Source organism: Brevibacterium senegalense, from assembly GCF_000285835.1.
Lineage (GTDB): Bacteria > Actinomycetota > Actinomycetes > Actinomycetales > Brevibacteriaceae > Brevibacterium > Brevibacterium senegalense.
Genome location: NZ_HE978600.1, coordinates 274,196 through 372,847 on the forward strand (window position 1 = coordinate 274,196; position 98,652 = coordinate 372,847).

General features: G+C 71.3%; 84 protein-coding genes, 4 tRNA genes and 2 pseudogenes. 26 read left to right on the forward strand and 64 right to left on the reverse strand.

Annotated features, from left to right (window positions below):
• From HGBR_RS01290 to aspS, 7 genes and pseudogenes are all read right to left on the reverse strand, one after another.
• Positions 1-437, reverse strand: a pseudogene (locus HGBR_RS01290) (shikimate dehydrogenase family protein); the annotation flags it as partial.
• Positions 430-1,578, reverse strand: a complete 1,149-nt coding sequence (mltG, locus tag HGBR_RS01295; RefSeq protein WP_019157529.1) for an endolytic transglycosylase MltG — start codon at positions 1,576-1,578, stop codon at positions 430-432. The pseudogene HGBR_RS01290 and the gene mltG, both read right to left, overlap by 8 nt.
• Positions 1,579-1,584: 6 nt before the next feature.
• Positions 1,585-2,055, reverse strand: a complete 471-nt coding sequence (gene ruvX / locus HGBR_RS01300; protein ID WP_019157530.1) for a Holliday junction resolvase RuvX — start codon at positions 2,053-2,055, stop codon at positions 1,585-1,587.
• Entirely contained in the window at positions 2,052-4,706 is a 2,655-nt protein-coding gene (alaS, locus tag HGBR_RS01305; protein ID WP_019157531.1) for an alanine--tRNA ligase, read from the reverse strand. Before alaS ends, ruvX begins: the two co-directional genes overlap by 4 nt.
• 160 nt (positions 4,707-4,866) lie before the next feature.
• Positions 4,867-5,493: a 30S ribosomal protein S4 gene (gene rpsD, locus HGBR_RS01310; protein ID WP_026077235.1), complete on the reverse strand. Its 627-nt coding sequence runs from the start codon at positions 5,491-5,493 to the stop codon at positions 4,867-4,869.
• 151 nt (positions 5,494-5,644) lie between these two features.
• Positions 5,645-6,979: a replication-associated recombination protein A gene (locus HGBR_RS01315; RefSeq protein WP_019157533.1), complete on the reverse strand. Its 1,335-nt coding sequence runs from the start codon at positions 6,977-6,979 to the stop codon at positions 5,645-5,647.
• A gap of 62 nt (positions 6,980-7,041) precedes the next feature.
• A complete protein-coding gene (gene aspS / locus HGBR_RS01320) occupies positions 7,042-8,838 on the reverse strand; it encodes an aspartate--tRNA ligase (RefSeq protein ID WP_019157534.1) in 1,797 nt (598 codons plus the stop codon).
• Between the two features lie 89 nt (positions 8,839-8,927).
• Here aspS and HGBR_RS01325 point away from each other — a divergent pair, with 89 nt between their 5' ends.
• Complete coding sequence (locus HGBR_RS01325; protein WP_019157535.1) at positions 8,928-9,305, forward strand: ArsR/SmtB family transcription factor; 378 nt, start codon at positions 8,928-8,930, stop codon at positions 9,303-9,305.
• Between the two features lie 27 nt (positions 9,306-9,332).
• Here the strand turns inward: HGBR_RS01325 and hisS are convergent, their stop codons facing one another.
• Together hisS and HGBR_RS01335 are read right to left on the reverse strand one after the other, a co-directional pair.
• A complete protein-coding gene (gene hisS, locus HGBR_RS01330) occupies positions 9,333-10,679 on the reverse strand; it encodes a histidine--tRNA ligase (RefSeq protein ID WP_019157536.1) in 1,347 nt (448 codons plus the stop codon).
• 67 nt (positions 10,680-10,746) lie between these two features.
• Positions 10,747-11,418, reverse strand: coding sequence for an MBL fold metallo-hydrolase (locus HGBR_RS01335; RefSeq protein ID WP_019157537.1), 672 nt, complete (start codon positions 11,416-11,418; stop codon positions 10,747-10,749).
• A 132-nt stretch (positions 11,419-11,550) separates the two neighbouring features.
• On the opposite strand from HGBR_RS01335, the gene HGBR_RS01340 reads away from it, so the two are divergent.
• Positions 11,551-12,927, forward strand: a complete 1,377-nt coding sequence (locus tag HGBR_RS01340) for a DUF349 domain-containing protein (protein WP_019157538.1) — start codon at positions 11,551-11,553, stop codon at positions 12,925-12,927.
• Between the two features lie 67 nt (positions 12,928-12,994).
• Positions 12,995-13,567, forward strand: coding sequence for a hypothetical protein (locus HGBR_RS01345; protein WP_019157539.1), 573 nt, complete (start codon positions 12,995-12,997; stop codon positions 13,565-13,567).
• Here HGBR_RS01345 and HGBR_RS01350 read toward each other — a convergent pair.
• From HGBR_RS01350 to HGBR_RS01425, 16 genes are all read right to left on the reverse strand, one after another.
• A complete protein-coding gene (locus tag HGBR_RS01350; RefSeq protein WP_019157540.1) occupies positions 13,557-15,839 on the reverse strand; it encodes a RelA/SpoT family protein in 2,283 nt (760 codons plus the stop codon). The two genes, HGBR_RS01345 and HGBR_RS01350, sit on opposite strands and share 11 nt — an antisense overlap.
• A 105-nt stretch (positions 15,840-15,944) precedes the next feature.
• On the reverse strand, positions 15,945-16,979 hold the full coding sequence (gene secF, locus HGBR_RS01355) for a protein translocase subunit SecF (RefSeq protein WP_019157541.1): 1,035 nt from the start codon (positions 16,977-16,979) through the stop codon (positions 15,945-15,947).
• Entirely contained in the window at positions 16,976-18,931 is a 1,956-nt protein-coding gene (gene secD / locus HGBR_RS01360) for a protein translocase subunit SecD (RefSeq protein WP_019157542.1), read from the reverse strand. Before secD ends, secF begins: the two co-directional genes overlap by 4 nt.
• 59 nt (positions 18,932-18,990) lie before the next feature.
• On the reverse strand, positions 18,991-19,512 hold the full coding sequence (yajC, locus tag HGBR_RS18570; RefSeq protein WP_245533238.1) for a preprotein translocase subunit YajC: 522 nt from the start codon (positions 19,510-19,512) through the stop codon (positions 18,991-18,993).
• Between the two features lie 84 nt (positions 19,513-19,596).
• The gene (gene ruvB / locus HGBR_RS01370) at positions 19,597-20,658 is read right to left on the reverse strand and encodes a Holliday junction branch migration DNA helicase RuvB (RefSeq protein ID WP_019157544.1); all 1,062 of its coding nucleotides are present in this window, start codon (positions 20,656-20,658) and stop codon (positions 19,597-19,599) included.
• Positions 20,655-21,248, reverse strand: coding sequence for a Holliday junction branch migration protein RuvA (gene ruvA / locus HGBR_RS01375; RefSeq protein ID WP_019157545.1), 594 nt, complete (start codon positions 21,246-21,248; stop codon positions 20,655-20,657). The genes ruvB and ruvA overlap by 4 nt, the downstream gene beginning before the upstream one ends.
• 67 nt (positions 21,249-21,315) lie before the next feature.
• Entirely contained in the window at positions 21,316-21,915 is a 600-nt protein-coding gene (gene ruvC, locus HGBR_RS01380; RefSeq protein WP_019157546.1) for a crossover junction endodeoxyribonuclease RuvC, read from the reverse strand.
• 3 nt (positions 21,916-21,918) lie between these two features.
• On the reverse strand, positions 21,919-22,674 hold the full coding sequence (locus HGBR_RS01385) for a YebC/PmpR family DNA-binding transcriptional regulator (protein ID WP_026077236.1): 756 nt from the start codon (positions 22,672-22,674) through the stop codon (positions 21,919-21,921).
• Positions 22,675-22,712: 38 nt separating this feature from the next.
• On the reverse strand, positions 22,713-23,333 hold the full coding sequence (pgsA, locus tag HGBR_RS01390) for a phosphatidylinositol phosphate synthase (protein WP_019157548.1): 621 nt from the start codon (positions 23,331-23,333) through the stop codon (positions 22,713-22,715).
• On the reverse strand, positions 23,333-25,276 hold the full coding sequence (locus tag HGBR_RS01395; RefSeq protein WP_019157549.1) for a prolyl oligopeptidase family serine peptidase: 1,944 nt from the start codon (positions 25,274-25,276) through the stop codon (positions 23,333-23,335). Before HGBR_RS01395 ends, pgsA begins: the two co-directional genes overlap by 1 nt.
• Positions 25,269-25,862 carry an HIT family protein gene (locus tag HGBR_RS01400; protein WP_019157550.1) on the reverse strand — a complete coding sequence of 198 codons (594 nt, stop codon included), beginning with the start codon at positions 25,860-25,862 and terminating at the stop codon, positions 25,269-25,271. Before HGBR_RS01400 ends, HGBR_RS01395 begins: the two co-directional genes overlap by 8 nt.
• Entirely contained in the window at positions 25,859-27,868 is a 2,010-nt protein-coding gene (gene thrS / locus HGBR_RS01405) for a threonine--tRNA ligase (protein ID WP_019157551.1), read from the reverse strand. The genes HGBR_RS01400 and thrS overlap by 4 nt, the downstream gene beginning before the upstream one ends.
• Before the next feature lie 150 nt (positions 27,869-28,018).
• Positions 28,019-28,090, reverse strand: a tRNA-Val gene (locus tag HGBR_RS01410).
• 64 nt (positions 28,091-28,154) lie between these two features.
• Positions 28,155-28,226 (reverse strand) — tRNA-Val (locus HGBR_RS01415).
• Between the two features lie 22 nt (positions 28,227-28,248).
• Positions 28,249-28,319: transfer RNA gene (locus HGBR_RS01420), tRNA-Cys, on the reverse strand.
• Positions 28,320-28,353: 34 nt separating this feature from the next.
• A tRNA-Gly gene (locus HGBR_RS01425) sits at positions 28,354-28,426 on the reverse strand.
• A gap of 147 nt (positions 28,427-28,573) precedes the next feature.
• On the opposite strand from HGBR_RS01425, the gene HGBR_RS01430 reads away from it, so the two are divergent.
• Positions 28,574-29,047 (forward strand): PGPGW domain-containing protein, encoded by a 474-nt coding sequence (locus tag HGBR_RS01430; RefSeq protein WP_019157552.1) that lies wholly within the window; start codon positions 28,574-28,576, stop codon positions 29,045-29,047.
• A gap of 6 nt (positions 29,048-29,053) precedes the next feature.
• Here the strand turns inward: HGBR_RS01430 and HGBR_RS01435 are convergent, their stop codons facing one another.
• The 9 genes from HGBR_RS01435 to hrcA form a co-directional block, all read right to left on the reverse strand.
• Positions 29,054-29,944: a PPK2 family polyphosphate kinase gene (locus HGBR_RS01435; RefSeq protein ID WP_019157553.1), complete on the reverse strand. Its 891-nt coding sequence runs from the start codon at positions 29,942-29,944 to the stop codon at positions 29,054-29,056.
• 10 nt (positions 29,945-29,954) lie between these two features.
• On the reverse strand, positions 29,955-30,977 hold the full coding sequence (gene zapE, locus HGBR_RS01440) for a cell division protein ZapE (RefSeq protein ID WP_019157554.1): 1,023 nt from the start codon (positions 30,975-30,977) through the stop codon (positions 29,955-29,957).
• Between the two features lie 57 nt (positions 30,978-31,034).
• Positions 31,035-32,078, reverse strand: a complete 1,044-nt coding sequence (gene era, locus HGBR_RS01445; RefSeq protein ID WP_019157555.1) for a GTPase Era — start codon at positions 32,076-32,078, stop codon at positions 31,035-31,037.
• Positions 32,075-33,349 (reverse strand): hemolysin family protein, encoded by a 1,275-nt coding sequence (locus HGBR_RS01450; RefSeq protein ID WP_019157556.1) that lies wholly within the window; start codon positions 33,347-33,349, stop codon positions 32,075-32,077. The genes era and HGBR_RS01450 overlap by 4 nt, the downstream gene beginning before the upstream one ends.
• Before the next feature lie 3 nt (positions 33,350-33,352).
• On the reverse strand, positions 33,353-33,835 hold the full coding sequence (ybeY, locus tag HGBR_RS01455) for an rRNA maturation RNase YbeY (protein ID WP_019157557.1): 483 nt from the start codon (positions 33,833-33,835) through the stop codon (positions 33,353-33,355).
• A complete protein-coding gene (locus tag HGBR_RS01460) occupies positions 33,832-34,836 on the reverse strand; it encodes a PhoH family protein (RefSeq protein ID WP_083882683.1) in 1,005 nt (334 codons plus the stop codon). The genes ybeY and HGBR_RS01460 overlap by 4 nt, the downstream gene beginning before the upstream one ends.
• Before the next feature lie 74 nt (positions 34,837-34,910).
• Positions 34,911-35,735 carry a 16S rRNA (uracil(1498)-N(3))-methyltransferase gene (locus tag HGBR_RS01465; protein WP_019157559.1) on the reverse strand — a complete coding sequence of 275 codons (825 nt, stop codon included), beginning with the start codon at positions 35,733-35,735 and terminating at the stop codon, positions 34,911-34,913.
• Entirely contained in the window at positions 35,732-36,847 is a 1,116-nt protein-coding gene (gene dnaJ / locus HGBR_RS01470; RefSeq protein ID WP_019157560.1) for a molecular chaperone DnaJ, read from the reverse strand. Before dnaJ ends, HGBR_RS01465 begins: the two co-directional genes overlap by 4 nt.
• A gap of 69 nt (positions 36,848-36,916) precedes the next feature.
• Positions 36,917-37,927 (reverse strand): heat-inducible transcriptional repressor HrcA, encoded by a 1,011-nt coding sequence (gene hrcA / locus HGBR_RS01475; protein WP_019157561.1) that lies wholly within the window; start codon positions 37,925-37,927, stop codon positions 36,917-36,919.
• 159 nt (positions 37,928-38,086) lie between these two features.
• Here hrcA and HGBR_RS01480 point away from each other — a divergent pair, with 159 nt between their 5' ends.
• Positions 38,087-38,974, forward strand: coding sequence for a DUF3097 family protein (locus tag HGBR_RS01480; protein ID WP_019157562.1), 888 nt, complete (start codon positions 38,087-38,089; stop codon positions 38,972-38,974).
• Positions 38,975-39,039: 65 nt separating this feature from the next.
• A complete protein-coding gene (locus HGBR_RS19200) occupies positions 39,040-39,534 on the forward strand; it encodes a DUF4870 domain-containing protein (protein WP_019157563.1) in 495 nt (164 codons plus the stop codon).
• A gap of 30 nt (positions 39,535-39,564) precedes the next feature.
• On the opposite strand, the gene hemW is transcribed toward HGBR_RS19200, so the two are convergent.
• Together hemW and lepA are read right to left on the reverse strand one after the other, a co-directional pair.
• On the reverse strand, positions 39,565-40,803 hold the full coding sequence (gene hemW, locus HGBR_RS01490; RefSeq protein WP_019157564.1) for a radical SAM family heme chaperone HemW: 1,239 nt from the start codon (positions 40,801-40,803) through the stop codon (positions 39,565-39,567).
• A gap of 2 nt (positions 40,804-40,805) precedes the next feature.
• Positions 40,806-42,671, reverse strand: a complete 1,866-nt coding sequence (gene lepA, locus HGBR_RS01495; protein WP_019157565.1) for a translation elongation factor 4 — start codon at positions 42,669-42,671, stop codon at positions 40,806-40,808.
• Between the two features lie 88 nt (positions 42,672-42,759).
• On the opposite strand from lepA, the gene HGBR_RS01500 reads away from it, so the two are divergent.
• The 3 genes from HGBR_RS01500 (at position 42,760) to rpsT (ending at position 44,792) form a co-directional block, all read left to right on the forward strand.
• Positions 42,760-43,590, forward strand: a complete 831-nt coding sequence (locus tag HGBR_RS01500) for an endonuclease/exonuclease/phosphatase family protein (RefSeq protein ID WP_019157566.1) — start codon at positions 42,760-42,762, stop codon at positions 43,588-43,590.
• A 10-nt stretch (positions 43,591-43,600) separates the two neighbouring features.
• Positions 43,601-44,314, forward strand: a complete 714-nt coding sequence (locus HGBR_RS01505; protein WP_019157567.1) for a type II toxin-antitoxin system PemK/MazF family toxin — start codon at positions 43,601-43,603, stop codon at positions 44,312-44,314.
• 211 nt (positions 44,315-44,525) lie between these two features.
• Positions 44,526-44,792 carry a 30S ribosomal protein S20 gene (gene rpsT, locus HGBR_RS01510; protein WP_019157568.1) on the forward strand — a complete coding sequence of 89 codons (267 nt, stop codon included), beginning with the start codon at positions 44,526-44,528 and terminating at the stop codon, positions 44,790-44,792.
• 86 nt (positions 44,793-44,878) lie between these two features.
• Here rpsT and holA read toward each other — a convergent pair whose 3' ends face one another.
• From holA to HGBR_RS01540, 6 genes are all read right to left on the reverse strand, one after another.
• On the reverse strand, positions 44,879-45,868 hold the full coding sequence (gene holA / locus HGBR_RS01515; RefSeq protein ID WP_019157569.1) for a DNA polymerase III subunit delta: 990 nt from the start codon (positions 45,866-45,868) through the stop codon (positions 44,879-44,881).
• A 9-nt stretch (positions 45,869-45,877) separates the two neighbouring features.
• On the reverse strand, positions 45,878-47,542 hold the full coding sequence (locus HGBR_RS15920) for a ComEC/Rec2 family competence protein (RefSeq protein ID WP_019157570.1): 1,665 nt from the start codon (positions 47,540-47,542) through the stop codon (positions 45,878-45,880).
• Positions 47,491-48,123 (reverse strand): hypothetical protein, encoded by a 633-nt coding sequence (locus HGBR_RS20110; protein WP_019157571.1) that lies wholly within the window; start codon positions 48,121-48,123, stop codon positions 47,491-47,493. Before HGBR_RS20110 ends, HGBR_RS15920 begins: the two co-directional genes overlap by 52 nt.
• Before the next feature lie 47 nt (positions 48,124-48,170).
• Positions 48,171-48,977 carry a helix-hairpin-helix domain-containing protein gene (locus tag HGBR_RS19205; protein ID WP_019157572.1) on the reverse strand — a complete coding sequence of 269 codons (807 nt, stop codon included), beginning with the start codon at positions 48,975-48,977 and terminating at the stop codon, positions 48,171-48,173.
• A 194-nt stretch (positions 48,978-49,171) separates the two neighbouring features.
• Positions 49,172-50,098, reverse strand: a complete 927-nt coding sequence (locus HGBR_RS15930; RefSeq protein WP_161601829.1) for a DegV family protein — start codon at positions 50,096-50,098, stop codon at positions 49,172-49,174.
• Positions 50,095-51,405, reverse strand: coding sequence for a UDP-glucose dehydrogenase family protein (locus tag HGBR_RS01540; protein ID WP_019157574.1), 1,311 nt, complete (start codon positions 51,403-51,405; stop codon positions 50,095-50,097). The genes HGBR_RS15930 and HGBR_RS01540 overlap by 4 nt, the downstream gene beginning before the upstream one ends.
• A 110-nt stretch (positions 51,406-51,515) precedes the next feature.
• Here HGBR_RS01540 and HGBR_RS01545 point away from each other — a divergent pair, with 110 nt between their 5' ends.
• Entirely contained in the window at positions 51,516-52,214 is a 699-nt protein-coding gene (locus tag HGBR_RS01545) for a hypothetical protein (protein ID WP_019157575.1), read from the forward strand.
• Positions 52,215-52,239: 25 nt separating this feature from the next.
• Here HGBR_RS01545 and nadE read toward each other — a convergent pair whose 3' ends face one another.
• Complete coding sequence (gene nadE, locus HGBR_RS01550; protein WP_019157576.1) at positions 52,240-53,058, reverse strand: ammonia-dependent NAD(+) synthetase; 819 nt, start codon at positions 53,056-53,058, stop codon at positions 52,240-52,242.
• A gap of 30 nt (positions 53,059-53,088) precedes the next feature.
• Entirely contained in the window at positions 53,089-55,962 is a 2,874-nt protein-coding gene (gene leuS, locus HGBR_RS01555) for a leucine--tRNA ligase (RefSeq protein WP_019157577.1), read from the reverse strand.
• A 165-nt stretch (positions 55,963-56,127) separates the two neighbouring features.
• Here leuS and HGBR_RS01560 point away from each other — a divergent pair, with 165 nt between their 5' ends.
• Positions 56,128-57,948, forward strand: coding sequence for an AMP-dependent synthetase/ligase (locus HGBR_RS01560; protein WP_019157578.1), 1,821 nt, complete (start codon positions 56,128-56,130; stop codon positions 57,946-57,948).
• 70 nt (positions 57,949-58,018) lie between these two features.
• Positions 58,019-59,074 carry a glutathione S-transferase family protein gene (locus tag HGBR_RS01565; protein ID WP_019157579.1) on the forward strand — a complete coding sequence of 352 codons (1,056 nt, stop codon included), beginning with the start codon at positions 58,019-58,021 and terminating at the stop codon, positions 59,072-59,074.
• 3 nt (positions 59,075-59,077) lie between these two features.
• Here HGBR_RS01565 and HGBR_RS01570 read toward each other — a convergent pair whose 3' ends face one another.
• On the reverse strand, positions 59,078-59,797 hold the full coding sequence (locus tag HGBR_RS01570; RefSeq protein WP_019157580.1) for a DedA family protein: 720 nt from the start codon (positions 59,795-59,797) through the stop codon (positions 59,078-59,080).
• 117 nt (positions 59,798-59,914) lie between these two features.
• Here HGBR_RS01570 and HGBR_RS01575 point away from each other — a divergent pair, with 117 nt between their 5' ends.
• The 3 genes from HGBR_RS01575 (at position 59,915) to glpK (ending at position 64,044) form a co-directional block, all read left to right on the forward strand.
• Positions 59,915-60,991, forward strand: a complete 1,077-nt coding sequence (locus HGBR_RS01575) for a YhjD/YihY/BrkB family envelope integrity protein (RefSeq protein ID WP_019157581.1) — start codon at positions 59,915-59,917, stop codon at positions 60,989-60,991.
• A gap of 88 nt (positions 60,992-61,079) precedes the next feature.
• Positions 61,080-62,522: a glyceraldehyde-3-phosphate dehydrogenase gene (locus HGBR_RS01580; protein WP_019157582.1), complete on the forward strand. Its 1,443-nt coding sequence runs from the start codon at positions 61,080-61,082 to the stop codon at positions 62,520-62,522.
• Positions 62,523-62,541: 19 nt separating this feature from the next.
• Entirely contained in the window at positions 62,542-64,044 is a 1,503-nt protein-coding gene (gene glpK, locus HGBR_RS01585; RefSeq protein ID WP_019157583.1) for a glycerol kinase GlpK, read from the forward strand.
• On the opposite strand, the gene HGBR_RS01590 is transcribed toward glpK, so the two are convergent.
• The 6 genes from HGBR_RS01590 to dusB all read right to left on the reverse strand — a co-directional run bounded on the left by HGBR_RS01590 (position 64,029) and on the right by dusB (position 71,859).
• Positions 64,029-64,988, reverse strand: coding sequence for a D-2-hydroxyacid dehydrogenase (locus HGBR_RS01590; RefSeq protein WP_019157584.1), 960 nt, complete (start codon positions 64,986-64,988; stop codon positions 64,029-64,031). The genes glpK and HGBR_RS01590 overlap by 16 nt on opposite strands.
• A 29-nt stretch (positions 64,989-65,017) precedes the next feature.
• On the reverse strand, positions 65,018-66,610 hold the full coding sequence (locus HGBR_RS01595; protein ID WP_019157585.1) for an MDR family MFS transporter: 1,593 nt from the start codon (positions 66,608-66,610) through the stop codon (positions 65,018-65,020).
• Positions 66,607-67,275 (reverse strand): TetR/AcrR family transcriptional regulator, encoded by a 669-nt coding sequence (locus tag HGBR_RS20415; protein WP_019157586.1) that lies wholly within the window; start codon positions 67,273-67,275, stop codon positions 66,607-66,609. The genes HGBR_RS01595 and HGBR_RS20415 overlap by 4 nt, the downstream gene beginning before the upstream one ends.
• A gap of 94 nt (positions 67,276-67,369) precedes the next feature.
• Positions 67,370-69,358, reverse strand: coding sequence for a DNA primase (gene dnaG / locus HGBR_RS01605; RefSeq protein WP_019157587.1), 1,989 nt, complete (start codon positions 69,356-69,358; stop codon positions 67,370-67,372).
• A 16-nt stretch (positions 69,359-69,374) separates the two neighbouring features.
• Positions 69,375-70,664: a deoxyguanosinetriphosphate triphosphohydrolase gene (locus HGBR_RS01610; protein ID WP_019157588.1), complete on the reverse strand. Its 1,290-nt coding sequence runs from the start codon at positions 70,662-70,664 to the stop codon at positions 69,375-69,377.
• A 1-nt stretch (position 70,665) separates the two neighbouring features.
• The gene (gene dusB / locus HGBR_RS01615; protein WP_026077240.1) at positions 70,666-71,859 is read right to left on the reverse strand and encodes a tRNA dihydrouridine synthase DusB; all 1,194 of its coding nucleotides are present in this window, start codon (positions 71,857-71,859) and stop codon (positions 70,666-70,668) included.
• 84 nt (positions 71,860-71,943) lie between these two features.
• Here dusB and HGBR_RS01620 point away from each other — a divergent pair, with 84 nt between their 5' ends.
• Positions 71,944-73,377, forward strand: coding sequence for an L-lactate permease (locus HGBR_RS01620; RefSeq protein ID WP_019157590.1), 1,434 nt, complete (start codon positions 71,944-71,946; stop codon positions 73,375-73,377).
• Here HGBR_RS01620 and HGBR_RS01625 read toward each other — a convergent pair.
• Positions 73,361-74,743 carry a glycine--tRNA ligase gene (locus HGBR_RS01625; RefSeq protein ID WP_019157591.1) on the reverse strand — a complete coding sequence of 461 codons (1,383 nt, stop codon included), beginning with the start codon at positions 74,741-74,743 and terminating at the stop codon, positions 73,361-73,363. The two genes, HGBR_RS01620 and HGBR_RS01625, sit on opposite strands and share 17 nt — an antisense overlap.
• A 207-nt stretch (positions 74,744-74,950) precedes the next feature.
• Here HGBR_RS01625 and HGBR_RS15940 point away from each other — a divergent pair, with 207 nt between their 5' ends.
• Positions 74,951-76,723 carry a DEAD/DEAH box helicase gene (locus HGBR_RS15940; protein ID WP_019157592.1) on the forward strand — a complete coding sequence of 591 codons (1,773 nt, stop codon included), beginning with the start codon at positions 74,951-74,953 and terminating at the stop codon, positions 76,721-76,723.
• Positions 76,724-76,730: 7 nt separating this feature from the next.
• On the forward strand, positions 76,731-78,548 hold the full coding sequence (locus HGBR_RS15945; RefSeq protein WP_019157593.1) for an MOSC domain-containing protein: 1,818 nt from the start codon (positions 76,731-76,733) through the stop codon (positions 78,546-78,548).
• Positions 78,549-78,551: 3 nt separating this feature from the next.
• Here the strand turns inward: HGBR_RS15945 and HGBR_RS15950 are convergent, their stop codons facing one another.
• From HGBR_RS15950 to HGBR_RS01660, 5 genes are all read right to left on the reverse strand, one after another.
• On the reverse strand, positions 78,552-78,866 hold the full coding sequence (locus HGBR_RS15950; protein WP_019157594.1) for a GNAT family N-acetyltransferase: 315 nt from the start codon (positions 78,864-78,866) through the stop codon (positions 78,552-78,554).
• Positions 78,867-78,880: 14 nt separating this feature from the next.
• Positions 78,881-79,711, reverse strand: a complete 831-nt coding sequence (locus tag HGBR_RS01645; RefSeq protein WP_019157595.1) for an amino acid ABC transporter permease — start codon at positions 79,709-79,711, stop codon at positions 78,881-78,883.
• Entirely contained in the window at positions 79,708-80,364 is a 657-nt protein-coding gene (locus tag HGBR_RS01650; protein WP_019157596.1) for an amino acid ABC transporter permease, read from the reverse strand. The genes HGBR_RS01645 and HGBR_RS01650 overlap by 4 nt, the downstream gene beginning before the upstream one ends.
• A 56-nt stretch (positions 80,365-80,420) precedes the next feature.
• Positions 80,421-81,317, reverse strand: coding sequence for a glutamate ABC transporter substrate-binding protein (locus HGBR_RS01655; RefSeq protein WP_019157597.1), 897 nt, complete (start codon positions 81,315-81,317; stop codon positions 80,421-80,423).
• Between the two features lie 70 nt (positions 81,318-81,387).
• Entirely contained in the window at positions 81,388-82,107 is a 720-nt protein-coding gene (locus HGBR_RS01660; protein ID WP_390620734.1) for an amino acid ABC transporter ATP-binding protein, read from the reverse strand.
• Positions 82,108-82,416: 309 nt separating this feature from the next.
• On the opposite strand from HGBR_RS01660, the gene HGBR_RS01665 reads away from it, so the two are divergent.
• The gene (locus HGBR_RS01665; protein WP_026077242.1) at positions 82,417-84,069 is read left to right on the forward strand and encodes a thiamine pyrophosphate-dependent enzyme; all 1,653 of its coding nucleotides are present in this window, start codon (positions 82,417-82,419) and stop codon (positions 84,067-84,069) included.
• A gap of 1 nt (position 84,070) precedes the next feature.
• Positions 84,071-84,487, forward strand: a complete 417-nt coding sequence (locus HGBR_RS01670; protein WP_019157600.1) for an acyl-CoA thioesterase — start codon at positions 84,071-84,073, stop codon at positions 84,485-84,487.
• A 4-nt stretch (positions 84,488-84,491) separates the two neighbouring features.
• Here HGBR_RS01670 and HGBR_RS01675 read toward each other — a convergent pair whose 3' ends face one another.
• A complete protein-coding gene (locus HGBR_RS01675) occupies positions 84,492-86,192 on the reverse strand; it encodes an AMP-binding protein (RefSeq protein ID WP_026077243.1) in 1,701 nt (566 codons plus the stop codon).
• A 235-nt stretch (positions 86,193-86,427) separates the two neighbouring features.
• Between HGBR_RS01675 and HGBR_RS01680 the strand changes: the two genes are divergently transcribed.
• The 4 genes from HGBR_RS01680 to HGBR_RS01695 are packed head-to-tail and all read left to right on the forward strand — an operon-like array spanning position 86,428 to position 89,879.
• Complete coding sequence (locus HGBR_RS01680) at positions 86,428-86,745, forward strand: hypothetical protein (protein ID WP_019157602.1); 318 nt, start codon at positions 86,428-86,430, stop codon at positions 86,743-86,745.
• 48 nt (positions 86,746-86,793) lie between these two features.
• Positions 86,794-87,213, forward strand: a complete 420-nt coding sequence (locus tag HGBR_RS01685) for a phage holin family protein (RefSeq protein WP_019157603.1) — start codon at positions 86,794-86,796, stop codon at positions 87,211-87,213.
• On the forward strand, positions 87,206-88,255 hold the full coding sequence (locus HGBR_RS01690; RefSeq protein WP_019157604.1) for an MsnO8 family LLM class oxidoreductase: 1,050 nt from the start codon (positions 87,206-87,208) through the stop codon (positions 88,253-88,255). Before HGBR_RS01685 ends, HGBR_RS01690 begins: the two co-directional genes overlap by 8 nt.
• A 22-nt stretch (positions 88,256-88,277) precedes the next feature.
• Entirely contained in the window at positions 88,278-89,879 is a 1,602-nt protein-coding gene (locus HGBR_RS01695; protein ID WP_147522120.1) for a deoxyguanosinetriphosphate triphosphohydrolase family protein, read from the forward strand.
• A gap of 9 nt (positions 89,880-89,888) precedes the next feature.
• Here the strand turns inward: HGBR_RS01695 and HGBR_RS01700 are convergent, their stop codons facing one another.
• The 3 genes from HGBR_RS01700 to HGBR_RS01710 all read right to left on the reverse strand — a co-directional run bounded on the left by HGBR_RS01700 (position 89,889) and on the right by HGBR_RS01710 (position 92,883).
• Positions 89,889-90,212 carry a hypothetical protein gene (locus HGBR_RS01700; RefSeq protein ID WP_019157606.1) on the reverse strand — a complete coding sequence of 108 codons (324 nt, stop codon included), beginning with the start codon at positions 90,210-90,212 and terminating at the stop codon, positions 89,889-89,891.
• Positions 90,209-91,399 (reverse strand): inorganic phosphate transporter, encoded by a 1,191-nt coding sequence (locus tag HGBR_RS01705; protein ID WP_019157607.1) that lies wholly within the window; start codon positions 91,397-91,399, stop codon positions 90,209-90,211. The genes HGBR_RS01700 and HGBR_RS01705 overlap by 4 nt, the downstream gene beginning before the upstream one ends.
• A gap of 137 nt (positions 91,400-91,536) precedes the next feature.
• Positions 91,537-92,883 (reverse strand): GntR family transcriptional regulator, encoded by a 1,347-nt coding sequence (locus HGBR_RS01710; RefSeq protein ID WP_019157608.1) that lies wholly within the window; start codon positions 92,881-92,883, stop codon positions 91,537-91,539.
• An 89-nt stretch (positions 92,884-92,972) separates the two neighbouring features.
• Between HGBR_RS01710 and pdxS the strand changes: the two genes are divergently transcribed.
• Positions 92,973-93,878, forward strand: coding sequence for a pyridoxal 5'-phosphate synthase lyase subunit PdxS (gene pdxS / locus HGBR_RS01715; RefSeq protein ID WP_019157609.1), 906 nt, complete (start codon positions 92,973-92,975; stop codon positions 93,876-93,878).
• A 113-nt stretch (positions 93,879-93,991) separates the two neighbouring features.
• Positions 93,992-95,068, forward strand: a complete 1,077-nt coding sequence (locus tag HGBR_RS01720; RefSeq protein ID WP_019157610.1) for an alkene reductase — start codon at positions 93,992-93,994, stop codon at positions 95,066-95,068.
• A gap of 10 nt (positions 95,069-95,078) precedes the next feature.
• Here HGBR_RS01720 and HGBR_RS01725 read toward each other — a convergent pair whose 3' ends face one another.
• From HGBR_RS01725 to HGBR_RS19210, 3 genes and pseudogenes are all read right to left on the reverse strand, one after another.
• Positions 95,079-95,330, reverse strand: a complete 252-nt coding sequence (locus HGBR_RS01725; protein WP_019157611.1) for a hypothetical protein — start codon at positions 95,328-95,330, stop codon at positions 95,079-95,081.
• Positions 95,331-95,577: 247 nt separating this feature from the next.
• Complete coding sequence (locus tag HGBR_RS15955; protein ID WP_019157613.1) at positions 95,578-96,522, reverse strand: DUF4349 domain-containing protein; 945 nt, start codon at positions 96,520-96,522, stop codon at positions 95,578-95,580.
• 801 nt (positions 96,523-97,323) lie between these two features.
• Positions 97,324-98,606: pseudogene (locus HGBR_RS19210) on the reverse strand (ISL3 family transposase).
• Between the last annotated feature and the right edge of the window lie 46 nt (positions 98,607-98,652).

Consider the following 98,652-nt stretch of genomic DNA (forward strand, 5'->3'; position numbering starts at 1 on the left):
GAGGCCGCGGTGGCGCCGGCGCCCAGCACGTCCGCCTCGTCCGTCCACGGCGCGGCTTCCGCTCCCGCGCGCGCCAGCCCCTCGTGGACCGCGGCGACGATTCCGTCGACGTCCGTATTGAGCACCGCGCCGCCACCGGTCTCCGGCCGCAGCAGCGTATTGCCCGCACCCGTCGCGATGGCGTCCGCGTCCAGGTCCCACCCGTTGCCGCGGGCCAGGTCGAGGAGCCGGTGCTTGAGCGGCATCGTGAGGGAAAGCCCCACCAGGTCCGGGCGGTCCGCCAGGAACGTCTCGAGCTGCTCCTCGCGCACCTCGAACCGGTCGTAGGAGAAGCCCTCGAGCCCCAGCGCGCGGGCCGCCGCGCGGTGCAGGGCCGGGGAGAGGGAGTGCGCGATCGGTGAGCCCAGGACGGCGAAACGGGCGGGCGACTCAGCCATCGCCGGAACCCCCGCTGCGTTCGCGCAGCCACGCCCGGTACTCCTCGACGTTCTCCAGGTGCTCGTCGTAGGTCTCCGCGAACCGCGTCTCACCCGTGTCCGGATCGACGGCCACGAAGAACTGCCAGTCGCCCTCGGCCGGGTCCATCGCCGCATCGACCGCGCTGCGCCCCGGCGAGTTGATGGGTCCCGGCGGCAGGCCCTCGTGCATGTACGTGTTGTACGGATTGTCGTCCGCGCGCTCCTCCGCCGTCGTCGTGAGGTCGTCACGGGCCCCGTGGATGTACGCGATCGTCGCGTCCGACTGCAGCAGGCCGTTCGTCTGCGAGTCGTCCCCGGTGCGGTTGAGGAACACGCGCGCCACCTGCCGGCGGACCTCCGGATCCGCGGGCGACTCGATCTCGACGAGGCTCGCGAGGGTGAGGATCTCGTTCGCCTCGGCGTCCTCGATGCCGGCATCGGCCAGTTCGTGGGCGGTGCGATCGACCATCTGCTGGACCACGGCCTCGGCGGTGGTGCCCGGCTGCAGATCGTATGTGGCCGGGAAGAGGTATCCCTCGAGGCTGGGGGCGTCGATGTCGAGGTCGTAGTCCTGCGGGGTCCGGTCCTCGATCGCGGCCGTCACCTCGTCCTCCGCCATCCCGGACTCGATCATGCGCGCCTGGATCTGCGGCAGCGCGAACCCCTCCGGGATGACGACCTGGGGAGCCGCCTCCGGATTCACCATCGCCTCGACCGCCGCGGCGGAGCTCATCTGCTTGCGCATGCTGTACGTCTGCGCCTGCAGGGACACCTCGCGCCGCTCGACCTCGTCGATGAACGGCCGGGAGGACTTGATGACGTCCTCCTCGACCAGCTGGTTCGCGATCTGCGTGACCGAGGTCCCGGGCAGCACCTCGACGCTGACCGGCTCCGTGCCCTCCCCCTCGTAGTCGTCGCTGCGGCCCAGCACCTCCTGCACGATGCCGCCGGTGACGGACACCGCGACGACGCCGCCGATGCCCAGCACCAGCAGGGCGGCCACGACGATCGTCGTCGTCCGGCGCCGGCGCATCATCCGCCGCCGGCTCTGCGCACGCTGCTCGGCGCGGGAGAGCGGGGCGGCCTCCTCGATCGGATCGATCGGGTCGTTCTGGTCCATGTCTGCTCAGTCCTCCCGGTCGAGGATGGTTCCAGCGGGGGTGCCGCTGCTCTTCTCCAGATCCAGCGCGGTCTGCAGGATGAGGACCGCCGCGACGGAGTCGACGCGGTCCCGGCGCTGCTTCGAGTTCTTCCCGGCGCTCTGCAGGACGCTGTGCGCCTGCACCGTCGTGAAGCGCTCGTCGACGAGCCGGATGGGCACGGCGATGCGCGTCGCCAGCTCGCGCAGGAACGCGAGAGCCGCGTCGACGGCGCCGTGGTCGGCCCCGTCCAGCGACCGAGGCCGCCCCGCCACGACCTCGATCGCGCCGTGCTCCTCGACGAGGTCGTGCACGCGGGTGAGTGCCTGCGCGTCGTCGTCGCGGCGCACGTGGTCGAGCGGGGTCGCGAGGATTCCGTCGGGATCGCAGACCGCCGCACCCACGCGGACGCTGCCTACGTCGAGGGCGAGCCGCCGACCCCGGCGGAATCCGCTCATGACCCGGCGATCGCAGTCGCGACCGCGTCGAGCGCCGCCGCACTCCTGCCGGCGTCCTGGCCGCCGCCCTGCGCGAGGTCCGGCTTGCCGCCGCCGCCCCCGCCCAGCTGGGCGCACGCGGTCTTGACGAGGTCGCCCGCGCGCAGTCCGCGCGCCTGGGCGCCCTCGTCCGCCGCGATGACGACGCTGGGCCGGCCGGAGACCGTGCCGATCGCGGCGACGACGACCGCGTCCGCGTCGATCCGGTTCCGCACGTCCGTCACGAAGCTGCGCACGTCGCCCGCGTCCGTGACCTCGCCCAGCTGCGTGGCGGAGTAGCGCACCCCGGCCACGTCGCGCGCCTGCGCCACGGCGTCCGCGGCGGCGGCGAGCACGCGCTCACGCGCCAGGTCCGCGATGGTCCGCTCCGCCTCCTTGAGGCGGTCCAGCAGCCCCGCGACCCGGCCCGGGACGTCCGCACCGGGCACCTTGAGCATCTCCGACAGCGACTGGAGGATCGTCCGCTCCTTCGCCAGCCCGCGGAACGCCTCGAGTCCCACGGAGGCCTCGATGCGGCGGGTGCCGGAGCCGATGGACGCCTCGGACAGGACGGAGATGGGGCCCACCTGCGCGGTGCGACCGATGTGGGTGCCGCCGCACAGCTCGCGGGAGAACGGGCCGCCGATGTCGACCACGCGCACGACGGACGGGTACTTCTCGCCGAACAGCGCGAGCGCACCGGACCGCTTCGCCTCCTCGAGCGGCAGGTACTCGTAGCTCACTTCGAAGTCGTCGCGCACGGCGATGTTCGCCGCGTCCTCGATCTCCTCGCGCAGGGCGGGGCTCAGCGCTTCCGGGAACGCGTAGTCGAACCGCATGTAGCCGGGCTGGTTGAGGGATCCGGCCTGCACCGCGTGCGGGCCCAGGACGGTCCGCAGCGCGGAGTGGACGAGGTGGGTCGCGGAGTGCGCCTGTGCGGCGGCGAACCGGTGCGCGCGGTCGACCTCCGCGGACACGTCCGCACCCGTGGCGAGCGAGCCCTCGACGACCTCGATCCGGTGGGCCGGCAGTCCCTTGACGGGGGCCTGGACGTCGAGGACCCGGGCGGTGAAGCCGTCGCCGCGGATGAGACCGCGGTCCGCGCGCTGTCCGCCGGACTCCGCGTAGAACGGGGTGACGTCCAGGACGAGGTCGACGGTGTCGCCCGGCTGCGCGACCTCGACGGACCGCCCGTCGGCCACGAGGCCGCGGATCCGGGAGTCCGCCGTCAGCACGTCGTAGCCCACGAACTCCGTCGAGCCCTCCTCCAGCAGCTGCGAGTAGGCGCTCAGGTCCGCCCCGCCGCCCTTCTTCGCGCGGGCGTCCGCGCGGGCGCGGTCGCGCTGCTCCTGCATGAGCGTGCGGAAGCCCTCCTCGTCGACGCGGACGCCGTGCTCCGCCGCCATCTCGAGGGTGAGGTCGATGGGGAAGCCGTGCGTGTCGTGCAGCGCGAAGGCGATGTCGCCGGACAGCGCACCGCCGGCCCCCACCCGGTCGACGGCGCCGGTCAGCAGTGCGGTGCCGGATTCGAGGGTGCGGAGGAACGCAGTCTCCTCCGCGTAGGCGATGCGCGAGATCCGGTCGAAGTCCGTCTCGAGCTCCGGGTAGGACGCCCGCATGACGTCCATGGACCGGGGCAGCAGGTGCGGCAGGACCGGCTCGGTGACCCCCAGCAGTCGCATCGCGCGCACGGCGCGGCGCAGCAGGCGGCGCAGGATGTACCCGCGGCCCTCGTTCCCGGGGCGCACTCCGTCGCCGATGATGACGAGCGCGGAGCGGACGTGGTCCGCGACGACGCGCATGCGGACGTCGTCCTCCTCGCGGTCCCCGTACGCGCGGCCGGACAGCCGTGCGGCCTCGTCGATGACGGGGTACACCTCGTCGATCTCGTACATGTTCTCGACGCCCTGCTTGAGGAACGCGACGCGCTCGAGGCCCATGCCGGTGTCGATGTTCTTCGCGGGCAGGTCGCCCGCGATGTCGAAGTCCGTCTTCGACCGCACAGCGGAGAGCTCGAACTCCATGAAGACGAGGTTCCAGATCTCGATGTACCGGTCCTCGTCCGCCTCCGGACCGCCCTCGGCCCCGTAGGCGGGGCCGCGGTCGTAGTAGATCTCCGAGCAGTAGCCCCCGGGTCCGGGCTGGCCCGTGTGCCAGAAGTTGTCCTCGCTGCCGCGGAACTGGATGCGCTCACGCGGGATCGACGTCTCCTCGAGCCACAGGTCGACCGTCTCCGCGTCCTCGCGGTGGACCGTCGCCCAGAGCAGGTCGGGGTCGAAGCCCAGCCCGCCCTGGTCCTCGGGCCGGGTCAGCAGCTGCCACGCGAAGCGGATCGCGTCCGCCTTGAAGTAGTCGCCGAAGGAGAAGTTGCCGTTCATCTGGAAGAACGTGCCGTGGCGGGTCGTCTTGCCCACCTCTTCGATGTCCTGCGTGCGCACGCACTTCTGGACGCTCGTGGCGCGCGGGAAGGGTGCGGGTTCCCGCCCCGTGAGGAACGGGATGAACTGCACCATCCCCGCGATGTTGAACAGGATCGACGGGTCGGAGCTGATGACCGACGCCGACGGGACCACGGTGTGGCCGTTCTCCTCGAAGAACCGAAGCCAGCGCTCCCTGATCTCTGCTGTCCTCATCCGGGTGACATCCTTTCGTGCGGCGGACGGCGTCTGCTCGACGGACCGCCTCACAGCATAGTGGAGACATGAATGGCGGCGGGCCGCCGCACGACCCGGTGGGGTGTGCGACGGCCCGTGCGCGCGGGGTCCCTGGGGACCGGTGGCCCGGACGGACCGATCAGCGCGAGTAGTGCTCGACGACCAGCTGGACGTCAGCGGTCACCGGGACCTCGGAGCGCTTGGGGCGGCGCAGCAGCGTCGCCTGCAGGGCCTCGAGATCGACCTTGAGGTAGCCGGGCAGGGTCGGCAGCACATCGCGGTGCGCACCGGCCGCGGCGACCTGGAAGGGGTCGCGGGTCGTGGAGCGGGGCTTCACGTGGATCATCTGCCCCTCCTTGACGCGGAACGAGGGGCGGTCGACCAGCTGGCCGTCGACCATGATGTGGCGGTGGACGACGATCTGGCGCGCCTGCGCGATCGTGCGGGCGAAGCCGGAGCGCAGGACGAGGGCGTCGAGACGCATCTCCAGGAGCTCGACGATGTTCTCACCCGTCAGACCCGGGAGGCGCTTGGCCTCCTTGTAGGTCGCGAGCATCTGCGCCTCGCGGATGCCGTACTGCGCGCGGAGACGCTGCTTCTCCTTGAGTCGGACCGAGTAGTCCGAGTCGTTGCGCCGGCGGGCGCGGCCGTGCTCGCCGGGCGGGTACGGGCGGCGCTCGAAGTACTTCTCCGCCTTGGGCGTCAGCGGGATGCCCAGTGCGCGCGAGAGGCGCACCTGGCGACGATGACGTGCGGGTGCAGTCATGGTGGTGCCTTTCTTCATGAGGTGCGTCCGGACCGGTCTACTCGCCGGTGGATCGGACAGCTGTTTCCCTCCGAACGGGAAAGAGGGGCGGGATCGCGAGTCCGATTCCGCCCGACCGCCTCTGGACGAGGCACAGCGACTGACAACTCTATCACGCCTGCTCGCCCCGGCGCAGCGCCGCGAGCGCGTCCAGCCGGTCGGCCATGCGCGACTCCGCCCCGTTGGCGGTGGGCCGGTAGTACGTGGTCCCGGTGAGGGTGTCCGGCAGGTACTCCTGGGGCGACACCCCGTAGGGCCAGTCGTGGGAGTACCGGTACCCCTCCCCGTGCCCGAGGCCCTTGGCACCCGGGTAGTGCGCGTCCCGCAGGTGCAGGGGGACCTGCCCGGCACGGCCCGCCTTCACATCCGCGATCGCCTCGTCGAGGGCGCGGTAGGAGGCCGGGGACTTGGGGGCGGTCGCGAGGTAGACGACCGCCTCGGCCAGGGGGATCCGCCCCTCGGGCATCCCGATCCGCTCGACGGCCTGGTGGGCGGACACCGCGATGGTGAGGGCCTGCGGGTCGGCCAGTCCGATGTCCTCGGCGGCGGAGATGACGATGCGGCGGCAGATGAACCGCGGGTCCTCGCCCGCGACGATCATGCGCGCCAGGTAGTGGAGCGCGGCGTCCGGGTCCGAGCCGCGGATCGACTTGATGAAGGCGGAGATCACGTCGTAGTGCTGGTCCCCGTCGCGGTCGTAGCGCAGCACCGCCTCCGCGCTGGCCTCGGCGACGTCGTCCTCCGTCACCTCGACCGGACCCGTCCCCGGGTCTGTCGCGCCCTCCCGGTCTGCATCCTCGTCCCTGTCGGTCTCGCGGCGGGCGCGCGCGATCCCGGCGGCCGCTTCGAGGACGGTGAGCGAGCGACGCGCGTCCGCACCGGCGACGCGGACGATCATCGCGCGGGCGTCGTCGGTGAGCGCGAACTCGCCGGCCAGCCCGCGCGGATCCGTGACGGCGCGGTCCAGCAGTCCCCTGATCGCCTCGTCCGTGAGCGGCTTGAGCGTCAGCAGCAGCGAACGCGACAGCAGAGGGGCGATGACGGAGAAGCTGGGGTTCTCCGTCGTCGCGGCGACGAGGACGACCAGCCGGTTCTCCACGGCCGGGAGGAGGGCGTCCTGCTGCGCCTTCGTGAACCGGTGGATCTCGTCGAGGAACAGGACGGTGGTGCGCCCGTTCATCTCGCGCTCGGTCCGCGCGGTCTCGACGACCTGCCGGACGTCGCGCACGCCGGCCGTGATCGCGGACAGCTCGACGAAGCTGCGCCCCTCCGCGTGGGAGATGACGTGCGCCAGCGTCGTCTTGCCCACGCCGGGCGGGCCCCACAGCATGACGGATGACGGTCCGGTCCGCGCGTCCGCGCGGGCCTCGACCAGCTGCCGCAGCGGCGAGCCGGGGAAGGTGAGGTGGTCCTGGCCCAGCACCTCGTCGAGCGAACGGGGACGCATGCGGACGGCGAGCGGGTCGAGCGCCCCGCTCGCCTCCGGTGCGTCGGAGAAGAGGTCCGCCGTCAGGAGGAGACCTCCTCCTGCGCGTCCTCGTCCTGGGCCACGTGGTCGACGCCCGCTTCCTTCCGCTGCGCCTCCGTGATGGGCGCGGGCGCGTCCGTGAGCGGGTCGTAGCCGCCGCCGGACTTGGGGAAGGCGATGACGTCCCGGATCGAGTCCGCGCCGGCCAGCAGCGCGACGATCCGGTCCCAGCCGAACGCGATGCCGCCGTGGGGCGGCGCGCCGAACTTGAACGCCTCGAGCAGGAAGCCGAACTTCTCCTGCGCCTCCTCCTCCGTGATGCCCATGACGCCGAAGACGCGCTCCTGGACCTCGCGCGAGTGGATGCGGATCGAGCCGCCGCCGATCTCGTTGCCGTTGCACACGATGTCGTACGCGTACGCGAGCGCCTCGCCCGGATCCTGGTCGAACGTGTCGAGGAACTCCGGCTTGGGCGAGGTGAAGGCGTGGTGGACCGCGGTCCACGCACCGGCGCCCACCGCCACGTCGCCGGCGGCCTGCGCGTCCGCCGCGGGCTCGAACATCGGGGCGTCGACGATCCAGACGAACGACCACTCGGATTCGTCCAGGAGGCCCTCGCGCACCGCGATCTCCTTGCGGGCCGCGCCCAGCAGGGCCCGGGCCGCGGACGTCGTGTCCGCCGCGAAGAAGATCGCATCGCCGTGGGCGGCGCCGGTCGCCTCGAGCAGGCCCGCGCGCTCCTCCTCCGACAGGTTCTTCGCGACCGGACCGGTCAGCTCGCCGTCCGGCTGGACCAGCACGTACGCGAGCCCCTTCGCGCCGCGCTGCTTCGCCCACTCCTGCCAGCCGTCCAGCTGGCGCCGGGGCAGCTTCGCACCGCCCGGGTAGACGACCGCGCCCACGTAGGGGGCGCGGAAGACGCGGAACGGCGTCTCGCGGAAGTACTCCGTGAGCTCGACCAGCTCGAGGTCGAAGCGCAGGTCCGGCTTGTCCGAGCCGTACCGGGCCATCGCCTCGCGGTAGGTCATCCGGCGGATGGGGCCGGGGATGTCGACGTCGATGAGCTTCCACAGCGCGGCGAGGATCTGCTCCGCCAGCGCGATGATGTCGTCCTGCTCGACGAAGGAGGCCTCGATGTCCAGCTGGGTGAACTCCGGCTGCCGGTCCGCGCGGAAGTCCTCGTCGCGGTAGCAGCGGGCGATCTGGTAGTACTTCTCGATCCCGCCCACCTGCAGCAGCTGCTTGAACAGCTGCGGGGACTGCGGCAGCGCGTACCACGAGCCCGGGCGCAGGCGCGCGGGCACGAGGAAGTCGCGGGCGCCCTCCGGCGTCGACCGGGTGAGGGTGGGCGTCTCCACCTCGACGAACTCGTTCTCCTCGAGGACCCGCCGGGCGGCCCGGTTGACCGCCGAGCGCAGCCGCATCGTCGAGGCGGGGCCGGACCGGCGCAGGTCGAGGTACCGGTAGCGCAGGCGGGTCTCCTCGCCCACCTGCCCGGAGTCCTCTGCGTGATCGGAGACCTGGAAGGGCAGGGCGGACGCCTGGGACAGGATCGTCACGTCCGTGTCGACGACCTCGACCTCGCCGGTGGGCAGCCCGGGGTTCGCGTTGCCCTCTGGGCGCACGGACACGGTGCCGGTCACGGACACGACCGTCTCGTTGCGCAGCTGGTCCGCGACCTGCTCGCGCACGACGACCTGGACGATGCCCGTGGCGTCCCTGAGGTCGATGAACGCGACTCCGCCGTGGTCACGGCGCCGGTCGACCCACCCCGCGAGGGTGACGGCGGTTCCGGCGTGCGCGGCGCGCAGGGCGCCGGCTGAGTGGGTGCGTAACACGAAGAGGACTCCTGGGATAGGTGCTGAGGGCGAAACACGTCCATGATAGACGCAGTGGAGGACACGGGAACGAGAGGCGGGATGCGGGCATGACGGAGCACTCAGGGGACGCGGGGCGCGAGGCACTGCCCACCTCCGCGCAGGTGGAGGTCGCCGCGGAGACGTTCCGGATGCTGTCCTCGTCGACCCGCCTGCTCATCGTGCGGATCCTCGTGGACGCGGAGCACGACGTCACATCGCTCGCGGACCTCTCGGAGGCGAGCGTCCAGGCCGTCTCGCAGCACCTCGCGAAGCTGCGGCTGGCGGGCCTCGTGAGCTCGCGGCGGGAGGGACGGCGCATCATCTACACCGTCGACGACCCCCACGTCGTCACGATGGTCGAGGAGATCTTCGAGCACATCGCCCCGGACGGCTCGCTCGCCCCGGACCCGGCCGAGCGCAGGCCTCAGCGGCGCCCGCGCCGCTGAGGACCCTGCGACCCACTCCCCCGCGCCTCACTCCCCCGCGACGCGCTCGACGCGCGGCCAGAGGTCCTCTTCCGGCGGCGTCCACACGGACGCGTCGGCCGGCTCCTGGTGCCCGGAGCGGATGTCCTTGACCTCGTGCCCGGACTCACCGTCGACGAACCACACGAACGGGATGCCGCGGCGGTCGGCGAAACGGATCTGCTTGCCGAACTTCGCCGCGGCGGGTGCGACGTCCGCGGGGATGCCGCGGTGCCGCAGGGTCGCGGCGACCCGGTCGGAGTCGCCGCGGTGGGCCTCGTCCGACACGGACACGAGCACCGCGGTGGGGACGTCGCGGGTCGCCTGCACCATGCGCTGCGCGCCCACGAGGCGGGACATGAGGCGGGACACGCCCACGGACATCCCGACCCCGGGGTAGGTGCGCTTCCCGCTCGTGGCCAGCGCGTCGTAGCGCCCGCCGGAGGCGACGGAGCCCAGGTCCTCGTGCCCCTGCAGCTGCGTCTCGTAGACGGCCCCCGTGTAGTAGTCGAGGCCGCGGGCGATCTTGAGCTGGGCCCACACGGTGCCGGGCGCGCGCGTGTGGGCGGTCTCGAGCAGGCGGGTGAGCGCCGCAAGACCCTCATCCAGCAGCGGGTGGCTCACGCCCAGGTCCACGACGGCGTCCGCGAAGCCCGCGTCCGGGCTCTCGATGCGGGCCAGCGCGAGGCACAGCTCCTGCTGACGCGTGTCCGCCCCCGCCTCCTCCGCGAGCAGCCGGGCGACGGCCTCCTCCCCGATCTTGTCGAGCTTGTCGATGCTGCGCAGGACCGCGGGGACGTCGTCCAGGCCGGCACCGCGGGCGAAGCCCTCGATGAGGCGACGGTCGTTCGCGAGGATCCGCACGGGCGGCACGCCCAGCTCACTCAGGGCCCGGAAGGCCTCGGCCATGACGAGCGGCACCTCGACCTCGTAGTGGTCCGGGAGGACGTCCTCGCCCACGACGTCGATGTCCGCCTGGATGAACTCGCGGAAGCGGCCGTCCTGGGGACGCTCCCCCCGCCACACCGGCTGGATCTGGTAGCGCTTGAAGGGGAAGGCCAGGTGCCCGGCGTGCTCGACGACGTAGCGGGCGAAGGGCACGGTCAGGTCGAAGTGGAGTCCCAGCGGGTTCCGCGACTCACCGCCCTCGCCGTGCAGGCGCGACACGGCGAAGACCTCCTTGTCGATCTCGCCGTCCTTCGCGAGGCTGCTGATCGGCTCCATCGCCCGCGTGTGGAGGGCGGCGAAGCCGTGCAGCTCGAAGACGTGCTTGAGCAGGTCGATGACCCGCTCCTCGACGATGCGGTCGGCGGGCAGCCATTCGGGAAAGCCGGACAGCTTGGCGGCGCGTGCCATGGGGACTCCTGGGTGTGTCGGGGCGGTGCGGGTGAGATGCGCGGCGGTGGTCAGCGACCGGGAGCGGTCACAGGAAGGGGTTGGTCGTCAGTTCGTGCGCCAGCCGGGTCGCAGGTCCGTGCCCGGGCAGGACCGGCGAGTCGGGGCGCGTCCGCAGCGCGCGGAGCGAGGCCTCCATCGCCTGCGGATCGCCGCCGGGCAGATCGGTGCGGCCCACGCTCCCGGCGAACAGCACGTCACCGCTGGCCAGCACGAGCGGCGGGCCGTCCGCGGTGGGCGCGTCGTCGACGATCTCGTAGAGCATCGAGCCCTCCGTGTGCCCCGGGGCCAGCGTCGCGGTGATGGTGAGACCCGCGATCCGCAGCACGTCGCCGTCGTCCACGGTCCGGACGGGGGGTGGGGTCCAGTCGGCCGTGAGCGGCGCGAGCATCTGCGAGAACGCGCCCGAGACGCCCGCCGCCGGATCCTCGAGCCGGTGTGCGTCCGGCGCGCCGATGTGGGCCGGCACGTCGAAGCGGGCCAGGACCCCGGGCAGTCCCAGCACGTGATCCGCGTGCCCGTGCGTGAGCAGGACCGCCTCCGGGCGCCAGCCCAGCTCGTCGAGCAGGTCAGCGAGATCGGCGGCGCAGTCGTGGCCGGCGTCGATGAGCAGGCAGGCGGACCCGGCCTCGCCGTCGCCTGATGCGATCGCGTAGCAGTTGACGTCCAGCAGGGCGGCGCGGACTCCGGTGATCTCCATGCGGACGAGTCTAGTCCTCCACCTGCACGCGGCACTCCGACGGATATGCTGGTCGGGTCAGCGCCGGCGCACCCGGCGGCACCCTGCCCGCACCCTCCGGCCGTCCGGCCGGGGGACGTCCTGAGGATCACGATGACGAAGCCCACGCCGCAGCAGCCACCCGTCCCCCGGCCTCGGCCCATGCCCGGCCCCGCAGGCGCCCGGCCCGTGGCCGCGCCGGCCGCTCCCGCGCGGTCGCAGGCGGATCGGGACCAGGCGATCGCCGCCGCCTCCGCGCACGGACGCGTCGACGACGATCTGCGCGTCTTCGCCGTCACGCCGGAGGGTGAGCGCGAGGTGGGCCAGTACCCGGACGCGACCGCGGACGAGGCCCTCCGCTATTTCGCCGGCCGGTTCGTCGCCGTCGAGGAGCAGGTCGAGCTCCTGGAGCAGCGCCTGGCCGCGGGCGCGGAGGCCCAGGCGGTCCGCGCGTCCGCCCGGTCCCAGCGCGAGGAGCTGCCCGGCCTGGCCGCCGTGGGCGACTTCGCCGCCCTGGACGCCCGCCTGTCGGCCGTGCTGGACGCGACCGAGGCCGCGGCCCAGCAGGAGCGCGCCCGCCGGTCCCAGCGGCTCGAGGAGGGCCGCGCGGAGCGGACGCGCATCGTGGAGGAGGCGGAGGCCGTCGCCGCGCAGGATCCTCAGCGCACGCAGTGGAAGGACTCCGCGGCCCGGATGCGCGCACTCTTCGACGAGTGGAAGTCCGTCCAGAGCTCCTACCCGCGCCTGCCGGCCGCGCAGGACAAGGAGCTGTGGGGCCGGTTCTCGCAGGCGCGCTCCACGTTCGACCGCGGGCGGAAGGCCCACTTCGCGCAGCTGGACGAGCGTGCGGCGGAGGGCAGGCGGCTCAAGGAGAAGCTCATCGCGCGGGCGGAGGAGCTGTCCGGTTCCACCGAGTGGCGCGAGACGGCGTCGAAATACCGCGATCTCATGGACGAGTGGAAGGCCGCACCTCGCGCCGGGCGCAGGGAGGACGACGCCCTGTGGGCGCGCTTCCGCGCCGCCCAGGACGTCTTCTTCGACGCACGGACGGCGGCGAACGCGCGCATCGACGAGGAGTACCGCGGGAACCTGACGGTCAAGGAGGAGCTCCTGGCGGAGGCGCAGGCGCTCCTGCCGATCACGGACATCCAGGCGGCGAAGACCGCCCTGCGGGGCATCCAGGACCGCTGGGAGGACGCGGGCAAGGTGCCGCGCGGCGATCTGAACCGGATCGAGGGCGGACTGCGCGCCGTCGAGCAGGCCCTCGCGGACGCCGAGCAGGCGGAGTGGGAGCGCACGAATCCGGAGACCCGTGCGCGCACCTCGGGCATGCTCGCCCAGCTCGAGGACGCGATCGCGGAGCTCGAAGCGGACCTCGAAGCCGCCCGCGACAGCGGCGACGCAGACCGGATCGCGCGTGCCGAGGAGGCGCTGGGCGCACGCCGCGCGTGGTACGACCAGATCGCGGCGACAGCGGCCGATCTGGGCTGATCCCGCAGTTCTCCACAGGGGCGGGCGTGCTGTTGCACGCCCGCCCCTGTCGCGTGAGAGTGGGTCCATGTCTGGGTTCATCCGGCTGCACCGGCCGCTCCCCCTCACGGATCTGCTGGGGCTCGAGTACGACGGCCTCCTGCAGCGGCTCACGCGCGAGGTGTGGGTCGCGGCGGGCACGATCGCGGATCCGGCCCTGCGCTGCGCCGCGCTGGGTGCGGCCCCGCGGCCCCGCATCGCCCTGTCCCACCGATCCGCGCACTGGGTGTGGTGGGGCTCATCGTCCGGCAGGGCTCCCGCGCTGACGGAGTACACCACGTTCTCGCGGAGGCGGATGCGCGCCGCCCGCGGCTCCTGGACCGTCTACGAGCGCGATGTCCTGCCGGCGGAGCGCGTGGAGTTCGACGGGCAGACCGTCACGTCACCGGAGCGGACCCTCTACGATCTGCTGCGCGCGGCGCTCCAGGCCTCGGACCCGGTCACGACGGGTCAGCACACCTTCGCGCGCGTCCCGCACGCGGACCGGCAGGCCTTCCTCGCGTGGCTCGACGGCGTCGAGCGACGCCCCTACGCCGCGCGCACCCGGGCTCTGGCGCTCGCGACGATCGGCCGCGCGCCCAGCCCGTCCCTCACACCGTGACGCGGTAGACGTCGAAGACGCCCTCCACCCGTCGGACCGCCGCGAGCACGTTGTCGAGGTGCGTCCCGTCCCCCATCTCGAACACGAACCGCGACTGCGCCACCCGGGCGCGGGAGGTCGCGACGGAGGCGGACAGGATGTTGACGTGCAGCTCCGACAGCACGCGGGTGATGTCCGACAGCAGGCCCGCCCGATCCAGTGCCTCGACCTGGATGTTGACGAGGTAGAGGCCGCGCGAACTGCCCGTCCACTCGACATCGACGAAACGCTCCGGCTCCGCGCGCATGGACTCGAGGTTCGTGCAGTCGTCGCGGTGCACGGACACCCCGGCGCCGCGCGTGACGAATCCCACGATCCGATCGCCCGGGACGGGCGTGCAGCAGCGCGCCAGCTTGACGAGGAGTCCGTCCGCCCCCGTGACGCGCACGCCCTCCGCGGTCGAGTGGTGGCCGCTCGAGCGCCCCGTGGGGTTGGTGGGGCCCACCGGCACCGCCGGGGCCTTCTCCTCGCCCACCGCCTTCGCCAGCAGGTCGACGACGTGAGCGGCCGAGGTCGTGCCGTTGCCGATCGCTGCGTACACCGCGGACACATCCGTCAGGTGCATCTGCTCGGCGACGGCCAGGAGACCCTCGGCGGACATGAGCCGCTCCGCGGACAGCGAGTGGCGGCGCATCGCCCGCGCCAGCTGCTCGCGCCCGGACTCGATCGCCTCCTCGCGCCGCTCCTTGCTGAACCACTGGCGGATCTTGCTGCGTGCGCGCGGCGAGCGGACGAAGGCCAGCCAGTCCCGGCTGGGACCCGCGGACTCGTCCTTCGACGTGAACACCTCGACGACATCGCCGTTGGACAGCTCCGATTCGAGCGCCACGAGGCGGCCGTTGACGCGGGCGCCCATCGTCCGGTGCCCCACCTCCGTGTGCACCGCGTAGGCGAAGTCGACGGGGGTGGAGCCCGCGGGCAGTGCGATGATGTCGCCCTTGGGCGTGAACGCGTAGACCTCCTGCGAGTTCACCTCGTAGCGGAGGCTGTCGAGGAACTCCTCCGGGTCGGAGACCTCCTTCTGCCAGTCCAGCAGCTGTCGCAGCCACGCGACGTCGTCGACGGTGCCGGTGTCGCCCACCTTCGCAGTGCGTCCGCCGGAGGACACGCCGCCGCGGTCCTTGTACTTCCAGTGCGCGGCGACGCCGTACTCCGCCCGCCGGTCCATCTCCCGTGTGCGCACCTGGATCTCGACGGGTCGCCCGTCCGGGCCGATGACCGTCGTGTGGAGGCTCTGGTACATGTTGAACTTGGGCATCGCGATGTAGTCCTTGAACCGTCCCGCGATGGGCGACCAGCGCGCGTGCACGATGCCCAGGACCGCGTAGCACTCGCGGACCGTCTCGACCAGCACGCGCACGCCCACGAGGTCGTAGATGTCCGCGAACTCGTGGCCCCGCACCACCATCTTCTGGTAGATCGAGTAGTAGTGCTTGGGGCGGCCGGAGATCGTCCCGTCGATGCCGGAGGCCACGAGCTCATCGCCCAGCTCCTTCGACACCGTCCCCAGGAACTTCTCGCGCTCCGGCGCCCGCTCCGCCACGAGCCGCACGATCTCCTCGTACACCTTGGGGTAGAGCACCTGGAACGACAGGTCCTCCAACTCCCACTTGATCGTGTTCATGCCCAGCCGGTGCGCCAGCGGGGCGAAGATCTCGAGCGTCTCCTTCGCCTTGCGGCCGCTGGAGGAGGCCGGCACGTACTTCCACGTCCGCGCGTTGTGCAGGCGGTCGGCCAGTTTGATGACGAGCACGCGGATGTCGCGGCTCATCGCGACGATCATCTTCCGCACGGTCTCCGACTGGGCGGCCGCACCGTACTCGATCTTGTCGAGCTTGGTGACGCCGTCGACCATGACGGCGATCTCGTCGCCGAAGTCCTCGCGCAGCTGCCCGAGCGAGTAGTCCGTGTCCTCGACGGTGTCGTGCAGCAGCGCTGCGGCGAGCGTCGTGGGCGTCATCCCGATCTCTGCGAGGATCGTCGCGACGGCGACGGGATGCGTGATGTAGGGATCACCGCTCTTGCGCGTCTGGCCCGTGTGCGCCCGGTCGGCGACCCGGTAGGCGCGCAGTACCAGTCCGGTGTCGCTGCGCGGGTGGTTGACCTCGAGCGCCTGCAGGAGGGGACCCAGTGCGCGCGGGCGCGCCGGGTCCTGCTGGGCCCGCGCCGTCCAGAAGGCCAGCCGGCCCAGACCCCGGCGCCGGTTGCCAGCGCTCTCGTCCACGTGCGTCACACGATCCTCCCCTCGCTGCGGCGACCGACCGCCGTCACCGCCGTGACGACCATCGTACGGCCGGTGGGGGTGCGGCGCCGCGCACGGGCGTGCAGCGCCCGCGTGTCACCGTCCGGCGCTGACGGGCACCTCGTCGCCCAGGACCGGGGCCCGATCCGGCAGCCCCTTCTCCTGCCGGCGCTCCTCGACGGCCGCCTCCTGCTTCCGCACCGCGGCCTCGCGGCGCCGCAGCACTGCGTAGAGCGGCGACGCGACGAACAGGGTCGACAGCGCGGCGACGATCGTGCCGATGAAGAGGGACAGGGAGATGTCCGTGAGCGTGCCCGCGCCCAGCAGGACCACGCCGATGAAGAGGATCGACGCGATCGGCAGCACCGCGATGACGGAGGTGTTGATCGAGCGCACGGTCGTCTGGTTGACGCCCAGGTTCACCAGCTCGGAGAACTTCATGTGGACGTTGTCCTCGTAGCCCTGCGTGTTCTCCCTGATCTTGTCGAACACGACGACCGTGTCGTACAGGGAGAAGCTCAGGACGGTGAGGAATCCGATGATCGCCTCCGGGGTGATCTCGAAGCCCGTCGCGGAGTAGATCCCGATCGTCACGACCATGACCGCGATGAGGCCGATGATCGCAGCGATCGACATCTTCCAGGTCCGGAAGTAGATCGCCATGAAGATCATCGCGAGGCCCACGAAGATCACGAGCGCGCGCAGCATCTTGTCCGTGACGTCCTGTCCCCAGGCGGGGCCCACGAAGTTCGAGGTGACGTCCTCCGTCTGCACGTCGTAGACCTCGACGAGCGCGTCGCGGACCTCCTGCATCTGCGGATCCGTCAGCTGCTCGGTGGTGATCCTCACGGACGTGTCCGAGGTCGGGACCACCGACGTGCCCACGTCGCCCACCGCGTCCGTGACGGCGTCCGTCGCGGCCTGCGACTGGGAGGCGTCGACCTGCGCGACCTGGAACTCGGAGCCGCCGCGGAAGGCGATGCCCAGGTTGAAGCCGAAGATGAGCGGTACGGCGACGCACAGCAGTCCGACGACGCCGGCGATCGTGAGCCACAGCTTGGCACGCCCCACGAACGGGATCGACGTGCGACCGCTGTGGAGGTCGTTGCCCCACGACAGGAACTTCTTCATCGCTTGTCCCCCGCCTGTGCGTCGGTGTCGGATTCCTGCGCCTCGCGCGCCTCCTGGGCCTTGCGCTCGGCGAGGGTGAGGCCGGTGCGGCTCGCCTCACGGCGATCCACCTGCTTCTGCCGGCGCTTGGCCTCCTTGAAGGAGCCCTTCTTCGTCCCATCGCGCCGCGCGCGCTCCAGATCGATGCCCAGCGCGCCCCGATACGTCGCCTCCGTGACTCCCAGCTGCCGGGGATCCATGCCGGACATCGGATGGCCGTCCCCGAAGAACCGCGTGCGGGCCAGGAGCTGCATCATCGGGTGCGTGAAGAGCACCGTGACGAGGAGGTCGACGATGACGGTGAGGCCCAGCGTGAACGCGAAGCCGCGGACGCTGCCCACCGCGAGGATGTAGAGGATGACGGCGCCCAGCAGGTTGACCGCCTTCGACGCGAAGATCGTCCGCTTCGCGCGATCCCAGCCGATCTCGACGGCGGAGGTGAGCTTGCGGCCGCCGCGCAGCTCGTCGCGGATGCGCTCGAAGTAGACGATGAACGAGTCCGCCGCCGCGCCGATGCCCACGATGAGGCCCGCGACGCCCGCGAGGGAGAGCCGGTACCCGTATCTCCAGGTCACGAGGAGCAGGAGGAGATAGGTGAGCAGACCTGCGACCGCCAGGCTCGAGACGGTCACCGTCCCCAGCACCCGGTACTGGACCAGCGAGTAGACGACGACCAGGCCCAGGCCGATGAGGCCGGCCAGGACACCCATCGCGAGGTACTCGGAGCCCAGGGTGGGCGAGATCTGCTGCTCGCTCTGGACCTGGAAGCTGATGGGCAGTGCGCCGTTGCGCAGCTGGTTGGCGAGCGTCTCGCCCGATTCCAGGTTGAAGTCACCGGTGATCTGCGCGCGGCCATCCGTCACGGGCGTCTGCGAGGCGGGGGCGGACAGCACGAGGCCGTCCAGCACGATCGCGAACTGGTTGTACGGCTGCTGCTGGCCGGTGATCGCGGTGGTGATCTGGCCGAACACGTCGCGCCCCACCTGGTCGAACTCGATCGTGACCGCGACGCGGTTGGTCTGCGTCCCCGTCGAGGTCGTCTCGAAGCCGAAGTCCGCGTCAGACACGTGCGAACCGTCCAGTTCGACCGGGCCCAGGATGAACTTCGACGATCCGTCCTGCGCGCACGAGACGACGACCTCGTCCGGATCGCCCTGCACGCCGCCGGTCCGATTGGCCGGGTCCGTGCAGTCGAGTTCCGCGAACTCGTTCATGACCTCGTCGGAGGCCCACGACATGTCCGTCATCGGGTCGAAGCGCGGGACGGTCTGCGCCGACTCGTCCGTCGCTCCCGCACTGGGCTGATCCGTCGCGCCCGGCTCAGCGGTCTCGCCGGACTGCTCCGTCCCCTCCCCGGCCGGCTGCGACTCGTCCGGCGCGACCGTGCCGCCGCCCTGCGCGTCCTCCGCATCCTCGCGCAGCAGCTCCTCGAGGCGCTCGCGCTCCTCGTCGCTCAGATCCGCGGTGGGGTCCTCGGTCGCCTCGTCCGTGGGAGCACCGTCTTCGCTGACCGGCTGCGGGGCGCCCTGGTAGGCGACGCGCCGGAAGGCGAGCTGCGCGGAGGACCGCACCAGCTCGCGGGTATCCTCGTCCGGATTGCCCGGCAGATTCACGATGATGTTCCGGTCGCCCTGCGTCGTGATCTCGGCTTCGGACACGCCCGTGCCGTCGACGCGCTGGCGGATGATCGCGACCGCCTGCTCCAGCTGCTCGGAGGAGATCGTCGTCTCCTCGTCGACCTGCGGCTCGAGGATGATCGAGGTGCCACCCTCGAGGTCGAGGGCGAGCTTGGGCGCCCAGGTCGCAGACGACCAGATCGCGCCGGCGCCCACGAGGACGACGAGTGCGACCGTGACGACGGTCAGCCAGATGAAGGACAGTACCGGGCGCGGTTCGTTGGAGGGTGCGGCCACGTTATCGCTTTCGGGAGGTGGGAGCGGGAGGAGTGCCGGTCGGGGTCCGACCGGACCGGTCAGCCGCGGTTCTGCCGGGTCTCGTCGTCCGAGTCGTCATCGGTCTCGGCCGAGTCGTCGATTGCCTCGCCCTGGGCCTCGTCCAGAGTCTCGTCCGTCTTCTCGACCGCGTCCTCCTGGACCGCGGCGTCGTCCACGACATCCTCAGCGGCCTCGCCGCCCGGGGCCTCGGCGGCCTCCGCCCGGTCCTCCTCGACGGGGGTGAGGGACGAGAGATCGTCGGGGACCTCCGTGCCGCCCAGCTCGTCGTCCAGCGGGGTGTCCGCGACGGGCTGCTCGATCTGGCCGATCGCCTGGCGGTGGACGGTCAGCACTGTGCCGGGGCCGGATTCGATGACCACCTTGTTCTCCTCCGGCATCACCTCGACGACCGTGCCGAACACGCCGAAGGACGTCATCACCCGTGCGCCGGGAACCAGCCCCGTCGACAGCTTCTCCTGCTGCTGACGCTGCTTCTTGCGCGAATTCATCATGAAGAAGATGAGGAGCGCGCCGAATCCGAGGATGAGGATCATTTCCATGGGGCGGTGGCCGCCTTTCGTGAGGGGAGTCGAGAAGACCGGAGGCCAGTCTAGTGGTCCTGTCGAGGAGACTCACATCGAGGATCAGAAAGCGTCGTCCGGCGCCTCGAGCCCCAAGTGCCGCCAGCCGTCGCCGGTCGCGACCCGCCCGCGCGGGGTGCGGGCCATGAGACCCTCGCGCACGAGGAACGGCTCGACGACCTCTGCGACCGTCTCCGCCTCCTCCGCGACCGCGACCGCGAGCGTGGAGAGTCCCACCGGTCCCCCGCGGAACCGGACGCACAGCGCGTGGAGGACGGACCGGTCCAGCCGGTCGAGGCCCCGTTCGTCCACCTCGTAGACGGTGAGGGCGGCGCGGGCCGCGTCCTCGTCGATCCGCCCGTCGCCGCGGACCTGCGCCCAGTCGCGCACGCGGCGCAGCAGCCGGTTGGCGATGCGCGGAGTGCCGCGCGAGCGCGAGGCGATCTCGTGGAGGCCCGCCGGTTCCGCGTCGATCTCGAGCTTGCCCGAGGACCGGGCCAGCACCTGCAGCAGATCCGTCGTCGAGTAGAACTCGAGGTGTCCCGTGAACCCGAAGCGGTCGCGCAGCGGCGCCGGCAGCAGCCCCGACCGGGTCGTGGCGCCCACGAGCGTGAACGCCGGCAGGTCCAGCGGGATCGCGGTGGCGCCGGGCCCCTTCCCCACGATGACGTCGACGCGGAAGTCCTCCATCGCGACGTAGAGCATCTCCTCCGCCGCACGTGACATCCGGTGGATCTCGTCGATGAAGAGGACCTCGCCCTCCTCCAGCGACGACAGGATCGCAGCGAGGTCGCCGGCGTGCTGGATCGCGGGACCGGAGGTCACCCGGATCTGCTGGTCCATCTCGTGCGCGATGATCATCGCGAGCGTCGTCTTCCCCAGCCCCGGCGGACCGGACAGCAGCACGTGGTCGGGAGCGCGGCCGCGGGCGCGGGCCGCGTCGAGGACGAGCGACAGCTGGTCCCGGACCAGCGGCTGCCCCACGAACTCCCGCAGCCCCCGTGGCCGCAGCGCGGATTCCGCGGCGCGCTCCTGCTCGCCGGCGCCTGCGCGCGTGAGGCGCTCCGCCTCTGCGCCCGTGGGCCCGTCGTCCCCGAAGTCGACCTCGTACGACCGCTCGTTCACCGGGGGCCGCCCAGCATCCGCAGCGCATCCTTCAGCAGTGCGGAGACGTCCGCGTCCGGTGTCGCCGCACGGGCGTCCGCGACCGCGCGCTCCGCCTGGGCGTCCTTCCAGCCCAGACCCACGAGCGCCTCGACCACCTGGTCGCCCGGCGCGGGCGCCGCGGTGACCTCGGCACCCGGCAGCATCGCGTCCACGGGAAGCCTGCCCGTGAGCTCGAGGAGCATGCGGGCCGCCCCCTTCGCCCCGATCCCGGGCACGGCGGTGAGCGCCTTCGCGTCCTCCGCCGCGACCGCCGCCGCCAGCCCGTCCGCACCCAGGACCGCCAGCACCGCCATCGCGAGCTTGGGACCCACGCCGGACACGGTCAGGAGCGTGCGGAAGACGCTGCGGGCGTGCGCCGCCTCGAAGCCGTAGAGGGTGAGGGAGTCCTCGCGGACCACGAGCTCCGTGTGCAGCTCGATCTCCTGGCCCTCGTGCATGCGCGCGGCGTGGCCGGGCACGATCGTGACGATCCGGCCCACCCCTCCCGCGAGGACGACGACCGAGTCCGCCCGGACGGAGTGGGCGGTGCCTGTCAGGTACGCGATCAACGGGGCGACTCCTAGCGATCCTTTTCGAACACACGTGCGATTGCAGTCTAACCCAGCGGGGAGCTCCTCACGATTCCGCCGCGCGGAGTGCGGCGGCCCACTGCTCCTGCGCGGGCGTGAGCCCCGAGCCCTGCCGGCCGGCGGCCCGGCGCGCCAGCACGTCCTTGCGCTTGCCGGGGGTGGAGGCGCCCGCGGTGGCACCGCGCCACACGTGGGTGATCGCGAGCGCCAGCGCGTCCGCCGCGTCCGCCGGTCTGGGCGGGGCGTCGAGCCGCAGGATGCGCGTGACCATCCGCGTCACCTGCTTCTTGTCCGCGCGACCGCTGCCCGTGACGGCGGCCTTGACCTCCGACGGCGTGTGCATCGCGACGGGGATGCCGCGGCGGGCCGCCAGACCCATCGTGAGGCCCGAGGCCTGCGCGGTGCCGATGATCGTCGAGACGTCCGAGCGGGCGAACACGCGCTCGATCGCGACGACGTCCGGCCGGTGCTCGTCGATCCACCCGTCGAAGGCCTCCGCGATCGTGCCCAGGCGCACGTCGACGGAGTCATCCGCGGGCGTGCGGACGACCCCCACCGCGACGAGCCGGGGCTGCGCCGGCCTGCCGGACTCGACGACGCCCAGGCCCAGCCGGGTGAGCCCGGGGTCCACGCCCAGGACCCGCACGTTTCAGTCCGCGTCGAGCGCTGCGAGCACGTCGTCGGACAGGTCGACGTTCGTGTAGACGTTCTGGACGTCGTCCAGGTCCTCGAGCGCATCGATGAGTCCGAAGAGCTTGCGCGCGGCGTCGACGTCCACCGGCACCTCGACGGTCGGGACGAAGGCGGCCTCGGCGGACTCGTAGTCGAGTCCCGCCTCCACGACCGCGGTGCGGACGGGGACGAGATCCGTCGCCTCGGAGATGACCTCCCACTGCTCGCCCGCGTCCTTGATCTCCTCCGCACCGGCCTCGAGCGTCGCCTCGAGGATCGCGTCCTCGTCCGCCGCGTCCTTCCGGACGGCGACGACGCCCTTGCGGTTGAAGTTGTAGGCGACGGAGCCAGGATCGCCCATCGACCCGTTGTTGCGGGTCACGGCCACGCGCACATCGGAGGCCGCGCGGTTGCGGTTGTCGGTCAGGCACTCGATGAGCACCGCGACGCCGCCGGCGCCGTAGCCCTCGTACATGATCGTCTCGTAGTCGACCCCGCCGCCGTCCAGGCCGCCGCCGCGCTTGACCGCCCGGTCGATGTTGTCACTGGGGACCGACGACTTCTTGGCCCGCTGCACCGCGTCGTACAGGGTGGGGTTGCCGTCCAGATCCGGACCGCCGTTGCGCGCCGCGACCTCGATGTTCTTGATGAGCTTCGCGAACAGCTTGCCGCGCTTCGCATCGATCGCGGCCTTCTTGTGCTTGGTCGTCGCCCACTTGGAGTGGCCTGCCACGTGCATTCCTCCGTATCAGTCGAGAGCCGGGTGACACGTCATTCTACAGTCGGGCCGCCCGCCAGCTGGGCGCGCACCGCCGCCATCCGCTGGGCGACGGTGATGATGCAGAGGACGCTCAGCGCGCCCAGGGCGATCGTGAGGGCCACGACGGGGACCCCCAGACCCACGACGCCCGTCACGACGAGGGTGACGAGCAGCCGATCCGCCCTCTCCGCGATGCCACCGGCGGCCGTGACGCCCAATGCCTCGCCGCGGGCCCGCACGTAGGACACGAGCGAACCGGTCACGAGGCAGATGAGGGCGAGCAGCGCCGTGAGCGGGTCGTCGGTGCCCAGGAAGAACCAGAGTGCGAGCCCTACGAAGACGGCGGAGTCAGCGATCCGGTCGAGGGTCGAGTCGAGGAAGGCGCCCCACTTCGAGCTCTCCCCCGACAGCCGCGCCATGATGCCGTCGAGCATGTCCGCCAGCACGAACACCGTGATGACGACGGTGCCCCAGAACAGGTGTCCCAGCGGGTACGCGACGAGGGCGCCCAGGCAGACGCCGATCGTCCCGATCACGGTCACCGCGTCCGCGGTGAGGCCCAGTCGCAGCAGGAGCTTCGCCGGCGGGGTGAAGAGGCGGGTGAACGCCGCCCGCGCGAGCGAGTTGAGCATCAGGCGTCCTGCTCCGCGGGCCCGGAGCCGCCCAGGTGGCGCCCCCACCACTCGACGATCGCACGGGAGCGGGCGACGCGGTGACGCGGCCGCCCGCTGCGGGACAGTTCGTGGTCCTCTCCGGGGAAGACGAGCATCTCCGCCTCGACCCCGTGCCGCAGCAGCCCCGCGTAGTACTGCTGGGCCTGCTCGAGCGGGCACCGCAGGTCCTGTTCCGAGTGGAGGACGAGCGTGGGGGTGCGGACGTCTCCCACGCGCGCGACCGCGGACTGGCGCGCGACCTCGGCCGGGTCCGTGCCCACGTACGCGTGGCCGAAATGCATGCCGATGTCGCTCGTGCCGGCGAAGGCGACCGGGTCGAGGAACCCGCGCTCCACGATCGCGGCGGCGAAGCGGTGGTGGGCGGAGGTGATCATCGCGGTGAGGTAGCCGCCGTACGAGCCGCCGGCCACGCCCTGCCGACTGCGGTCGAGGGCGGGGTGCGCCTCCAGCGCGGCGTCGAGGACGGCCAGCACGTCCCGGGCCGCGGGCTCCGCGAAGTCGCCCCGGACCGCCAGGCCCCAGTCGCGCCCGCGTCCGGCGGAGCCGCGCGGGTTGGACCACACGACGCCGATCCCCGCGTCCAGCAGCACCTGCACCTCGTCGAGGACGGCGGCCGTGTACTGAGCGAACGGGCCGCCGTGGATGAGGAGCACGACGGGATGCGGACCGGGGCCCTCCGGCACGGCGCACCAGCCGTGCACCTCTCCCCCGTCGGTCTGCGCGGTGATCGCGTGCGCTCGGGACCAGTCCGGGCCCGGCAGCGCGGTGAGCGGGACCGGCTCCGCGTCCGGGTCCAGCCGGAACACGTCTCCCGCGCTCGCGGGCGTCGCCGCCGTCACGACGATCCGACCGTCCGCATCCGCGTCCCAGCCGGTCACGACCCAGTCGTCCGGGGTGAGTGCCTCGACGTGCGCCTGACCGCCGCCCTCTCCGGGGAGGGTGATCCGGACGAGGCGCTCGGCCCCGTCGTGCGTCTCGAGGCACATCGCACGGCCGTCCACGACGCGCAGGTCGCCGCCCAGCTCGCACCGGTCCTCCGGGGTCAGGCGCACGGTCGAGCCGTCGCGGGTGTCGTGGAGGTGCAGTCCCGCGACCCGGGCCACGAAATCCGCGTGGCCCGGCCCCATGTCCGCCGCCAGGAGCAGGACGCGGTCGCGGTCCAGCCACGCGTGCGACCCGACGCTCAGCGTGCCCGTGTCGAGACGGTGGGCACCGTCAGGACCCACGATCCAGACCGCCGTGCGCAGATCCGCGACGGTGCCGGGCTCCACTGCCGGCCCCAGGGCGGAGACCCGACCGTGCTGCGCGCGCGGCTCGCGCACGTCCCCGCGCAGGCGGAGGACCTCGGTGGTGGCGGGCAGCGGGATGCCCCCCGCGGGCGCGGCGGCCGCCTCGTCGTCGAGCGGCACCCGCAGCAGCCGCGCGGGGCGGTCGAGGGTGTAGCCCAGCCCGTTCGCCTGGTACTGGGCCGTCGTGATCCTGCGCGGGGCCTCAGCCTCGGGTCCCACGTCCGGATCGGTGCCGTACCGGCCGGGCTCCGGGTCACGGGCGATGACGAGGGCGTCGTGACCGTCCAGGACGGCGTCGAGGACTCCCAGCGGCTCGTCCGTCACCGCGCGGGGCAGACCGTCGCCGAGGCCGGCCCACAGCTGCGCGGGCCCGTCGCCGGTCGCGCGGAGGAGGGCCCGGACCCCGCCCGATTGCACGAGTCCGCGGTCGGAGGTCCCCGACGAGAACCGTCGCACGGGTCCGGGCCCGGACAGCGGCACCGTGTGGAGGCGGGTCGTGTACACGTCCGCCTCGAGGTCGGGACGGGTGATCTCGACGACGACCGCGTCCTCGAGCAGCAGCGGGCGCCCCACCGTGTGGAACGCGGCGATGAGGTCCCGGGGATCAGCCACCGGCGCCCCACTCCGCGGCCACGAGGGCGCGCACCTGGTCGTGGACCTGCGGCAGCGCCTTCGTCTGCGCGACGATCGGCAGGAAGTTCGCGTCCCCGGCGAACCGCGGGACGACGTGCTGGTGCAGGTGCGCGGCGATGCCCGCACCGCCAGCCGCACCCTGGTTCATCCCCAGGTTGAAGCCGGGCGGCGAGGACACGCGGCGGATCGCCCGCATCGCCTCCTGCGTGAACTCCGCCAGCTCGCGGGTCTCGTCCGCCGTCAGGTCCGTGTAGTCGGCCACGTGCCGGTACGGGCAGACGAGCAGGTGGCCCGGGTTGTACGGGTACAGGTTGAGCACCGCGTAGACGTGCTCACCGCGCGCCACGATGAGGCCTTCCTCGTCCGTGCGACCGGGTGCGGCGCAGAACGGGCAGTCGACGGCTCCCCCGTCCGTGGGCTTCTGGTCGCCGGCCACGTAGACCATGCGGTGCGGCGTCCACAGCCGGTCGAACCCGTCCGTCTGCCGCGGGAATCCCTCCGGCGACTCGGCCTGCACAGGCGGCGCGCCGCCCGGCGACGCCTCCTGCGGCGCCCCGCCCGTCATACCTGCGCCTTCGAACGGATCGCCGCGAGGATCTCCTCGACCGCCTCGTCGACGGGGACGCCGTTGCGCTGCGACCCGTCGCGGAAGCGGAACGACACGGCCTCGGCCTCCTGGTCCTCGCCGCCGGCGATGAGGATGAAAGGCACCTTCTGCTTCGTGGCGGTGCGGATCTTCTTGGGCATCCGGTCCGCGGAGTCGTCGACCTCGACCCGCACGCCGTGCGCGCGCAGCCGCTGGGCGATCTCCTGGAGGTACGGCGCGAAGGCCTCTGCGACGGGGACTCCCACGACCTGCACCGGGGCCAGCCAGACGGGGAACGCACCGGCGTAGTGCTCCGTCAGCACGCCCATGAACCGCTCGATCGAGCCGAACTTCGCGGAGTGGATCATGACCGGGCGCTGGCGGCTGCCGTCGGAGGCCTGGTACTCGAGATCGAACCGCTCCGGCTGGTTGAAGTCGTACTGCACGGTCGACATCTGCCACGTGCGTCCGATCGCATCGCGCGCCTGGACGGAGATCTTGGGCCCGTAGTAGGCCGCGCCGCCCGGATCCGGCACCAGTTCCAGGCCGGTCTCGCGGGCGACGGACTCGAGGACCTGCGTCGCGGTCCGCCACTGCTCGTCGGAGCCGATGAACTTGTCCTTCTTCCGACCGTCCTCGTCGCGGGTGGAGAGCTCGAGGTAGAAGTCGTCGAGGCCGAAGTCCCGGAGCAGGGAGAGGATGAAGTCGAGGAGGTGCCGGATCTCGTCCGCCGCCCCCTCCTGCGTCACGTACGAGTGGGAGTCGTCCTGGGCGAAGCCGCGCACGCGCGTGAGGCCGTGGATGACGCCGGAGGGCTCGTCGCGGTAGACGGAGCCGAACTCGAAGAGCCGCAGCGGGAGTTCGCGGTAGGAGCGGCCGCGGGCGCGGTAGATGAGGTTGTGCATGGGGCAGTTCATCGCCTTGAGGCGATAGGGGTGCCCGGGCTTGACCACACGGCCGTCCGCGTCGCGCACCTCGTCGACCGCGAGGGCGGGGAACATGCCCTCCTCGTAGTAGGGCAGGTGGCCCGAGGTGTGGAACAGCTCCTCCTTCGAGATGTGGGGGGTGCCCACGTACTCGAAGCCCGAGGCGATGTGCCGGGCGCGGACGTAGTCCTCCATCTCGCGCTTGATGACACCGCCCTTGGGGTGGAAGACCGGCAGGCCGGAGCCCAGCTCGTCGGGGAACGAGAAGAGGTCCAGCTCGATGCCCAGGCGACGGTGGTCCCGGCGCTCCGCCTCCGCGAGGCGCTCCTGGTGCGCGCGGAGGTCCTCCTTGCTGGCCCATGCGGTGCCGTAGACGCGCTGCAGCGAGTCCCGCGACTGGTCGCCGCGCCAGTAAGCGGCGGACGACCGGGTCACGGCGAAGCCCTGGCCGATGTGCTTGGTGGTGGGCAGGTGCGGACCGCGGCACAGGTCCTGCCAGACGACCTCGCCCTTGCGGTTGCGGTTCTCGTACACCGTCAGGTCGCCCGCGGCGACCTCGACGGCCGCCTCGTCGTCGGCGGACGGGCTGAAGCGGGTCGTGATGAGCTCCGTCTTGAAGGGCTCGTCCGCCATGCGCGCCAGCGCGTCCTCCTCCGACACCTCGACGCGGTGGAAGGTCTGCCCCTCCTTGATGATCTGCTTGGCGCGCTTCTCGATCTCCTTGAGATCCTCCGGGGTGAACGGATCGACGCCTCCGAAGTCGAAGTAGAACCCGTCGGTGATGAAGGGGCCGATGCCCAGCGTGCTGCCGGGGAACAGCTCCTGGACCGCTTGCGCCACGACGTGCCCGGCGGAGTGCCGGAGGATGTCGAGGCCGTCCTGGTCCGCGAGCGTGATGGGTTCGACTGCATCACCCGGGCTCAGCGTCCGGCTGAGGTCCGCAGGGGCGCCGTTGAGACGGAGGGCGACGACGTCGCGGCGATCCGCGAACAGCTGCGTCCCCGTCATCCCCTCCTCGATCTCCTGGGGCCGTCCGTCGAGGGTGATGCTGTGAGCCACGTGGCGCTCCTTCATGGGTGGGCGATGACGGGGACAGACCGGGTCCCGCGCCACGAGCGAGTCTAACGCGTGGTCCGCACCCCGCACCGTCCGGTGGGAGCCGCTGAATGCGAGGAGCCCCCCGGTCTCCCGGGGGGCTCCTCATCCCTGTGCGCGATACTGGGATCGAACCAGTGACCTCTTCCGTGTCAGGGAAGCGCGCTACCGCTGCGCCAATCGCGCCTGTGCACAGGCTATTCAGCTGTGGTGGTCACCGCGTGAGCGGTGCCGGCGGATGTCTCCGCCGTGCGCGATACTGGGATCGAACCAGTGACCTCTTCCGTGTGAAGGAAGCGCGCTACCCCTGCGCCAATCGCGCTCTGCCCCGTAGGGGCCTAGCGAGGTGGAGAGGGGATTCGAACCCCCGTATACGGCTTTGCAGGCCGCTGCCTCGCCTCTCGGCCACTCCACCGTGGGACGGTTGACCTGTCATTGACCTGTCTCCGAGCGGATGACGGGACTCGAACCCGCGACCCTCACCTTGGCAAGGTGATGCTCTACCAACTGAGCCACATCCGCGTGGAAGCTCTCGCTCCCTGTGTTCCGGGCTGTTCCCCGCAACGAGAGATAAATCTACACGGCCCCCCGGGCCAAGTCCAATCGTCCTGGAGTGGCCCTCGTCACATGCTGAGAGGCGGCCCAGGATGCGTGCTTAGACTCCGGGATGTGAACGACAGGAAGTCGGAACGGCCGGAGGGGTGGCTGTCGCGCAGCCACAAGCAGGGCAGGCCGTGGTTCCGCCGCACGCGGCTGGGATACCTGCGCTGGCGCACCCGCTTGGACGCCCGTCCGCGCACGGCCCGCCTCTACCGCGTGACGGTGGGGGTGCTGGGAGCCCTCATCATCGTCGTGGGTCTCATCCTCGTCCCGATGCCGGGACCGGGCTGGCTCATCGTGCTGACGGGGGTCGCGATCGTCGCCTCCGAGTTTTCCTTCGCCCGACGGCTCCTGCGGTTCGCGCAGGCGAGGCTGCGGGCGTGGACGCGCTGGGTCGCCGCCAGCCACTGGAGCGTGGGGGCCGGGCTGGGCCTCCTCACATGCGCCTGCGTCGTGGGCGCCGTCTGGCTGGTGCTGCTCCTCATCGGCCTGCCCGCCTGGGTGCCGCGCGAGTGGGTGCCCGCCTGGACCGGACTGGGCTGACCCCCGTCAGTCGCGCGCGATCGTCGCCGCTGATTCCTCGAGCGCGCGCAGCGCATCGGCGCGGTCGAAGTCCGCAGGCGGGTACTCGAGCCCCATCGCATCGAGGTGGTGCAGGACGATCCGTCCCACCGCCCAGCGCGCGTACCACTTGCGGTCGCCCGGCACGACGTACCACGGGGCGCTGTCGCCGTCGGTCCGGTGGAGCACATCCTCGAAGGCCTGCGTGTACTCGTGCCAGCGCAGGCGATCGGCCAGATCCGAGGCGGAGTGCTTCCACGCCTTCTCCGGCTGCTCGATCCGCTCGCGCAGCCGTGCGGCCTGCTCGTCCTGCGAGACGGTCAGCATGATCTTGACGACATCGATGCCACTGAGCGACAGACCGTCCTCGAACTCCGTGATCGTCTCGTAGCGGGGCTCCCAGACGGAGCGCGGCGCCAGGTCGTGCATCCGCACGGCGAGGATGTCCTCGTAGTGGGACCGGTCGAAGACGGCGATCCGTCCCCAGGCCGGCACCCGACGCTGCACGCGCCACAGGAAGTGGTGCGCCGCCTCCTCGTCCGTGGGCACGCCGAACGCGGTCGTCTGCAGACCGTGGGGACCCACCGCACCGGACAGGTGGCGCACGATACCGCCCTTGCCGGCGGCGTCGCGGCCCTGCAGGACCACGAGGAGCGCGCGCTTGCGCCCCTGCGCGGACAGCGCGTTCGCGTAGAGGCGCTCCTGCGCGCTGCGGATGCGCGGGGCGTCGTCCTCCTGCGCGGACTGACCGTCCTTCTTGCCTCCGGAGAACCCCGGGGTGGCGGCGGGGTCGACCCCGTCCAGTCCCCGCTGCGGGTCGAAGCGCAGTGCGGCTGCGACTCCGGCCGGGTCGGTGAGTGGTCCGGTCGCATCCGTCATGGGTCCTCCGTCAGTCGTCCGCCTTGTGCGCGAGCGCCGTCAGGCGCGACAGGCAGCGCAGGTACTTCTTCCGATAGCCGCCCGCCACCATGTCGTCGGTGAAAACGCGGTCCAACCGCTCGCCGCTGGACAGGACGGTGATGTCGCGATCGTACATCCGGTCGACGAGCGCGACGAAGCGCAGGGCGACCCCCTCGTTCTCGATCGTCGTCACGTCGTCCCAGATCACCGCATCCACCCCGTCGAGCAGGCGCCCGTAGCGCGAGGGGTGGACCGTGGAGAGATGTGCGACCGCGTCCGCGAAGCCGTCCCGCGCGACCGTGCCCTCGAGGCCGCCCAGCGCCGCCTCGAGCTGCTCCGGCGTACGGGGCTCCGGCGGCTGCGGCAGACCGCGGGCGCGATAGTCGTCGCCGTCGATCGAGATGATCGTGAACTGGTCTGCGAGCGCCTGGATCTCGCGCAGGAAGTCCTGCGCGGCGAAGCGGCCCTGCCCCAGCGCGCCCGGGAGCGTGTTCGAGGTCGCGACGATCCGCACGCCGGCGTCGGTGAGTTCGCGCATAAGGCGGGACATCATGACGGTGTCGCCGGGGTCGTCCAGCTCGAACTCGTCGATGCACACGAGCCGCATCTGCGAGAGCTCGTCGCGGGCACGCACGAAGCCCAGCGCGCCGATGAGGTTCGTGTACTCGACGAACGTGCCGAAGGTCGCGGGCTTCTCACTGGCGTGCCAGGCGGACGCCAGGAGGTGGGTCTTGCCCACGCCGTAGCCGCCGTCCAGGTAGACGCCGCGGGACCGGTTCTTCCGCCCGCCTCCGAAGAGGCGACCCAGCAGTCCCCCGGATCCGCCCGGCGCGGCCACGAACTCCTGGAGCGTGTCCCGGGCCTGCGACTGCGTGGGCTGGGTCGGATCGGGCCGATAGCTGTCGAAGGACACGTCCTCGAACTGCGGTGGCGGGACGAGCCCGTCGATCAGCTCATCCGGCGAGATGCGCGGGTCGGACTCTGAGAGGTGGATGATCTGGGCGGTGCTCACGAGCGTCAAGCATACAGATTCCCAGCATCCTGACAGGACGCACGGATGGGACGCGGGTCAGGCGAAGTCGAAGCCCAACCGTCCCAGCGCCTTGGGATCGCGCTGCCAGTCCTTGAGGACCTTGACGTGCAGGTCGAGGTACACCGGTGTGCCCAGCAGTGCCTCGATCCCCCGGCGGGCCTGCGAGCCGATCTGCTTGAGGCGGGAGCCGCCCCGCCCGACGATGATCGCCTTCTGACTGGGGCGCTCGACGTAGACGTTCACATGGACGTCCCACAGCGGCTTGTCGTCCGGCCGACCCTCGCGCGGATTCATCTCCTCGACCTGCACGGCCAGGGAATGGGGCAGCTCGTCGCGCACGCCCTCGAGCGCGGCCTCCCGGACCAGTTCCGCGACCATGACGGCCTCGGGCTCGTCCGTGAGGTCGCCGTCCGGGTAGAGCGGCGGCGACAGCGGCAGGTGGGCGGACAGGACGGCGTCGACCGTGTCGACCTGGAAATCCTGGACGGCGGACACGGGGACGACGTCCGCGAAGTCGCCCAGCTGCGCGGTGCGCAGGAGGGCCGCGCCCACCTCGTCCTTCGAGACCCGGTCCGTCTTCGTCACGAGCGCGACTACGGGCGTGCGTCCGGCGAACTGCGCCAACTGCTGGGCGATGTAGCGGTCACCGGGTCCGGGCTGCTCGTCCGCGGGGACGCAGAAGCCGATGACGTCGACCTCCGCGAGCGTGCCCGCGACGAGGTCGTTGAGCCGCTCCCCCAGCAGGGTCCGCGGACGGTGGAGGCCCGGGGTGTCCACGAGGATGAGCTGGTGGTCGTCACGGTGCACGATGCCGCGGACGGTGTGCCGCGTGGTCTGCGGCTTGTCCGAGGTGATCGCCACCTTCTCCCCCACGAGCGCGTTCGTGAGTGTCGACTTGCCCGTGTTGGGCCGGCCCACGAGGCACGCGAAGCCGGCGCGGTACGTGTCCGGGTAGTCCGTGCGGAATCCGCCCGAGGTCCCCAGTGCCTGCGCGATCCGGTCGTCGAGCGACTGCGCCGCGTCCTGCCCGGTGTCGTCCTGCTCCGTCCGGTCTGATCCTGTCTGGTCCGTCATCGTCATGCCTCCTGGGTGGTCCTGTCGCGGGCGCCGTCCACGCGCACCCGGGTGATCCTGTGCCGTCGTCCCTCACCGGGCAGCGCCTCGAGGCGCAGCCCGGCGATCCGCGCGTGCGCCCCTGCGATCGGGACGCGTCCCACGAGCTTCTGGAGGAGGCCGCCCACGCTCGAGACGTCCTCATCCTCGATCTTCACGTCGAAGAGCTCGGCCAGGTCGTCGATGTCCATGCGCGCGCTCACGATCGCCGAACCGTCCTCCTGCCACACGGCGTCGTCGCTCACATCGTATTCGTCGTCGATCTCGCCCACGATCTCCTCGACGATGTCCTCGATCGTCACGATGCCGGCGGTGCCGCCGTACTCGTCGACGACGACCGCCACGTGGGTGTTGCGCGCCTGCATCTCGTGCAGCAGGTCGTCGACCTGCTTCGTGTCCGGCACGAACCGAGCCTCGCGGGCGAACCCGTCCACGACCTCGGCACTGAGCTCCGGCCGCATGTGCAGCTGCCGGGCGATGTCCTTGAGGTAGAGGAAGCCGCGCACGTCGTCAACGTCCTCGCCGGTCACGGGCACCCGGGAGAACCCGGAGCGCAGGAACAGGACCATCGCGTCGTCGAGCGTCGTGCCCGTGCTCACGGACACGAGGTCCGTCCGCGGGACCATGATCTTCCATGCGCGCGTGTCGCCCAGCGAGATGACGTTCGCGATCATGGTCCGCTCGTCGTCCTCGATGACGTCCGACGCCTGCGCCCGGTCCACGTAGTCCAGCAGCTGCGACTCGGACAGCGGTGCACCGCCGCCGCTCACGCGGGCCGGGGTCAGCATGTTGCCCAACCACACGAGGACGAGGGCGACGGGACCCAGCGCGGTGCGCAGGCCGGAGACCAGACCGCCCAGCAGCAGTGCGGTCTGGAGCGGGTAGTGCCGGGCGACGTTGCGCGGGGAGACCCCCGCGACGACGAACACCGCGACCGAGGCCGTCACGACGGTGCAGACGACGGCCTCCCAGCCCACATCGAACACCTGCAGGTACGCGTAGGCGATGAAGACGGTCGCGAGGGCCTCCGTGAACTGGCGGAGGAACGTGAGGACGTACGTGTGGACGAGCGGGTCGGCCACGACCCGCTGGAGCCGGACGGCACCGCGGCGGCCCTCCTCGTGCGCGTCGTCGATGTCGCTGCGGGAGACCGTCGCGAAGGCGGATTCCGCCGCGGCGAAGACGGCGGCGACGCTCAGGCAGACGAGGGCGGCCAGGAAGCCCAGTGCGATCGTCACGCCTCAGGCCTCCGTGGGCCGGGGCGCGTTGGTGCGACCCGGCTGGGTCGCGGCGAGGAACGTGAGCAGTAGTCGACGCTGCAGGCCGAACATCTCCGCCTTCTCGTCCTCCTCCGCGTGGTCGTACCCCAGCAGGTGGAGGAGGCCGTGCGTCACGAGGAGCAGCACCTCGTCCAGCAGGCTGTGCCCCGCTGCGGCCGCCTGCTCCGCCGCCACGTCCGAGCAGACGACGATGTCGCCCAGCACGCCCGGCTCCGCATCGTCGCCGGGACGCAGCTCGTCCATGGGGAAGGACATGACGTCCGTGGGCCCGTCGAGGTCCATCCACTGCACGTGGAGGTCCGCCATGGGCCCGGGCTCCACGAACCGGACGTAGACGTCCGCATCCGGGTGGATCCGCATCTGGGCGCACACGTGCGCCGTGAGCGCGCGGACCGTCTCGAGGTCGATCCCCGCCCCGGACTCGTCGGTGATCTCGATGGTCATGAGCGGCCTCCCGAGGCGCCCGTCCACAGGTCGTACGCGTCCACGATCGCGGACACGAGTGCGTGCCGGACGACGTCCTTGCTGGTGAGTGTGCAGAACGCGATGTCGTCGACGTTCTGGAGGATGCCCTGGACGATTCGCAGGCCGCTGGTGGTGCCGTGCGGCAGGTCGACCTGGCTCGTGTCGCCGGTCACGACCATGCGCGAGCCGAAGCCCAGCCGGGTCAGGAACATCTTCATCTGCTCCGGCGTCGTGTTCTGCGCCTCGTCGAGGATGACGAACGCGTCGTTGAGGGTGCGGCCGCGCATGTAGGCGAGCGGGGCGACCTCGATCGTCCCGGACTCCAGCAGACGGGGGATCCGCTCCGGCTCGAGCATGTCGTGGAGCGCGTCGTAGAGGGGCCGCACGTACGGGTCGATCTTCTCGTTGAGGGTGCCCGGCAGGAATCCCAGCCGTTCCCCGGCCTCGACCGCGGGGCGGGTCAGCACGATGCGGGAGACCTCGCGGGCCTGCAGGGCGTTGACCGCCATCGCCATCGCGAGGTACGTCTTGCCGGTGCCGGCGGGTCCCAGGCCGAACGTGATCGTGTGCTGGCGGATCGCACGAACGTACTCGTGCTGGCCGAAGGTCTTGGGCCGGACGGTGCGGCCGCGGGAGGACAGGATGCCGGTGCCCAGCATCTCCGAGGCCGCCCCCGCGGACGGGTCGATCTGCCCCACCCGCGTCACCGTGTCCGGATCGATGAGGGCACCGGCGGCGACCATGCGCTTGAGCTCTCCGATCGTGCGGACCAGGACGGACACGGACTCCTCCGGTCCCGTGAGTGCGACGTCGCGCCCGCGCACATGCACGTCGACGTCCGGAGCCAGCTTCTCGAGGGCGACGAGGTTCGCCTCCGCGGGTCCGAAGAGGGAGACGAGGTCCAGCGATTCCGGCAGAGCCAGGCGGACCGTCGTGGGGCCGGGCGTCTGCGCGGCGGGTGCGGCGTGGTCGGTGTCCAGGGGGTGTCCTTCCGGGATGAGTGCCTGTGCCCTGCAGTCTACCGGCGATCGGGAGTGCGGATCAGGCGCGCCGATCAGGGTCGCGGGGAGCGCCAGCGGCCCAGCGCCGCCTGCACGAGCGCGATGCCCGCCGGGCCCGCGCTCGAGGCGCGCAGGACGGTCCGGCCCAGCAGCACCGGGGTGGCCCCCGCATCCGCGAGCGTCTCGATCTCCTGCGGTGCGATACCGCCTTCGGGCCCCACGACCAGCACGATGCGGTCGGGCACCGCATCCGGCGCACCGGCGAGCTCGTCGAGCACGTCCGCCAGGTGCAGCTGAGCCTCCTCGTGGAGGACGAGCACCCGATCACCGGCGTGCAGACGCGGGCCCAGCGCGCCGCCGCGGGCCAGCGGCTCGAGCTCCGGGGCGAGTGCCCTCCGGGACTGCTGCGCGGCGGTGTCGAGCAGCGATCTCCACTTCGCCTGCTGGCGGTCCTCCTTGGCGGCCGGCCACGCGGCGATCGACCGCGCGGCGGCCCAGGGGATGACGCGGTCGACGCCCATCTCCGTCGCGGATTCGATCGCCTGCTCGTCGCGCCCGGATTTCGCGAGCGCCTGCACGAGCACGAGCTCCGGACGGCCCGGCTCCTCGCGGGTCGCCTCTCGCACCCGCGCCGTGAGCGGTGCGTCGTCCTCACCGCGCCGCCTGCCGCGGCGCCGGCCGTCCGCCGGATCGTCCGGGGGCGTGGCAGGCGCCAGCACGCAGCGCAACCGCTGACCGGCGCCGTCGACCAGGTCGAACTCCTCGTCCGCCGCGATCCGGGTGACCCGGATGTGGTGTGCGACGGAACCCGCGACGCGGACCTCGTCACCCGTCGCCGCCTGCGGCAGGGACCGGTCGAGGAAGACGGGACGGCTCATCGGCCGGCCAGTCGCTCCCGCAGCCGGGAGAACGGTCCGTGCTTGGTCTCGCCCGCGCTGCCGGTGGGCGCTGTCTCGTCGCGCGCCTCCGCCAGCTGCCGGAGGAGGTCGCGCTGCTGGGCGTCGAGGGCCGTGGGCGTCTCGACCGCCAGGGTGACGAACAGGTCGCCGCGACCCTCGCGGCGCAGCTGCTGCGCGCCCAGGCCGCGGACGCGGATCGTGTCGCCCGTCTGCGCTCCCGCCTTCACTTCGATGCCCTGTTCGCCGTCGAAGGTCTCCAGTGGGATCGTGGCGCCCAGCGCGGCCGCGGTCATGGGGATCGTGAGCGTGCAGCGCAGGTCCGAGCCGTCGCGGGTGAAGACCGGGTGCTCCTCGACGATGACCTCGAGGAAGAGGTCGCCGCGCGGGCCGCCGCCGGGGCCCACCTCGCCGCGGCCGGCCAGCTGGATCCGGTTGCCGTCGCGGACGCCGGCGGGGACCTTGACCGTGATCGTCTCGTTCGCGCGCACGCGGCCGTCGCCGTGGCAGTTCTGACAGGGGTCGTCGATGACGGTGCCGTAGCCGCCGCACTTGGGGCACGTCTGGTTCGTCACCATCTGGCCCAGGAGGGTCCGGGTCATCTGCTGGACGGAGCCGTGGCCGTCGCACACCGTGCACGTCGAGACGCGGGTGCCGGCGCGCGTGCCCTCGCCCTCGCACGTGCCGCACAGGTCCGCCGTCACGATCTCGACGTCCGCCGTGCCGCCGAAGGCCGCGGTCCGCAGGTCGATGTGCAGCGCCACGAGCGCGTCCTGGCCGCGCCGCACGCGCGACGCCGGCTGCGGGCGCCCGCCGCCGCCCCCGCCGCCGAAGAAGGTCTCGAAGAGATCGGAGAAGCCGCCGAAGCCGGCACCACCGGCCGCCTGGCCGTTCTCGCCGCCGCCCAGGTCGTAGTTGCGCCGCTTCTGCGGATCGGACAGGACGTCGTACGCCCGCGACACGGCCTTGAACTCATCCTCGTGTCCCGGGTTCACGTCCGGGTGGAGCGTGCGCGCCAGCTTGCGGTAGGCCTTCTTGATGTCGGCATCGCTGGCGTCGCGGGAGACGCCCAGGGTCTCGTAGTGGTCACTCACCGGTGTCGGTTCTCCTAGTGCGCGGTCGGCGCGATCGGTTCGTTCTTCGTGGGCACGCGGGGTGCCGGATCAGTCGTTGAGGATCGTGGAGATGTACTTCGCGACGGCGCGCAGCGCCGCCATCGTCGTGGGATAGTCCATGCGTGTGGGCCCCACGACGGCCATGCGCGCCTCCACGCCCTCCGCAACGTAGTTCGTGGCGACCACGGATGTCGAGGCGAAGGTGTCGAGGGGATTCTCCGCGCCGATGCTGACGGCGACATCAGGACCGGGTGCCGCCATGGTCGACAGGAGCCGCAGGAGGACGACCTGCTCCTCGAACGCCTCGAGGATGGGTCCCATGTGCTCGCCCAGTTCACGACCCGCCCGGGCGAGATTGGCGGTGCCCGCCATGACGAGTCGCTCCGTGTGGAACCCGCGGGACAGGTCCGCCAGCACGGTCCCCAGTGCGGTCGCCGGGCCCCGCAGCTCCGGGCGCGCCTCGACCGTCCCCACGAGGACGGGGACATCGCCCACCGCCGCGTCGACGAGGTGCGCGAGGAACAGCGCGCGCAGGGCCGCGACCTCGTCCGCGCTCACCGCGCGTCCGGTGTCGACGAGCCGCTGCTCGACCTGGCCGCCGTCCGTGATGAGGACGACCAGCAGGCGTGACGGGGCGAGGTCGACGAGCTCGATGTGCCGCACGCGGGCGCGCGAGAGCCTGGGGTACTGCACCATCGCCACCTGGTGGGTCAGCTGCGACAGCAGCCGGACGGTGCGGTCCAGGACGTCGTCGACGTCGACCGGATGCTCGAGCACCCGGGCGACCGCGCGCTTCTCCGCCGCCGAGAGCGGCTTGATCTCGTCGATCCGGTCGACGAAGGCGCGGTACCCCTTGTCCGTGGGGATCCGGCCGGCGGACGTGTGAGGCTGGGCGATGAGGCCCTCCTGCTCCAGTGCCGCCATGTCGTTCCGGATCGTGGCCGATGACACACCCAGACGGTGGCGGTCGACGAGCGCCTTCGATCCCACGGGTTCGTTCGTGGACACGTAGTCCTCGACGATGGCGCGGAGAACGCGCGCGCGACGATCGTCGTTCACCTCTCCACCTCCACTGCGTCTCCTCGCCTCCGCCGCTGCTGGGGCGGGGCGGATCTGGCACTCGCTGCGTCTGAGTGCCAATGATACTCCCCGCCACGGACGTCCTCCACCTCGGCGCGCCTGCCCGGCCCGGCCGCAGGCCGTCGCTACCCTGACCGGATGTCCTTCCACGATCGTTACGGCTCCGATGTGCTCTCCGGGGGGCGGACGCACGCACGCCCCTCCCTCCCCCGCGTCCCCGCGCGGCCCGGCCTCGTCGTCGAGGTGGTGGAGACCGGCTACGTGGGCGCGATCGTCCGCGTCGAGAAGGCCGCAGGCGGCTTCTCGATGGTCCTCGAGGACCGCCGGGGGACGCGCGTGTCGTTCCCCCTGGGTCCCGGGTACCTCATCGACGGGCGACCGTGCGAGCTGACCCGGCCGGGACCTCGGGCGCAGTCCCCCGCCGCAGGCGGCACCGCCGGCACAGCACCCGGGCGCACGGCCAGCGGTTCGCGCCGGGTGGCGGACGCACGGGCCCGGGTGGCCCGCGGATCCCGCATCTGGGTCGAGGGCAAGCACGACGCGGAGCTGGTCGAGCGGATCTGGGGCGACGACCTGCGGATCGAGGGCGTCGTCGTGGAACCGCTGGGCGGGCTCGACGACCTGCCGGACCGGATCGCGGAGTTCGGTCCGGACGCGCAGCACCGGGTGGGCGTGCTGGCCGACCACATGGTGACCGGGACGAAGGAGTCGAAGCTGGCCCGCCGCGTCATGGACGACCCCGCGTGGAAGGGGAACGTCCGCGTGATCGGGCACCCGTACGTCGATGTGTGGCAGGCGGTGCGGCCCGCGGTCGTGGGCATCGAGGCCTGGCCCCGGGTCCCGCGCGGCGAGGACTGGAAGACGGGCGTCCTGCGGCGGATCGGCTGGGACCACGCCGACCACCGCGACGTCGCCCGCGCATGGGTGCGGATCCTGCGCTCGGTCACGACGATCGCGGACGTGGAGCCGCAGCTGTCGGGGCGAGTGGAGGAGCTCATCGACTTCGTGACGGTCAACCGGCACTGACGCCCGCCGGCGAGGTCTGCGAGACTGGTCGCACACCCGCACCTCCCCACTCCGCAGGAGCCGCCGTGAGCGTTCCCCCTCCCCACACCGGACCCCACTCGCACCAGCCCGGACCCCACTCGCACCAGCCCGGTCCGCAGTCGCACGGTCAGCAGCCGTTCGGCGGGCCCGCGGCCCCGCCGCTGCGCGGACCGCACCCGGACGCCGCCTACGGGACCGGATCCGCACAGTACTGGCGGTCGTCGCAGGACGACCGGTCGATGGCGGTGCTCACGCACATCGGCGCGCTCCTCATCAGCGCGGTCGTCCCGCTCATCATGTTCCTCCTCAAGAAGGACGAGTCCGCGTTCATCCGCGAGCAGTCGCGCCAGTCGCTCAACCTGCAGATCATGATCCTCATCGCGGGGTTCGTGTCCGGCCTGCTCATGTTCGTGATCGTCGGCTTCATCCTGCTGCCGCTCGTCGTCATCGCCGCCTGGGTGTTCCAGATCATCGCGGCCGTCAAGGCCTACAACGGCGAGTGCTACCGGATGCCCTTCACCTTCGACTTCGTCCGCTGAGGCGACCGGGTGGCCTGAAGGAGACGGCCGTCAGTCCGTCTGGAGATGGTCGGACAGGGTCCGCACGATGCCGTCGGCCAGGAGCCGGCCGGTCCGGGTGAGGTGGATCCGGCGGGTCCGGAGGGTCTCCGGTGCCAGCAGCCCGTCGGCCAGCATCCGCGCGATGTGCGGTCGTGCCCCGTCGGTCAGCCCGTCCAACGGATACGCCCCGTCGATGCGCACCGCCAGCATGAGGTCCTCGAGCGCCCGCGTGTGCGCGTCGAGCACCTCGCGTCCCACGGACGGGGAGTCGCCGCCGTTCAGCCGGTCGGCCCAGGCCCGCGGGTGCTTCGCGTTCCACCAGCGGACGCCGCCCACGTGCGAGTGCGCCCCCGGTCCGTACCCCCACCAGTCGGCGTTGCGCCAGTAGGCGAGGTTGTGCCGGCAGCGCGTCTCCTCCGCGGTGGAGAAGTTGCTCACCTCGTACCACGTGAGGCCGGCCTGCCGCAGCAGGTCGTCCGCCAGCTCGTACTTCTCAGCGAGATCGTCCTCGTCCGGCATGGGCAGCAGCCCGCGCCGCACCTGCGCGCCCATGCGGGTGCCCGGTTCGACGATGAGCGAGTAGGCGGACACGTGGTCCGGCTCCAGCTCGAGCACCGCCTCCAGACTGGTCCGCCAGTCCTCGAGCGACTCCCCCGGCGTGCCGTAGATGAGGTCGAGGCTCACGCCCAGGCCCACCGCGCGCGCGGCGGCGACGGCCGCCCCCACGCCGGCGGGGTCGTGGGTGCGGTCGAGAGTCCGCAGCACGTGCGGCACCGCGGACTGCATGCCGAAGGAGACGCGGGTGAAGCCCGCCTCCCCGAGGACGGCCAGCGAGTCCCGGGTGACGCTGTCCGGGTTCGCCTCCGTCGTGACCTCCGCGCCGGGGGCCAGGCCGAACCCGTCCGTCAGGTCCTCCAGCACTCCGGCCAGGACAGGGGCGGGCAGCAGCGTGGGAGTGCCGCCGCCGAAGAAGACGGTGTCGAACGGGCGATCTGCCAGTGGCGAGTCCGCGAGCACCCGCTCCGACACCGCGATCTCGCGGGCCAACTGCTCGCGGTAGTCCTCGCGGTTCGCGCCGGGGCCCAGCTCGTCCGCCGTGTACGTGTTGAAGTCGCAGTAGCCGCAGCGCACCCGGCAGTAGGGCACGTGCACGTAGGCGCTGAACGTGTCCGCGCCCGCGCGTCGCAGCGCGTCCTCCGGCAGTGCGCCGTCGAGCGGCGGGGCGTCCCCCTCCGGCTGGGCGGGCACCGCTACTTCTTGTCCGACGAGGGTGCCTCGTCGGAGGACAGCGCGGCGATGAAGGCCTCCTGCGGCACCTCGACGTTGCCCACCATCTTCATGCGCTTCTTGCCGGCCTTCTGCTTCTCCAGCAGCTTGCGCTTGCGGCTGATGTCGCCGCCGTAGCACTTGGAGAGTACGTCCTTGCGGATCGCGCGGATGGTCTCGCGCGCGATGATGCGGGAGCCGATCGCGGCCTGGATGGGGACCTCGAACTGCTGACGCGGGATGAGCCCGCGCAGCTTCCCGGCCATCTGCACGCCGTAGCCATACGCCTTGTCCTTGTGGACGATCGCGGAGAATGCATCGACCTGGTCGCCGTGCAGCAGGATGTCGACCTTGACGAGCTCGGAGGTCGCCTCGCCGTCGTCCTGGTAGTCAAGAGATGCATATCCCTTCGTCCGGGACTTGAGCGCGTCGAAGAAGTCGAAGACGATCTCCGCCAGCGGCAGCCGGTAGCGCAGCTCGACGCGGTCCTCGGAGAGGTAGTCCATGCCCAGGAGGGACCCGCGCTTCGACTGGCACAGCTCCATGACGGCGCCCACGTAGTCGCTGGGGGTGAGGATGGTCCCGCGCACCATGGGCTCGTGGACCTCCTTGATCTTCCCCTCCGGGTACTCGGACGGATTCGTGACGATGTGCTCCGTCCCGTCCTCGGTGATGACCCGGTACACGACGGAGGGCGCGGTGGAGATGAGCGAGAGGTCGAACTCGCGCTCGAGCCGCTCGCGGACGATCTCCAGGTGGAGGAGGCCCAGGAAGCCGCACCGGAAGCCGAAGCCCAGCGCGGTCGACGTCTCCGGCTCGTACGCGAGCGCCGCATCGTTGAGCTTCAGCTTGTCGAGCGCGTCCCGCAGCACGGGGTAGTCCGAGCCGTCGATGGGGAACAGGCCGGAGAACACCATGGGCTTGGGCTCCGAGTAGCCGGCGACGGGCGCGTCCGCGGGCTTCTGGGAGTTCGTGACGGTGTCGCCCACCTTCGATTGGCGCACGTCCTTGACGCCGGTGATGAGGTAGCCCACCTCGCCCACGCCCAGTCCCTTCGCGGCGACCGGCTCCGGGGACGAGACACCGATCTCCTGCAGCTCGTAGGACGTTCCGGTCGACATCATCGTGACCTTCTCGCGGTGCGAGAGCCGCCCGTCGACGACGCGGACGTAGGTGACGACGCCGCGGTAGGTGTCGTAGACCGAGTCGAAGATCATGGCGCGCGAGGGAGCGTCCGCGTCGCCCACCGGGTGGTCGATCTCCTGGACGATGCGGTCGAGGACGCCCTCGACCCCCTCTCCGGTCTTGCCGGACACCCGCAGCACCTCGTCCGGTTCCGCGCCGATGAGGTTCGCCAGCTCCTCCGCGTACTTCTCCGGCTGCGCGGCGGGCAGGTCGATCTTGTTGAGGACGGGGATGATCGTGAGATCGTTCTCCATCGCCAGGTAGAGGTTGGCGAGCGTCTGCGCCTCGATGCCCTGGGCGGCGTCGACCAGCAGCAGGGCGCCCTCGCACGCGGCGAGCGAGCGGGAGACCTCGTACGTGAAGTCGACGTGGCCGGGCGTGTCGATCATGTTGAGCGCGTACGGGGTCCCGTCGACCTCCCACGGCATGCGGACGGCCTGCGACTTGATCGTGATGCCGCGCTCGCGCTCGATGTCCATCCGGTCCAGGTACTGCGCGCGCATGTCGCGCGGCTGGACGGCCCCGGTGATCTGCAGCATCCGGTCGGCGAGCGTCGACTTGCCGTGGTCGATGTGGGCGATGATGCAGAAGTTCCGGATCAGTTCCGGTGCGGTCGCCGCGACGTCGATCCGCTTCCGCGCGTCAGCGCTCACCTGAGGTGCCATGTGGTTCCCGAAGTCCTCTCATCAGTCTCAGAGGTGCATTCTCCCATGTTCCCCCCGCCACCGCGAACGCGCGCGCTACGCTCGCATCATGGCTCTGCTCCCGCCGCGCGGCCGCGCACTGTCCGTCATGACCGCGAACCTCCGCTATCCGGCCCGGGACCGGCATCCCTGGGCGCAGCGCCTGCCCGCCTGGGTCGACCTCCTCACCCAGGAGACCCCGCACCTCGTGGGCACGCAGGAGGGGACGATCGAGCAGCTCGACGCCCTCGTCGCAGCGCTGCCGGAGCGCTACGCGTGGACGGGTGAGGGGCGGGCCGGCGGCGATGCCGGCGAGTTCACGGCGGTCCTCTTCGACGCGCAGCGCCTGGACGCCCGGGCCGTCGACGTCCGCTGGATCTCCGAGACGCCGGACGTGCCGGGATCCCGCTCGTGGGGGTCCTCGCACCCGCGCACGATCACGTCGGTGGATCTGCGCGACCGGGTGGGCGGGCACCTGCTGCGATTCATCAACGTCCACGTCGACCACCGGTCGGAGCGGGCGCGTCCGCACGCGGCGCGCATGCTGCGCGAGCTGGTGGTCCAGGCGGCGGCGGACGGCGCCCAGGCCGTCGTGACGGGGGACTTCAACGTCGACCAGGAGCACGACCTCCACCGCCTGCTCGTCTCCGACGGCCTCGTGTCCGACGCCGTCGACACCGCGCCCGAGGCCGGGGTCGCCGATGCGGACGTCGACACCTTCCACTTCTACCGGGGTGTGCGGCGCGGGGGACGTCGGATCGACTGGATCCTCCACACCCCGGGCCTGCGGACCCTTGCGGTCGCCCCCAACACCCGCGCACCCGGCGGTGTCTTCCCCAGCGACCACTTCCCTGTCCAGGCGCACCTCCAGTGGGCCGCGGACGTCCCCGGCGCCGAGTAGGCTTCGGAACATGGATTGGAAGCGTCTCGCCCAGAAGGCCGTCCGCTCCGGCGTGCGTCAGGGCATCAACCAGCTGCGCCGGTCCGGCAGGGACACGACGGCGCTCACCGTCGTCGACTCGCTGCTGCGGGAGAGCCCGCGCGCCGGACGGCCGGACCCTTCCCCCGCCCCGCCGCGGAACCGGCGGCAGGCGGAGCAGCCGTCGGAGGGCGCCCGGTCCGGGTCGCCACGGAAGGCACCCCGCGAGGATTTCGGGAAGGCCCGCAGCGCGTCGCGCCACAAGCCCTCACAGCGGTTCCCCAAGCGCCCCGACGGCGGGTACCCCGGCGACTACCGCGGGCCCATCCGTCCCGTCTACACGCCGGACCTGGACGGCGATGCGGATCCCGGCGAGATCGTCTGGGCGTGGGTGCCGTACGAGGAGGACCACTCGCAGGGCAAGGACCGCCCGGTCCTCATCATCGGCAGGGACGGGGCATGGCTGCTGGCCCTCATGCTCACGAGCAAGGACAACGTCCCCGGCGGCGTGGGCGACGTGCGGGACGATGAGCACGGCACGCCCTACATCAACGTGGGCACCGGCGACTGGGACGCGCAGGGCCGTCCGTCGGAGATCCGGCTGGACCGGATCATCCGCATCGAGCCCACCGCTGTCCGGCGAGAGGGCGCGATCATGCCGATGGACCGCTTCTCGCGTATCGTCGCAGCGATCGACGCGGGGTGACGGACTCCGCGCCGGCACGCCGCCCTCGAGTGGAGCGCGCGGCGCGGATCCTGTAGGATCGTCTGCTGTACGTCCGCCGTGGTGAGTGTCTCATCGTTGGTCGGGCGGACGTCACCACCCACTGTGGTCGGCCGGTGTTTCCCCGCTGGTCCGACGTCGACGGCGGGTGAGCCCTCACGACCATGCATCACCGCACGAAAGAGTATCGACGTTGGCAAACATCAAGTCGCAGATCAAGCGCAACCTCACGAACGAGAAGGCGCGACTCCGCAACCGCGAGGTCCGCAGTGAGGTGAGGACCGCGATCCGCTCGCTGCGCGCGCAGATCGCAGCCGGCGACGCCGCTTCCGCACAGACCGCACTCCAGCACGCCTCGCGCAAGCTGGACAAGGCCGTGTCGAAGGGCGTTCTGCACAAGAACAACGCAGCCAACCGCAAGTCGAGCCTGGCGAAGCAGGTCAACGCGCTGGACGTGTGATCCTGCAGACCCGCTCACGCGGTCGGACGGGCCCGTTCCTCTGAGGAGGAGCGGGCCCGTCCGCATTCATCGGACGCGGGGTGGCATCACCGCACGCGGGACAGCCGGCAGACGGTCGCCACGAGATGCTCGACCGCGTAGACGGGATCGCGTCCCCCGCCCTTGACGGCCTCGTCCGCCTGGGCCGCGGCCAGGATCGCCCGACCCAGCGCGACGGAATTCCACGCCCGCGATTCCCGCCGGGCGCGATCGACCTGCCACGGTGCCATGCCCAGCTCCGAGGCGAGTGAGCCGGAGGACCCGGACAGGCCCTCTATCTTCGCGAGGTTGCGCAGCTTCATCGCGACCGCGGCGACGACGGGGACGGGATCCGCACCCGTCGCCAGCGCGTGGCGCAGGAGGGAGAGCGCCTCCCCCGTCCGGCCTGCGGTGGCGGCGTCCGCGACCTTGAAACCGGTCGCTTCGATCCGGCCACCGTAGTAGGCGTCGACGACCGCCGCGTCGACGGTGCCGGTCGTGTCCGTCAGCAGCTGGCGGACCCCGGCATCCAGCTCCGAGAGGTCCGACCCCAATGCGTTCATGAGGGCGGCGAGTCCCTCCGGGGTGAGGGTCCGCTCTGCCCGTGCGAAGGCGTCCTTCGCGTACGCCGCGCGGTCCGCCTCGCTCTTGAGGACGCCCACGTCCACGGTGGGGGCGCCCGCCGCCGCGATCGCCTTGAGCAGTTTCGCTCCCCGCTGCCCGCCCCGATGCTCGAGGACAACGACCATGTCCGGGTTGGGGTCCTCGACGTAGGCGAGGGCGTCCTTCAGGAAGTCATCGCTCATCGCGGCCAGATCGTCGACGAGGATGAGGCCGTGCGCGGAGAAGAGCGACGGCGCCGCCGCATTCACGAGGGCACCGGCTTCGTAGGAGGAAGCACTCAGGCGCACCGGCTCGACGTCCGGGTGCTTCCGCGTCACGGTCTGCATGATGCGGGTCCGTGCGTTGCGGATGAGCACGTCCTCTCCCCCGGACAGGAGGACCAGGGGTGCCGGTGCCGCGCGGTGCCACGCGATCGTCGTCTTCTTCGCTGCCACGGGTCCACACTAGCGCCCGTCGTGGACGCAGGCCTCGTCACCGCGCAGCAGGGCCAGGTCCGCCGTCAGCGCGATGCTGCCGCACCGGTCGGTGCGCAGCACGGGGATGGGGCCGAACGCCGCAAGGGCGCGCGGCGCAGGGTGTCCGTACGTGTTGTCCGCCCCCACGGACACGACGCCCACCTGTGCCCGTGCCGCACGGAAGAAGGCCGGTGACAGGTCGCCGCTGCCGTGGTGCGGGGCGACCAGCACGTCGAGCGGATCCCGATCCGCGAGGTCCCGGACCAGGCGCAGCTGCTCCGCCTCCCCCACGTCCCCGGGCAGCAGGACGCGCAGACCGTCCACCTCGACGAGCAGCACGAGGGACGCGGCGTTGCCGTCCTCCGCCGACCGCGGCTGCGGCGGCGGCCACAGCACCTCGACGTGCACCCCGTCCGGCAGCAGCACGGGATCCAGGGGGACACCCGCCGCGGCCGGCGGAGCGATCGGCGCGGCACGCGCCGCCGCCCGTGCGTCCGGCGTCGCGGCCAGGGCCCGGGGGTGGACGACGACGGCGTCCTCGACCGCGGCGACCGCGTCCGGGAGGGCCCCCACGTGGTCCGCATCGAAGTGCGAGATCGCGATCGTAAGGCGGGTGATGCCCGAACCGGCCAGGCAGGCAGCAAGCAGCCCCGGCTCGTCCCCGGTGTCGACGAGGAGCGCGTGGTCGCGAGGCCCCTCACGGCTGCGCACGAGTGCGGCACTCCCCTGCCCCACGTCGCACACGAGCAGCGACCAGGCGCCCCGTCCCGCCGTCGTGAGGACCGGTGCGGTCAGACCCGAGGCCAGGCAGGCGAGTGCGGTCACGAGCCCCAGTTCGCGCAGACGGCCCCGGCCCAGGAGCGCGCAGGCCGTCCCCAGCACCAGGCCCAGGGCGACCGCGATCCCCACCGGCCCGGCCGGCCACCCCAGGGAGGCGCCCGGCAGTCCGGCGCACAGCAGCGCGATCCGTGCGATCCACCATGCGGCCGCCGCTCCCAGTGCACCCACCACGCGGGCGGGGAGGCTCAGGACCTCCGCGTCCCCCAGCGCGTGTGCGAGTCCCTCGAGCGCCAGCGCGCCCAGTCCCAGCACCGTCGCCGGTGCCACGGCGGGGCCCGCCACCGCGTTCGCGACGACCGCGTACGGACTCATGCGCGGATCCAGCAGGATGAGCAGCGGTGAGACGCCCAGCTGCGCGGCGGTCGGGACGGCGAGGGCCGCGGCCAGGAACCGCGGCATCCCCCGGTCGACCAGCAGGCGCACGAGCGGCGGTGCGAGGAGGATGAGTGCGGCGGTCGCGGCCACCGACAGGCCGAAACCCACCTCCCGGGCCAGGTGGGGACGGGCGACCAGGAGGATCGTGATCGCGGACGCCAGCACTGCGAGCGTGGGCGTGCCCGCGGGGCGCAGCAGTCCCACCGCCAGGAGTGCCGCCATCGCCGTCGCACGCATGACGCTGGGCTCCGGCCCCACGACGAACACGTAGCCGGCCGTCACGACCGCGGCGGGGAGGATCCTCACCCACCAGGGGCTGCGCAGTCCGGCGCAGAGCAGCACGACGACGCCCGCGACGATCGTGATGTTCGATCCGGACACAGCGGTCACATGCGTGAGCGAGACGGCGCGCATCGCCTCGGTGAGCCCACCGTCCACGTGCGCCACATCCCCCACGACGAGTCCCGGGAGCAGGTCCGCACCGGCGTGGTCCCCACCCCCGCCGCGGTGGCGAGCCCCGCGCGCAGCTGCGCCCGGATCCGCCACGCCCGGGCCGGCTCCTCGACGATCCCCTCGACCGTGAACCCCGCCAGGTCATCACCCCACCAGTCCAGATGCGCGCGCACCGTCGCGCCGGCCGCAGGGGGCTCGTCCTCCGCGATGAGGGTCGCGCGGCCGAACTCCCCCGTCCCGATCGTCCGGAACCTGCCGGATTCCGTGGGATGCGCATCGGCCACGAGGCGGACCTCCGCCTGGACCGGCCGCGGCGATTCCGCAGCGGTGAGCGCCTGTGCCCCGGCCAGCAGTCCCGCCAGCCCTGCGACGACGAGAACGGTCCCCACCGGGGAGGCTCCCCCGCGCGAGCGCGCCCGCCGCAGCAGCAGGGCGGCCCCCGCTGCCGTCAGGAGGCACGCGAGGACCAGTGCGGGGACCCCCGCGGCCAGGGAGCAGCCCCACGCGCAGACGGCCGCCGCCACCACCCGCACCGTCCCGATCCGGTCGCGCAGCCGGGCGAGCACACGACGGGCGCGGGAACGTCGTACGCCGACCCGCCCCCGCGCCCGGCTCACCCCACCGTCACCGCATCACGGATCGCCGCGAGCGTCGCGTCGCCGATGCCCGTGACGTCCAGCAGTTCCTCGACGGAGCCGAACCGGCCCACCGCCTCCCGGTGGTCGAGGATCGCCTGCGCCGTGACCGGTCCGATCCCCTGCAGCGTCTGCAGCTGCTCCAGGTCCGCCGTGTTGAGGTCGAGGAGCGGTTCCCCGCCCTCCGCGGGACCGGCGCCCCCTGTGTCCCCGGTCCCGCCGGCCTCGGGGAGCGCGGCCGGCGGTTCCTCCCCCTGGCGCGGCACGCGGATCTGCTCCCCGTCGACCAGCGTGCGGGCCAGATTCACCCCGTCCGTGTCCGCGTCCGCCAGCGGACCGCCGGCGGCCTCGAGCGCGTCGCCGACCCGTGCGTGGGCGGGCAGCTCGACGACCCCGGGCCGCACGACCGCACCGACGACGTGGACGACGACCGGAGATTCCTGCCCCGTGGTGGGCCCCGCGGTCGTCCCGGCTGCCTCGGTCCACTCCGGTGCCGCCTCCTGGCCGTCGGGTGCGACGACCGGTTCCTCACCGCCGGACAGCAGTGAGGGGGCGAGCACGACGACGAGCACACCGCTGAGGACGACGCCCAGCAGGACGAGCAGGAGTGTGCGCGTGAGACCCGGGCGGACACCCCGGGGCTCGTCGTCCACCCAGGCGGCGTCCTCGTCGACCGCGAGGGCGTCCTCAGGGTCGAGGTCGTCCTCGCGGTCCGCGGGCGTCCAGCCGCGCTCCCCGCTGCGGGCCAGCAGCGCGGAGAAGCGGTCTGCAGGTGAGGTACTCATGCCGGCCAGAGTGGCGTGCCCGCCCCGACACGGCGATCGGGACGGCGCGCCTGTGGATCGAGCCGGCGCCGTCCCCACGATCGGGTGCGCGGGGAGGTCGACTTACCTCCACGTCTGTGACCGCGACCGGCACGACGAACAGGACGCCGACGGATGTGTTCGCAAGGGTCCCCGGACGATGTGGAACCGTTGCCTCAGCTGCGGCCGCGCACCACCACGCCCACGGCGCCCGGTCCCACGTGCGCGACGATGACCGGGGACAGCACGCCCTCCGACAGTGCCCAGCCCTCGTCCTCCGCCACCTCCGCCAGTGCGTCGCGGACCGCCCGCGCGTCCTCCCCAGCGGCGTCGAGCGACCCCTCCGAGACGAGCACGACGATCTCGCAGTCCCCCAGCGTCCGCGCGGTCGCGAGCGACTCCGCGGTCATGCGGGCGTGCGCCTTCCGCAGGGTCCGCACCCGTGCGCGTGTGTCGACGACACCGTCGGTGAGGCCCAGCACCGGCACGATCGAGAGCGCGCGACCCACCAGCGAGGCCGCCCGGCCGATGCGTCCGCCCCGTTCCAGGTGCTCGAGCGTCGCGGGGCAGAAGAGGGTCTGCGTCTCCTCCCGCAGGTAGTCCTCCGCCGCCGCACGCAGCGCTGCCGCCCCGCGGCCGCGGGCCGCGCCGTCCGCGATGAGGAGGGCGGCACCTCCGGCCGCGGCAGAGGTGGTGGCCGAATCGAGGACGGTGACCGGGACCTCGGCGGATGCACCGGCGCGGACCGCGGAGTCATGGGTCCCGGACAGGGCGCGGGAGATCGTGAGGATCAGGACATGGTCCGCACCGGCGACGGCGAGATCCGCGATCGCCCGGGCGAAGTCGTCCGGCGCCGGCATCGAGGTGGACGCCCGGGCCCCCTCCGCCATCGCACGACACAGCTCCAGCGGCGGCAGTGCACCGTCGACGTGGGGCTCGTCGTCGACGAGCACTGTGAGCGGAACGACCGCGAAGCGGGAGTCGAGGTCGCGTGAGACCCGTGCGGCCTCGTCCGCGCGCAGCAGCACGGTCGAGTCGACGATGAGCCCGATCTGACCCGCACCGCTGTCCTCCCCCGGACGGTGGCCCCGCTCGCCCGTCACGGTCGTCCGAGGGCGCGATAGGTCCAGCCGGCCGCGCGCCACTGCGCGGGGTCCAGCACGTTGCGGCCGTCGAGGATGCGCGGGGTGTCGACGAGGGCGCCCGTCGCGACGGGATCGAGCGAACGGTACTGCGTCCACTCCGTGAGGAGGAGGACGAGGCCCGCTCCCGTGAGAGCCGTCTCGAGGTCGTGCTCGTAGTCGAGGCCCGGCTCGCGGCGGCGGGCGTTCGCGATCGCCTCCGGGTCCGTCACGGTGACACGAGCTCCGTGCTCCGCCAGCCCGGCGGCGACGGCGAGGGCCGGAGAATCGCGCGTGTCGTCGCTGTCCGGCTTGAAGGCGGCGCCCAGCACCGTGACGGGCACGCCGTCGACGGAACCGCCGCACACGTCCAGTGCCAACTCGATCATCCGATCGCGCCGACGCAGGTTGATCGCGTCGATCTCCTTGAGGAAGCTGACGGCGTCGCCAGCCCCCAGATCGTCCGCGCGGGCGATGAACGCGCGGATGTCCTTGGGCAGGCAGCCACCGCCGAAGCCCAGGCCCGCGTTGAGGAACTTCCGACCGATCCGGTCATCGATCCCGATCGCATCCGCCAGCACCGTCACGTCGCCGCCGGCCGTCTCGCACAGCTCCGCCATCGCGTTGATGAACGAGATCTTCGTCGCGAGGAACGAGTTGGCCGCTGTCTTGACGAGCTCCGCCGTGGGGTAGTCCGCGACGATGCGGGGGATGTCCTTCGCCAGCAGCGCCGCGTAGACCTCGTCGAGCTGCTCCTGCGCACGCGCGCCGGCGTCTCCGCCCGGCACGCCGTAGACCAGCCGGTCGGGCGACAGCGTGTCCTGGACGGCCTTCCCCTCGCGCAGGAACTCCGGGTTCCACGCGAGTTCCGCACCGGAGGCGCGCACCTGCTCCGCCAGACCCGCCGCGGTGCCCACCGGGACGGTCGACTTGCCCACGACGAGGTCGCCGGGGCTCAGGTGCGGCAGGATCGAGTCGACCGCCGCCGCGACGTACGTGAGGTCCGCGTGCAGTCCGTCCGCGCGCTGGGGCGTCCCCACGCAGATGAAGTGGACGCTCGCCGCCGCCACTGCGGAGGCGTCGGACGTGAAGGTGAGGCGTCCGGTGTCCTGGGTCTGCCCCAGCAGCTCCGGCAGGCCCGGCTCGAAGAAGGGCGCGCGCGCCGCGGACAGCTCCGCGAGCTTCGCCTCATCGACGTCGACGCCGATGACCGTGTGTCCCAGCGAGGCCATCGACGCGGCGTGCACCGCTCCCAGATACCCGACCCCGATCACGGACACTGTCGTCATGGTTCTCCTCAGCTTCGAACGGTGGTGGCACACCCGGCGGGCGTGCGCGCCGCGACGCGCGGCGTCCGGAACAGCATAGGCGACGGGGTGGGCGCGGGTAGTCTGGGCGCGTGAAGCGAATCGGTGACTTCCTCGTGAATACTCCCTCAGCCGTCGTCGTGCTGGCGGCGGCGGCGATCCTGCTCGTGTGCGCACTCATCCCGACGCTGCACTCGATCGCATGGCTCCTGCTGCTGGTCGCGGTGCTGGTGGCGGTCATCGCCGCCCTGGGCTGGTCTCGCACGTGGACTCACCTGCAGGACCGGATCGACGTCCTGCAGTCGAGCACCGCGGACGCGTACGAGACGTACACCCCGGTGACGCTCACGCAGACACCGCAGGAGGAGCTCGCGCAGGCGGACAGCACGGCGGCGCAGACGATCGTGTCCCTCCTCCCGGAGGACGACGGGCTCATCCGCCGTCTGCGGATCGATGCGGAGATGACGGTGTTCCCCCAGGACGCGGTCGCCCCGCTCCAGACATTCCTGGCGGACTGCAGCGCGACCCGCTTCGACGATCCCGCGGCGCATCGGGCCTTCATGGACCTCTACCGGGCCGCGCGGACGCTCCACGACTGGATCCGCCAGGAGACGGAGACCGCCGAGGCCGCCCCCGGTGACCGTGTCCTCATCCCGGGCGACCGGCGCGAGTCCGGCTGGAAGGCGTTCAACGAGGCGAAGCGGACCGGCGAGCGGCGCGCGGACGCGCTGCTGGCCGCCCGAGCCGAGTTCTCCCGGGTCCTCCTGGTCAGCCAGATCCTCGAGGACTGAGGTCGCCCAGGGCAGAGGAGCCGCCTCACCACCAGGTGTCGGCGGGCCCCGGCGGGGTGCGGCGCTTGTGCTCCGTGGACCGGTAGCGCTCGAGGATCGCGTGGGCGATGCCGTCCGCGACCTCGTGCCCCTCGAGGAAGTCGTCGATCTGCTCGTACGTGAGCCCCAGTGAGCTCTCGTCCGTCTGACCCGGCTGCTCGTCCAGCAGATCCGCGGTGGGCACCTTCCGCCACAGCCGGTCCGGGCTGCCCAGGGCCCTCAGCATGGCGGCGCCCTGTCGCTTCGTGAGCCCGGTGAGCGGCGCGACATCGACGGCGCCGTCCCCGTGCTTCGTGAAGAAGCCGGTGACGGCCTCCGCGGCGTGGTCCGTGCCCACGACGAGCGCCCCGCGGTCGCCGGCGATCGCGTACTGCGCGATCATCCGCATGCGCGCCTTCACGTTGCCGCGGTGGAAGTCCGGCAGACGACGGCCGGTGGCCGTGTCGTGGGTCGCGACGAGGGCGTCCGTCGCAGGAGCGATGTCGACGTCCACGACCTCGTCCGGCCCGATGAAGTCGAGTGCGGCGTCCGCGTCCGCCGCGTCCGCCTGGACCCCGTAGGGCAGGCGGACGGCGATGAAGCGCGCCGCGGCACCCTGCTGGCGCAGGTCCTCGACCGCCAGCTGGCAGAGGCGGCCCGCCAGGCTGGAGTCCTGGCCGCCGGAGATCCCCAGGACCAGCCCCCGCGCGCCCGTCCGACGCACGTACTCGACGAGGAAGCGGATCCGGCGCTCGACCTCACGATGGGGATCGAGCTCCGGCACGACGTGCAGCGCGGCACGGATGTCGTCGGGGATGACGGGCATGGTGACCTCCTGACGTTCGACGGTCCGGACTCAGGCGTCCGGGACGATGTTGACGAGCTTGGGTGCTCGCACGATGACCTTCCGCACGCCCGCATCGCCCAGCGCCCGCCGGGCGCCGTCGGATTCCAGCGCCAGCGCCTCGAGCTCCGCCTCGCTGATGTCCGGGGACACGTCGAGGCGCGCGCGGACCTTGCCCTTGACCTGGACGACCGCGGTGACCGTGTCCGCCACGAGGTGCTGCGGGTCCGCCTGGGGGAACGATGCGTAGGCCAGCGAGGACTCGTGCCCCAGGCGCTCCCACAGCTCCTCCGCCAGGTGCGGGGCCAGTGGCGCCAGCATGAGGACGAGCGGTTCGATCGCCTCGCGCGGCACCGTCCCCTCCTTCGTGAGGTGGTTCGTCAGCACGATGAGCTTCGAGACGGCCGTGTTGTTGCGGAAGTGCTCGAGGTCGTCGCGGACGCCGGCGATCGTCTGGTGCAGGATGCGCAGGGTCGCAGTGTCCGCGCCCGTCTCGTCGACGCGCACGGCTCCCGTCGCCTCGTCGATGACGAGACGCCAGACGCGCTGCAGGAACCGGTGGGCGCCCACGACGGCGCGGGTCTCCCACGCGCGGGACACCTCCAGCGGGCCCATCGACATCTCGTAGACGCGGAAGGTGTCCGCACCGTACTGCTCGTACATCTCGTCCGGAGTCACGACGTTCTTGAGCGACTTGCCCATCTTGCCGTACTCGCGGTTGACCTGCTGCCCGTCGTGCCACCACGTGGAGGTGCCGTCGTCCGCGACCCGCTCCTCGACCTCGTCCGCTGAGACGTACGCGCCGCGGGAGTCGGTGAACGCGTAGGCCTGGATGTACCCCTGGTTGATGAGCTTGTGGAACGGCTCGAACGACGAGGAGTGGCCCAGGTCGAAGAGGACCTTGTGCCAGAAGCGCGAGTACAGGAGGTGGAGCACAGCGTGCTCGACACCGCCCACGTACAGGTCCGCGCCGCCGGCGGGCTTGTGGGCGGTGGGGCCCAGCCAGTACTGCTCGTTCTCGCCCGCGACGAAGGCGTCCACGTTCGTCGGATCGGCATAGCGGAACTGGTACCAGGACGAGCCCGCCCAGTTGGGCATCGTGTTCGTGTCGCGGCGGTAGGTCCGAGGCCCGTCGCCCAGATCCAGCTCGACCTCGACCCAGTCGCTGTTGCGGCTCAGCGGTGCCTCCGGCTCGCTGTCGACGTCGTCGGGCGCGAAGGTGCGCGGCGAGAAGTCCGGCACCTCCGGCAGGTCGACCGGCAGCATCTCGTCCGGGATCGCGTGGGGCGCCCCGTCCTCGTCGTACACGATGGGGAACGGCTCGCCCCAGTAGCGCTGACGGGAGAACAGCCAGTCGCGCAGCCGGTACTGGGTCGACGCCGTCGCCAGTCCGCGCGCCTCCAGCCACGCGAGCATCGCGGCCTTCGCCTCGTCGATCGAGGTGCCGTTCAGGTCGATGTCCGCGTTCGCGGAGTTGATCTTCGCGCCCTCGCCGGTGAAGACCGTGTCCTCGTCGTGGTCGGCGGGCGGCTGCACGGTGCGCCGGTACGGCAGGCCGAACGCCTTCGCGAAGTCCCAGTCGCGCGCGTCCTCTCCCGGCACGCCCATGACCGCACCGGTGCCGTAGTTCATGAGCACGTAGTCCGCGACGAAGACGGGCAGCGACTCGCCGGTCGCGGGGTTCTGCACCCGCGTGCCGGTGTACACACCGGTCTTCGTCCGGTCCTCCTGGCGCTGGGCAGAGGTCTTGGCCGCGGCCGCGCGCCGGTATGCGGCGATCGCCTGTGCGGGTGCGTCCCCGTCTCCGCGCCAGGCCGCGGGCACGTCGTCCGCCCACTGCTCGACGGTCAGCTCGTCGACCAGCGGGTGCTCCGGCGACAGGACCAGGTACGTCGTGCCGAACAGGGTGTCCGCGCGCGTCGTGTAGACCTCGATCTCCCGGTGGTCCACGGGGAACCGGATGAGCGCGCCGGTCGAGCGGCCGATCCAGTTGCGCTGCATCTGCTTGACCGCGTCCGGCCAGTCGACCAGGTCCAGGTCGTCGGCCAGCCGGTCCGCGTACGCGGTGATGCGCATGTTCCACTGGCGCAGCGTGCGGGTGAAGACGGGGAAGTTGCCGCGCTCGGAACGCCCCTCCGCCGTCACCTCCTCGTTCGCCAGGACGGTGCCCAGTCCCGGGCACCAGTTGACCGGGGAGTCGGAGATGTAGGCGAGCCGGTGCTCCTGGAGCACGTCCTCACGCTGCGCGGGGGTCAGTTCCGCCCACGCCCGATCACGGCCCGTGTCGCGGCCGGCCTCGAACTGCCGGACCAGGGTCTCGATGGGGCGGGCCGCACCGGCGCCGTCCCCGGCCTCGGGGTCGTACCAGCTGTTGAAGATCTGCAGGAAGATCCACTGCGTCCACCGCACGAACTCCGGGTCCGTCGTGGAGAAGGTGCGGTCCGCGTCATGGCCCAGGCCCAGCCGCGACAGCTGGCGGCGCATGTTCGCGATGTTCTCCTCTGTCGTCACCCGGGGATGCTGCCCCGTCTGGACGGCGTACTGCTCCGCCGGCAGGCCGAACGAGTCGTACCCCAGCGCGTGCATGACGTTGTGGCCGCGCATCCGGTGGTAGCGGGCGTAGACGTCCGTCGCGAGGTAGCCCAGCGGGTGCCCCACGTGCAGGCCGCGACCGGACGGGTAGGGGAACATGTCCATGAGGTAGACGTGCTCCCGGTCGCCTGCCGGGCGGTCCGGGGCGGCCTGTGCCAGGTCGCCCACGGGATTGGGCGCGGCGAACGTCTTCTCCTGGGCCCACCGCTGCTGCCACCGGCGCTCGATCCGATCTGCGAGCTGGGCGTCGTACCGGTGGTCGACGGGGCTCGTCTGGTCGGAGGCTGCGGTCATCGGTGGGATCCTTCCGGGTCGGGGCGGGAGACTGCTCCATCCTAGACCTCCGAGTCCCGGCACGACGATTAGTGACGGAGGTTACGTCCCCGTAGGATGAGGCCAGCGGCCGACCATCCACCGGCACCCGTCAGACTTCCGCAGCAGACGCAGAGAGGCACAGACATGGCTTCGATCACCATGCCCCAGACCACGACGACGGGAGAGGGCATCGACTTCCGCGTCGGACAGTCGACCACCGACGTCCTGCTGGAGCGCATCCAGGCCGATCCGCAGGCGCCCCTCATGCTCCGCCCCGCCGGCGACAGCACCTGGTCGGAGGTCTCCGGAGCGCAGTTCCTGGACGACGTCACCTCCGTGGCGAAGGGCCTGCTGGCCGCCGGCCTGGAGTCCGGCGGTCGCGTCGCGCTCTTCGGGTCGACCGCCTATGAGTGGACGCTCTGCGACTACGCGATCTGGTTCGCCGGTGGCGTCACCGTCCCCTTCTACGACTCCTCCTCCGCGGACCAGCTGGCCTGGATGATCACGGACGCGGACGTGAGCTACGCGCTGGTCCAGTCCGACGACCACGCGCTGCGCGCGCGTGCCGGGGCGCAGGAGGCGGGCATCCCCGCCGGTCGCGTGCCGGTCTGGATCTACGGAACGGGCGGCCTCGACGAGTTGCGCGAGATGGGGTCGGCCATCACGGACGACGAGCTGGAGGCCCGCCGCGCGCAGGTCACCGGTGACTCCGTCGCGACCCTCATTTACACCTCCGGCACGACCGGCCGGTCGAAGGGCTGCGTCCTGACGCACGGCAACTTCGTCCAGACCGTCGCGGGCGCTCAGCAGCACGTCCCCGCGGTCTTCGCCCCCGGCAGCGTCTGCCTCCTCTTCCTCCCCCTGGCCCACGTGTTCGCCCGGTTCGTCCAGGTGCTCGCCATCAACGTGGGCAGCGTGCTCGCCCACACCTCCGACCTCACGCGGCTGACGGACACGTTCAGCGAGGTGAAGCCCACGTACATCCTGGGCGTGCCCCGCGTGTTCGAGAAGGTCTTCAACTCCGCCCGCGCGAAGGCCGAAGGCGACCGGAAGGGCGCGATCTTCGGTGCCGCGCAAGCGACCGCGGTCGCGTACTCCCGCGCTCTGGACGAGGGCGGCCCCTCGCTCCCCCTCAAGCTGCGCCACGCGCTGTTCGACAGGCTCGTCTACTCGAAGCTGCGGACCGTCATGGGCGGCGAGCTGCAGTACGCCGTGTCCGGCGGCGGGCCGCTGGGCGAGCACCTGGGCCACTTCTACCGCGGCATCGGCGTGGAGATCATCGAGGGCTACGGCCTCACGGAGACGACCGCGCCCGTGACGGTCAACGTGCCCACCGACGCGCGGATCGGCACCGTGGGCAAGCCGCTGCCCGGCTGCACCGTCGCGATCGCCCCCGACGGCGAGGTGCTCGCCCAGGGCGTGAGCGTCTTCCAGGAGTACTGGAAGAACCCCGAGGCCACCGCGGACACCTTCTACGACGACTGGCTGCGCACGGGCGACATCGGTGAGATCGACGGGGACGGCTTCTTGCGCATCACCGGTCGCAAGAAGGAGCTCATCGTCACGTCCTCCGGGAAGAACGTCGCGCCGGCCCCGCTGGAGGACGAGCTGCGCCGCCACCCCCTCATCGCGCACCCGGTCGTCGTGGGCGACAACAGGAACTTCATCTCCGCGCTCGTCTTCCTGGATGCGGAGATGATGCCCGGCTGGCTGTCCAACCGCGGCATGCGCGCGGACATGACGATCGAGGAGGCCGTCACGAACTCGGCCGTCCACGACTCGATCGCACAGGAGATCGATCGGGTGAACGACAGAGTCTCGCGGGCGGAGTCGATCCGCGAGTTCCGCCTGGTCCCCGCGGTCCTGAGCGAGGAGAACGGCTATCTGTCCGCGAAGCAGTCCGTCAAGCGCCACCTCGTGACGAAGGACTTCGCGGAGTACCTCGACGACATCTACGGCGCCTGAGCGGACACGACCGACCCGCCGCTGCCGACCCACCGCTACAGTCGGGAGCACCAGAGGGAAGGAGACCACCGTGTCCGAGCAGACGACCGACCCGCACACCACCCGCGGGAACTACATCTCCCAGGGACAGGAGTTCACGCGGGACACGAACTACATCGAGGACCGGATCCTCGATGATCCGCAGGCGCAGTGGCCGGTCGAGGCCGGTCGCTACCGCCTCATCGCCGCGCGGGCGTGCCCCTGGGCCAACCGCACGATGATCGTCCGGCGCCTGCTGGGCCTGGAGGACGCGATCTCCCTGGGCATGCCGGGACCCACGCACGACGTCCGGTCGTGGACGTTCGACCTGGACCCCGGCGGAGTGGACCCTGTGCTGGGCATCGAGCGCCTGCAGCAGGCCTTCTTCGCCCGGTTCCGCGACTATCCGCGCGGCATCACGGTCCCCGCGATCGTCGACGTCCCCACCGGTGCGGTCGTGACGAACGACTTCCCCCAGATCACTCTCGACTTCTCCTCACAGTGGACGCGCTTCCACCGCGACGGCGCACCGGACCTGTACCCGGAGACGCTGCGGGAGGAGATGGACCCGCTCATGCGGCTCATCTACACGGAGATCAACAACGGGGTCTACCGGTGCGGCTTCGCCGGCGGCCAGGAGGCGTACAAGTCCGCATTCGACCGCCTCTTCACCGCGCTCGACACGATCGAGGAGCGCCTCACGACCCGACGGTTCCTCATGGGCGACCGCATCACGGAGGCGGACGTCCGCCTCTTCACGACGCTCGCCCGCTTCGACGCCGTCTACTACTCGCACTTCAAGTGCAACCGGCAGCGCCTGTCCGATTTCCCCGCGCTGTGGGGCTACGCCCGCGATCTGTTCGCCACACCGGGGTTCGGCGACACCGTCGACTTCCAGCAGATCAAGGAGCACTACTACATCGTCCACGAGGACATCAATCCCACCCGCGTCGTCCCGGTGGGTCCGGACCTGTCCGGCTGGCTCGAGCCGCACGGGCGCGAGTCGCTTGCGGACACCCCGCCGTTCGGCGACGGCACCCCGCCCGAGGCCCCCAGGCCCCACGAGGTCGTCCCGCCCGCGCACACCCCGCAGGCCTGGATCGACTGAGCTTCAGTCCGCCGCAGGCCCTTCCCCCGGATCCGCGCCCTGCCGGGCGCGGGTCCGGCGGACCCGCTTCACGATCCACCAGACGACGGCCGCGCCCACGACGACGACGACGGCCTTCTGGAACCAGCCGGCGTAGGTCTCGATGATCGCGTAGTTCTCGCCCACCCAGAATCCCAGCACGACGAACACGGTGTTCCAGATGAGGGAGCCGGACATCGTGAGGAGGATGAAGGTGCTCTGACTCATCCGCTCGATGCCGGCGGGGATGGAGATGAGCGAGCGGAAGATCGGGATCATGCGTCCGAAGAAGACGGCCTTCTTCCCGTGCCGTGAGAACCACGCGACGGTCCGGTCGACGTCCGCGGGGTCGACCAGCGGCAGCTTCGCCGCCCAGCCGGTGATCCGCTCGTGGCCGAAGGCGCGTCCCACCCAGTAGAGGACGATCGCGCCCACGACGGATCCGATCGTCGCCCACGCGATCGCGGAGATGAGGCTCATCTCCCCCAGACTGGCGGTGAATCCGGCCAGCGGCAGGATGAGCTCGCTGGGGATGGGCGGGAAGAGGTTCTCGAGTGCGACGAGCAGCCCCACCCCGGGCGCTCCCAGCATCTCCATGACCGTGACCACCCACTCCGTGAACCGGTCCATGAAGGACGTGCCCTGCGCGGCCGGGTCCTCCACTGCGACGAGGATCCGGGACAGGTGTGCCGTCGTGACGCTCATGCGGCCAGCATAGGGGCTGGACCCGGGTGGCCCCCACACGCGCGTGTCAGCCTGCGTGCGCGACGCGGGGCCGCGGTTGACCTCCGAAGTCCGATTCCCGCACGTAGGATGGCAGGCATGACCGCCACTGCGCACGCATCCGACAGGATCCTCACGACGTCGAAGCGGGCCGCGGGACAGGGCGCCGCCCAGCAGCTCCTGCGCCGACCCGTGGTCGCCCACCTGCAGCAGACGCTCGCCCGCTACGGCGACCGGCTGGGCAACCAGTTCGCCGCCGCGATCACCTACTTCCTGGTGCTCGCGCTCATCCCCATCCTCATGTTCGCGTTCTCCGCACTGGGCTTCTTCCTCGAGGTGGTCCGTCCGGATCTCATGGGGGTCGTGAGCGACCAGATCGCGTCCGTGGGCGGCAGTCCCCAGATCGTCGACATGCTCCAGCAGTTCCTGAGCGGCTGGCGCGGAGTGGGCATCGTCGCGATCCTGTCCGCGCTGTACACCGCGCAGGGGTTCATGGGGAACCTCAAGGACGCGGTGCGCTCGCAGCTGTCCGACGAGGGCGTGCAGAAGGATCAGGACGGGTTCGTCCCGCGCGTCGTCAACAACACGCTCACCCTGCTCGTCGTGCTAGTGGGCGCGGGCCTCGCGGTCGCGCTCACGATCGTGTCGTCGAGCCTCCGGTCCGTCATCGTCCGGTGGCTGGAGCTGCCGGGCTGGATGGGCCCGGTCTTCCAGCTGGTCCCGCTGCTCGTGTCCGTCGGCACCTTCTGGGTCCTGCTGTTCGTCGTCTTCACCCTGCTGCCGTCGGAGTCCATCGAGGCGCGGACGAAGGTGAAGGGCGCCCTCATCGGCGCGATCGCCCTCGCCCTCATCGTCCGCTTCGCGACACTGCTCATCGACATGTTCTCCGGCTCCCCCACGGCCGCCCTCTTCGGCCCCGTCATCGCGATCATGCTGTCGCTCAACATCGTCGCCCGCATCATCCTCATGGTCGCGGCGTGGATGGGCACCGCGGACGACCACTCGATGTTCCAGCAGGTCGTGACCGCGGCGGACTCCGGCGCGGACCCCCGCCTCACGGCACCGCCGCACGAGGACAGCGCTGCGGAGACCGCGATGACCTTCATCGCCGCCGCCGGGCTCATCGCCCTCACGATCGTGGGCTTCAACCGCCTCCAGCAGCGCGACGGCGACTGAACCCGCCCGGCACCGGTCGCCTCCGCCCCCGCGGCCGGGCGTGCGTAGAATGGGCCGGACACCACCGTGGAGTGAAAGGGTTCGTCTCTTGACCGACCAGATCGAGGCCGCCGCCCAGTCGTGGGCCGCCAAGCAGCGCGCAGCGGAGGGGCTGATCCCCCTCGTGGGCAGCCTGTACCGCGAGAACGACGTCCTGCTGACCGTGTACGGACGCAGTCTTCTCAACAAGTCCGTCACCGGGATCATCAAGGCGCACCGCTACGCGCGCCACTTCGACGGCGTCGAGCTGGACCTGGACGAGACGCTCGCGGTCGCGCAGCAGCTGGCGGAGCTGGACCCGGGTCCCAGCACGATCGACCTGGGCCGTCTGGCGGCCTCCGTCCGGACCGGCGGCGACGTCGCCTCGGTGCTGGCGGAGCAGCTCGCCGAGGTCGTGGGCGCCACCGCGTCCGCGGACGCCGGCCCGCGCGACGTCGTCCTCTACGGCTTCGGCCGGATCGGCCGACTCCTGGCCCGCATCCTCATCGACCGCGCCGGCGGCACCGGTCTGCGCCTGCGCGCGATCGTCGTGCGCCGCAGCGGCAAGGGCGGCGAGGACATCGTCAAGCGCGCCTCCCTGCTGCGCCGCGACTCCGTGCACGGGAAGTTCGACGGCACGATCGTCGTCGACCAGGAGAACGAGACGATCCTCGCGAACGGCACGCTCATCCAGGTCATCTACTCGGACGACCCGTCGACCGTCGACTACACCGCGCACGGCATCGACGACGCGATCATCGTCGACAACACGGGCATCTGGCGCGATGACGCGGGGCTGCGGAAGCATCTGGCCAGCCCCGGCGCCTCGAAGGTCATCCTGACCGCGCCCGGCAAGGGCGAGGTGAAGAACATCGTCTTCGGTGTCAACTCCGATGCGATCGCCCCGGAGGACACCGTCCTCTCCGCCGCGTCCTGCACGACGAACGCGATCACCCCGGTCCTCAAGGTGCTGAACGACGAGTTCGGCGTGGTGAACGGACACGTCGAGACGGTCCACTCGTTCACGAACGACCAGAACCTCATCGACAACTACCACAAGGGCTCGCGCCGCGGTCGCGCCGCCGGACTCAACATGGTGCTGACGGAGACGGGCGCCGCGAAGGCCGTCGCGAAGGCCCTGCCGGAGTTCGCGGGCAAGCTGTCCGGCAACGCCATCCGCGTGCCCACCCCCAATGTGTCGATGGCGGTCCTCAACCTCAACCTCGAGCGCGCGACGACCGTCGAGGAGCTCAACACGTTCCTGCGGAACACCTCGCTGCACTCGCCCATGCGCAACCAGATCGACTACATCGCCTCGCCCGAGGTCGTGTCGACGGACCTCGTGGGCTCGAAGCGCGCCGGCGTGGTCGACGGCCTTGCGACGATCGTCGACGGCGACCGCGTCGTCGTGTACGTCTGGTACGACAACGAGTTCGGCTACTCGTGCCAGGTCATCCGCTGCGTCGCGCAGATGGCGGGCCTGGACATGCCGTCGCTGCCGGCCCTGTCCTGACCATTCCCCCGGTGCTCCCATGACCCGCATCCTCGCGATCGACGAGGGGACCACCTCGACCCGTGCGGCCGTCCTCGATGGGGACGGCCGCACGGTCGCATCCGCGTCCCGCGAGTTCCACCAGTCGTTCCCGCAGCCGGGTCGCGTCGAGCACGACGCGCTGGAGATCTGGCGCGTCACCCGCGAGATGATCGGTCAGGTGCTGGGCACCAGTCAGCTGACGGCCGCGGACATCGACTGCATCGGCATCACCGATCAGCGCGAGACGACCGTCGTGTGGGACCGGACGACGGGACGCCCGCTGGCACCGGCGATCGTCTGGCAGGACACGCGCGGCGGCGACATCGTCGCCCGCCTCGAGGAGGACCACGGGGACCGGATCACACGGATCACGGGACTGCCGCCGGCCACCTACTTCTCCGCCGTCAAACTGCTGTGGCTCCTCGAGGAGGTCCCGGAGGTCCGGCAAGCCGCGGAGTCCGGCCGATTGCTGTTCGGCACGATCGACACGTGGCTCATCTGGAACCTGACGGGCGGGGTGCAGGGCGGTCTGCACCTGACGGACGTCACGAACGCGTCCCGCACGATGCTCATGGACCTGAAGACCCTCGACTGGTCGGACGAGATGCTCGCGCTCACGGGCATCCCCCGCGACGTCCTGCCCCGGATCCGCCCCTCGATCGGCGACTTCGGCGTCGTCGACGACCGGCACCTGCTGGGCGGTGTGCCGATCACCGGCGTCCTGGGCGACCAGCAGGCGGCGGCGTTCGGCCAGTGCGCCTTCTCCCCCGGCGACACGAAGAGCACGTACGGCACCGGGTGCTTCCTCCTCACGAACACGGGCGACACCCTCCCGCGCGCGGGCGGCGGCCTCATCACGACCGTCGCATACCAGCAGGAGGGGCGGCCCGCCCAGTACGCGCTCGAGGGCTCGATCGCCGTCGCGGGCTCACTGGTGCAGTGGCTGCGCGACAACCTGGGCATCATCCGGGACTCCGCGGAGGTCGAGGAGCTCGCGGACTCCGTCCAGGACTCCGGCGACGTCTACTTCGTCCCCGCCTTCTCCGGCCTCTTCGCCCCGCGGTGGAAGCCCGATGCGCGCGGCACGCTCGTGGGACTGACCCGCTACTCGACGCGGGCGCACATCGCCCGCGCCGCACTCGAGTCGACGGTGTTCCAGACGGCGGAGGTCATCGAGGTGCTGCGCGCGGAGTCCGGCTTCGACATCGCCTCGATCCGCGCGGACGGCGGGATGGCCGTCAACGACGCGCTCCTGCAGTTCCAGGCGGACATCTCCGACTGCGAGGTGGTGCGCGGCGGGATCGAGTCGACCGTGCTGGGCGCCGCGCTCGCCGCCGGCATCGGCCGCGGCACCTACGGCGGCACGGATGACGTCCGGGCCCTCTGGCAGGAGACCGGCCGGTGGACGGCACGGATGGACCCCCGCGACCGCGCACACCGGCGCGACCGTTGGGAGTCCGCGGTCCAGCGCTCCCTCGGCTGGGCTCAGCCGCGGACGTAGCCGGCCTGCAGGTCGACCGTCTGCGGGAACGGCTCCCCCGCCCGCCAGCGGCGCCAGTGGTCGACGAACTGATCCAGCAGGCGCTCGTTCCACCCCTGCGTGTCCCCGGACAGGTGCGCGGTGATGAGGGTGTGCGGCGCGTCCCACAGAGGGTGGCCCGCCGGCAGGGGCTCCGGATCGACGACGTCCAGTCCCGCGCCCGCGATCGCGCCGCGGTGCAGCGCGTCCAGCAGGTCGCCGGTCACGGTGGACTCGCCCCGGCCGATGCTCACGAACCGTGCCGTGGGCTTCATCGCGGCGAAGACGTCGCGATCGAACAGCCCGCGGGTCTCCTCCGTGAGCGGTGCGGCGTTGATGACCCAGTCGACCCCGCCCACATGGTCCGTCAGGTCGACGGAGTCGTGGATGACGGCGAAGTCGTCGTCGCCGGCCCGCGCCCGGGTGCCCGCACCCTCGACCCGGACGCCGAGGCCCCGCAGCAGTCGTGCGATCCGCCGGCCGATGCCGCCCACGCCCACGACGAGGGCGCGGGTGCCCGCGACGGTCTCCGTCTCCCGCCGCTGCCAGACGTGCGCCCGCTGCAGGTCGAGGCTGCGGACGGAGTCCTTCGCGAACGTGAAGACGACGCCCAGCACGTACTCCGCGATCGCCTGGTCGAAGATCCCGTGGGCGTTCGTGACGGTCACGTCCCGGGCGCTCAGCAGTCCCGGGAACCGCAGTGTGTCGATGCCCGCGCTGGCCGCGTGCACCCAGCGCAGGCGGTCGGCGGCCGGCAGCGCATCCTGCAGCGCGGTGGAGAAGAAGTCCCACAGCAGGAGCGCGTCCGTCCCCGGCAGTGCGTCCGCGAGGGTGTCCGCATGGGCCCAGCGCACCTCCGCGTCGAGGGTGTCGAGGACGGCCGGCCGGCCGCGTCGGTCCGAAGTGAGGATCGTGAGGACGGTCATGTCGTCATCCTCTCATCCCCGCCGGACGGTCAGACCGCGGCGTCCCCGTCCTCCACGACCGCCCGCTCGACCGGGGCGTTCGAGGTGGCCAGCGGCTTGGGCTCGATGAAGCACGCGATGACGCAGCCCACGAGCGCCAGGGGCGCGATCCACAGGTACAGCGGGACGAGCGCGTCGTTGTACGAGGTCACGACCACGTCGAAGACCGGCTGCGGCAGGTGCGCGACGATGTCCGGGGTGATGCTGTTCGCGTGCGCCGCCTGGTCCGCGGCGCCCGGCACCCCGGCCATCCCCTCCTGCAGGTTCGTGACGAGTCGCGAGGTGAAGAGCGTGCCCACGAGCGACATGCCCAGCGTGCCGCCCACCTGCCGGAAGTAGTTGTTCGACGCGGTCGCGGTGCCCACGAGGGACACGGGGAACGAGTTCTGCACGATGAGGACCAGCTGCTGCAGGGCCATGCCCAGCCCCACTCCGAACACGGCCAGGTCCGTCATGACGCGCCACAGCGGCGCGTCGGCGGTCAGCGTCGACAGGAGCACGAGCCCCACGGCGGCGATGAGCATGCCCGCGATCGGGTAGATCTTGTAGCGGCCCGTACGCGCGATGACGAAGCCCACCGTGGTGCCCACGACGAGCATCGAGGCCATGAGCGGGATCATCGCGAGACCGGCGACCGTGGGGGTCAGCCGGTGCGTCATCTGCAGGTACGTGGGCATGTAGGTGATGACGCCGAACATGCCGATCGACAGGCAGACGCCCGCGATGGAGGCGAGGGTGAAGTTGCGGTCGCGGAACAGCCACATGGGAATGATGGGGCTCGCGACCCGCAGCTCGACGAACACGAAGGCGACGGCGGAGACGAGACCCGCGACGATGAGCCCGATGATCTGCGGCGAGGCCCACTCGTACTGCGTGCCGCCCCACGCGGACAGGAGCACGACGGAGCTCGTGAAGACCGCGATGAGGGCCAGGCCCAGCGCGTCGACGGAGCGCTCACCGGTGCGCGTGGCCGGGTCCTCGCGGAAGAATATGGCCGTCGAGGCGATCGCGAGCAGACCCAGCGGCAGCGCGAGCAGGAAGGCCCCGCGCCAGCCGGGCCCCTCGGTGAGCCAACCGCCGATGAGCGGTCCCGCGACCGAGGAGACCGCGAAGACCGATCCCATGACGCCCATGTACTTTCCGCGCTGGCGTGCGGGCACGACGGTCGCGATGATCGCCTGCGACAGGATCATCATGCCGCCGCCGCCCACGCCCTGGACGACGCGACCCACGATGAGCCATGTCATCGAGTCCGCGAAGAAGCCCACGACGGATCCGACCATGAAGACGGTGATCGCGCCGATGAAGAGCGGCTTGCGCCCCACCTGGTCGCCCAGCCTGCCGTAGGCCGGCATGAGGATCGTGGACGACAGCATGAAGCCGGTCTGGATCCACATCATCCGGTCGACCCCGTCCAACTCGCCCACGATCGTGGGCAGCGCGGTCGCGAGGATCGTCTGGTTGAGGGAGAACATGAAGGTCGCGAGCATGAGCCCGATGAAGAGGGTGACGATCCGCCCCGTCCCGGGGTCGGTCGTCCGCGCGGCGGTGCCGGTGGGCCGCGCAGCAGTGGAGGTGGTCACAGGTGGGTCCCTTCCAGGACGGAGGTGAAGAGGTCGAGGGAGCGGTCGAAGCGCTCGTGCATCTGCTGCGCCGTGGGCTCCGGTCCGGAGTCCCCGGCGGCCGGGACGAACGAGTGGCGCAGCGGCGCGAACGCGATGATGACGAGCATGCGGACGGTGTCGCGCGGTGTCGTGCCGGCCGGGACGTCCAACCGTGCGAGGCGCGACGACAGGAGCGGCACCAGTTCGTCGATGAGGGCGCCGGCCAGGGCCGTGTTGGCATCGACCCTGCGCTGGACCAGCTCCGGGTGCCGCACCAGCAGGGCGCGCCGCAGCTGCTCGCTCTCGCCGTCGCCCAGCGAGAGCGAGAGGACCTCGCGGACGAGACGCGCGACGACCGTCAGCAGGGGGCCGGAGAGGTCGGTGCGGGCGACGACGGCTCGCACCGCCTGCTCATCGGGACCGCTCGCGGCGCTGCCGATGATCGCGTCCTCCTTCGAGGCGAAGTAGTTGAAGAAGGTGCGCGGAGAGATGCCGGCGGCGTCCGCGATCTGTGCGACGGTCGCGGCGTCTAGGCCGCGCTCGAACGCCAGCCGCACCGCGGCCTCATGGATCGCAGTGCGGGTCAGTCGCGCCTTGCGGTCGCGCAGCGATTCGCACGCGGCGGGGGTCTGTTCGTCAGTCACCCTAGAATTATGCAGTGCGTGCAACGTTGCATCAAGCGCAGAGTTGCGTTCAGTGCAGGATCTTCGTCACAGTCGCGCGATCGCACATCGAGGCCTACATGAGCTGGCGGATCCGCGCCCGCTGCTGCTCGAGGATCTGCAGCTGGTTGAGCAGTGCGGAGCTGGTCTCCAGATCCGTGGGGTCCGTCCGCTGGAGGCGCGAGTGCAGCTCGGCGGCGATCCGGGCCATGTCGGAGTCGAAGAGCCGGGCGATGATGCCCCGCGAGTAGCGCTCGACACCGGCCGCGTCGTGGGCAGGCAGCGGCTCGACGGTCAGCGCCCCCACGAGTGTGGCGATCCGCTCGTCGCCGCGGCGGGTCGCGGCCCCGAGGACCTTCTCCGGCCAGGTCGCGGGTTCGGCCAGTCCCGTGCGGATCCCCCCGGCGTCCTGCATGCACGTGTGGACGCGGCGCAGGTCCGGATGCGTGAAGACCTCGCCGTTGAGTCCGTCGAACAGTGTCGCGTTCACGAACTGGGGCTGCTGGAGGGCGACCTGCAGCGCGGACCGCTCGATGCGGACCGCGGCGGGGTCGTACTCCGGGACGACCGCGGGGCCTCCCCCGAACTCCTCCGCGTAGGCCTCGATGCGGCCGGCCGTCCGGGACTCGTACGCGGCAGACTCCTGCGAACCGCCCTGCTGCGGCCGGGACTGCTGCGGTGCGGGCCCCCGCTGCCGCTCACCGCGGCCCCGGTCGCCTCCCCGCGGACGACCCGCGGCGGGCTGGGAGCGGCGGACGGCCTCGGCGACCTCGTCGATCCCCACCCCCAGCTGGCCGGCGACGAACCGCTCGTAGCCCGGCCGGATCGCCGCGTCCCGGATGGAGGCGACGACGGGCGCGGCGGCCCGCATGGCGCCCACGCGCCCCTCGACGGTCGACAAGTCGTAGCGCGCGATCGCCTGCGTGATCGCGAACTCGAAGAGCGGCCGACGGCTCTCGATGAGGTCGCGGACGGCCGGGTCCCCCGCCTGCTGTCGCAGGTCCGCGGGATCGCGACCGTCCGGCTCGACCGCGACGAAGGTCTGCGCGACGAAGCGCTGCTCCAGCTCGAACGCCTTGAGCGCGGCCTTCTGCCCGGCTTCGTCGCCGTCGAACGTGAAGACGACCTCGCCGGCCCCGGACGACTCGTCGCCCAGCAGTCGGCTCACGATCTTCGCGTGCTCCTCGCCGAAAGCGGTGCCGCAGGTCGCGACCGCCTGCCCCACGCCGGCCAGGTGGGCGGCCATGACGTCCGTGTAGCCCTCGACGATGACGACGCGCTTCGTCTTCGAGATCTCGCGCTTCGCGAGGTCCAGGCCGTAGAGGACCTGCGACTTGTGGTAGAGCGCGGTCTCCGGGGTGTTGAGGTACTTGGGACCCTGGTCGTCCTCGTAGAGCTTGCGGGCGCCGAAGCCGATCGTGCGTCCGGTCACGTCCCGGATGGGCCAGAGGATGCGGCCGCGGAAGCGGTCGTACACGCCACGACGGCCCTCCGAGACGAGGCCCGAGGCCGTGATCTCCTCCGTCGTGAACCCGCGCCCGCGCAGCATGCGCAGCAGGTTGTCCCACCCGCGCGGCGCGTACCCCACGCCGAAGCGGTCGACAGCCGCCCGGTCGAAGCCGCGGTCGGCGAGGTAGCGGCGGGCCTCCTCGGCCGCGTTCCCCTGCAGCTGCTCGCGGAAGAACGACTCCGCGACCTGGTGCATCTCGACGAGCCGCTGCCGGCGGCCCACCTCCTCGCGGTCGGGGCCGCTCGCCCCCTCCTCGTAGCGCAGCTGGACGCCGGTGCGCTCGGCCATCCGCTCAACGGCCTCGACGAACGTGACGCCGTCCATCTTCTGGAGGAACGTGAACACGTCGCCGGACTCGCCGCAGCCGAAGCAGTGGTACATGCCCACCTGCGGGCGGACGTGGAAGGACGGAGTGCGCTCGTCGTGGAATGGGCAGAGCCCCTTGAGGGATCCCACGCCGGCCCCGCGCAGGGTGACGAACTCCCCCACGACGTCGTCCAGGCGCGCCCGCGAACGGACCTCGTCGATGTCCTCGCGCTTGATGAGTCCCGCCATCAGGCCTCCCCCGCCATCAGAGCATGTCCGCGACGCCGGCCCGCAGACGGTGGTAGTGGGTCCAGGCGGAGTGGTCCGTGAGCGAGGCGACCTGGTCGACGACGGCGCGCAGCCGCTCCGCGTCCGAGTCCGCCTCTTCGTGATCGGCCCGGAACAGGGGATCCATCGCACCTGGCTGCTCGCTGAAGTGCTCGGCGACGGTCCTCAGCACATCCGCCTGGATGTCCTGCAGCCGCAGACGGTCGTCCGCGACCATGACGGTGACCGTCGCGAGTCCCTTGAGGACCGCGATCTCGTGCGCGGAGGCGACCGGGACGACGAGGCTGCCGGCGTAGCGCCCCAGCGGACCCCAGCCGTGCTCCTCGCGCGTCGCGGCCTCCGCGGCCGCGGCGAACCGGCCGATCAGCTGACTCGTCATGTGCTTGAGTGAGGCCTGGTCCCGGCGCGAGCCGGTGTATTCGCCGTGCGGCCAGTAGGCCGCGGCGCGGAGGCGGTCGAGCGCCGCGATCATGTCCTCGTCGGGGGCGTCCGGCAGGTACCACTGCCGGGTGATGTCGAGCAGGCGCTCGAGGGCCGGATCCGTGCGGAACTCCTCGAGCCGCAGATGTCCGGCGACGATCGCGTCCTCGACGTCGTGGACGGAGTACGAGATGTCGTCGGCGAGGTCCATGATCTGTGACTCGAGGCAGCGCCGGGTGTCCGTCCGCCCGTCCCGGTAGAAGTCGAAGACCGCGCGGTCGTCCTCGTAGACGCCGAACTTCCGCACGCGCGCGCCCTCCCGGCCGGCGGGCGCCTCGCTGCGGGACCACGGGTACTTCGTGCACGCATCCAGCGTGGCGCGGGTCAGATTGAGTCCGGCCGGCCCCCCGTCGTCGGTGAACACCTTCGGCTCCAGGCGCGTGAGCAGCCTCAGTGTCTGCGCGTTGCCCTCGAAGCCGCCGATGTCCGCGGCGAGGTCGTCGAGAACCACCTCGCCGTTGTGCCCGAACGGGGGGTGGCCCAGATCGTGGCTCAGGCACGCGGTGTCGACGATCTCCGGATCGCAGCCCAGGTAGCGGGCCAGTTCGCGGCCCACCTGCGCGACCTCGAGCGAGTGCGTGAGCCGGGTGCGGACGAAGTCGTCGCTGCTGGGCGACACGACCTGTGTCTTCGCCCCCAGTCGGCGCAGACCGGACGAGTGGAGCACGCGGGCGCGGTCGCGCTGGAACTCCGTGCGCCGGGGGTTCTTGGGCGGTTCGACGACCCACCGCCGGCGGTCGGCGTCACCGTAGTCGTAGACGGGCACCGGGATGAGACCTGCGCTCACCTCAGCCTCCCGAGATGTCGAGCTCGGCCTCGGCGAGGTCCGCGTACCACGCGTCGTCCATGTGCCGGGAGTCCAGCCAGCCCTCGGGCAGGTGCGGGCGCTTCGCGCGGGTCGTGCGGCCGCGCGACCCCTCCGCCGCCTCACCCGGGTAGGGCTGCGAGCGGTCGAGCTCGCCCAGCAGCTCGTCGAGCTCCTCGAGCGAGGACACCTTCGCGAGCCGGCTGCGGAGGTCGCCGCCCACGGGGTAGCCCTTGAAGTACCACGCCATGTGCTTGCGCAGGTCGCGGATCCCCAGGAACTCGTCGCCGTAGTGGTCGATCATGTAGAGGCCGTGCAGGCGGACGGCGTCCGCGACCCCGCCCAGGTCCGGCTGGTTGCGCACCGGGTTGCCGGTGAGCGCGTTCTCCAGATCCCCGAACAGCCACGGGCGGCCCTGGCAGCCGCGACCGATCACGACGCCGTCGCAGCCGGTCTGCTCCATCATCGACAGCGCGTCCTCGGCGGCGAAGATGTCTCCGTTGCCCAGCACGGGGATCTCGTCGCCCGCCAGGCGCCAGACCTCCTCCTTGAGCGTCGCGATCGCGGACCAGTCCGCGGTGCCGGAGTACAGCTGGGCGCACGTGCGCCCGTGCAGCGTCATCGCCGCCACGCCCGCGTCCACCCCGATCCGGGCGGCGTCGAGATAGGTGAGGTGGTCGTCGTCGATGCCCTTGCGCATCTTGATCGTGAGCGGGACGCCGCCGCGGGATGCCTCGCGGACGGCCGTCGTGACGATCGAGGCGAAGAGGTCCGTCTTCCACGGCAGAGCGGAGCCGCCGCCCTTGCGCGTCACCTTGGGGACGGGGCAGCCGAAGTTGAGGTCGATGTGGTCCGCCCGGTCCTCCTCGACGAGCATGCGCACGGCCTGGCCGGTCGTGACGGGGTCGACGCCGTACAGCTGGACGGACCGCGGGGTCTCGAACGGCTCGTGGTGGATGATCCGCATCGTCTTCTCGTTGCGCTCCACGAGCGCGCGGGTCGTCACCATCTCCGTGACGTACAGCCCGCCCCCGTACTCGCGGCACAGGCGCCGGAAAGCGGTGTTGGTGATGCCCGCCATCGGCGCGAGCACGACCGGTGAGGTCAGCTCGATGTCCCCGATCCGCAGAGCGGGTCGGGACGTCCGGGCGGGCGGGGAGGTGCGGGGCGGGGTCACGGCAGTCACCCCATCATTGTCCCCCCGGGGTCAAACTGCGGGACGTCCCGGCTGCGCGCGCCGCCGGGTCCTAGAGTGTGGGGCGTGACCGTCCTCCTCTCCGCCGTCCCGCTGCTGGTCGTCGTCGTGCTCCTCGTCCTGGGGCGCGGGGCACTGACCGCCTCCCTCGTGGGTCTGTGCCTCGCCCTCCTCATGGGCGCCGTCGTCTTCCCCGTCGACCTAGGCGCGTTCGCCGCAGAGGGACTGGGGTTCCTCCCGATCGTCGTCGAGGTCGTCCTCATCCTCCTGACGGGCGTCGTGCTGGCCCGCCTCTTGGGGGCGCTGGGCGCGATGACCCGCATCAGCGACTGGGTGCTGAGCGCCTCCCCCGGGTCGACAGCCGGTGCCGTCCTCGTCCTGTTCGGGATCATCCCGTTCGCGGAGTCGGTCACCGGATTCGGCATCGGCATGACGGTGGGCATCCCCATCCTCGTCCATCTGGGCTTCTCCGTCCGGAAGTCCGCGGTGCTGGGGCTGCTGGGCATGGTGGCTGCCGCGTGGGGCGGCCTGGCCCCCGGCGCCAAGGTCGCCGCCGGTCTGCTGGGTCTGTCGCTCACGGACCTGGGCGTCCACACGTCCCACTTCAACGTCGTCCCGGTGCTGGTCGTCGCGATCGTCGTGACGGTCGTCGTCCGGGATCGGGTGGCCGGGCTCCTCTACAGCACGCTCGCGGGCCTCGTCCTGAGTGTGGGCCTGTGGGGCTTCAACACCCTCATCGGCACGCCGCTGGCCGGTGTGCTCGCGACCCTCGTGGTCGTCGCGGTGCTGCTGGTGGCCTTCCGCGCTCGCGGCGCCCGCGCGACCTTCGACCGGGACCTGGGACTGGCCCTCGTCCCCTACGGGGTCCTCACCAGCGGCCTGCTGCTGTGCAGCGGTCTGGCCGCCCTGTGGCCCCACCCCGTCACGACGCTCCTGTCCTCCCCGCCCGTCTGGCTGGCCGCCGGCTGCCTCGCCGCGGCGGTCCGATTGGCCCGTCGGGGGCCCGTCCTGCGGCCGACACTGGTCGAGGGCGCACGCGCCTTCCTGCCGGTCGGGATCTCGACCACCGCCTTCATGGTCATGGGGTGGAGCCTGTCCGTCTTCGACATGAGCACGCGGATGGGCGAGGCGCTGTCCGGACTGGGTGTCTGGACCGTGCCCGCGCTGGGCATGGTGGGTTCCGTCCTGGCCGGCTCCATCACGGGGTCCCTCTCCATGTTCGCGACCACGTTCGGCTCGATCGCCCACATCACGGGCGCACCGGAGCTGCCGGTCGTCGCCGCGGGCCTGGCGGCCTCCGGCCTGGCCAACGGCGCCTCCCCCGCCCGCGCGCAGCTGGCCGTCACGATGGCCGTGCAGGCGCTGCCCGCGGACAGCGCAATGCGCCCCGCGGATGCCGCGGAGCGCAGTGCGATGGAGCGGACGGTGCTGGGCTGGGTCGTGGGCCTGTCCGCCGTGAGCGCCGCCGGTGTGGCGGTCGCCCTCACGCTGACGGTGTGAGACCCGCCGCGATGTAGCCGGGGACGTCCGCGATCGCGACGCGCTCCTGGGACATGTCGTCCCGCTTGCGGATCGTCACCGCGTCATCGTCCAGCGAGTCGAAGTCGACCGTGATGCAGAATGGCGTGCCGATCTCGTCCTGACGGCGGTAGCGACGGCCGATCGCGCCGGCGTCGTCGAAGTCGACGTTCCAGCTCTTCCGCAGCGTCGCCGCCAGCTCGCGGGCCCGCGGGCTCAGCTTCTCGTTGCGCGACAGCGGCAGCACGGCCGCCTTGACCGGCGCCAGGCGCGGGTCCAGTTTCAGGACGATGCGGGTGTCCGTGCCGCCCTTCGTGTTGGGCGCCTCGTCCTCCGTGTACGCGTCCGCCAGGAAGGCCATCATCGCGCGGGTGAGGCCGAAGCTGGGCTCGATGACGTAGGGAGTGTAGCGGTCGCCGGAGGCCTGATCGAAGTACTGGAGCTTCGTGCCGGAGGCCTCCGTGTGGCTGCTGAGGTCGTAGTCCGTGCGGTTCGCGATGCCCATGAGCTCGCCCCACTCCGACCCCTGGAAGCCGAAGCGGTACTCGATGTCGATCGTGCCGTCGGAGTAGTGGGCGCGCTCGTCCTCCGGCACGTCGAGGCGTCGCAGGTTGTCCGGGTCGACCCCCAGGTCGATGAACCAGTTCCAGCAGTCCTCGACCCACTGGTCGAAGAACTTTCCGGCGTCCTCCGGGTGGACGAAGTACTCGATCTCCATCTGCTCGAACTCGCGCGTGCGGAAGATGAAGTTGCCCGGGGTGATCTCGTTCCGGAACGCCTTGCCCATCTGGCCGATGCCGAACGGCGGACGCTTGCGCGCGGAGGTGACGACGTTGTTGAAGTTGACGAAGATGCCCTGCGCCGTCTCCGGGCGCATGTAGTGGAGACCCTCCTCGTTGTCGACCGGTCCCAGGTAGGTCTTGACGAGGCCGGAGAACTGCTGCGGCTCCGTCCACCGGCCCTCCTGCCCGGTCTCCGGGTCGCGGATGTCCGCCAGGCCGTTGGGCGGCTGGTGGCCGTGCTTCGCGACATAGGCCTCGATGAGGTGGTCGGCGCGGTAGCGCTTGTGCGTGTGGAGCGATTCGACGAGCGGGTCGACGAACGTCTCGACGTGGCCGGACGCCTCCCACACCTTGCGCGGCAGGATGATGGACGAGTCGAGTCCCACCATGTCCTCGCGTCCGCGGACGAAGTTCTGCCACCACAGGGCCTTGATGTTCTCCTTGAGCTCCACGCCCAGCGGACCGTAGTCCCAGGCGGAGCGGGACCCTCCGTAGATCTCACCCGCTTGGAACACGAATCCGCGTCGCTTCGCGAGTGTGATGACGGAATCGAGGGTCGATGCCACTGGTGAACTCCTTCGAGGACAGGAACGGCTGGCTGCTGTTCGATCGGACACAACCCTACCGATCCGGCGACCCGCACGCTTCACCCCGTGTAGGATCGAGGATGCGGCCTCCGTGCATGAGACGAGCACTTTCGGCCGAATCCCGCGCACCCGCCATCGAAGTCCTCTGCGGTCGTGCGCGCGCTACGTCTTAGGAATGAGCTCACCGTGTCAGAGAACCCGCAGAACACCCATGCCGAAAACGGCGCCTCCCCCGCCTTCGCGGACATGGCCCTCCACCCGGCCGTCGCCCGGTCGATCGTCGATCTGGGCTATGAGACCCCGTCGGCCATCCAGGCCCGCACGATCCCCGCCCTGCTGGAGGGCCGCGACGTGATCGGTCTGGCGCAGACCGGCACCGGCAAGACCGCCGCGTTCGCACTGCCCACCCTGTCCGCGATGGCGGAGCTGGGACGGGCGACGGGCGGCCCCCACGCCCTCGTGCTGACCCCCACCCGCGAGCTCGCGCTGCAGGTCGCGGAGGCGTTCTCGTCCTACGCCGCGCACCTCCCCGACTTCTCCGTCCTGCCGATCTACGGCGGCCAGTCCTACGGCCCGCAGCTGGCGGGCCTGCGCCGCGGTGCCCAGGTGGTCGTCGGCACCCCCGGTCGCGTCATCGACCACCTCAAGAAGGGCTCCCTCCAGCTCTCCTCGCTCAAGCACCTCGTGCTGGACGAGGCGGACGAGATGCTCAAGATGGGCTTCCAGGAGGACATCGAGGAGATCTTCGCCGCGACGGGGTCGGAGCGCCAGGTCGCCCTCTTCTCGGCGACGATGCCCGGCTCCATCCACCGGATCACGAAGAAGTACCTGAACGACCCCGTCGAGGTGCGCGTCGAGTCGACCACGACGACGGGCGCGAACATCCGTCAGCGCTACCTGACGGTCGTCCACTCCCACAAGCTCGACGCGCTCACCCGGGTGCTGGAGATCGAGGAGTACGACGGCATCATCATGTTCGTCCGCACGAAGCAGGCGACGGAGGAGCTGGCGGAGAAGCTGCGGGCCCGCGGCTTCACTGCGTCCGCGATCAACGGCGACATCCCGCAGCAGGCCCGCGAGCGCACCGTCGAGCAGCTGCGCAACGGCCAGATCGACATCCTGGTCGCGACGGACGTCGCGGCCCGCGGTCTGGACGTCGAGCGGATCCAGCTGGTCGTCAACTACGACATCCCGCACGACACGGAGTCCTACGTCCACCGCATCGGCCGCACCGGTCGCGCGGGCCGCTCCGGCGAGGCCATCCTCTTCGTGACCCCCCGTGAGACGCACCTGCTGCGCCAGATCGAGAAGGCCACGCGCCAGCGGGTCGCGAAGCTCGAGATGCCCACGGTCGAGCAGCTGACGAACAGCCGCGTCGCCCGGTTCGCCGGCCGCATCACGGAGGCCCGCACCGGCTCAGACCTCACCGAGGTCCGCCAGGTCATCGAGGACTACATCCAGACCCACGACGTCCCCGCCGAGGAGGTCGCGGCCGCCCTGGCCGTGCTGCTGCTGGACGGCGACTCCCTCACGGCGGAGCCCCTGCCAGAGCCCAAGCCGCGTGCGAACCGCAGCGAGCGCGGACCCCGGTCGAACGCCGGCATGCGGACGTACCGGATCGCGGTGGGCCGCAATGACCGCGTGCAGCCCGGCGGCATCGTGGGCGCGATCGCGAACGAGGGCGGCCTCACCTCCGCCCAGATCGGCGCGATCGACATCCGCGCGACCCACTCGCTCGTGGACCTGCCGGAGAACCTGCCGGAGTCCACGCTGTCGAAGCTGTCGCGCACGAAGATCCAGGGCCGCACCATCGACATCCGCCCGGACAAGGGCCGGCCCGGTCGCCCGTACCAGAAGCGCTCGCACGACGGCGGCGATCGCGGTCGCCGCAGCGGTCGTCCCGGTGGTCGGGATGTGAGCCGCGCGGACGCGAAGAAGTCGTTCCGCCGCAACGACTGACGTCCCCATGACCGTCCGCATCGTCTCCCTCCACCGGTACCCCGTCAAGGGGTTCCCGGCGGAGGGGGTCGCGCGCGCCCGCCTGGAGCCCGGCGCCGGCATCCCCGGCGACCGGGTCCTGGCCGTCTCCGACGGCACCGCCTCCCCCGTCCCGGACAGCTGGAACCGCTGGTCCCACTTCTTCGCCCTCAAGAAGCGCCCCGACCTCGCCGCCTGGTCCGTCCGCACGGACCCGGACGGGACGATCGTGCTGGTGCCCCCGGCCACCGGGGCCCGGTCCCCCGCCGCCGAGGCCGCATCCACCATCCGCATCGACCCGGCCGATCCGTCGTCCCGGTCCGCCGCGGCCTCCCGCATCGCCGCCCGCCTGCCGGGCGCGGACCCGTCCGTCGTCGACGTGCTCACCGCGCACTCGGCGGCGGGGCCCCAGGGCATGTTCGACAGCGAGCACGGACATGTGAGCCTCATCTCCCTCGACACCGTCCGGGCCCTGGCGCGGGCCGACGGCCGTGACCTCGACCCCGCCCGGTTCCGCGGCAATCTGCTGCTCGAGGGGCTGGAGCCGTTCGCGGAGACCGCGCTCGTGGGCGCGATCGTGCGGGTGGGCGAGGCGCGCCTGCTCATCCGCCAGACGATCGAGCGGTGCACCGCGACGACCGTGCACCCCGACACCGCGGTCCGCGACCTCAACGTCCCCCGGATCCTCGCGACCCGCTGCGGCCACATCCACTGCGGGCTCTACGGCGAGGTGCTCACCCCCGGTGAGGTGCGCCCCGGTGACGCCCTGGTCGTCGAGCACCGCAGCACCGATCGCCCCCTGCCGGCGGGGACCGGCCCGCGCTCGCTGCACGTCCTCGAGTCCTCCCCACTGGAGGACGGTCGCCACCACCTGCGGCTGACGGATCCCTACGACTGGTTCGCGGCCCACTGGCAGGCGGGCCGGCACGTCCGCGTCCACCTCACGCTCGACGGCGAGCCCCGCTGGCGGTCCTACACCGCCGTCCTGGTCCGCGACAGCAGCTTCTCGCTGCTCGTGAGACCCCGCGGAGCGGTCTCCCGCGCCCTCGCCCGCCTGACGACCGGCGACCGCCTCACCGTGTCCGGGCCCTTCGGCGGGCTCACCCCCGACGCGCTCACCCCCGACGCGCTCACCCCCGCAGCGGAGACCCCTGCACCGGGTCCACTCACGGTCGTCACCGCCGGCGTGGGCCTCACGACCGCGCTGTCCCTGCTCCCCGGACTGCCGCCGGAGACACCCGTCCGTCTCATCCACCTCGACCGGCACGCGGCCCCGGGTGCCAGCACCTCCGTCGACGCGCTTCGCGCACTCGCCCAGGGGCCGGGACGCGACCTCCTCGTCTGGGACACGGGGGTACGGGGCCGCCCCGGGCCGGGTGACCTGCAGGAATGGGTGACCGGGGCCTCGGCGGTGGTGGTGTGCGGGGGTGCCGACTTCGTCCACGCGGTCGCCCGGGCCGCGACCGCGGCGGGCCTGCCGCCCGGCCGGGTGCACCGGGAGGCGTTCACCTCACCGGCGGACGCGGCGCGGCTGGACGACTTCGCCCCGGCGACCGTCGTGCGTCCGGACGGCAGCCGCCTGCGGTGGACGCCGGAGTCCGGCACGCTGCTCGAGGCCCTCGAGGCGGACGGTGCGCGCGTGCCCTACTCCTGCCGCGCGGGCTCGTGCGGCACGTGCGCGATCCGGGTCGACGACCCCGAGGCCACCGCGGCGGTGCAGGACGAGACGGCCCAGCCCGGTCCGGGCCGGATCCTCGCGTGCGCCCGTGTGCCGCTGGGGCCCCTCACCGTGCTGGGCGAGGACTGAGGACTACTCGAACATCGCGCGGTACTGCGGGAAGCGCTCCAGGTAGCGGTCGACGTAGCTGCACATCGAGCGCAGCTTGTGGTCGTCGCGGGCGAAGACGTCGAGCGCCTCCGTCACGAGCGTGCGCGCCCAGCCCTGGCGGGAGTGCGACTCGTCGATGATCGTGTGGAGGATCGTGCGGACGTCCCCGTCCATCCGGTACTCGAGGAAGCCCACGAGCACGGGAGCGTCGCCGGACAGATCGCGGACGACGATCCGGTTGCGATCCGGCTCCTCCACGATGTCGTACGCTCGCGAGACCTTCGACGGCTCTGCCATCCGGTACCCCTCTCTCAGTCCTCGCCCTTGGCGGGACCCGTCGACGCTGCGGTCTTCCTGGACATCCTCTTCTCAAGGTAGCGCGCCAGACCGGCGACCACCATGTTGATGATGATGAAGAGGACGGCGCCCACGATGAAGGTGGGCAGGAGGTTGTTGTAGGAGCGGCCGATCGCGTTCACCTGGTACAGGAGGTCCTGGTAGGTGACGATGAAGCCCAGCGCGGAGTCCTTGAGGAGCACGACGACCTGCGCGATGAGCGTGGGCATCATCGCGCGGACCGCCTGCGGCATGAGGACGAGGCGCATCGTCTGCGATCCGCGCAGGCCGATCGACATGGCCGCCTCGCGCTGTCCGGTGGGCACCGCCAGGATGCCCGCGCGCATGATCTCCGCGATCACCATGCCGTTGTAGAGCGTCAGGCCGATGACGACGGACCAGAAGGACCCGATGTCGTTGCCGAACAGCAGGAACGTCGCGAAGATGAGGAGGAGCACGGGCACGCCGCGGAAGATCTCCAGCACGATCGTCGACGGCAGACTGATGGCGCGCTGAGGGGCCAGGCGCAGGAGCGCGAAGGCCACGCCCACGACGAGCGCGAGGACCGTGGCGACGATCGCGACCTTGATCGTCGCCCACATGCCGGCCAGCAGGGTCCGCTGGATGACGGCGTAGGAGAACGGGGCCCACTTCGCGGCGTCCAACTGGCCCGCGTCCTGGAACTTCCAGCCGATGAAGGCCAGCAGACCCAACAGCACGAGGACGGAGACGACGGACAGGGTCGTGTTGAGCCGGCGGGTCCGGGGACCCGGAGCGTCGAACAGGACCTGGGTGGGGGCGCTCATCGGAGGATCACCAGCTTCCGCTCGAGGAGGTCGAAGACCCGGCCGATCACCAGCGCCAGCGCGAGGTAGACGAGCGCGGTGGCGAGCAGCAGCGGGATGACGATGTCGCCGCGGACCTCGATGGCCCCGCGCATCGCGGAGATGAGCTCGCGGTTGTTGAACGCGGAGGCGATCGAGGTGTTCTTGAGCATCGCGATGATGACACTGCCCAGGGGCGGCAGGACCGTGCGGAACGCCTGCGGCAGGACGATGAAGGACAGCACCTGCGTGAACGACAGGCCGATCGCGCGGGCGGCCTCCGCCTGACCCACCGGCACCGTCGCGATGCCGGAGCGCAGCGTCTCCGCCACGAAGCAGGAGGTGTAGGCGATGAGGGCGATGTTCGCCAGCACGAACGAGTTCATCGCGGCCGTGCTGCCGAACCGGATGTCGAGGTACGGCAGTCCGAACACGCAGAAGAACATGACGAGCGTGAGCGGTGTGTTCCGCACGACGTTGACGTACGCGGCGGAGGCGCCCCGCAGCACCGGGATGGGCGACACGCGCATCGCGGCCAGCAGCGTGCCGCCGATCAGGCAGCCGATCAGCGTGACGCCGAACAGCGACAGCGTCCCCCAGGTTCCGCTGAGGAACGTCTGGATGAGCGTATTCACAGGTGTCCTTCGTTCTCCCTGTCAGGTGGTCCCGGTGGAGATCAGCGTCGGGCCGCTCAGTAGCGGTCGACGGTCGGCTGCTCGACCTCGGAGGCATCGCCCAGCGTGTACTCGAAGGCCTCCGTCCACGTGCCGTCCTCCATCGAGGCCTCGAGCGCGTCGTTGACCGCGTCGCGCAGCGCCTGGTCGTCCTTGGGCATGCCGATGCCGTAGGGCTCCTCCGTGAAGGGCTCGCCCGCGACCTTGAACTCGCCCTCGTACTGCGCGGCGTACCCGCGCAGGATCGCGTCATCGGTCGTGACCGCGTCGACGGAGCCGGACTGCAGGTCCGTCACGCACTTGGAGTACGTGTCGTACGTGACGAGCTCCGCGTCCGGGTACTCGTCCGTGATGTTCTGCGCGGGCGTGGAGCCGTCGACGGAGCAGACCGTCGAACCCGCCAGGTCGTCCGGGCCGGCGATGTCGGAATCGGCCGCGACCAGCAGGTCCTGGCCGGCGACGTAGTACGGACCGGCGAAGTCGACGACCTTCTTGCGCTCGTCGTTGATCGTGTAAGTCGCGACGACCAGATCGACGTTGCCCTGCTGGAGGAACGGCTCACGGTTCGCGGACACCGTCTCGACCCACTCGATCTGGTCCGGTGCGAAGCCCAGTGCGGCGGCGGTGATCTTGGCGATCTCGATGTCGAAGCCGGCGGGGGTGTCCGAACCCGGCTCCGTGTTGCCCAGGCCGGGCTGGTCCATCTTGACGCCCACCTTGAGTGTGCCGGCGGAGTTCGCGGCCTCCCACGTCTCGCTGTCGGACAGGTCGACGTCCTCGGCGACCGTGTACTCGGGGGCCTCCGCCTGACCCTCCCCCTCGCCTCCGACCTCGGGCGTGCCCTCCTGACCGCATGCCGTGAGGGCGAGCAGCCCGACGGCGGCGCCTGCGACGATGGTGCTGAGCTTCTTCATCTCTTCTCCTTGTCCGGGCGACCGGGTTCGCCGGTGCGCCTGTGTGTCTGCGCCGTGGCGCGGGGTGTGATCAGTTGGTGAGCAGCTTCGACAGGAAGTCCTGGGCCCGCGACGACCGGGGATTCGTGAAGAACTCCTCGGGTTCCGCGACCTCGACGATCTCCCCGTCCGCCATGAAGACGACGCGGTGGGCGGCCTTCCGGGCGAAGCCCATCTCGTGGGTGACGACGACCATCGTCATCCCCTCCTCCGCCAGCTCCACCATCGTGTCGAGGACCTCGTTGATCATCTCCGGGTCCAGCGCGGACGTGGGCTCGTCGAAGAGCATGAGCTTGGGCTTCATCGCGAGCGACCGGGCGATCGCGACGCGCTGCTGCTGGCCGCCGGACAGCTGGGCGGGGTACTTCTCCGCCTGGTGCTCCACACCCACGCGGCGCAGCAGTCCGCGCGCCAGCTCATCCGCCTCCGCCCGCTTGAGCCCGCGGACGCGGATGGGGCCCAGCGTCACGTTCTCCAGGATCGTCAGGTGCGCGAACAGGTTGAACGACTGGAACACCATGCCCACGTCCGAGCGCAGGCGCGCCAGTGCGGCACCCTCCTCCGGCAGCGGCTGGCCGTCGATCTCGATCGTGCCGGAGGTGATCGTCTCCAGCCGGTTGATCGTGCGGCAGAGCGTCGACTTGCCGGAGCCGGACGGCCCGATCACGACGACGACCTCACCGCGGGCGACACTCAGGTCGATGTCCGTGAGCGCCTGGAAGTCCCCGTAGTGCTTCTGCACGTCCCGCATCACGACGAGGGGCACACCCGTGTCCGGAGTCACATTCGCAGTCATGCCGTCAAGACTACGCACATTGCGCTCGCAGGGGCATCCCAGGAACGGCTCTCGCGCGTTCCGGGCCGGAATCGAAACCCAATCGTCACCGAACACGTGTGGTCCTCCCACCCGCGCGCAGCGCCCGGATCCGATCTCACCGGATGAGACGACCGCGCCACACGCGGGGCCATGAGGCAGATTCGGTGGCCACAGCCACAGATCTGCGCATAATGATGCGAGCCCCAGTATCTCCGTCGACCGCGACCACGAAGGATTCTCACAATGGCGTCACCCTCCGATCGTTCCGGCACCCCCTCCGCAGGACACATGATCGTGCGGTCCCTCGAGCAGCACGGCGTCGAGCGCGTCTACGTGGTGCCCGGCGAGTCGTACCTCGATGTCCTGGACGGCCTCCACGACTCGACGATCGAGACGGTCGTCTGCCGTCACGAGGGCGGTGCGGCCTACATGGCCGAGGCCGACGGCAAGATGTCGTCGACCCCCGGCGTCGCGATGGTGACCCGCGGTCCGGGCGCCGCGAACGCGCACGTGGGGCTGCACACCGCCTGGCAGGACTCGACCCCCATGGTCCTCTTCGTGGGACTCATCCCCTTCGAGCACCGCGAGAAGGAGGCGTTCCAGGAGTTCGATCCCAAGGCGTGGTTCGACACGGGCGCCAAGCGCGTCATGGTGCTCGACCATCCGGAGCGCGCCTCCGAGATCGTGGCGGAGGCGATGTTCGCGGCGAACTCCGGACGCCCCGGCCCCGTCGTCGTGGGCCTGCCGGAGGACATCATCCGTGAGGCGCACGAGGACATCGTGCACCCGGAGATCCCCATCGCGACCGGCGGCATGACCGTGCAGGACTGGAAGGCGCTGCGGTCCGCGCTGGACGGCGCCGACCGCCCCCTGTTCGTGTTCGGCGGCAACGACTGGACGCACGAGGCGGCGGAGACCTTCACCCGCTGGCTCGAGGACCACAATCTGCCGGCGGCCGCGGAGTGGCGCTGCCAGGGCACGGTCCCCTTCGGCTCCCCGTCGTACGTGGGGCCGCTGGGCTATGGCCGCCCGGGCTTCACGGAGCGACTCATGGACGAGTCCGACCTGCTGGTGTTCGTGGGCACGGTCCCCGGCGACGTCATCACCGACGGCTTCACGGTGCGGCAGAACTGGGAGAAGCAGAACTTCATCGTGACGATCGACCCGTCGCTGCGCGGGCGCTCCGGTCCCGTCACCTACCAGATCGTCGCGAAGCCGGACCCGTTCATCCGCGACCTCATCCGCATGGACCTGCCGGTCCGCGACACGTGGCGCCAGTGGACGAACCGCCTGCGGAAGGCGCAGCTCGAGTTCTCCGCTCCCCCGGCGTCGCAGCCGGGTGAGGGCCGGGCGCGCATGGCGACGCTCATGGGCGGACTGGTCGAGCGACTCGACGAGGACGCGATGGTCACCTTCGGCGCCGGCGAGCACACGAACTGGGCCCACCGCTATTTCCCCACGAACGGCTACGCGTCGATGCTGTCCGCGCGCAACGGGTCGATGGGCTACTCCGTCCCCTCCGCGGTCGCGGCCTCGCTGCGGTACCCGGAGCGGCAGGTCGTCTCGATCGCCGGCGACGGGGAGTTCCTCATGAACGGTCAGGAGCTGGCGACCGCCGCCCAGTACGGCGCGCACCCCCTGGTCGTCGTGATGGACAACCAGGAGTACGGCACGATCCGCACGCACCAGGAGCGGGAGTACCCGGAGCGCATCTCCGGCACCCAGATGCGGAACCCGGACTTCGCGCTCATGGCAGAGGCCTTCGGCGGGGTCGGCATCCGCGTCGAGCAGGACGCGGACGTGCCCGCGGCACTCGACCGCGCCTTCGCGGCGATCGGAGAGGGCACCTTCGCCCTCATCCACATCATCGTCGAGCAGCGCGTGAAGGCGTACTGACATGACGCAGGACTCCCCTCTCTCCGGCTTCCCCCTGCGCTCGTACGACAAGCTCCGCTACGCGGACACGGACCGCCAGGGCCACGTCAACAACGCCGTGTTCTCGACGTTCTTCGAGACCGGCCGCGTCGAGCTCATCCACCAGCTGCGCCAGGTCGCGGCGGACTCGACCCGCGACTTCGTCATCGCGAAGATCACGATCGAGTACGTCGCGGAGCTCCTGTGGCCCGGCGACGTCGAGGTGGGCACGCGCGTGATCCGTGTGGGCACCAGCTCGATCGTCGTCGAGCAGGTGCTCGTCAGCGAGGGCATCGTGCACGCGCGCGCCGAGTCCGTCATGGTGCTGACGGACACGACGACGCGCCGCTCGACCCCGCTGGACGACCGCTCGCGGTCGACCCTCGAGAGCCTGCGCTGACGGCTCAGGCGCCCGCGACCAGCCGGGCGCCCTCGTCTCGCAGCTCGACCTTGCGGACCTTGCCGGAGACGGTCATGGGGAACTCCGTGCGGACCTCCACGTAGCGGGGCACCTTGTAGTGCGCCAGCTCGCCCTGGGCGAACGCGCGCAGGTCGTCCGGGCCCAGGCTCTCGTGCCCGTCCGCCAGCACGACCCACGCCATGAGCTCCTCGCCGTACTTCTCGTCCGGCACTCCCACGACCTGGATGTCGCGGATCGCCGGGTGGCGGTGGAAGAACTCCTCGATCTCGCGGGGGTAGACGTTCTCGCCCCCGCGGATCACCATGTCCTTGATGCGGCCGGTGATCTCGATGTAGCCGTCGTCGTCCATGACGCCGATGTCGCCGGTGTGCATCCAGCGGGCGGCGTCGATCGCCTGGGCGGTCTTGTCCGGCTCGTCCCAGTAGCCCAGCATGACGGAGTACCCGCGCGTGCAGACCTCGCCCTTGACGCCCCGGGGCACGGTGCGCCCGTCGACCGGGTCGACGATCTTGACCTCCGTGTGCGGCATGACCCGGCCCACCGTCTCCGTGCGGCGCTCGAGCGTGTCGTCCGCCCGGGTCATCGTCGACACCGGCGAGGTCTCGGTCATCCCGTAGCAGATCGCGACCTCGTCCATGTGCATCCGGTCGATGACCTGGCGCATGACCTCGACGGGGCATGTGGAACCCGCCATGACGCCCGTGCGCAGCGTCGAGAGGTCGAACGTGGCGAAGTCCGGCAGCGACAGCTCCGCGATGAACATCGTGGGGACGCCGTACAGGGAGGTCGCGCGCTCGTCCTGCACGGCCCGCAGCGTGGCCTCCGGATCGAACGCGGCGGCGGGGATGACGGCGGTCGCCCGGTGCGAGACGATCGCGAGCGTCCCGATCACCATCCCGAAGCAGTGGAAGAACGGGACGGGCAGGACGACGCGGTCGGTCTCCGTGTACCCCAGCAGCCCACCGATCGAGAATCCGTTGTTGAGGATGTTGTGATGGCTGAGAGTCACCCCTTTGGGAAAGCCCGTCGTGCCGGAGGTGTACTGGAGGTTGACGGGATCGTCGGCCGTCACCTCCGCCTCCGCCTGTTCCAGGCGGGTGCTCCACCGCGCGCCCGTGTCCTCCAGCAGCGACCGGCCGCGCTCCAGCAGCGCGGCGAACGACTGCTGCGAAGGTACGTGCGCCCTCGCCTCGGCTCCCAGCGGGCCCGGCACGGTGTCGAGTGCGAGGACGTCGACGCCGCCCAGGGACTCCGCCGCCTGGTGCGCGATCGCGAGGTAGTCGGAGCGGGCGTCCGCGATCTGCGCGACGACGGTGCGGGTGCCGCTCTGCCGCAGCACGTACTCGAGCTCGTGCGCGCGGTAGGCGGGGTTCACATTCACGACGACGCCGCCCAGGCGGGCGACCGCGTAGAGGACGAGCGTCCACTCCGGCACGTTCTGCGCCCAGATCGCCACCCGATCGCCCGGCCGCACGCCGCGGTCCAGCAGCGCGACGGCCAGTGCGCGCGTGTCCTCCTCCAGCTGCGCATACGTCCACCGGCGTCCGGAGGGGACGTCGACCAGGGCCTCGCCGTCCGGCCGGGCGGCCGCGGCCGCCAGCAGGTCGTCGCCCAGGGTGAGCCCCAGCAGCGGTACGTCAGAGGTCCCGGAGCTGTAGGACGGGGTGGCGGATCGAGCAGTCACGTCGTCGTTCTCCTCACTGTCGGCGTTCACCACCGGCGACGATGCCGGTGGCGAACGCCATCCTCGCACACCGTGACGCAGCGCACAGTCGCGCCCCGCGCCCTCGCGGATGTCCGCCCGGTCACGCGTGTCGCAGATCTGGGACAGTCGGTGCAGGAGGCCCGACCGCGCGGGAAAATAGAGCGGCACCAGAGTCGGCGCCGGGTGCGCCGTCCACCGCAGAAGGAGCGACCCCATGTCCACGAAGCAGAACCAGCGCCGGTTCGCGGCCCCCGCCCCCGCCGTCTACGAGGCGGTCACCGCCGCCGCGCAGAACGCGGTCCAGGTGATGGAGCGCGACGAGCAGACCCTCTCGCTCGTGTGGCAGACGAAGAAGTCGCTGTTCTCGTGGGGCCACATCGTGGGCGCCCGGGTGAACCCGGACGGCGACGGCGCCCTCCTCGAACTGGTCGTCTCCGGCCTCCCGGATGCGCCCCGGGCGCTCATGGACGGGAAGAAGAACGAGTCGATGGGTCAGCGGGTGCTGGACGAGGTCGCCGCGCACCTGGGCTGAGGAGCGGCCCGGAGGGATCTGTCAGCCGCACTGCCTAGGCTGGGTCGCATGAGATTCCTCGTCCGCATCCTCGTCAACGCCCTGGCGCTGGCCGCCGCGGTCCTCCTGCTTCCCGGTGTCACGATCTCCGGCAGCGACTCGCTCGCCTCCTCGATCGGGGACACCCCCGCGACCCTCGTCGCCTACGCCTGCATCGCTCTGGTCTTCGGCGTCGTCAACGCGTTCGTGAAGCCGATCGTCTCCTTCGTCTCGACACCGCTCACGTGCCTGACGCTGGGCCTGTTCTCCATCATCGTGAACGCGCTCATGCTCGTGCTGACGGCCTGGCTGTCGGAGTTCACACCGTTCGTCCTCAGCATCGACACGTTCTTCTGGTCCGCCGTGCTGGCCGCCATCGTCGTCGCGGTCGTCTCCGCGCTCCTGGGCTGGCTCCTGCCGGACACCCGGTCCGAGTCCGTCCGTGACTGACGGGAACGCCGCCCCTGGGCTGGTCCCCCTCTCCCTCCTCGACCGCGCGCTCACGCCGGCCGGCGTGTCCGACGCCGCTGTGCTCACGGGGGTCGTCGACCGGGCCCGCACCGCGGAGGACTTGGGCTTCCACGGCTTCTGGGTCGCCGAGCACCACGCCGTCCCCGGCATCGCCGGCTCCTCCCCCGCCCTCCTGGCCGGTGCGGTGGCCGCGGCGACCCGTCGCATCCGCGTGGGCACCGGCGGCCTCATGGTCCCCACTCACCCGCCGTTCATCCTGGCGGAGCAGGTCTCCGTCCTCTCCGCGCTCCACCCGGGGCGTCTGGACGTCGGCCTGGGTGCCAGCACCGGCTTCACCGCCGCCGTCCGCCGCGCGCTGCACCAGTCCGACGACGCGGCCGCCGAGTACGACGACGATGTCGCCGCACTCGTTGACGCGCTGGGAGGCCGCAGCCCCGTCACCCTCCGCCCGCAGCCGGCCGCCCCCGCGCCCCTCCTCGTCCTCACGGGCGGGTCGCGGCTGCCGCTGGCGGCACGACTGGGTCTGGGAGCCGTCGTGGGCGGCCCGTCCGTCCACCCGCCGGCGGGCGCGGCGGAGGGGGACGGTCGCCGAGGTCCCGGTCACCCGGAGCACACCCCGCTGGCCCGGTACCGCCAGGACTTCCGCCCCTCACCCCTCAGAGAACGGCCGCGGGTCATCGCGAGCGTCACCGTGGCGGTCGCTCCGACGCCGGAGGCGGCACAGAGGCTGGCGCTGCCGGAGGTGTGGGCGACGGCGCTGTCGCGCTCGACCGGTTCCTTCGACCCGCTGCAGCCGGTCGACGCGCTGGACCCGGACCGTCTCACGCACCAGCAGGCGCGACGCGTGCGACGCCAGCTCGAGATGACCGTGCACGGCACTCCGGAGCACGTGCAGGAGCGCCTCACCGCGATCGCGCGGTGGACGGGGGCGGACGAGCTGCTGCTGACCGGCGGGGTGTCCGACCCGGAAGCCGGCGGTCTGTCCGACCGCCTGCTGGCGGGTCTGTCGATCCGGCGCTGAGGCGCGTGCTTCAATGGCGAGCATGGTCACGTCCCCATCCGGTGCCGGAGACGCACGGCACCTCCGCAGACACCCGGAGTCCGTCCCTTCGCAGCACCGGTCCGCCGTCGAGGAGGCAGCGGACGCGCACAGCCCGAACGAGGTCCACGAGTACCGCATCGACCTGGAGCGGCTGCGGTTCTCCCCCTACTTCGGCCGGCTGTCCGCGGTCACGCAGGTGGTGCCGCAGTCCGGAGTGGGCCCCATCATGCACAACCGGCTCACGCACTCGCTCAAGGTCAGCGCCGTCGCCCGCGTCATCGCCGCGAACCTCGCCGCCCGCCTGGCCCGGCACCGCGCGCACGAGGACGGTCGGGGCGCATCCGACCCGGTGGGGGCCGTGCTGGCGCACCTGGGCGGCTGCGACACGATCGTCGCCCAGTCCGCCGCGCACGCGCACGACCTGGGCCATCCCCCGTTCGGGCACCTGGGCGAGCGGACGCTCGACCGGATCGCCCGGACGGAGCTGGGCCTGCCGGAGGGGTTCGAGGGCAACGCGCAGACCTTCCGGATCCTCACCGCACTCGACACCCTGGGGCGTGACTTCCCCGGCCTGAATCTCACCGCCGCGGTGCGCGCCTCCGTGCTCAAGTACCCGTGGACGCGCGGGCAGTGGGCGGGCGTCGACCTCGAGCAGGTGCCGGCGGAGGCCCGCCCCCGCGGCGTGGGCCTCGACCCCACGGGCGGGGCCGTCAAGTTCTCCGCGTACGCCCTCGAGGCGGAGGAGATGGATGCGGTGCGCTCCGCTTTCCCGGCGATCGATCCGTTCCAGCAGACGGTCGACTGCGCGATCATGGATCTGGCCGACGACATCGCCTACGCGGTCCACGACCTGGACGACTTCGTGCGCGCCGGTGTGCTCCAGCAGGCGGAGGTGGCCGGAGAGTTCCACGCGTGGCTGGACGGCGACCCCGACCTGCGCGACGCGGACCTCCGGAGACTGCGGCTCCGCTGGCGGGAGCCCGGCGCCTCCCTCGAGCTGCTGCGCCGCGATGCGCTGCGCAAGGACCCGTGGATCGCCCACAGCGACGAGTTCGAGGCGGCGGTGCGCCGCATCAGCGCGGATCTGGGCGATGACCTGCTCACCCGGCCGTACGACGGGGGCGGGGAGGCGGAGCGCAAGGTCTCCGCGTTCACGCGACGCTGGATCGAGCGACTGCGCACCAGCGTCGTCGTCGAAGCCGAGCCGTCCGTGCGCGGCGGCCACGTGCGGTTGGACCGGCGGGCCTGGCACGAGGTGCTGGTCCTCAAGTTCGTGCACGCGCGCTTCGTGCTCGACCTGCCGGACATCGCCCTGGCGCAGCGCGGCCAGCGTCGGGTCCTCGAGGAACTGGTCCGCGGCTTCGACGCGTGGCTGTCCGACCCCTTCGACGGCGGCCGCGCACCCCGGCGCCTGCTCGAGTGGGTGGACCACACGACGGAGGCGACGTTCGCGCTGCGGGACCGCCGGCCTGACCTGCTGCTGGGCGCCGCGGACGATGCGGGGCTGCGCAGGCAGGGCCGGTCGCGGGCGATCCTCGACTACGTCGCCTCGCTCACGGACCAGCAGGCCCTGGCGACCCACGCCGCGCTCACCCGCGGATGAGCGGGGCCCTCAGTACGCGACGAGGTAGACGACCGCCCCGATGACCGCGCACGCGCAGACGCCGAAGCACAGGTAGGCCGACGCCAGGCGCAGGCGCTGCTGGCCGGGGGTGAGCGGCTCCGGCTGCATGACCTTCGCGACCTTCTTCTCGATCTTCGCCGCCTGCTGGGGAGACCGCACGGCGATCGCGTCGGGGAACTCCGCGGGCGGCACGACCGGCGGACGGCCTCCGGAGACGAGCATGCGCAGGCCCAGCGCGTAGAAGAAGACGCCCACGGCCGCGCATGCGAGCGAGACGATGAAGACCTCCAGGAATGCGAACCAGTCGATCATGCGCGGCCCTTCCCCTCTGCCTTCGAACCCTGTCCCTTGATGTCGACGGCGTTCCCCGACTCCGCGACGTCGCTCACCGCGTTCGAGTGATCGACGCGGGTCGCCAGCGAGCGGACGTAGAGGTACACGACGATGCCGCCGGCGACCGCCGCGTCCAGCAGGAGGCCCCACGGGCCCACCCACATGATGACGAGCGTCGCGAGCGCGCCCACGAGGCCGGCGGCCGGCAGCGTCAGCAGCCACCCGGACACGATCTTCCCCGCGGTCGACCACTTGACGGTCGATCCGCGCCGCCCCAGTCCGGACCCGATGACGGAACCGGACGCGACCTGGGTGGTCGAGAGCGCGAAGCCCAGCGCGGAGGACACGAGGATCGTGGCACCGGTCGAGGTCTCCGCCGCGAAGCCCTGCGCGGGCCGCACCTCCGTGAGTCCCTTCCCCAGGGTGCGGATGATCCGCCACCCGCCCATGTACGTGCCCAGCGCGATCGTGATCGCGCAGGTGAGCACGACCCACAGCTGGGGCTCGTGGTGCGCGGCCGACTGCCACCCCACCGTGATGAGCAGCAGGGTGATGATGCCCATCGTCTTCTGCGCGTCATTCGTCCCGTGTGCCAGGGCGACGAGCGACGAGGTGAAGATCTGGCCGCGTCGGAATCCGTCGCGACCGTTGGGCTTGCCGTCGTACCGCCGTGTCATCCGGTAGGCGATCTTCGTGGCGACGAACGCGACGATGGCGGCGGTCAGCGGGGAGAGGACCGCGGGCAGGATGATCTTCGACAGAACGCCGCCGGCATTCACCGCGGTGTAGCCCACTCCCACGATCGTGGCGCCCAGCAGACCGCCGAACAGCGCGTGCGACGAGCTGGACGGCAGTCCCAGCAGCCACGTGAGCATGTTCCAGAAGATCGCGCCGATGAGCCCGGCGAAGATGACGAACGGGAAGAAGTCCGCACTGATCCGGTCCTCGTGGATGATGCCGCCGGAGACGGTCTTCGCGACCTCGGTCGACAGGAGCGCGCCGATGAGGTTGAGGATCGCGGCCAGTGCGACGGCCGTCCTGGGCTTGAGGGCTCCTGTGGCGATGGGCGTCGCCATGGCGTTCGCCGTGTCGTGGAAGCCGTTGGTGAAGTCGAAGAAGAGTGCGAGCGCGATGACCAGCACGACTGTGAGTGTGAGGAATTCCACTGACTACCTCGGGTCGGAGGAACCGTGCGGACCGGTCGCCGTGGGGGCGGCCAGGTCCGGGCGGCGGCAGTCACGCCGGTGCGGACTCTCCCGTCGACCGGCATTCACTACGAGTACATCTCATCGTAAACAGAATGTCACTCGAGCGGTAGCGCGGTCCCCACCGCGGCGGCGACGTCCGCGGCCAGGAGGGCGGCCTCGGCGTCGGTGAGGGCATGGACCGTGAGTCGCAGCCGGTGCGCGACCGCGCCCTGCTCCCCCACCCGGAAATCCTCGCCCGCGCGCACCAGCCAGCCGCGCTCGGCCAGGGGGCGCAGCACGGACCGGGCGGGGACCGGCAGCTCCACCCACAAGCTCAGGCCGTCGCCGGCGGAGGCGGGCACGCCGTGCTCGGTGAGGAGCCGGGCGACCGCGGCGTTGCGCCGTGCGTAGTGGAGACTCGCGCGCTCGATCTGCGCGACCGCCTCCGGATCCGTCAGCAGTCCGTGCGCCACGCGCTGCAGCAGGTGGCTCACCCACGTGGTGCCCGGCCGCAGGCGCATCGCGAGACCGGCGGCGGTGTCCGCGTCCGAGGCGACGAGTGCGACGGCGATGTCCGGGCCGATGAACTTCGACAGGGAGCGCAGCAGGGCCCAGCGGCGGTGCCCCGGACCCACGAGCGAGTGGAACGGCTGCCGGGACAGGAGCGAGAAGTAGTCGTCCTCGATGACGAGGACGTACGGGTGGTCCGCGAGGACCTCCTGCAGGGCGGCGGCGCGCGCGGCGGACCGCGACGCGCCGGTGGGGTTCTGCGCGCGGGGCGTGCTGATGACGGCGCGGACGCCCGTCTCCAGCACCGCGCGCAGCCCCTCGACCGTCATGCCCTCCGCGTCGATGGGGACCGGGACGGGCCGGTACCCGCCCACCCGGACGGTGTGGATGCTCGAGAGGAAGCACGGATCCTCGAGCGCGACGGCGTCGTCGCGACCCAGGGACTGGGCCAGCAGGCGCTCGACGGCGTCCGCCGCTCCGTTCGTGACGGTGAGCGAGAAGGCGTCCGGGACGTCCGGGCCGATCCACTCGCGGGCCCACGCCTCGAGGTCCGGGTCGAGGACCGGCGCGCCGTAGAGGACGGGACCGCCGCCCAGCGTCCGCAGGACCGGCGACAGGTCCGGGATGAGCGCGGGATCCGGGTTGCCGCTGGCGATGTCGCGCAGCGTCGCCTGCGCTGCATAGCCCTCCTGCGCGACCGGGTCGATGCCCGCGATGCGCGTGCCCGCCCGCCCCTGCGCCTCGACGATGCCGGCCCGGGCCAGCTGGCCGTACGCGGCGACGACGGTGTTGCGGTTGACGCCCAGCTCCTCCGCCAGCGCGCGCACGGACGGCAGGACGTCACCAGGCATCAGGGAGCGGCGATCCCGCAGGGAGCGGATCGACTCCGCGATGTCCGCCGCCGTGCCGCCGGTGATGCGCGCGGTTGCGTCGTCGGGGTGCGCCGCCGCCATGTCGCCCTCCTCTGGTCGTCGCCTCCGCCCCATGCTACGTTACGGCCTATGCCAAACTCTGGCATAGGCCAAAAGAAGCGAGGAAGAGCATGACACCGCAGTCCACCGCACCCCCGTCCCACTCGTCGCAGTCCCCCGCGGTCGGGTTCGCCCGGTCCCTCACCGGCGGAGTCATCATGGACGTCGTGACGGCGGAGCAGGCGCGCATCGCGGCCGAGGCGGGCGCCGTCGCCGTCATGGCGCTCGAGCGGGTGCCCGCGGACATCCGCGCGCAGGGCGGCGTGGCACGCATGAGCGACCCCGACCTCATCGACGAGATCATCGCCGCCGTCGACATCCCGGTCATGGCGAAGGCTCGGATCGGTCACGTCGTCGAGGCGCAGATCCTCCAGGAGCTGGGTGTCGACTGCGTCGACGAGTCCGAGGTCCTCTCCCCTGCCGACTACGTCCACCACATCGACAAGCGCGCCTTCACCGTGCCGTTCGTGTGCGGCGCGACGAACCTGGGCGAGGCGCTGCGGAGGATCGCCGAGGGCGCGGCCATGATCCGCTCGAAGGGCGAGGCCGGCACGGGGGACGTGTCCGAGGCGACGAAGCACATCCGCACGATCCGGGCGGAGATCGCCCGCCTCACCGCGCTGCGCGGCGATGAGCTGGCCGTCGCCGCGAAGGAGCTGCAGGCGCCGCTCGACCTCGTCGCACGGGTCGCGGCGGACGGCCGTCTGCCCGTGCCGCTGCTGACGGCCGGCGGCGTCGCGACGCCGGCGGATGCGGCGATGATGATGCAGCTGGGTGCCGACGGCGTCTTCGTGGGTTCCGGCATCTTCAAGTCCGGGAACCCGCAGCAGCGGGCGCGTGCGATCGTCGAGGCGACGGCGCACTATGAGGACGCCGCCCTGCTGGCCCGGGTGTCCCGCGGCCTGGGCGAGGCGATGGTGGGCATCAGCGTCGCGGACCTGCCGGCGCCGCACCGCATGGCCGAGCGCGGTTGGTGACGCGGTCCGGGCGGTGAGCGCAGCGCGCGGATGTCAGCCGATGACACCGCCCGGACCACCGTCGCCTCGACCCGGCTACCGTCGTGCGGGCACACCCGCTCGGAGAGGACCCCATGACCGCACCGTCGCTGTGGCAGCCCATCACCGTGGGCCGCATGCACCTGCCCCACCGCCTGGCACTGGCCCCGATGACCCGGAACCGCGCGCAGCCGGACGGCACGCCGGGCGAGCTGGCCTCCGAGTACTACGCGCAGCGGGCCTCCCTGGGCCTCCTCATCACGGAGGGCACCCAGCCGTCCGCGGACGGACAGGGCTACCTGCTCTCCCCCGGGATCCACACCCCGGCGCACGTGGCCGGCTGGCGCACCGTCGCTGAGGCCGTGCACGCCGCAGGCGGCCACCTCGTCCTCCAACTCATGCACGCGGGCCGCCTGGGTCACCCGGACAACACGCCGCACCACCGCCTGCCGGTCGGCCCGTCCGCCGTCTCCGCCGGGCAGCAGATCCCCACACCCACGGGGATGCAGGAGACCCCGGTCCCCCGCGCCCTGGAGGCGACGGAGATCCCCGGCGTCATCGACGAGTTCCGCCATGCAGCCGCCTGCGCGATCGAGGCCGGTGCAGACGCGGTGGAGGTCCACGCGGCCAACGGGTACCTGCTCCACCAGTTCCTCTCCACCGATGCGAACCAGCGCACGGACGACTACGGCGGCTCGGTGGAGGACCGCGCGCGGCTGGCCGTCGAGGTCACCCGGGCTGTCGCCCAGGAGATCGGGGCGGACCGCACCGGGGTCCGCATCTCCCCCGCCTTCGGCCTGGGCGGGCTGGACGAGGGCGACGCCGAGGCCGTGCACACCCAGTACCTGCACCTCACCCACCGGCTAGTACAGCTGGACCTCGCCTACCTGCACGTGCACCACCGGGGCGACGACGACCTGCTGCGCGCGATCCGCGATGCGTGGCCGTCCGTGCTGCTGGTCGTCCGCAAGGACCGGACCCGCGAGCAGGTCGCGGACGACATCGAGGCGGGGCTCGCAGACATGGCACCCCTGGGGAGGTCCGCGCTCGCGAACCCGGACATCGTCGAACGGCTGCGCACGGGCGCGCCCTTCAACGAGGTCGACAAGGCGACGATCTACGGCGGCACTGCGGTGGGCTACACGGACTACCCCACCCTCTCCCGCGTCTGAACGTGATCGACTAGCGCTCGTCGGCCGCGAGCGAGGCGAAATGATCGCGGAGCGTCCGCGTGCCCACCTGGTCGCCCACGGAGTCGGCTTCGATCCCCTCGAGGTGGAACCGCGTGAGGGATGAGACCCGCGGCCCCACACGATCAGCGATCGCCGTGCCCGCTCGCACTGCGGGTCCGGGGACATGAACGCGCTTCGCGCGCATGAGCGCAGACGTCCCGCTCGCCGCGCTCTGCACACCCAGGTACTGGAACGTGCGCACGTCGCTCGACTCCGCGAGCTCCAGGTACCGGAGATTCAGCGCGAAGTCGACGTCCTACGGGTCCGCCCTCTATCGCGTCACCCCCAGGGCGGACACGACATGGTCGATCCCCGTGACGATCGAGGAGTCCACATCCGAGCCGAGCCGCGGAGACACCACCGAGTGCTGGCGGGCTTCCTGACCGACTGCCTCCGGCCGGCGCCGTCAGCGGTGTGACGGGGCGGCCGGAGCGCGGAAATGACGCGGCTCAGCTGCCTGACGTCTCTCCGGTCGGTTCTCGCGCGTCCGTCTTCTGACCGTCAGTCCGTTCGGACCGGTCATCGCCACCGGCCGCTCGACGGTCGTGGGCCCATGTCCGGCCCTGCGCCGCCTTCCTGCTCCGGTTCCGGCGGATGAGCCAGCGAGCGATGAACCAGCCGGGAACCCCGACCACGATCACCCACGGCAGGAGCGCCGCGAGCACCAGCACCAGTCCGCCTGCTGAGGCCACCAGGGTCGTACCCAGCGCACCGAGCCACTCTGCGAACCCGCCCCGGTCGCCCCCACTGTCGCTCTCCCGCAGTTCGACCTGGAGCGTGGACATCGAGACCTGATCCTCCAGGTCATCGCGCTGGGCGACCAGCGACTCCAGCTCTCCCTGCCGCTCGCTCAGGGCCTGTTCGGCTTCGAGGAGGTCGGAGGCGGAATCCGCTTCGCCCATGATGCCCTCCAGGCGCTCGGTGGAGGTCTCCAGGGCACTGATCCGCGAATCGAGGTCACGCACCGCACCCGTCACGTCCTCCGCGCTCTGGCTCCGCTCCACGACCTCGCCGGCGCCTTCGACGTCGGTCATCAGCTGTTCGAACTCCTCAGCGGGGACGCGCAGCGTGATGTCCACGACGGCTTCACCGCCCCGGTCGGCCCACTCCTCACGACTCTCCACATAGCCGCCACGGGAGTCGCCGTGCTGGGCGATCCCGTCGGCCGCGTCAGAGGGGTCGTCCGTGATCACCCGCATGTCACCCGTGGCGATGACCTGTCGGTTCGCCTCGGTTGCACCGGGATCCTCGTCCTGCTCCGCAGAGCCGTCCGACCCCTCGGGGACCGCGTGCTGCTCTGGCGCCGGTGCACTGCCTGCGTCGTGGGAGGTCGATCCGCAGCCGGCCAGCACCAGGCCCAGACCGAGGATGACGGGAGCGATGATTCGTTTCATGCCACTGATAGTAGGTGCCCGCGATGACAGGCGGTTCGGTCCCGTGTGGCGGTTCTGCAACCCCTGACACACGGACGGCACTCCGCGATCGCCCCGACCAGAACCCACGAAAAAATCCTGAGCCGCGACATAGTGGGAAACTCTGCCGCGGCCCAGGACGATCGTGGACCTACGGAGACTGTTTTCGAAACTTGCCCCGCGGCTCCGACGTGCGCTGATGGTCGTCAGGACGGTTCGGCTCCGGCCGTCCGAGGGTAGAGTTCGCGACCGTCGTAAGACACGGCAAGTTGCTCAACCGAACGATCGGCAGCTTGCCGCCGTTGAGGCCCGGTATGCCGAGGGAGCCAAGCTCCGGGATCTCGCGCTGGAGCTTGGCGTCAGCCGAGTCCGACTCGCTGAACTACTCCGTCAACGAGGCGTGCGAATCCGGAACGCTTCTCCTACGCCCGACGAGGTCGCGGAGATGGTGCGCCGCTACGAGTCGGGTGAGTCGCTGGAGCAAATCGGTAAGCGGCTCGGGTTCAACGGCGGTACCGTGCGAAATCGCCTGGTTGCCCGTGGCGTAGCGATGCGCGACTCGCACGGACGCTCGCGTTGAGAGAAGTGAGACAGCAGCGACACAGTCAGGTATGAGCAGCAGCATCCTGTCGAGGCGAGACAATGCGGCCATGATCAGTCCACACGCCGAGTACCCGGACGATCGTGAGCACCCGGACCACACGAACTATCTCCAAGAACTCGGACGGGCCACCTACGCCGCGGCAGCGTTAGCAGGAATCGCCTTTGACGGCTCTTCCGGTTCTAGAGTGCGTTGACCCTACTGAATAGTTGTCCGGAGTGGAGCAGGCATCGCAGCACGTAGTGCTCGAAGTTCCTGAAGCCCAGACCGATACCGCGCAGATGCTCAAGACGCCCGTTGATCGCCTCGACCGGCCCGTTCGATACGCCACCACGGTCGAAAAACGCCAGCACCTGGGACCGCTTCCGCCACAGTGCCCTCCCTAGTTGCGCAAGCTCTTCCAGCCCGCGCGGCAGGCCCCTGCGCAACTGATCGATCAGCGTCTGCATGAGACGCCTGCCCGCCTTCGGGTCGGGATGCCGATAGGCATCGATGACGTCCTGGTAGACGAGGTACGTCACTTCCAAAGCGACGTGATCGTCGTGTTCGGCCCACAGCCGCTCCAACCGGTCTCTGCCCCGCTTGTTCAGCAGAGATCGCCTGGTCAGCAGAGTCCGTCGTCCCTGGTAAAGGAGGTCCTTCTCGCGGCCCCGATGTCCGTGGATCTGCTGCTGCAATCGTTGCCTGCAGGCGGTGAGCTTCTGCCCGGCGAGCTGGACGACGTGGAAGGGGTCATCACCGGCACGGATTCCGGCAGCGACTGCGACGTCTCGGAGTGGTAGCCGGCGAACCCGTCCATCGTAACGATCCTCACCCCGTCACGAAATGCTGGGGAACGCTCCTGCAGCCACGTCGTCACGACTCTGGCTGAGCGTCCCGCCTTCACGTCCAGCAGACGTACTCGACCAGTCCCGTCGATGAGTGGAGTCAGGTCCACGAAGATCGTCGCGAAGGAATCTTCGCCTTGTCCGCGCACCAGCTTCCAGCAATGCACATCGATGCCCAGGACACGGACCCCGGCAAGATGCGCGGGGTCCGCGTACACCAGAGACTTCGCAGCAGTCGTCGCCAGCTGGTTGACGAGATCCCACCCCAACCCGAGAGCCCAACTGATGGCCGAGATGCTCATCTGATCGCGGACGAGGCGTTTCAGGATCCAGGTCGTGGCGCGCTTGGTGGTCTTCGCCCCTGGCTCAGCGGCGTCGAGGTGGTGCTGGAAGATCGTGCGCCGGCACCCGGCATGTACGCACTGGTAGCGCGGTAGACGCACGTGCAGACGGGTCGGGCGGACGGTGATGGGAACGTCCGTGAGCTTGCGGATGACGTGATCCCGCAACCGGCCTTCAGCACCGCAATCGGGGCAGAAGCCGAAGGGTTCTCGTGGTGCGGCTTCGATGACGGTGACGTCCTCATCGGTGATCCGGGCGCCGGTGATGTGGATGCCGAGTTCGAGGGTGCGGCAGATGACATCAGCGACGGGACACGACTGGGACGAGACGGTGAATCGCCCC

Coding starts and splice junctions, on each gene's coding strand:
- HGBR_RS01540 (WP_019157574.1), bottom strand. CDS start 51,405: ATGACGACAGTGTCCGTGATCGGGGTCGGGTATCTGGGAGCGGTGCAC.
- glpK (WP_019157583.1), top strand. CDS start 62,542: ATGACCCGCATCCTCGCGATCGACGAGGGGACCACCTCGACCCGTGCG.
- HGBR_RS01590 (WP_019157584.1), bottom strand. CDS start 64,988: ATGACCGTCCTCACGATCCTCACTTCGGACCGACGCGGCCGGCCGGCC.
- HGBR_RS01645 (WP_019157595.1), bottom strand. CDS start 79,711: ATGAGCGCCCCCACCCAGGTCCTGTTCGACGCTCCGGGTCCCCGGACC.
- HGBR_RS01465 (WP_019157559.1), bottom strand. CDS start 35,735: ATGAGCCGTCCCGTCTTCCTCGACCGGTCCCTGCCGCAGGCGGCGACG.
- HGBR_RS01315 (WP_019157533.1), bottom strand. CDS start 6,979: ATGCGTCCCCGTTCGCTCGACGAGGTGCTGGGCCAGGACCACCTCACC.
- HGBR_RS15945 (WP_019157593.1), top strand. CDS start 76,731: ATGACCGTCCGCATCGTCTCCCTCCACCGGTACCCCGTCAAGGGGTTC.
- nadE (WP_019157576.1), bottom strand. CDS start 53,058: ATGCCCGTCATCCCCGACGACATCCGTGCCGCGCTGCACGTCGTGCCG.
- HGBR_RS01400 (WP_019157550.1), bottom strand. CDS start 25,862: ATGACGGGCGGGGCGCCGCAGGAGGCGTCGCCGGGCGGCGCGCCGCCT.
- secF (WP_019157541.1), bottom strand. CDS start 16,979: ATGAAGAAGTTCCTGTCGTGGGGCAACGACCTCCACAGCGGTCGCACG.
- HGBR_RS01345 (WP_019157539.1), top strand. CDS start 12,995: ATGTCTGGGTTCATCCGGCTGCACCGGCCGCTCCCCCTCACGGATCTG.
- HGBR_RS01720 (WP_019157610.1), top strand. CDS start 93,992: ATGACCGCACCGTCGCTGTGGCAGCCCATCACCGTGGGCCGCATGCAC.
- mltG (WP_019157529.1), bottom strand. CDS start 1,578: ATGGACCAGAACGACCCGATCGATCCGATCGAGGAGGCCGCCCCGCTC.
- HGBR_RS01435 (WP_019157553.1), bottom strand. CDS start 29,944: ATGACGGATGCGACCGGACCACTCACCGACCCGGCCGGAGTCGCAGCC.
- HGBR_RS15955 (WP_019157613.1), bottom strand. CDS start 96,522: ATGAAACGAATCATCGCTCCCGTCATCCTCGGTCTGGGCCTGGTGCTG.
- HGBR_RS15950 (WP_019157594.1), bottom strand. CDS start 78,866: ATGGCAGAGCCGTCGAAGGTCTCGCGAGCGTACGACATCGTGGAGGAG.
- HGBR_RS01505 (WP_019157567.1), top strand. CDS start 43,601: ATGGATTGGAAGCGTCTCGCCCAGAAGGCCGTCCGCTCCGGCGTGCGT.
- HGBR_RS01670 (WP_019157600.1), top strand. CDS start 84,071: ATGACGCAGGACTCCCCTCTCTCCGGCTTCCCCCTGCGCTCGTACGAC.
- HGBR_RS01570 (WP_019157580.1), bottom strand. CDS start 59,797: ATGAGCGTCACGACGGCACACCTGTCCCGGATCCTCGTCGCAGTGGAG.
- HGBR_RS01325 (WP_019157535.1), top strand. CDS start 8,928: ATGACGGAGCACTCAGGGGACGCGGGGCGCGAGGCACTGCCCACCTCC.
- era (WP_019157555.1), bottom strand. CDS start 32,078: ATGACGATGACGGACCAGACAGGATCAGACCGGACGGAGCAGGACGAC.
- HGBR_RS01685 (WP_019157603.1), top strand. CDS start 86,794: ATGAGATTCCTCGTCCGCATCCTCGTCAACGCCCTGGCGCTGGCCGCC.
- HGBR_RS01695 (WP_147522120.1), top strand. CDS start 88,278: ATGGTCACGTCCCCATCCGGTGCCGGAGACGCACGGCACCTCCGCAGA.
- alaS (WP_019157531.1), bottom strand. CDS start 4,706: ATGAGGACAGCAGAGATCAGGGAGCGCTGGCTTCGGTTCTTCGAGGAG.
- dnaG (WP_019157587.1), bottom strand. CDS start 69,358: ATGGCGGGACTCATCAAGCGCGAGGACATCGACGAGGTCCGTTCGCGG.
- HGBR_RS01560 (WP_019157578.1), top strand. CDS start 56,128: ATGGCTTCGATCACCATGCCCCAGACCACGACGACGGGAGAGGGCATC.
- yajC (WP_245533238.1), bottom strand. CDS start 19,512: ATGGAAATGATCCTCATCCTCGGATTCGGCGCGCTCCTCATCTTCTTC.
- HGBR_RS19205 (WP_019157572.1), bottom strand. CDS start 48,977: ATGAGTACCTCACCTGCAGACCGCTTCTCCGCGCTGCTGGCCCGCAGC.
- HGBR_RS01575 (WP_019157581.1), top strand. CDS start 59,915: ATGACCGCCACTGCGCACGCATCCGACAGGATCCTCACGACGTCGAAG.
- lepA (WP_019157565.1), bottom strand. CDS start 42,671: ATGGCACCTCAGGTGAGCGCTGACGCGCGGAAGCGGATCGACGTCGCG.
- HGBR_RS01660 (WP_390620734.1), bottom strand. CDS start 82,107: ATGCGGGACGTGCAGAAGCACTACGGGGACTTCCAGGCGCTCACGGAC.
- HGBR_RS01665 (WP_026077242.1), top strand. CDS start 82,417: ATGGCGTCACCCTCCGATCGTTCCGGCACCCCCTCCGCAGGACACATG.
- HGBR_RS01480 (WP_019157562.1), top strand. CDS start 38,087: ATGTCCTTCCACGATCGTTACGGCTCCGATGTGCTCTCCGGGGGGCGG.
- leuS (WP_019157577.1), bottom strand. CDS start 55,962: ATGACCGCAGCCTCCGACCAGACGAGCCCCGTCGACCACCGGTACGAC.
- pdxS (WP_019157609.1), top strand. CDS start 92,973: ATGACACCGCAGTCCACCGCACCCCCGTCCCACTCGTCGCAGTCCCCC.
- rpsD (WP_026077235.1), bottom strand. CDS start 5,493: ATGACTGCACCCGCACGTCATCGTCGCCAGGTGCGCCTCTCGCGCGCA.
- HGBR_RS01680 (WP_019157602.1), top strand. CDS start 86,428: ATGTCCACGAAGCAGAACCAGCGCCGGTTCGCGGCCCCCGCCCCCGCC.
- ybeY (WP_019157557.1), bottom strand. CDS start 33,835: ATGACCATCGAGATCACCGACGAGTCCGGGGCGGGGATCGACCTCGAG.
- pgsA (WP_019157548.1), bottom strand. CDS start 23,333: ATGCTCAACTCGCTCGCGCGGGCGGCGTTCACCCGCCTCTTCACCCCG.
- HGBR_RS01335 (WP_019157537.1), bottom strand. CDS start 11,418: ATGGAGATCACCGGAGTCCGCGCCGCCCTGCTGGACGTCAACTGCTAC.
- HGBR_RS01700 (WP_019157606.1), bottom strand. CDS start 90,212: ATGATCGACTGGTTCGCATTCCTGGAGGTCTTCATCGTCTCGCTCGCA.
- hisS (WP_019157536.1), bottom strand. CDS start 10,679: ATGGCACGCGCCGCCAAGCTGTCCGGCTTTCCCGAATGGCTGCCCGCC.
- HGBR_RS01340 (WP_019157538.1), top strand. CDS start 11,551: ATGACGAAGCCCACGCCGCAGCAGCCACCCGTCCCCCGGCCTCGGCCC.
- HGBR_RS01710 (WP_019157608.1), bottom strand. CDS start 92,883: ATGGCGGCGGCGCACCCCGACGACGCAACCGCGCGCATCACCGGCGGC.
- HGBR_RS01655 (WP_019157597.1), bottom strand. CDS start 81,317: ATGAAGAAGCTCAGCACCATCGTCGCAGGCGCCGCCGTCGGGCTGCTC.
- HGBR_RS01500 (WP_019157566.1), top strand. CDS start 42,760: ATGGCTCTGCTCCCGCCGCGCGGCCGCGCACTGTCCGTCATGACCGCG.
- ruvX (WP_019157530.1), bottom strand. CDS start 2,055: ATGAGCGGATTCCGCCGGGGTCGGCGGCTCGCCCTCGACGTAGGCAGC.